113 protein-coding genes, 1 tRNA gene and 1 pseudogene (2 of these 115 cut by a window edge) are annotated in these 112419 nt (G+C 60.9%); 39 read left to right on the forward strand and 76 right to left on the reverse strand.

Going from position 1 to position 112419, the window contains the following annotated elements; all coding sequences use genetic code 11:
- The 7 genes in view from ACZ5WQ_RS07870 to ccmA are tightly spaced (at most 19 nt apart) and all read right to left on the reverse strand, a layout consistent with a single transcriptional unit that may run on beyond the window.
- On the reverse strand, window positions 1-279 hold the 5' portion of the coding sequence (locus ACZ5WQ_RS07870; protein ID WP_228246156.1) for a DsbE family thiol:disulfide interchange protein. 270 nt of this gene lie to the left of the window's left edge; only the first 279 of its 549 coding nucleotides appear in the window; the start codon lies at window positions 277-279; the stop codon falls past the left edge of the window.
- Window positions 279-2252, reverse strand: a complete 1974-nt coding sequence (locus tag ACZ5WQ_RS07875; protein WP_228246157.1) for a heme lyase CcmF/NrfE family subunit — start codon at window positions 2250-2252, stop codon at window positions 279-281. The genes ACZ5WQ_RS07870 and ACZ5WQ_RS07875 overlap by 1 nt, the downstream gene beginning before the upstream one ends.
- A gap of 9 nt (window positions 2253-2261) precedes the next feature.
- Complete coding sequence (gene ccmE, locus ACZ5WQ_RS07880) at window positions 2262-2720, reverse strand: cytochrome c maturation protein CcmE (protein ID WP_088273676.1); 459 nt, start codon at window positions 2718-2720, stop codon at window positions 2262-2264.
- Complete coding sequence (ccmD, locus tag ACZ5WQ_RS07885) at window positions 2720-2887, reverse strand: heme exporter protein CcmD (RefSeq protein ID WP_088273675.1); 168 nt, start codon at window positions 2885-2887, stop codon at window positions 2720-2722. The genes ccmE and ccmD overlap by 1 nt, the downstream gene beginning before the upstream one ends.
- Window positions 2884-3627 carry a heme ABC transporter permease gene (locus tag ACZ5WQ_RS07890; protein WP_088273674.1) on the reverse strand — a complete coding sequence of 248 codons (744 nt, stop codon included), beginning with the start codon at window positions 3625-3627 and terminating at the stop codon, window positions 2884-2886. Before ACZ5WQ_RS07890 ends, ccmD begins: the two co-directional genes overlap by 4 nt.
- Before the next feature lie 19 nt (window positions 3628-3646).
- The gene (gene ccmB, locus ACZ5WQ_RS07895) at window positions 3647-4321 is read right to left on the reverse strand and encodes a heme exporter protein CcmB (RefSeq protein WP_088273673.1); all 675 of its coding nucleotides are present in this window, start codon (window positions 4319-4321) and stop codon (window positions 3647-3649) included.
- Window positions 4321-4959, reverse strand: coding sequence for a cytochrome c biogenesis heme-transporting ATPase CcmA (gene ccmA / locus ACZ5WQ_RS07900; protein WP_228246159.1), 639 nt, complete (start codon window positions 4957-4959; stop codon window positions 4321-4323). The genes ccmB and ccmA overlap by 1 nt, the downstream gene beginning before the upstream one ends.
- Window positions 4960-5127: 168 nt before the next feature.
- Between ccmA and fliK the strand changes: the two genes are divergently transcribed.
- Complete coding sequence (gene fliK / locus ACZ5WQ_RS07905; RefSeq protein WP_464383530.1) at window positions 5128-6840, forward strand: flagellar hook-length control protein FliK; 1713 nt, start codon at window positions 5128-5130, stop codon at window positions 6838-6840.
- Complete coding sequence (locus tag ACZ5WQ_RS07910) at window positions 6840-7163, forward strand: EscU/YscU/HrcU family type III secretion system export apparatus switch protein (protein WP_464383531.1); 324 nt, start codon at window positions 6840-6842, stop codon at window positions 7161-7163. Before fliK ends, ACZ5WQ_RS07910 begins: the two co-directional genes overlap by 1 nt.
- A 13-nt stretch (window positions 7164-7176) precedes the next feature.
- Here the strand turns inward: ACZ5WQ_RS07910 and ACZ5WQ_RS07915 are convergent, their stop codons facing one another.
- The 14 genes from ACZ5WQ_RS07915 to flhA all read right to left on the reverse strand — a co-directional run bounded on the left by ACZ5WQ_RS07915 (window position 7177) and on the right by flhA (window position 21705).
- Complete coding sequence (locus tag ACZ5WQ_RS07915) at window positions 7177-7587, reverse strand: DUF2802 domain-containing protein (RefSeq protein ID WP_228246161.1); 411 nt, start codon at window positions 7585-7587, stop codon at window positions 7177-7179.
- 3 nt (window positions 7588-7590) lie between these two features.
- Window positions 7591-8070 carry a chemotaxis protein CheW gene (locus ACZ5WQ_RS07920; RefSeq protein ID WP_088273668.1) on the reverse strand — a complete coding sequence of 160 codons (480 nt, stop codon included), beginning with the start codon at window positions 8068-8070 and terminating at the stop codon, window positions 7591-7593.
- 70 nt (window positions 8071-8140) lie between these two features.
- Complete coding sequence (locus ACZ5WQ_RS07925) at window positions 8141-8905, reverse strand: CheW domain-containing protein (RefSeq protein WP_269687037.1); 765 nt, start codon at window positions 8903-8905, stop codon at window positions 8141-8143.
- 101 nt (window positions 8906-9006) lie between these two features.
- Window positions 9007-9801 (reverse strand): ParA family protein, encoded by a 795-nt coding sequence (locus ACZ5WQ_RS07930; RefSeq protein ID WP_088273667.1) that lies wholly within the window; start codon window positions 9799-9801, stop codon window positions 9007-9009.
- Window positions 9802-9888: 87 nt separating this feature from the next.
- Window positions 9889-10722 (reverse strand): flagellar motor protein MotD, encoded by an 834-nt coding sequence (gene motD / locus ACZ5WQ_RS07935; RefSeq protein WP_228246163.1) that lies wholly within the window; start codon window positions 10720-10722, stop codon window positions 9889-9891.
- 10 nt (window positions 10723-10732) lie between these two features.
- The gene (locus tag ACZ5WQ_RS07940) at window positions 10733-11473 is read right to left on the reverse strand and encodes a flagellar motor protein (RefSeq protein WP_088273665.1); all 741 of its coding nucleotides are present in this window, start codon (window positions 11471-11473) and stop codon (window positions 10733-10735) included.
- Entirely contained in the window at window positions 11473-12594 is a 1122-nt protein-coding gene (locus ACZ5WQ_RS07945) for a protein-glutamate methylesterase/protein-glutamine glutaminase (protein WP_088273664.1), read from the reverse strand. Before ACZ5WQ_RS07945 ends, ACZ5WQ_RS07940 begins: the two co-directional genes overlap by 1 nt.
- A 125-nt stretch (window positions 12595-12719) precedes the next feature.
- Entirely contained in the window at window positions 12720-14978 is a 2259-nt protein-coding gene (locus ACZ5WQ_RS07950) for a chemotaxis protein CheA (RefSeq protein ID WP_464383532.1), read from the reverse strand.
- Between the two features lie 155 nt (window positions 14979-15133).
- Window positions 15134-15928, reverse strand: coding sequence for a protein phosphatase CheZ (locus ACZ5WQ_RS07955; protein WP_464383533.1), 795 nt, complete (start codon window positions 15926-15928; stop codon window positions 15134-15136).
- Window positions 15929-15949: 21 nt separating this feature from the next.
- Entirely contained in the window at window positions 15950-16327 is a 378-nt protein-coding gene (locus tag ACZ5WQ_RS07960) for a chemotaxis response regulator CheY (RefSeq protein WP_172409633.1), read from the reverse strand.
- Between the two features lie 221 nt (window positions 16328-16548).
- A complete protein-coding gene (locus tag ACZ5WQ_RS07965; RefSeq protein WP_228246165.1) occupies window positions 16549-17286 on the reverse strand; it encodes an RNA polymerase sigma factor FliA in 738 nt (245 codons plus the stop codon).
- Complete coding sequence (fleN, locus tag ACZ5WQ_RS07970) at window positions 17283-18110, reverse strand: flagellar synthesis regulator FleN (RefSeq protein WP_088273659.1); 828 nt, start codon at window positions 18108-18110, stop codon at window positions 17283-17285. Before fleN ends, ACZ5WQ_RS07965 begins: the two co-directional genes overlap by 4 nt.
- A gap of 32 nt (window positions 18111-18142) precedes the next feature.
- Window positions 18143-19510 carry a flagellar biosynthesis protein FlhF gene (gene flhF, locus ACZ5WQ_RS07975; protein ID WP_285676313.1) on the reverse strand — a complete coding sequence of 456 codons (1368 nt, stop codon included), beginning with the start codon at window positions 19508-19510 and terminating at the stop codon, window positions 18143-18145.
- Between the two features lie 68 nt (window positions 19511-19578).
- Entirely contained in the window at window positions 19579-21705 is a 2127-nt protein-coding gene (flhA, locus tag ACZ5WQ_RS07980) for a flagellar biosynthesis protein FlhA (protein ID WP_464383534.1), read from the reverse strand.
- 290 nt (window positions 21706-21995) lie between these two features.
- On the opposite strand from flhA, the gene ACZ5WQ_RS07985 reads away from it, so the two are divergent.
- From ACZ5WQ_RS07985 to ACZ5WQ_RS08020, 8 genes are all read left to right on the forward strand, one after another.
- Entirely contained in the window at window positions 21996-23156 is a 1161-nt protein-coding gene (locus tag ACZ5WQ_RS07985) for a tetratricopeptide repeat protein (protein ID WP_269687034.1), read from the forward strand.
- A gap of 17 nt (window positions 23157-23173) precedes the next feature.
- Window positions 23174-25480: an EAL domain-containing protein gene (locus tag ACZ5WQ_RS07990; RefSeq protein ID WP_269687033.1), complete on the forward strand. Its 2307-nt coding sequence runs from the start codon at window positions 23174-23176 to the stop codon at window positions 25478-25480.
- Window positions 25481-25557: 77 nt separating this feature from the next.
- Window positions 25558-26556, forward strand: coding sequence for an LLM class flavin-dependent oxidoreductase (locus ACZ5WQ_RS07995; RefSeq protein ID WP_338212759.1), 999 nt, complete (start codon window positions 25558-25560; stop codon window positions 26554-26556).
- A gap of 43 nt (window positions 26557-26599) precedes the next feature.
- A tRNA-Gly gene (locus ACZ5WQ_RS08000) sits at window positions 26600-26673 on the forward strand.
- Between the two features lie 212 nt (window positions 26674-26885).
- Window positions 26886-27350 carry a bacterioferritin gene (gene bfr / locus ACZ5WQ_RS08005; RefSeq protein WP_088273649.1) on the forward strand — a complete coding sequence of 155 codons (465 nt, stop codon included), beginning with the start codon at window positions 26886-26888 and terminating at the stop codon, window positions 27348-27350.
- Between the two features lie 395 nt (window positions 27351-27745).
- Entirely contained in the window at window positions 27746-28528 is a 783-nt protein-coding gene (locus ACZ5WQ_RS08010; protein ID WP_464383535.1) for an FAD binding domain-containing protein, read from the forward strand.
- The gene (locus tag ACZ5WQ_RS08015; RefSeq protein WP_464383536.1) at window positions 28525-30783 is read left to right on the forward strand and encodes a xanthine dehydrogenase family protein molybdopterin-binding subunit; all 2259 of its coding nucleotides are present in this window, start codon (window positions 28525-28527) and stop codon (window positions 30781-30783) included. Before ACZ5WQ_RS08010 ends, ACZ5WQ_RS08015 begins: the two co-directional genes overlap by 4 nt.
- On the forward strand, window positions 30780-31247 hold the full coding sequence (locus tag ACZ5WQ_RS08020; RefSeq protein ID WP_464383537.1) for a (2Fe-2S)-binding protein: 468 nt from the start codon (window positions 30780-30782) through the stop codon (window positions 31245-31247). Before ACZ5WQ_RS08015 ends, ACZ5WQ_RS08020 begins: the two co-directional genes overlap by 4 nt.
- On the opposite strand, the gene ACZ5WQ_RS08025 is transcribed toward ACZ5WQ_RS08020, so the two are convergent.
- The 6 genes from ACZ5WQ_RS08025 to moaC form a co-directional block, all read right to left on the reverse strand.
- Entirely contained in the window at window positions 31244-33115 is a 1872-nt protein-coding gene (locus ACZ5WQ_RS08025) for a methyl-accepting chemotaxis protein (protein WP_464383538.1), read from the reverse strand. The genes ACZ5WQ_RS08020 and ACZ5WQ_RS08025 overlap by 4 nt on opposite strands.
- Window positions 33116-33347: 232 nt before the next feature.
- A complete protein-coding gene (gene hemN, locus ACZ5WQ_RS08030; protein ID WP_088273645.1) occupies window positions 33348-34730 on the reverse strand; it encodes an oxygen-independent coproporphyrinogen III oxidase in 1383 nt (460 codons plus the stop codon).
- 94 nt (window positions 34731-34824) lie between these two features.
- Window positions 34825-35820, reverse strand: coding sequence for a GTP 3',8-cyclase MoaA (moaA, locus tag ACZ5WQ_RS08035; protein WP_464383539.1), 996 nt, complete (start codon window positions 35818-35820; stop codon window positions 34825-34827).
- 12 nt (window positions 35821-35832) lie between these two features.
- Window positions 35833-36288, reverse strand: a complete 456-nt coding sequence (gene moaE / locus ACZ5WQ_RS08040) for a molybdopterin synthase catalytic subunit MoaE (RefSeq protein ID WP_228247307.1) — start codon at window positions 36286-36288, stop codon at window positions 35833-35835.
- A gap of 1 nt (window position 36289) precedes the next feature.
- Complete coding sequence (locus tag ACZ5WQ_RS08045; RefSeq protein WP_228247306.1) at window positions 36290-36538, reverse strand: MoaD/ThiS family protein; 249 nt, start codon at window positions 36536-36538, stop codon at window positions 36290-36292.
- The gene (moaC, locus tag ACZ5WQ_RS08050) at window positions 36535-37014 is read right to left on the reverse strand and encodes a cyclic pyranopterin monophosphate synthase MoaC (protein ID WP_088273642.1); all 480 of its coding nucleotides are present in this window, start codon (window positions 37012-37014) and stop codon (window positions 36535-36537) included. Before moaC ends, ACZ5WQ_RS08045 begins: the two co-directional genes overlap by 4 nt.
- A 272-nt stretch (window positions 37015-37286) precedes the next feature.
- Here moaC and ahpC point away from each other — a divergent pair, with 272 nt between their 5' ends.
- Both ahpC and ahpF read left to right on the forward strand, forming a co-directional pair.
- Window positions 37287-37850, forward strand: a complete 564-nt coding sequence (gene ahpC / locus ACZ5WQ_RS08055; RefSeq protein ID WP_228247305.1) for an alkyl hydroperoxide reductase subunit C — start codon at window positions 37287-37289, stop codon at window positions 37848-37850.
- A 102-nt stretch (window positions 37851-37952) separates the two neighbouring features.
- Window positions 37953-39536: an alkyl hydroperoxide reductase subunit F gene (ahpF, locus tag ACZ5WQ_RS08060; RefSeq protein WP_285676327.1), complete on the forward strand. Its 1584-nt coding sequence runs from the start codon at window positions 37953-37955 to the stop codon at window positions 39534-39536.
- Window positions 39537-39593: 57 nt separating this feature from the next.
- On the opposite strand, the pseudogene ACZ5WQ_RS08065 reads toward ahpF, so the two are convergent.
- The 4 genes and pseudogenes from ACZ5WQ_RS08065 to purU form a co-directional block, all read right to left on the reverse strand.
- Window positions 39594-40841, reverse strand: a pseudogene (locus ACZ5WQ_RS08065) (HD-GYP domain-containing protein).
- A gap of 148 nt (window positions 40842-40989) precedes the next feature.
- Window positions 40990-41148, reverse strand: a complete 159-nt coding sequence (locus ACZ5WQ_RS08070) for a hypothetical protein (RefSeq protein ID WP_464383540.1) — start codon at window positions 41146-41148, stop codon at window positions 40990-40992.
- Window positions 41145-41558: a CBS domain-containing protein gene (locus ACZ5WQ_RS08075; RefSeq protein ID WP_088273638.1), complete on the reverse strand. Its 414-nt coding sequence runs from the start codon at window positions 41556-41558 to the stop codon at window positions 41145-41147. The genes ACZ5WQ_RS08070 and ACZ5WQ_RS08075 overlap by 4 nt, the downstream gene beginning before the upstream one ends.
- 106 nt (window positions 41559-41664) lie before the next feature.
- Complete coding sequence (gene purU, locus ACZ5WQ_RS08080; RefSeq protein WP_088273637.1) at window positions 41665-42516, reverse strand: formyltetrahydrofolate deformylase; 852 nt, start codon at window positions 42514-42516, stop codon at window positions 41665-41667.
- A 335-nt stretch (window positions 42517-42851) separates the two neighbouring features.
- Between purU and mvaT the strand changes: the two genes are divergently transcribed.
- Window positions 42852-43226 carry a histone-like nucleoid-structuring protein MvaT gene (gene mvaT, locus ACZ5WQ_RS08085; RefSeq protein ID WP_088273636.1) on the forward strand — a complete coding sequence of 125 codons (375 nt, stop codon included), beginning with the start codon at window positions 42852-42854 and terminating at the stop codon, window positions 43224-43226.
- 54 nt (window positions 43227-43280) lie between these two features.
- Here the strand turns inward: mvaT and sbcB are convergent, their stop codons facing one another.
- From sbcB to ACZ5WQ_RS08105, 4 genes are all read right to left on the reverse strand, one after another.
- Complete coding sequence (gene sbcB, locus ACZ5WQ_RS08090; RefSeq protein ID WP_338212763.1) at window positions 43281-44717, reverse strand: exodeoxyribonuclease I; 1437 nt, start codon at window positions 44715-44717, stop codon at window positions 43281-43283.
- Between the two features lie 48 nt (window positions 44718-44765).
- On the reverse strand, window positions 44766-45161 hold the full coding sequence (locus ACZ5WQ_RS08095) for a PilZ domain-containing protein (RefSeq protein ID WP_338212764.1): 396 nt from the start codon (window positions 45159-45161) through the stop codon (window positions 44766-44768).
- A gap of 1 nt (window position 45162) precedes the next feature.
- Entirely contained in the window at window positions 45163-45600 is a 438-nt protein-coding gene (locus ACZ5WQ_RS08100; protein WP_464383541.1) for a DUF4124 domain-containing protein, read from the reverse strand.
- A 79-nt stretch (window positions 45601-45679) separates the two neighbouring features.
- Complete coding sequence (locus tag ACZ5WQ_RS08105; RefSeq protein ID WP_464383542.1) at window positions 45680-46051, reverse strand: tetratricopeptide repeat protein; 372 nt, start codon at window positions 46049-46051, stop codon at window positions 45680-45682.
- 144 nt (window positions 46052-46195) lie between these two features.
- Here ACZ5WQ_RS08105 and ACZ5WQ_RS08110 point away from each other — a divergent pair, with 144 nt between their 5' ends.
- Complete coding sequence (locus tag ACZ5WQ_RS08110) at window positions 46196-47128, forward strand: universal stress protein (protein WP_228247299.1); 933 nt, start codon at window positions 46196-46198, stop codon at window positions 47126-47128.
- 21 nt (window positions 47129-47149) lie between these two features.
- Here ACZ5WQ_RS08110 and ACZ5WQ_RS08115 read toward each other — a convergent pair whose 3' ends face one another.
- The 3 genes from ACZ5WQ_RS08115 to edd are packed head-to-tail and all read right to left on the reverse strand — an operon-like array spanning window position 47150 to window position 50335.
- Window positions 47150-47800, reverse strand: a complete 651-nt coding sequence (locus ACZ5WQ_RS08115) for a bifunctional 4-hydroxy-2-oxoglutarate aldolase/2-dehydro-3-deoxy-phosphogluconate aldolase (protein WP_464383543.1) — start codon at window positions 47798-47800, stop codon at window positions 47150-47152.
- Window positions 47784-48521 carry a 6-phosphogluconolactonase gene (gene pgl / locus ACZ5WQ_RS08120; protein ID WP_338212767.1) on the reverse strand — a complete coding sequence of 246 codons (738 nt, stop codon included), beginning with the start codon at window positions 48519-48521 and terminating at the stop codon, window positions 47784-47786. The genes ACZ5WQ_RS08115 and pgl overlap by 17 nt, the downstream gene beginning before the upstream one ends.
- The gene (gene edd, locus ACZ5WQ_RS08125) at window positions 48521-50335 is read right to left on the reverse strand and encodes a phosphogluconate dehydratase (protein WP_464383544.1); all 1815 of its coding nucleotides are present in this window, start codon (window positions 50333-50335) and stop codon (window positions 48521-48523) included. The genes pgl and edd overlap by 1 nt, the downstream gene beginning before the upstream one ends.
- 98 nt (window positions 50336-50433) lie before the next feature.
- On the opposite strand from edd, the gene pyk reads away from it, so the two are divergent.
- Window positions 50434-51885, forward strand: coding sequence for a pyruvate kinase (pyk, locus tag ACZ5WQ_RS08130; RefSeq protein ID WP_269687019.1), 1452 nt, complete (start codon window positions 50434-50436; stop codon window positions 51883-51885).
- A 438-nt stretch (window positions 51886-52323) separates the two neighbouring features.
- On the opposite strand, the gene ACZ5WQ_RS08135 is transcribed toward pyk, so the two are convergent.
- The gene (locus ACZ5WQ_RS08135) at window positions 52324-53847 is read right to left on the reverse strand and encodes a fumarate hydratase (protein WP_338212769.1); all 1524 of its coding nucleotides are present in this window, start codon (window positions 53845-53847) and stop codon (window positions 52324-52326) included.
- Between the two features lie 277 nt (window positions 53848-54124).
- Between ACZ5WQ_RS08135 and ACZ5WQ_RS08140 the strand changes: the two genes are divergently transcribed.
- From ACZ5WQ_RS08140 to ACZ5WQ_RS08150, 3 genes are all read left to right on the forward strand, one after another.
- On the forward strand, window positions 54125-55282 hold the full coding sequence (locus ACZ5WQ_RS08140) for a GGDEF domain-containing protein (RefSeq protein WP_338212770.1): 1158 nt from the start codon (window positions 54125-54127) through the stop codon (window positions 55280-55282).
- Entirely contained in the window at window positions 55275-56210 is a 936-nt protein-coding gene (locus tag ACZ5WQ_RS08145) for a 2Fe-2S iron-sulfur cluster-binding protein (RefSeq protein ID WP_464383545.1), read from the forward strand. The genes ACZ5WQ_RS08140 and ACZ5WQ_RS08145 overlap by 8 nt, the downstream gene beginning before the upstream one ends.
- Before the next feature lie 118 nt (window positions 56211-56328).
- Window positions 56329-57093, forward strand: coding sequence for an enoyl-CoA hydratase (locus tag ACZ5WQ_RS08150; protein WP_088273623.1), 765 nt, complete (start codon window positions 56329-56331; stop codon window positions 57091-57093).
- A 47-nt stretch (window positions 57094-57140) separates the two neighbouring features.
- Here the strand turns inward: ACZ5WQ_RS08150 and ACZ5WQ_RS08155 are convergent, their stop codons facing one another.
- Window positions 57141-58301 carry a phospholipase D-like domain-containing protein gene (locus ACZ5WQ_RS08155; protein ID WP_464383546.1) on the reverse strand — a complete coding sequence of 387 codons (1161 nt, stop codon included), beginning with the start codon at window positions 58299-58301 and terminating at the stop codon, window positions 57141-57143.
- A 13-nt stretch (window positions 58302-58314) separates the two neighbouring features.
- A complete protein-coding gene (locus tag ACZ5WQ_RS08160; protein ID WP_088273621.1) occupies window positions 58315-59100 on the reverse strand; it encodes an oxygen-binding di-iron domain-containing protein in 786 nt (261 codons plus the stop codon).
- A 187-nt stretch (window positions 59101-59287) separates the two neighbouring features.
- Between ACZ5WQ_RS08160 and ACZ5WQ_RS08165 the strand changes: the two genes are divergently transcribed.
- Together ACZ5WQ_RS08165 and ACZ5WQ_RS08170 are read left to right on the forward strand one after the other, a co-directional pair.
- On the forward strand, window positions 59288-60040 hold the full coding sequence (locus tag ACZ5WQ_RS08165; RefSeq protein ID WP_269687014.1) for a GNAT family N-acetyltransferase: 753 nt from the start codon (window positions 59288-59290) through the stop codon (window positions 60038-60040).
- Between the two features lie 2 nt (window positions 60041-60042).
- Complete coding sequence (locus ACZ5WQ_RS08170; RefSeq protein ID WP_338212773.1) at window positions 60043-60849, forward strand: lysophospholipid acyltransferase family protein; 807 nt, start codon at window positions 60043-60045, stop codon at window positions 60847-60849.
- Here ACZ5WQ_RS08170 and ACZ5WQ_RS08175 read toward each other — a convergent pair.
- Window positions 60783-61418 carry an acyl carrier protein phosphodiesterase gene (locus ACZ5WQ_RS08175; protein ID WP_338212774.1) on the reverse strand — a complete coding sequence of 212 codons (636 nt, stop codon included), beginning with the start codon at window positions 61416-61418 and terminating at the stop codon, window positions 60783-60785. The genes ACZ5WQ_RS08170 and ACZ5WQ_RS08175 overlap by 67 nt on opposite strands.
- Window positions 61418-62302, reverse strand: a complete 885-nt coding sequence (locus ACZ5WQ_RS08180; RefSeq protein WP_464383547.1) for a hypothetical protein — start codon at window positions 62300-62302, stop codon at window positions 61418-61420. Before ACZ5WQ_RS08180 ends, ACZ5WQ_RS08175 begins: the two co-directional genes overlap by 1 nt.
- A 248-nt stretch (window positions 62303-62550) precedes the next feature.
- Here ACZ5WQ_RS08180 and ACZ5WQ_RS08185 point away from each other — a divergent pair, with 248 nt between their 5' ends.
- Window positions 62551-62913 (forward strand): hypothetical protein, encoded by a 363-nt coding sequence (locus tag ACZ5WQ_RS08185; RefSeq protein ID WP_233048238.1) that lies wholly within the window; start codon window positions 62551-62553, stop codon window positions 62911-62913.
- Between the two features lie 77 nt (window positions 62914-62990).
- Complete coding sequence (locus ACZ5WQ_RS08190) at window positions 62991-64043, forward strand: saccharopine dehydrogenase family protein (RefSeq protein WP_464383548.1); 1053 nt, start codon at window positions 62991-62993, stop codon at window positions 64041-64043.
- A gap of 5 nt (window positions 64044-64048) precedes the next feature.
- Here ACZ5WQ_RS08190 and ACZ5WQ_RS08195 read toward each other — a convergent pair whose 3' ends face one another.
- The gene (locus ACZ5WQ_RS08195; RefSeq protein ID WP_233048240.1) at window positions 64049-64948 is read right to left on the reverse strand and encodes a LysR family transcriptional regulator ArgP; all 900 of its coding nucleotides are present in this window, start codon (window positions 64946-64948) and stop codon (window positions 64049-64051) included.
- A 101-nt stretch (window positions 64949-65049) separates the two neighbouring features.
- On the opposite strand from ACZ5WQ_RS08195, the gene ACZ5WQ_RS08200 reads away from it, so the two are divergent.
- The 3 genes from ACZ5WQ_RS08200 (at window position 65050) to ACZ5WQ_RS08210 (ending at window position 68750) form a co-directional block, all read left to right on the forward strand.
- Window positions 65050-65670, forward strand: a complete 621-nt coding sequence (locus ACZ5WQ_RS08200; protein ID WP_464383636.1) for a LysE/ArgO family amino acid transporter — start codon at window positions 65050-65052, stop codon at window positions 65668-65670.
- Window positions 65671-65883: 213 nt separating this feature from the next.
- Window positions 65884-66465 (forward strand): superoxide dismutase [Fe], encoded by a 582-nt coding sequence (gene sodB, locus ACZ5WQ_RS08205; protein WP_088273613.1) that lies wholly within the window; start codon window positions 65884-65886, stop codon window positions 66463-66465.
- A 218-nt stretch (window positions 66466-66683) separates the two neighbouring features.
- Complete coding sequence (locus ACZ5WQ_RS08210) at window positions 66684-68750, forward strand: putative bifunctional diguanylate cyclase/phosphodiesterase (RefSeq protein WP_228247673.1); 2067 nt, start codon at window positions 66684-66686, stop codon at window positions 68748-68750.
- Window positions 68751-68773: 23 nt separating this feature from the next.
- On the opposite strand, the gene ACZ5WQ_RS08215 is transcribed toward ACZ5WQ_RS08210, so the two are convergent.
- The 11 genes from ACZ5WQ_RS08215 to ACZ5WQ_RS08265 all read right to left on the reverse strand — a co-directional run bounded on the left by ACZ5WQ_RS08215 (window position 68774) and on the right by ACZ5WQ_RS08265 (window position 78675).
- Window positions 68774-69691, reverse strand: coding sequence for an E3 ubiquitin ligase family protein (locus ACZ5WQ_RS08215; protein ID WP_233048241.1), 918 nt, complete (start codon window positions 69689-69691; stop codon window positions 68774-68776).
- On the reverse strand, window positions 69688-70260 hold the full coding sequence (locus tag ACZ5WQ_RS08220) for a LemA family protein (protein ID WP_228247675.1): 573 nt from the start codon (window positions 70258-70260) through the stop codon (window positions 69688-69690). Before ACZ5WQ_RS08220 ends, ACZ5WQ_RS08215 begins: the two co-directional genes overlap by 4 nt.
- A 190-nt stretch (window positions 70261-70450) precedes the next feature.
- A complete protein-coding gene (gene rpoS, locus ACZ5WQ_RS08225; RefSeq protein ID WP_235005721.1) occupies window positions 70451-71380 on the reverse strand; it encodes an RNA polymerase sigma factor RpoS in 930 nt (309 codons plus the stop codon).
- 241 nt (window positions 71381-71621) lie between these two features.
- Window positions 71622-72512 carry a peptidoglycan DD-metalloendopeptidase family protein gene (locus ACZ5WQ_RS08230; protein WP_464383637.1) on the reverse strand — a complete coding sequence of 297 codons (891 nt, stop codon included), beginning with the start codon at window positions 72510-72512 and terminating at the stop codon, window positions 71622-71624.
- Window positions 72513-72565: 53 nt separating this feature from the next.
- Entirely contained in the window at window positions 72566-73489 is a 924-nt protein-coding gene (locus tag ACZ5WQ_RS08235; protein ID WP_464383549.1) for a polyprenyl-phosphate transporter, read from the reverse strand.
- A gap of 22 nt (window positions 73490-73511) precedes the next feature.
- Complete coding sequence (locus ACZ5WQ_RS08240) at window positions 73512-74183, reverse strand: protein-L-isoaspartate(D-aspartate) O-methyltransferase (RefSeq protein ID WP_228247678.1); 672 nt, start codon at window positions 74181-74183, stop codon at window positions 73512-73514.
- A gap of 2 nt (window positions 74184-74185) precedes the next feature.
- Window positions 74186-74935, reverse strand: coding sequence for a 5'/3'-nucleotidase SurE (gene surE / locus ACZ5WQ_RS08245; RefSeq protein WP_228247679.1), 750 nt, complete (start codon window positions 74933-74935; stop codon window positions 74186-74188).
- A complete protein-coding gene (gene truD, locus ACZ5WQ_RS08250) occupies window positions 74935-75990 on the reverse strand; it encodes a tRNA pseudouridine(13) synthase TruD (protein ID WP_464383550.1) in 1056 nt (351 codons plus the stop codon). Before truD ends, surE begins: the two co-directional genes overlap by 1 nt.
- Window positions 75983-76459: a 2-C-methyl-D-erythritol 2,4-cyclodiphosphate synthase gene (gene ispF / locus ACZ5WQ_RS08255; RefSeq protein WP_464383551.1), complete on the reverse strand. Its 477-nt coding sequence runs from the start codon at window positions 76457-76459 to the stop codon at window positions 75983-75985. Before ispF ends, truD begins: the two co-directional genes overlap by 8 nt.
- 74 nt (window positions 76460-76533) lie before the next feature.
- Window positions 76534-77382 carry an S-formylglutathione hydrolase gene (gene fghA, locus ACZ5WQ_RS08260; RefSeq protein WP_464383552.1) on the reverse strand — a complete coding sequence of 283 codons (849 nt, stop codon included), beginning with the start codon at window positions 77380-77382 and terminating at the stop codon, window positions 76534-76536.
- A gap of 180 nt (window positions 77383-77562) precedes the next feature.
- Complete coding sequence (locus tag ACZ5WQ_RS08265) at window positions 77563-78675, reverse strand: S-(hydroxymethyl)glutathione dehydrogenase/class III alcohol dehydrogenase (protein WP_269687004.1); 1113 nt, start codon at window positions 78673-78675, stop codon at window positions 77563-77565.
- Window positions 78676-78783: 108 nt separating this feature from the next.
- Between ACZ5WQ_RS08265 and ACZ5WQ_RS08270 the strand changes: the two genes are divergently transcribed.
- Both ACZ5WQ_RS08270 and ACZ5WQ_RS08275 read left to right on the forward strand, forming a co-directional pair.
- Window positions 78784-79683, forward strand: a complete 900-nt coding sequence (locus ACZ5WQ_RS08270; RefSeq protein WP_228247753.1) for a LysR substrate-binding domain-containing protein — start codon at window positions 78784-78786, stop codon at window positions 79681-79683.
- Between the two features lie 82 nt (window positions 79684-79765).
- Window positions 79766-80239: a hypothetical protein gene (locus tag ACZ5WQ_RS08275; protein ID WP_228247754.1), complete on the forward strand. Its 474-nt coding sequence runs from the start codon at window positions 79766-79768 to the stop codon at window positions 80237-80239.
- Between the two features lie 24 nt (window positions 80240-80263).
- Here ACZ5WQ_RS08275 and ACZ5WQ_RS08280 read toward each other — a convergent pair whose 3' ends face one another.
- The 3 genes from ACZ5WQ_RS08280 to ACZ5WQ_RS08290 form a co-directional block, all read right to left on the reverse strand.
- Entirely contained in the window at window positions 80264-80644 is a 381-nt protein-coding gene (locus tag ACZ5WQ_RS08280) for a rhodanese-like domain-containing protein (protein WP_088273595.1), read from the reverse strand.
- A 199-nt stretch (window positions 80645-80843) separates the two neighbouring features.
- Window positions 80844-81593, reverse strand: coding sequence for a lysophospholipid acyltransferase family protein (locus ACZ5WQ_RS08285; protein ID WP_269687002.1), 750 nt, complete (start codon window positions 81591-81593; stop codon window positions 80844-80846).
- A gap of 89 nt (window positions 81594-81682) precedes the next feature.
- On the reverse strand, window positions 81683-84562 hold the full coding sequence (locus ACZ5WQ_RS08290; RefSeq protein ID WP_464383553.1) for an HD domain-containing phosphohydrolase: 2880 nt from the start codon (window positions 84560-84562) through the stop codon (window positions 81683-81685).
- 227 nt (window positions 84563-84789) lie between these two features.
- Between ACZ5WQ_RS08290 and ACZ5WQ_RS08295 the strand changes: the two genes are divergently transcribed.
- From ACZ5WQ_RS08295 to ACZ5WQ_RS08305, 3 genes are read left to right on the forward strand one after another with little or no spacing between them, the layout of a single operon-like run.
- Complete coding sequence (locus tag ACZ5WQ_RS08295) at window positions 84790-85758, forward strand: alpha/beta fold hydrolase (protein WP_464383554.1); 969 nt, start codon at window positions 84790-84792, stop codon at window positions 85756-85758.
- A 14-nt stretch (window positions 85759-85772) separates the two neighbouring features.
- On the forward strand, window positions 85773-86453 hold the full coding sequence (locus tag ACZ5WQ_RS08300; protein WP_464383555.1) for an SDR family NAD(P)-dependent oxidoreductase: 681 nt from the start codon (window positions 85773-85775) through the stop codon (window positions 86451-86453).
- Between the two features lie 11 nt (window positions 86454-86464).
- The gene (locus tag ACZ5WQ_RS08305) at window positions 86465-87181 is read left to right on the forward strand and encodes a hypothetical protein (RefSeq protein WP_464383556.1); all 717 of its coding nucleotides are present in this window, start codon (window positions 86465-86467) and stop codon (window positions 87179-87181) included.
- Between the two features lie 4 nt (window positions 87182-87185).
- On the opposite strand, the gene speA is transcribed toward ACZ5WQ_RS08305, so the two are convergent.
- A complete protein-coding gene (gene speA, locus ACZ5WQ_RS08310; RefSeq protein ID WP_464383557.1) occupies window positions 87186-89105 on the reverse strand; it encodes an arginine decarboxylase in 1920 nt (639 codons plus the stop codon).
- Window positions 89106-89341: 236 nt separating this feature from the next.
- Here speA and ACZ5WQ_RS08315 point away from each other — a divergent pair, with 236 nt between their 5' ends.
- The 6 genes from ACZ5WQ_RS08315 to ACZ5WQ_RS08340 all read left to right on the forward strand — a co-directional run bounded on the left by ACZ5WQ_RS08315 (window position 89342) and on the right by ACZ5WQ_RS08340 (window position 96123).
- Window positions 89342-90112, forward strand: a complete 771-nt coding sequence (locus tag ACZ5WQ_RS08315; RefSeq protein WP_464383558.1) for an SDR family oxidoreductase — start codon at window positions 89342-89344, stop codon at window positions 90110-90112.
- A 299-nt stretch (window positions 90113-90411) separates the two neighbouring features.
- Entirely contained in the window at window positions 90412-90933 is a 522-nt protein-coding gene (gene ectA, locus ACZ5WQ_RS08320) for a diaminobutyrate acetyltransferase (protein WP_228247235.1), read from the forward strand.
- Between the two features lie 14 nt (window positions 90934-90947).
- Complete coding sequence (ectB, locus tag ACZ5WQ_RS08325; RefSeq protein ID WP_464383559.1) at window positions 90948-92234, forward strand: diaminobutyrate--2-oxoglutarate transaminase; 1287 nt, start codon at window positions 90948-90950, stop codon at window positions 92232-92234.
- A gap of 13 nt (window positions 92235-92247) precedes the next feature.
- The gene (locus ACZ5WQ_RS08330; RefSeq protein ID WP_464383560.1) at window positions 92248-92637 is read left to right on the forward strand and encodes an ectoine synthase; all 390 of its coding nucleotides are present in this window, start codon (window positions 92248-92250) and stop codon (window positions 92635-92637) included.
- A gap of 314 nt (window positions 92638-92951) precedes the next feature.
- Window positions 92952-94382 (forward strand): aspartate kinase, encoded by a 1431-nt coding sequence (locus ACZ5WQ_RS08335; RefSeq protein WP_464383561.1) that lies wholly within the window; start codon window positions 92952-92954, stop codon window positions 94380-94382.
- 160 nt (window positions 94383-94542) lie between these two features.
- Window positions 94543-96123 carry a cation:proton antiporter domain-containing protein gene (locus ACZ5WQ_RS08340; protein WP_464383562.1) on the forward strand — a complete coding sequence of 527 codons (1581 nt, stop codon included), beginning with the start codon at window positions 94543-94545 and terminating at the stop codon, window positions 96121-96123.
- Window positions 96124-96130: 7 nt separating this feature from the next.
- Here ACZ5WQ_RS08340 and ACZ5WQ_RS08345 read toward each other — a convergent pair whose 3' ends face one another.
- A complete protein-coding gene (locus tag ACZ5WQ_RS08345) occupies window positions 96131-97006 on the reverse strand; it encodes an alpha/beta fold hydrolase (RefSeq protein WP_228247232.1) in 876 nt (291 codons plus the stop codon).
- A gap of 111 nt (window positions 97007-97117) precedes the next feature.
- Here ACZ5WQ_RS08345 and ACZ5WQ_RS08350 point away from each other — a divergent pair, with 111 nt between their 5' ends.
- Window positions 97118-97897 (forward strand): alpha/beta fold hydrolase, encoded by a 780-nt coding sequence (locus ACZ5WQ_RS08350; RefSeq protein ID WP_464383563.1) that lies wholly within the window; start codon window positions 97118-97120, stop codon window positions 97895-97897.
- A 3-nt stretch (window positions 97898-97900) separates the two neighbouring features.
- On the opposite strand, the gene ACZ5WQ_RS08355 is transcribed toward ACZ5WQ_RS08350, so the two are convergent.
- Window positions 97901-98617, reverse strand: a complete 717-nt coding sequence (locus ACZ5WQ_RS08355; RefSeq protein ID WP_269686991.1) for an SIMPL domain-containing protein — start codon at window positions 98615-98617, stop codon at window positions 97901-97903.
- A 150-nt stretch (window positions 98618-98767) separates the two neighbouring features.
- Here ACZ5WQ_RS08355 and pomA point away from each other — a divergent pair, with 150 nt between their 5' ends.
- The gene (gene pomA, locus ACZ5WQ_RS08360; RefSeq protein ID WP_088273579.1) at window positions 98768-99541 is read left to right on the forward strand and encodes a flagellar motor protein PomA; all 774 of its coding nucleotides are present in this window, start codon (window positions 98768-98770) and stop codon (window positions 99539-99541) included.
- On the forward strand, window positions 99541-100455 hold the full coding sequence (locus ACZ5WQ_RS08365) for a flagellar motor protein MotB (RefSeq protein ID WP_464383564.1): 915 nt from the start codon (window positions 99541-99543) through the stop codon (window positions 100453-100455). Before pomA ends, ACZ5WQ_RS08365 begins: the two co-directional genes overlap by 1 nt.
- Window positions 100456-100468: 13 nt before the next feature.
- Here ACZ5WQ_RS08365 and flhB read toward each other — a convergent pair whose 3' ends face one another.
- From flhB to fliH, 15 genes are all read right to left on the reverse strand, one after another.
- On the reverse strand, window positions 100469-101599 hold the full coding sequence (gene flhB / locus ACZ5WQ_RS08370) for a flagellar biosynthesis protein FlhB (protein ID WP_269686990.1): 1131 nt from the start codon (window positions 101597-101599) through the stop codon (window positions 100469-100471).
- Window positions 101599-102375: a flagellar biosynthetic protein FliR gene (gene fliR, locus ACZ5WQ_RS08375; protein WP_269686989.1), complete on the reverse strand. Its 777-nt coding sequence runs from the start codon at window positions 102373-102375 to the stop codon at window positions 101599-101601. The genes flhB and fliR overlap by 1 nt, the downstream gene beginning before the upstream one ends.
- Window positions 102375-102644, reverse strand: coding sequence for a flagellar biosynthesis protein FliQ (fliQ, locus tag ACZ5WQ_RS08380; protein ID WP_088273575.1), 270 nt, complete (start codon window positions 102642-102644; stop codon window positions 102375-102377). Before fliQ ends, fliR begins: the two co-directional genes overlap by 1 nt.
- An 11-nt stretch (window positions 102645-102655) precedes the next feature.
- Window positions 102656-103405: a flagellar type III secretion system pore protein FliP gene (fliP, locus tag ACZ5WQ_RS08385; protein ID WP_172409631.1), complete on the reverse strand. Its 750-nt coding sequence runs from the start codon at window positions 103403-103405 to the stop codon at window positions 102656-102658.
- Window positions 103405-103845: a flagellar biosynthetic protein FliO gene (gene fliO / locus ACZ5WQ_RS08390; RefSeq protein WP_228247227.1), complete on the reverse strand. Its 441-nt coding sequence runs from the start codon at window positions 103843-103845 to the stop codon at window positions 103405-103407. The genes fliP and fliO overlap by 1 nt, the downstream gene beginning before the upstream one ends.
- Window positions 103845-104318 carry a flagellar motor switch protein FliN gene (fliN, locus tag ACZ5WQ_RS08395; protein ID WP_269686987.1) on the reverse strand — a complete coding sequence of 158 codons (474 nt, stop codon included), beginning with the start codon at window positions 104316-104318 and terminating at the stop codon, window positions 103845-103847. Before fliN ends, fliO begins: the two co-directional genes overlap by 1 nt.
- Window positions 104319-104352: 34 nt before the next feature.
- Window positions 104353-105324: a flagellar motor switch protein FliM gene (fliM, locus tag ACZ5WQ_RS08400; protein WP_088273571.1), complete on the reverse strand. Its 972-nt coding sequence runs from the start codon at window positions 105322-105324 to the stop codon at window positions 104353-104355.
- Between the two features lie 9 nt (window positions 105325-105333).
- Complete coding sequence (locus ACZ5WQ_RS08405) at window positions 105334-105840, reverse strand: flagellar basal body-associated FliL family protein (protein WP_233048254.1); 507 nt, start codon at window positions 105838-105840, stop codon at window positions 105334-105336.
- A gap of 234 nt (window positions 105841-106074) precedes the next feature.
- Window positions 106075-107481, reverse strand: a complete 1407-nt coding sequence (locus tag ACZ5WQ_RS08410; protein ID WP_285676362.1) for a flagellar hook-length control protein FliK — start codon at window positions 107479-107481, stop codon at window positions 106075-106077.
- Between the two features lie 90 nt (window positions 107482-107571).
- Complete coding sequence (locus ACZ5WQ_RS08415; RefSeq protein ID WP_228247224.1) at window positions 107572-107907, reverse strand: Hpt domain-containing protein; 336 nt, start codon at window positions 107905-107907, stop codon at window positions 107572-107574.
- Between the two features lie 38 nt (window positions 107908-107945).
- Window positions 107946-109679 (reverse strand): SpoIIE family protein phosphatase, encoded by a 1734-nt coding sequence (locus tag ACZ5WQ_RS08420; RefSeq protein ID WP_464383565.1) that lies wholly within the window; start codon window positions 109677-109679, stop codon window positions 107946-107948.
- A 2-nt stretch (window positions 109680-109681) separates the two neighbouring features.
- Window positions 109682-109987 (reverse strand): STAS domain-containing protein, encoded by a 306-nt coding sequence (locus ACZ5WQ_RS08425; RefSeq protein ID WP_088273568.1) that lies wholly within the window; start codon window positions 109985-109987, stop codon window positions 109682-109684.
- Between the two features lie 73 nt (window positions 109988-110060).
- Window positions 110061-110516, reverse strand: a complete 456-nt coding sequence (gene fliJ / locus ACZ5WQ_RS08430) for a flagellar export protein FliJ (protein WP_088273567.1) — start codon at window positions 110514-110516, stop codon at window positions 110061-110063.
- Window positions 110509-111861, reverse strand: coding sequence for a flagellar protein export ATPase FliI (fliI, locus tag ACZ5WQ_RS08435; protein ID WP_228247222.1), 1353 nt, complete (start codon window positions 111859-111861; stop codon window positions 110509-110511). The genes fliJ and fliI overlap by 8 nt, the downstream gene beginning before the upstream one ends.
- On the reverse strand, window positions 111858-112419 hold the 3' portion of the coding sequence (gene fliH, locus ACZ5WQ_RS08440) for a flagellar assembly protein FliH (RefSeq protein ID WP_233048259.1). The gene runs 230 nt beyond the window's last position; the window shows 562 of its 792 coding nt (coding positions 231-792); its start codon lies beyond the right edge, outside the window; it ends in the stop codon at window positions 111858-111860. The genes fliI and fliH overlap by 4 nt, the downstream gene beginning before the upstream one ends.

The raw sequence follows: 112419 nt of genomic DNA on the forward strand, positions 1-112419 counted from the left end.
GGCAGCGAGACGGTTCAGCACCGGATGCTCGACGCGGCAGGCAACACACCAGGTCGCCCAGATATTGACCAGCGCCGGGCCCTTGAGATCAGCCTGGGTAATGCGCGGCTCGCCGTCGATCACCGATGGCAGATCAAACGTCGGGAACGGCTTGTTCAACAGCGGTGACGGCAGCTCCAGCTCGGTCACGCCTTCTTCCTTGGTCATCAGGCTCTGCAGGAAGAAGCCGGCCAGCACCAGAAACAGCAGCAGCGGCACAATCAGCAATAGACGACGCATCAGGCAGGCTCCCCGGCAACGCGACTGGCCGGCTGGTCGGCGCGCTGGCGCGCCTTGAGACGGTAGCGCTTGTCACTGGCAGCCAGAAGGCCACCAGCCATCATCATCAGGCCGCCCAGCCAGATCCAGCGCACAAAGGGCTTGATATGAACCCGCATCGCCCAGGCATCACCCTCAAGCGGCTCGCCCATGGCAACGAACAGGTCGCGGGTAAAACCGGCGTCAATGCCCGCCTCGGTCATTACCTGATTCTTCACCCGGTACAGGCGCTTCTCCGGGTGCAGCGTGGTCAGCAGGCGGTCGCCGGAATAGACACTGACTGTGCCCTGATCTGACACCCAGTTCGGGCCCTCACGGTGGCGCACGCCATCAAATACGAAGGTGTAGCCGCCCAGATCCAGAGCGTCACCCGGCGCCATGCGCAGGTCGCGCTGATTGTCGAACAGACTGGCACCGACCACGCCAACGGCACAGACCGCGATACCCACATGCGCCAGGGTCATGCCCCAGTAGCTGCGCGGCAACGCACGAACACCGGCGACCAGCCCCTTGTTGCGACTCTTGTGCAGGATGTCCCGCACACTGGCGCCACACACCCAGAAGACCAGCAGCAGCAGACTGCCGACCGCCAACTGGTGGGCACCGATCCACAGGGCGATAGCGACTGCAGCCACGGCGGCCAGCACCAGCACCCACTTGAGCTGGCCAACCAGCCAGTCCATCGGGGTCTGCTTCCAGCGGCTGAGGATGCCGACACCGAGGGCAGCCATCAGAATCGCCATCAACGGCAGGAACATGCCGTTGAAGTACGGCGGGCCAACCGACACCAGGGTGTCGAACGCCGACATGATCAGCGGGTACAGGGTGCCGAGCAGGACCATCAGCGCCGATACCACCAGCACCACGTTGTTGACCAGCAGCAGCGCTTCACGCGAGTTCCAGGCAAAGCCGATCTGGCTCTTCACTACCGGCGCACGCAGGGCATACAGCAGCAGCGAACCACCAACCACGACCAGCAGGAAGCCCAGCACGAACACGCCGCGCTCCGGATCGGTTGCAAACGCATGCACCGAGGTCAGCACGCCGGAGCGTACCAGGAAGGTACCCAGCAGACTCAGCGAGAAGGCCGCGATGGCGAGCAGCACGGTCCAGCTCTTGAACACGCCGCGCTTTTCGGTCACCGCCAGCGAGTGGATCAGTGCAGTACCCACCAGCCAGGGCATGAATGACGCGTTTTCTACCGGGTCCCAGAACCACCACCCCCCCCAGCCGAGCTCGTAATAGGCCCACCAGGAGCCAAGCACGATACCGATGGTCAGAAATGCCCAGGCGACGATGGTCCAGGGCCGCGACCAGCGGGCCCAGGCGGCGTCAAGACGACCGCCCAGCAGCGCCGCGATAGCAAAGGCAAAGGCCACCGAGAAGCCGACATAACCCATATAGAGCATCGGCGGGTGGACGATCAGGCCGAAGTCCTGCAGCAGCGGGTTGAGGTCGTTGCCGTCGACCGGATGGAACGGCAGCTGACGATCAAACGGGTTGGATGTGATCAGCATAAAGCACAGGAAGCCGACGCTGATCATGCCCATCACTGCCAACACACGGGCCAGCATCTCCTCCGGCAGATCGCGCGAGAAGATCGCCACGGCAAAGGTCCATCCCGCCAGAATCAGCGCCCACAGCAGCAGAGAACCCTCGTGCCCCCCCCAAACCGCACTGACCTTGTAATACCAGGGCAGTGCCGAGTTGGAGTTGAGCGCAACATAGGTCACGCTGAAGTCGTCAACCACAAAGGCGTGGACCAGACAGCCAAAGGCAAAGGCCACGAACAGGCACTGCGCCGCGGCCGCCGGTTGACCGAGCCCCATGGCCATGCCGTCACCGCGCCAGGCACCATACAGCGGCACTGTTGCCTGCAGAACCGACAGGCACAGCGCTATGATCAGGGCGATCTGCCCAAGTTCAGGAATCATGCTGCCCCCTTATTCCGCTTGCGGCTGCTGGGCAGCCTTGTTGGCCATGGCGTCATTCATCGCCTTGGCCACTTCGGGCGGCATGTACTCTTCATCGTGCTTGGCCAGCACCTCGTCTGCCTCCAGCACGCCATCGGCATTGATGCGACCCAGCGCGACGATGCCCTGCCCTTCACGGAACAGATCCGGCAGGATGCCACTGTAGGCAATGGTCACAGCCTTGGCGCCGTCGGATACATCAAAGCGGACATCGAGGGAGTCGGTCGAGCGCTCGACGCTGCCCTCGACCACCATGCCACCAGCACGAATGCGCGCACCCTGGGGTGCCTCGCCGTCGGCAATCTGGGTCGGGGTGTAGAACAGGTTGATGTTTTCGCGCAGGGCAGTCAGGGCCAGCGCCACGGCGGACCCTACTCCCAGCAGAACCAGCAAAATCAGAATCAGGCGTTTCTTGCGTGCGGGATGCATCAGGATTCCTCTCGCCGACGACGGCGTGCTTCGGCCTGCACCAGCCGACGACGTCCGATCATCGGGGTGAGGAACAACAGGATCAGAACTGCAGCCGTAATTCCGTAGGCAGTCCAGACGTAGGGGCCATGTCCACCCATGGCAAAGTAGGTCGCCAGGTCGCTCATGAATTGTTCTCCAGCGCATCACGTACCCAACGGGTCTTGTGCTCGCGCTTCAGGATTTCCAGCCGCATGCGCATGAACAGATTCAGCGTAAACAGCCCGTAGAACGCCAGTACCATAACCAGCAGCGGCAGCCACATTTCCGGCGGCATGGCCGGCTTCTCGGTAATAGTGAAGGTGGCAGGCTGGTGCAGGGTGTTCCACCAGTCGACCGAGTACTTGATGATCGGGATATTGATCACGCCGACAATCGCCATCACCGACGTCGCCTTGGCTGCGGTATCACGATTGCTGATCGCCATGCGCAGGGCAATGATGCCAAAGTACAGAAACAGCAGGATCAGCATCGACGTCAGTCGCGCATCCCACTCCCAGTAGGTGCCCCAGGTCGGCTTGCCCCAGATCGAACCGGTGATCAGCGCAACAAAGGTCATCCAGGCCCCGATCGGCGCCGCACACTGCAGCGCGACATCCGCCAGTTTCATGCGCCAGACCAGGCCAACGACGCCAGCTACCGCCAGCATCATGTAGCAGGATTGGGCAAGAATCGCCGCCGGCACATGGATGTAGATGATGCGGAAACTGTTGCCCTGCTGGTAATCCTGCGGGGCAAACACCAAACCCCAGACGCTGCCGACAACCAGTGCCAGCAGACTGAAGGCAGCGATCCAGGGCATCAGTTTGCCGCTGATCTCATAGAACCATTTGGGCGAGCCCAGTTTGTGGAAAAACGTCCAGCTCATTCGCCGTTCAACTCCGCAATTATTCGCTAACCCCGATTCGCAGGCCCGCTGCGATTGCCAGCGGAGCCAGACTCAATGCCAGCACTGCCAGGCAGCCCAGCCACAGCAGGTAACCCTGCACCGGCAAACCCTGCAATGCCGCATCCATGGCACCGGTGCCGAGAATCAGCACCGGGATATACAGAGGCAGTATCAGCAATGCCAGCAGCATGCTGCCGCCGCCCTTCAACCCTACCGTCAGCGCCGCACCGATGGCTCCCAGCAGGCTCAGTACGGCCGTACCGAGCAGCAGCGTGGCACAGAGTACCGGGATCACCGACCAGGGCAAAGCCAGCATCATGCCCAGCACCGGCGTCAACAGCACCAGCATGACACCACACATCAGCCAGTGGTGCAGCACCTTGACCAGCACCAGCAGTGTCAGGGGATGGGGAGACAATACCCATTGCTCCAGCGAGCCGTCCTCAAAGTCACTGCGAAACAGCCCATCCAGCGACAACAGGGTTGCCAGCAATGCCGCAACCCAGATCACACCCGACGCCATGCGCTGCAGCAGCGCCGGCTCGGGGCCGACCGCCAGCGGAAACAGAGTAATGACCATGGCAAAGAACACCAGCGGATTGAGCACCTCGCCGGGGCGCCGCCAGGTCAGTTGCCATTCTCGGCGCAGCAGTTGCCAGAGCACGCTACCCATCAGCAAACCCGCCCCAGATCCAGCCGCCGAACCTCATTCAGGTGGTCCAGACTGTGGTGGGTTGTCAGCACCGCGATGCCGCCGTCGCGAGCAAACGCCAGAATCTGCTGTTCCAACACCTGCACTGCCGCCCGATCCAGCGCGGTAAAGGGCTCGTCCAGCACCCAGATCGGCTTGGCGGTCTGCAACCGCAATCGTGCCAGCGCCACACGACGCTGCTGGCCGGCTGACATCTGCCGACAGGGCACATCTTCATAGCCGCGCAGGCCAACCGCAGCCAGAGCATCCCAGATCGCCTCACGGTCGACGGGCTGGTCGAGCGCGCAAAGCCAGGACAGATTCTCTTCTGCGCTCAGGGTCGCTTTTACCGCCGTGGCGTGACCAAGAAACAGCAAGTGGCGGCGCCAGAACTCGCGCCCGCTGCCACCCAGGATAGATCGGCCACCGTAATGAATATCACCGGCCGAGGCAGGCATCAGGCCAGCCAGAATACGCAGCAGACTTGTCTTGCCTGCACCATTGGGGCCGGCGACCTGCAATACGTCGCCTGCCTGAAGACAGCAGTCCAGCCGGGCAAAGAGCTCCCGCTCATCCCGCTCACAAGCCAGGTCGATGATGTCGATCTGCTCAGCTGCCACCGCTGCTCCGAACGCTACCCGAGTGGTAGCGGCTAATTAATGATCCCGCCCCGTCTGCCGCTATACTCTGTAGCCAGCAAGACCTGCGGGAGCGCCTGTTTTCCAGCGGCGCCATTATACATGCCCCCCTTTTGCGGGGGACCTCGATTTACGTCAACATGTGACAGCATGAGCCCCGACTTTCGCCTGCCACCGACCAGCAACACCCCGCCAACCGGCAGCACCAGTGCTGCGCCGGCGCGTTCTGCCGACGCCATAATGGTGGCGCTGCAGCTATTGCGTCCAATTGACGCACTGCAGGTTTTGGGCAGCGATCAGGCTGACGCAGATGTCGTGCAGAGCAGCGCCAAACCGAATGCAAGCGGCCAGTTCGATCTGCTGCTGAAGATCGTCAAGCAGGACGTGAGCGGCACCACCACCCTGCCTGCCAGCAGCAACCAGCCGCTTGCGACCGGAACCCGCATGGTGGTCCAGGCGGTGACCCAAACCCAGCTGATGGCAGTCGTACAGCAGGTCAGCGCACAAAATGCCCAGCTGCTGACCCGCCTTGATCCGGCGCAGTTTCCCGCCGGCTCCCCGGTCCAGGCGCGGGTGATCAGCCAGCAAACGATTCCAGCCACCACCAGCCAGGCTGCGCGCTACGAACTGGTGGCCCAACTGGTCCAGCAGAGCGCCCAACAGACACTGCTGAGCATTAACAGCACGCGCCCGGTAGAGCCCGGCACCCTGCTCAACGCAACCGTTGGCAGCCAGGGCGAATTGCGCGTGCTCAGCAGCAGCGAGCAGGTCCGCCAGGCCGATCTGCTGCAAGGCTTGCGCGCCGCCTTCCAGCAGCAGGCTTCATCAGAACTCCTGCTGACGCGACTGGCCTCGCTGGCGGCATCGCCAGGCGACTTGCCGGCCGTGCCGGCACTGCAACTGGCTGTCGCCAACGTACTGAAGCAGATTGTCGATGCGCCGCAACTGATGACTGCGACCGGCGTGGCCAATGCGGTGGCCCAGAGCGGCAATTTTCTGGAAGCCAACCTGGCACGTCTTGCCGATATCATGGGCCGACAACAGGCTGGCGAACTCAACCCGGACGGCAAGGCTCCGGTTACGTCGCCCGGTGACGGTGCCAAGCCGGCCCTGCCCGCTCTCGACAAGCTGCTGCCGCTGCTGGCCAGCCTGAGCGCACCACGCGCAACAGAGCCGCTGGCCGGTGCAGACTTCAAGGGTGCGCTGGTCAGCCTGCTGGTTACCCTGCAGCAACAGCTACCGGGCTCGGCCCTGACGCCACAGCAGACGCCGACCGGACCATGGCAACAGGCAATGCAGCTGGCGCAGCAAGGCGTAATCGTCAAGCCTGGCCTCTTCCCCCTGCCCGCCCGTGCCCTGCAGGCACTGGGCGAAACCAACGATCTGGGCAGCCTGCTGCGCCTTACCGCAGCACTGTTATCGCGTATTCAACACCATCAACTGCAGAGCATGGGCCAAACCCAAACCTTCTCGGACGGCAGCAGCCAGACAACCTGGCAGCTTGAAATCCCGCTGCGCGACGGCCAGCAGTTCAACCATGTTCAGGTCCGTATCCAGCGCGACGCACCGGCGCCAACACCACGTCAGCCGGAACCGGTGCCGATATGGGAAGTCAGGCTGGCCTTCAATCTGGATCACCTGGGCAACATGCAGGCAATTGCCCGTCTGCGAAATGACAAGGTCAGCAGCGAGCTGTGGGCAGAGCGGCAGGAAACACTGAGCCTGATCAACAGTGAAATCGGCGCCCTGCGCGACCGGCTGCTGGCCAAGGGGCTGGATGTCGGCGAGCTGAGCTGCCACCGGGGTACACCACCGCCACCACGCCAGCCGGTCCAGCAAGGCTGGATCGACGAGGTAACCTGATGAGCACATCCCGAGAAGCGATTGCGCTGGTCTATGACGACGGAGAACAGGCACCGACCATTACCGCCAAGGGCGAAGGGGATCTGGCACAACAGATCATCGACCTGGCGATGCAGTACGAAGTACCGATCTACGAGAACGCCGAACTGGCAAGAATGCTGGCACGCATGGAGCTGGGCGATCAGATACCCGAAGCCCTGTACCGGACGATCGCCGAAATCATTGCCTTTGCCTGGTACATAAAGGGGAAGCGGCCGGCGGGATTCGACCCGGATGCCGGAAAGGAAAAACCACTGCAGCTGGAACGCAAGGAACAGCAGTAGTCTGGCGTCCAGGTCAGCCCTGGCGGGAGGCGTGCAGTTTGACGAACAGTTCGGCCTCGGCCTTGGACAGACCGCAGGATTGGGTCAGATCTTCAATACTGGCGCCCATGCCAACCAGCCTGGCGGCCTGGTTATAGGGCATCGCCTGGGGGTCCTGCTGCTCAAGCTTGAGCTGCTTGTCTTCGAGTCGCTTGACCTGCTGGCGCAGTGCAGTCAGCTCTTCCCCCATGCGTATACTGCCCTGCTGGAAGGTGGCAAGATCCCGTGCCAGCTGGTCCATCCGCGCCTGCAATCGAACGTCCAGTTGCTGCTGCAGAGTCGGCAGGCGACGCACCTGGACGAACAGGGCAATGAGGCCGACCAGCGCGGCCAGCAACAGGCCGACCACACCGCCCACCACCAGCAGCAGCCAGGGCTCATTCATCTGTCAGAATCCCGACAATTCTGCCCACTCGTCCTCGGTCATCATCTTCTCGAGATCGACCAGAATCAGCAGCTCGTTGTTCTTGTTGCAGACGCCCTGAATAAACTTGGCCGACTCATCCGTACCCACATTCGGCGCCGTCTCGATCTCGGACTGACGCAGGTACACCACCTCGGCCACGCTGTCGACCAGGATGCCGACAACCTGCTTGTCTGCCTCGATGATCACGATGCGAGTGTTATCGGTGATGGGAGCCGGGCTCAGGCCAAAGCGCTGACGGGTATCAATAACCGTCACCACATTGCCACGCAGGTTGATGATCCCCAGCACATAGGAGGGCGCACCCGGCACAGGGGCGATCTCGGTGTGTCGCAGTACTTCCTGCACCTGCATAACATTGATGCCGTAGGTCTCGTTGTCGAGCCGGAAGGTCACCCATTGCAGGATCGGATCTTCAGCACCTTGTCCCGAATTATTCTTCATTGTCTTGCTTCCCGATCATCATTTAAGTCCAGGGCTCGAGCGCGTCACTCGGCAACGCCACCCTACCCGCTCATCCTAATGCTGGCGCCGCGGCATTACCAGCCGCAGCAGAGCCTGCGTTACCCACTATCAGCTCGGCCAGCGCAGACACATCCAGCAGCGCACACATGTGATCAATCACGGTACCCGCAAGCCAGGGTCGCTTGCCCTGCTGTGAGCGCCATTTGATCTGTTCCGGCGCGAGCCGAATCGACTGCTGTACGCCGTGCACGGCCATACCCCAGTCGTAACCTTCAACCGAGATCACAAAGGACAGGCTGTCCTTGAGCTCCGGCGTGTAGCGCTCGGGCATGACCCAGCGCGCCGTGTCCAGCACCTTGATATTGCCGGCCTGGGTGGCGAGGATACCGAGAAACCAGTCCGGCTGACCGAACAGCGGGGTAATTTCATCTTCCAGCGGGTAAATGGTACCCAGCAGCACCAGTGGCACCGCCAGTTTGAGCCCGCCAACATCAAACAGCAGCGCCTCGAAAGGCTGTTCCCGCCACTGCGGCGCTGACCTGGCCGGCGGTACAGGTTCGGCGGCGATCGGATCGGGCTCTTCGCGCGCCGCCACCACCGGCGGCGCAGGCCTGGCCACAGGCCGATCAGGCTCCGATTTTTCCAGCACTCGCAGCGGCGTCGGCTCGGCAACCTCAGGCTGCGGAGCCGGCGCAAGACTTTCCTGTTCGGCACGGGCCAGCTCATCAGCCGCATCCTGCAGCAGGGCATCCAGATAATGCTGAATGGTCTGCTCGGGCACGAACTCCTGAACCGGCAACAAGGGTTTACTCATAACAACCAGATCGTCTCGCATTGCCGTCACCCCATAGGTAACGGCCTGTATTGGTTATCGGCGCGCCAAGGCAAAGCATTAGCGAACCCGGCAGCCCGTTCTCACGCCACCTGCTCACGGCGATTGAGCGACTGGGCCAGCAAAAACCGCAGCAACGCCCGGTAAGCCAGCACCCCACGGGCATTCTGATCAAGCTGCGATGGCACCACGCCCGCAAGGCTGGCGTCGCGCAGTTTCGTATCAATCGGAATGTACGCCTGCCACAGATGCTCCGCGTAGTCGCGACGCAGCAGCCGCAAGGTATTGAGTGACGCCTGGGTACGGCGGTCAAACAGCGTGGGCACGATGGTGTAGGGCAACGCCTGCTTGCGCGAGCGGTTGACCATGTTGAGGGTATGCACCATCCGTTCAAGCCCCTTGAGTGCCAGGAACTCGGTCTGTACCGGAATAATCAGTTGTTCGCACGCCGCCAGTGCATTGATCATCGACACGCCGAGGAGTGGCGGACTGTCGATAATGACGAACTGGTAGTCGTTCCACAGTTGCGCCAGCGCTCGCGAGATCACCAGACCATACCCGCCCTGCGCGGCCGACTGACGCTCCAGGGTCGCCAGCGAGGTGCTTGAGGGCAACAGACCGATATTCGGATGCGAGGTCTCTTTAAGCAATGCCGCCGCAAGCCCCTCGGGCACCTGCCCGTTGTGCTGAAACAGATTGAAAACGCTGCTGGTCAGCTGGTCGGGATCCTGGCCGAAATAACTGGTCATCGAGCCGTGCGGGTCGAGATCCACGACCAATACCTTCTGGCCCTGATCTGCAAGCAGGCCCGCCAGCGCGACGGCTGTCGTGGTCTTGCCCACCCCGCCCTTCTGGTTGGCTACAGCCCAGACTCTCATACCCTGCCTCCGAGGATGCCGGAACCACTGCGCATCCCGCAAAAATAATGAAACGCCAACATTCTGACAGCCCGCCGTCTGTTTTACCTATTGCAGAGCGTCCGATGCAGGAGCCGTGCCAGAAGGCAACGGCGTGCGCGCTTCACGCATCACATCAATACGCTCGTCAGGTTCAGCGATTTGCTCGTGCCGAGTGTCAAGATAACGAGATACCAGCAGCACCACCCGACGATTGGCCCTGCGGCCAGCCGCCGTCGTGTTATCGGCAACAGGCCTGAATTCACCATAGCCTACCGCAGCCAGCCGGTCAGGGTTGACTCCGCCATTGCTGAGCATGCGCACCACACTGGCCGCCCGCGCGGCAGAAAGCTCCCAGTTGGTCGGATAGCGACCAGAGCGAATCGGAATGTTGTCGGTAAAGCCTTCCACATGCACCGGATTGTCATAGGGTTTGAGAATGGCCGCGATCCGGTCAATCAGATCAAAGGCGGCATCCAGCGGGAGCGCATCGCCGCTGGGAAACAGCAACCCCGAACTCAGCTCGATCTCGACCCACATCTCGTTGCCACGGACCTCCAGCTCACCGGACTGGATGAGATCCCCGAAGGCCGCTTCCATCGCTGCGGTGATATCCTGCAAGGCGTCACTGGTGCCGTCAGGACTGCCAGCACCGATAGCGTCATTGTTCTCGCGGGTAATACCGCGCGGCAGTTCCGAGCCGATCTGAATCGGGTCAACCGAGCGCTGCGGCTGGTTGAAGGCACCGACCAGCGTATCGGATAACACCTTGTACTTGCCCTCGTTGACCGAGGAGATGGAGTACATGACAACGAAAAAGGCGAACAGAAGCGTGATGAAGTCCGCGTAGGACACCAGCCAGCGCTCGTGATTCTCATGCTCTTCCGGTCTGGATCGGCGCATCGTTCAACCTCTAATCCAGAAAGCCCTCAAGCTTCATTTCGATCGACCGCGGATTCTCGCCCTCGGCGATCGACATCAGGCCTTCGAGCAGCATTTCGCGGTATTTGGACTGCTGCAGAACCACCGCCTTGAGCTTCGCAGCAGCCGGCAGCATGAACAGGTTGGCGAGCGCCACGCCGTAGATGGTGGCAACAAAGGCAACCGCAATGCCGGCACCCAACCGCGACGGATCAGCGAGATTGCCCATCACATGAATAAGCCCCATCACCGCCCCGATAATACCAATGGTCGGCGCATAGCCGCCCATGCATTCGTACACCTTGGCCGCCATCAGATCGCCGTGTTCCTTGTTGACCAGATCGACTTCCATGATGCTGCGCAGCGCTTCGGGCTCGCTGCCGTCAACCAGCAGCTGCAAGCCCTTGCGGGCAAAGTTGTCAGGCTCCAGCTCGGCCATGCTTTCCAGCCCGAGCAGCCCTTCCTTGCGCGCGATGGTGCTCCAGTTGATAACCTGGCTGATACCCTCACGCATGCGGTTGGCCGGCGGGAAGATGATCCAGGGCAGAATCGCCAGCGCCCGCTTGAACACGGTAAGCGGCGTTTGGATAAATGCAGCACCCAGGGTGCCACCAATGACGATCAGGCCTGCCGGACCGTTGAGCAGCGCGGTAGCGTGACCACCTTCGAGGTAGTTACCACCGATGATAGCGACAAACGCCAGAATGACGCCGATGACGCTAAGGATATCCATCAGCTGAGCTCAGCCAGGTAACGACCGATTTCATCCAGGTTATAGATGCCATCAGCCAGATTAGCCTTGGCAACAGCCATCGGCATACCGTAGATCACGCAGCTGGCTTCGTCCTGGGCCCAGACCGAACTGCCGGCCTGCTTGAGCATGCGTGCGCCCTCACGACCATCAGCCCCCATACCGGTAAGAACCACCGCCAGCACCTTATCCTGGAAAGCCTTGGCGGCCGAACCAAAGGTCACATCCACACACGGTTTGTAGTTCAATCTCTCATCACCGGGCAGAATGCGCACAACGCCACGCGAATCCACCATCATCTGCTTACCCCCCGGTGCCAGCAGCGCCCGGCCGGGACGCAGCACGTCGCCGTCCTCAGCCTCCTTGACGGAAATCCGGCACAGCTTGTCCAGCCGCTCGGCGAACGCCTTGGTGAAGGCAGCCGGCATATGCTGGACCAGCAGCAACGGAGCAGGAAAATTCGCCGGCAGTTGGGTCAGTACTTTCTGCAGCGCCACCGGCCCCCCGGTCGAGGTACCAATGGCCACCAGCTTGTAGCTCCGCTTGCGCGGGGCCGGACTGTTTTTCACCGGTGCCGACGGTGCGGGTGCAGCGGTCGGGCGCGCAGGGGCACTGCTCGACAAGCCCGAAGCCGGGCGCGAGGCCAGCCCGGGTGCGGGGGCAGCAGCGGGCGACGGGGTGGAGTGCAGACCGAGCGAGCGACGGTTGGTTCGGGCCAGGGCGGTAACCCTCTCGCACAGCATCTGACGCACCTTGTCAGGGTTGCGCGAAATGTCCTCGAAGTTTTTCGGCAGATAATCGGCCGCACCGGCGTCAAGCGCATCCAGGCTGACGCGGGCACCCTCGTAGGTAAGCGAGGAGAACATGATCACCGGCGTCGGACAGCGCTGCATGATCTGCCGGACGGCTTCAATGCCGTCCATGACCGGCATCTCGTAGTCCATGGTGATCACATCCGGGTGCAGCGCCAATGTCTGCTCGATGGCCTCACGACCATTGTTGGCAGTACCGACTACCTGGATTTGCGGATCGCCGGCCAGAATCTCCGTCACCCTGCGGCGAAAGAAACCCGAATCGTCGACCACCAGAACCTTAACCGCCATACCCTCTCCTGACCTGCGTCCTGCACATGAACTGATTCATAACTGTTTTGGCGGGCTTGCAGCTTCCCGCAGACAACACTTGCTTAAGCCTTTGAGGGACGCGCGGCGCGCCCCGCAGCAGGCTATCACATGCGTCGCGCATAACGCTTGAGCAGGCTCGGAATATCCAGAATCAGGGCAATACGACCGTCGCCAGTAATGGTTGCCCCAGCCATTCCGGCGGTACCTTGCAGCATACGCCCGAGCGGCTTGATGACCACCTCTTCCTGACCAACCAGTTGATCGACCACAAAGCCGACACGCTGGGTACCCACCGACACGATCACCACACTGGCCGCCGAATGATCGCTGGTATCTTCCACTCCCGGCATCAGCCAGTGCTTGAGATAGAACAGCGGCAAGGCTTTCTCGCGCACGATGATCACCTCCTGACCGTCCACCACGTTGGTGCGGGACAGGTCGAGGCTGTAGATCTCGTTGACGCTGACCAGCGGCAGCGCGAACGCCTGGTCGGCCAGCATGACCATCAGGGTCGGCATGATGGCCAGGGTCAGAGGTACCTTGATTGCGATCCGCGAGCCCTGCCCCTTGGTCGACTCGATGCTGATCGTGCCGTTGAGCTGGGAGATCTTGGTCTTGACCACGTCCATGCCGACACCACGGCCGGATACGTCGGAGATTTCCGTTTTGGTCGAGAAGCCCGGCGCGAGGATCAGATTGAAGCATTCGGAGTCGCTGAGACGGTCCGCTGCGTCCTTGTCCATCATGCCTTTCTCGACCGCCTTGGCCCGCAGGATTTCAGGGTCCATGCCACGACCATCGTCGACGATGGTCAGCAGAATATGATCACCTTCCTGCTGCGCAGCCAGCACCACCTTGCCCGTCCGCGGCTTGCCTGCGGCTTCGCGCTCGTCCGGCAATTCGATACCGTGGTCTACCGAGTTGCGCACCAGGTGCACCAGCGGATCGGCCAGCGCCTCAACCAGGTTCTTGTCCAGATCGGTCTCTTCACCAATCAGCTCAAGATTGATTTCCTTCTTGAGGTTGCGCGCCAAATCGCGAACAACCCGGGGGAACCGGCCGAAGACCTTCTTGATCGGCTGCATGCGCGTTTTCATGACCGACATCTGCAGGTCGGCCGTGACCACATCCAGGTTGCCAACGGCCTTGCCCAGCTCTTCATCACCGCTGGCCAGACCCAGACGCACCAGGCGGTTACGCACCAGCACCAGCTCACCGACCATGTTCATGATTTCATCCAGCCGGGCGGTATCGACGCGCACTGTGGTGTCAGCCGCTGGCGCCTCGGCGGGCGCAGCCGACTTGGCCGGTGCGGGTGCGGGTGCTGCGGCCTTGGCCGCCGGCTTCGCTGCAGCCTTGGGCGCAGCGGGCGTTACCGGCTTGCTGGCAGCAGGTTGTGCAGCGGGCTTGGCAGCCTCGGACTGGTCGGCCTTGGCGTCAGCAATACCGGGGGCAGCACCCTTGCCGTGGAGCTGATCAAGCAGCGCTTCGAATTCGTCGTCAGTGATATGGTCATCGGAACTGTCGGCAGCCGACGTCTCCGGTGCAGCAGCAGGTGCTTCCTTGACACCCGGCGCAGCACCCTTGCCGTGCAACTGGTCAAGCAGCGCCTCAAATTCATCGTCGGTAATGTCGTCACCGTCAGACGCCGGCTTGGACGATTCAGCGGCTGCCGGCTTGCCTGTCGCAGCTGCCGGCGCCTTGCCCGGGCCATGCAGTTCATCCAGCAGGGCCTCAAATTCATCATCGGAGATCTCATCGGCGCCAGCGGTGGACGCTGTCTGGGCAGCAGCAACAGAGGCTGCGGCAGCCGCACTGCCATCACCATGCAGGGCGTCAAGCAACTGCTCGAATTCATCGTCGGTGATGTCACCCTCGGCAGCGGCAGGTGCCGCAGCGTCAGCCGGACCAGCCTCGGGCTCCGGCTCAGGCGCTTCTGCAGCAGGCGGCTCGCTTGTTGCCTCATCCGCCGATGCGGGCTGAGCCAGGGCGGCCAACGCATCCAGCAGAGCAGGCGCAGCAGGAGTCGGCTCCTCGCTCTCTCGCACCTGGGCAAACATGCCATTGACCGTGTCCAGAGCCTGAAGAACGACGTCCATCAACTCGGGCGTGACGGTACGTTCGCCCTTGCGCAGAATATCGAATACGTTCTCGGCGATATGGCAGCAGGCAACAAGGGCATCCAGCTGGAGAAAGCCGGCCCCGCCCTTTACGGTGTGAAAGCCGCGGAAGATAGCGTTAAGCAGATCCATGTCGTCGGGCCGGTTTTCCAGCTCGACCAACTGTTCGGACAACTGCTCGAGAATCTCGCCGGCCTCGACCAGAAAGTCCTGGAGAATCTCTTCATCCGCATCGAAACTCATGCACCCACTCCCCTCGGGCGTGTTATCGGAAGGCCACGCAATGCCGCCTTGAATTTCCATCTCGGCGCTGCGCAGTCACTCAACGTTGCTGCCAGGCAGCGACCTTGAGCAGTCAGACCGGCCGCGCGCTCAGCGTGCGGCAGTTACAGCTGACATCAGAATCCCAGGCTGGAAAGGAGGTCATCAACCTCATCCTGACCGGAAACAACGTCTTCCCTTTTATCGGCATGAATTTGCGGACCTTCACCCCTGGAGGAGGATTTTTTTCCGTCCCCGGGAGATTCACCATGATTGATGCCGGTAATGCGGTCGACCTGTCCCGCCATTCGGACCAGGTTGACCAGGCTCTCTTCGACATCATGCACAAGCGTAGTCACACGCTTGATCACCTGGCCGGTCAGATCCTGATAGTCCTGAGCCAGCAGAATATCGTTCAGATTGGTGGACAGATCCTTGCTGGTCGATTCGGTCTGCTCAAGGAACTCGCCTACCCGGCGGTAGAGGTCGCGAAACTCGTCCGCCGCCATCTCCCGGCGCTGCAGCCGCTGCCAGTCTGCCTTGAGGGCGTTCGCCTGCTGCCCCAGATCAGCGACCTTGGGGACGCTGGCCTCGACCAGATCCATGGTCCGGTTGGCCGCCTTGTCGGTCAGCTGAACCACATAGTCCAGCCGGTCAGAGGCATCGGATATCTTGGAAGTATCGTTGTCACCACCCAGCGCGTGGGTCGTGTCGATCTGAAAATTGACGATGGCATTGTGCAACGCGCGGGTGAGCTGCCCCACTTCGTGATAAAGACCACGGTCGCGTGCCTGATTGATGGCATGAATGACCAGCAACGCTTCACCGAAGTTGCCGCTCTCAAGGTGACCAACCAGCTGGTGCGCATTGTCCTTCAGCGAATGCTCGAATTCCTGAGCGGTCGCCTGGCCGGGATCCTTACTCAAAGCCATAACCTGTACCCCGGTTGATTATTATTTAGCCTGAACTCGCTCAAAGATTTTTTCGATCTTTTCTTTCAAGGCCTGAGCCGTAAACGGCTTGACCACATAGCCATTGACGCCCGCCTGCGCGGCTTCAATGATCTGATCTCGCTTGGCCTCGGCCGTTACCATCAGCACCGGCAGGTGCTTGAGCCGCTCGTCGGCCCGCACAGCGCGTAACAGGTCAATGCCGCTCATGCCGGGCATGTTCCAGTCAGTCACCAGAAAATCGAAACTGCCGCTCTGCAGCATCGGCAACGCGGTGTTGCCGTCATCGGCTTCGGCTGTGTTGGTAAACCCAAGGTCGCGCAACAGGTTCTTGATGATGCGCCTCATCGTCGAAAAATCATCAACGATGAGAATTTTCATATTCTTGTCCAAGTCGACCTCCGTACAAACCAGGGAATGTGCAGGCCTGCACCCCAAAAACCCATCGCAAATAACCAATCAAGCCATAAAAGAAGCTCTGATCAATCAGCTGGAAGCCAGCAGGCTGATCGGATGCACCCTCGAAAACGCCACCTGGACGTCCGGCCCGAAGCCACTACCTGTCGAGCAATCCGAGCATTGTCCGGATGTTGACGACAAAATCAATCATTTCGCCAGCTCATCAGCTTCGAGCGCAACCTAGCAGCACATTGACTGTGCAACTGACTGACCCTGGATTCACTGACACCCAGCACGGCGCCGATCTCCTTGAGGTTAAGCTCCTCATCATAATAAAGCGACAGCAGCAGTCGCTCGCGCTCGGGCAACGTGTCGATTGCCTCGATCAAAGCCGCTCTGAAACGCTCATCCTGCAGCCCGGACGCCGGTTCCTCGCCGCCCTGCACATCTGCCGGCGCACCCGACTCAAGCAGATCATCAAAGCTGAACAACTTGCTGCCGGCGGTATCACTGAGAATCGTATAGTACTCTTCCAGGCTCATCTCCAGCTCGGCGGCAACTTCGTGATCCTTGGCGTCACGCCCGAGCCGCGCCTCGACCGCGCGCATCGCATCACTGACCATCCGCGTATTGCGGTGTACCGAGCGTGGCGCCCAGTCGCCCTTGCGCACCTCGTCCAGCATCGCACCGCGAATGCGGATGCCGGCATAGGTTTCGAAACTGGCGCCCTTGCCGAAGTCGAATTTGCGGGAGGCTTCCAGCAGCCCGATCATACCGGCTTGCATTAGATCCTCCACCTGCACACTGGACGGCAGCCGCCCCAGCAGGTGGTAGGCAATTCGCTTTACCAGCGGCGCATACTGCTCGACGAGTCGATCCTGCTCACCGCGAGAACTCTGTGCTCGTGTATACATGCTCAATCCGCCAGCCTGTGCTGTCATAGGCCAGACCCTGTCGGTTGCACCAGACGTTCGACGAAGAACTCCAGGTGTCCTCGCGGGTTGGCCGGCAGCGGCCAGGCATCAACTTTTTGTGCAATGGCGCGAATTGCCAGCGAGGCCTTGCTGCGCGGAAAGGCTTCAAACACCGCGCGCTGCTTTTGCACTGACTTGCGCACCGCCTCATCAAACGGAACGGCTCCGACATACTGAAGTGCAACGTCAAGAAATCGATCCGTCACCTTGGCGAGCTTAGCAAACACCATGCGGCCCTCCTGCGGCGTGCCGACCATATTCGCCAGCACGCGGAATCGGGTCATCCCGTAATCACGGTTGAGCAGCTTGATCAGGGCGTAGGCATCGGTAATCGACGTTGGCTCGTCACATACCACGACGAGCACCTCCTGCGCCGCCCGCACAAAGCTGACTACCGAATCACCAATGCCGGCCGCCGTATCGACGATCAGCACGTCGATATTGTCACCGATCTCGCTGAACGCCTGAATCAGGCCGGCATGCTGCTGATGGTTGAGGCTCACCATGTTGGCGGCACCCGAGGCGGCCGGCACAATACGAACACCGCCGGGGCCGGTGACCAGAACGTCGCGCAGATCGCACTTGCCCTCCAGCACGTCGGCCAGCGTTGCCTTTGGCTTGAGCCCCAGCAGCACGTCAACGTTGGCGAGACCAAGGTCAGCGTCGAGCAGCACAACGCGCCGTCCCATCTCCGCCAGAGCAAGGCTGAGATTCACCGACACGTTGGTCTTGCCGATGCCACCCTTGCCCCCGGTGACCGCGATTACCTGAACCGGATGTTTGCTGCCCATCTGCGCTGATTACCTTAATCCTGTGAAATTGCTTAACTGGCCCGCTGGCTGTTCATCATACCGGCAAATACGTCGGCCATGGTCTGATCTGCCGGCGCATCATTACCTGCCATACTAACTGCACGACTCACCAGCTGATGCCCGACGGCGCGGCTGATATCGTCGGGAATGCGCTGGCCATCTGCCAGATAGGCTACCGGCAAACCCTGCTCCATCGCCAGCCCCAGCGATTCACCGAGCGTTGCGGCCTCGTCCACTTTCGTCAGAATGCAGCCCGACAGACCGCACGCCTTGTAAGTATGGTAGGCCGCTTTCATCACCCGGTGCTGGCTGGTCGCCGGCAGCACCAGCAGATTGCGTACCCGACGCCCCTGACTGGCCAGGGTGTCGAGCTGGCCGCGCAGGTAGGGATCGTTGGCCTGCAGGCCGGCAGTATCAATCAGAACCAGGCGCTTGCCGGCGAAATCGGCCAGCACGTCATTGAGATCCTGCTGCTCGTCCACCACCTTGACCGGCACATTGAGAATACGGCCCAGGGTGCGCAACTGTTCGTGTGCGCCGATACGATAGGTGTCCATGGTGACCAGAGCAACGTGCTGACTGCCGTGCTTGAGCACGTAACGCGCAGCGAGCTTGCCCAGCGTAGTCGTTTTGCCGGCACCGGTGGGGCCGACCAGCGCGATCACGCCACCGGCATCGAGCGGCTCTTCGCGCAGCACCGGCACACGATGCGCCAGATAGGCCAGCAGCATGCGCCAGGCCTGACGCGGATCACTCACGTCAGAAACCTGACGCAGCAGATCCTGACTGACCTCGGCCGGCAAGCCCATCTGGGTCAGACGGCGCCAGAGACCGGCCTGTTTCGGCTTGTGCTGATTGAGCTGCCCCCAGGCCAGCCCCCCCAGCTGAGACTCCAGCATTTCCCGCAGCCCGGCCAGTTCGGCGCGCATGGCGCTGAGGCTGGCATCTTCAACGGCCGCTGCCGCCGGCGAGCGCTCCGCAGCAGGCCGGCTGGCTGCAGCCGGCGCCGCCGGCTCAACCGGCTCCTGAATCAGCCGATCCAGCAGATCACGGGCCTCCACAGAACCCTGGCGAGCCGCGTGGCGCATGCTGTCACCAAACAGCTGACGATTGACCAGCGGCTGATCGTGGGAGGCCATCTCGCCCACCTCCAGCTCGGCGCGCGCGGCAACGATGCGCTCCTGGGTCTTTTTCAATTCAGCATCCAGACCCGGTGTCGGTGCCGTCAGACGGGGCGCCTCGTAGTCCAGCGCAGCGGTCAGCTCAACGCCACCGGCCACCCGGCGATTGGCGATGATCGACGCATCAGCGCCCAGCTCATCGCGAACCAGCTTCATCGCCTGGCGCATGTCTGCGGCAAAGAAACGTTTGACTTTCATGGCTGACCTCGTCGCTTTTCTGGCACCGCCCGCTGGCGGTTGCTGTCATTCATTCAGAGTGCTGCAGTTCAGTTCTGGCCAACCGTCGCAATGATGGTGACCTGCTTGCTGTCCGGAATTTCCTGGTAGGACAGTACATGGGCGCCCGGGGCTGCGTAGCGTACAAACTTGGCCATCATCATTCGAATCGGCCCCGCCACCAGCAGTACTGCCGGCTTGCCCTGCACTTCCTGCCGTTGTACGGCATCAGACAGTGAGCGCTGCAACTTCTCGGCCATGCCAGGCTCCAGCAACATACCGTCGTCGGCGCCCTGACCGGCCTTCTGCATACTCTGTAGCAACATCTGTTCCAACCTTGGCTCCAGCGTGATCACAGGCAGCTGAGAGTCAAGCCCCACAATGCTTTGCACGATTGAGCGTGACAACGCGACACGCACAGCGCCGATCAGCGCGCCGGTATCTTGACTCTTGTTCGCGTTGTTGGCGATGGCCTCGGCGATGGTCCGGATGTCACGAACCGGCACCTGTTCCTGCAGCAGGCCCTGCAGCACCTTGAGCAGGTTGGACAGGGAGATCAGCCCCGGCACCAGCTCCTCGGCCAGCTTCGGCGACGCCTTGGCCAGCACCTGCATGAGCTGCTGCACTTCCTCATGACCAATCAGCTCGTGGGCGTGCTTGTAGAGAATCTGGTTGATATGGGTGGCAACCACGGTGCTGGCGTCAACCACGGTATAGCCGAGTGACTGCGCCTGATCCTTCTGGTTAGGCTCAATCCAGACTGCGTCCAGACCAAACGCCGGATCCTTGCCGGGCACACCCTTGATCTCGCCAAAAACCTGACCCGGGTTGATCGCCAGCTCACGGTCGGGGTAGATCTCGGCCTCGGCCACACCCACGCCCATCAGCGTCAGGCGGTAGGCATTGGGCGCCAGATCAAGGTTGTCGCGGATATGGACCGAAGGCATCAGAAAGCCCAGATCCTGCGAAAGTTTCTTGCGAACGCCCTTGATCCGCGCCAGCAGCTGCCCACCCTGATTGCGATCAACCAGCGGGATGAGTCGATACCCGACTTCAAGCCCGACCATGTCAACCGGGGTCACATCATCCCAGCCAAGCTCGCGGGCCTCCGGCGCCTGAACGGCCGGCAACTGGGCCTGCTGACGCTCTTCCTGCACCTTTTCTTCCTCCTTGGCCTGCTGACGCTTGGCGATGAGGTAGGCACCCGCCGCCGCAATCGCACCGAGACTGAGGAAAGAGAAGTGCGGCATGCCAGGGATAAGCCCCATGACGATCAGAATCGCCGCAGCCACCGCCAGCGCCTTGGGTGAGGCAAACATTTGACGCTGAACCTGCGCCCCCATGTCTTCCGAGGAGGAAACCCGGGTCACCATGATCGCCGCGGCAGTCGAAAGCAGCAGCGACGGGATCTGGGCAACCAGGCCATCACCGATGGTCAGCAGCACATAGATGCGACCGGCCTCGGCAAACGGCAGCCCGTGCTGCGCCATGCCGATAGCCAGACCACCAATCACGTTGATGAACAGAATCAGCAGGCCGGCGACGGCGTCACCGCGCACGAATTTGCTGGCACCGTCCATGGAACCGTAGAACTCGGCCTCCTGGGCCACTTCCTGACGACGCGCCTTGGCCTGATCCTGATCGATCAGACCGGAGTTGAGATCGGCATCGATTGCCATCTGCTTGCCCGGCATGGCATCCAGGGTAAAGCGCGCACTCACCTCGGAAATTCGGCCTGCGCCCTTGGTGACAACCACGAAGTTGATGATCATCAGGATCGCGAACACCACCAGACCAACGACGTAGTTACCGCCAATCACCACCTCACCGAAGGCCTGGATTACCTTACCGGCCGCATCCCCACCCTCGTGGCCATACAGCAGCACTACGCGGGTCGAGGCCACGTTGAGCGCCAGACGCAATAAGGTCGAGACCAGCAAGATGGTCGGGAAAACGGCAAAATCCAGCGGTCGCAGCGCGTAGGCGCACACCAGCAATACGACCAGCGACAACGCAATATTGAAGGTAAACAGTACGTCGAGCAGAAATGGCGGGATCGGCAGCATCATCATGCCGAGCATCACCAGCAGCAGAATCGGGATACCCAGACTGCCGTGGCGCAAGCCGGCCAGATTGGTCCGCATATTTCCCATCAGTTGCGCGCGATCGACAGCCATTGGCGAAAAAGTCCCCAGATCAAATATTTGACGCAGATTGCGTTGTACCCGGGACTACGCAAGAAGCGTTCCACTTTAGGAACCCGCAGGCCCGGTACAGGTCTACCAATGGCTGTTCGCCTGCACTCGAGTTCTGCTTCGTCCCGGCAAACCTTCTGATAAACTGCCTGACGCTGTAACGGCAAAGGATGGCCAGATGACTGACCCGGCAGATTCGTGAGCACCGAACGCTGCCATCCACTGCCACTACAGCCCGATACTCGCCGGCTGGTCGCAACCCGAGAGGTATCATGCGCGCGCCTATCGCTCTGCTACTTGGACTGAGCATCGCCCTCAGCGGATGCCAAACCCTGTCTGAACCCGACAGCCTGCTGAGCCGTTCCGGTGAAATAATCAGAACCCAGAGCCAACGCCTGGCCGACCTGGCCTCGAGACTGACCAGCGACCCGGCTGCCCGGCAGCGCCATGCCGACGTCGAAGCGCTGTTCGCGCAACCGTACATCGATCCCCTCACCCGCTACCTGAACGCCCACGCCGACGATCCGGTCTACTCAGACTACATTCCACTGGTCGAAGAAGAACGAGACAGCCGCTGCGAGGCCATCGGCCAACGCTACGCCGCCGAGCAACCGACCCGCGACAACTTGCGGAGACTGCGTGCCGGCTATCAGTTTTCCTGCCCAAACCAGGTGGGCGCGTTTGCAGCCCGGGTACCGCAGCCCGCAAGTACACCGTCCAGAAGCAGCCCAACCACGGACCAGCAGGAAACCTGCTACCTGCTGTTTGCCATCCGCAACTACAGCCAGGCTGGCAATGCCTGCCGCGCTGCAGCCGAAGCAGGCGATGCCAAGGCCCAGCATCACCTGGCAAGCATTGCCGACAGCACCGGGCAAGGCGACACGGCACTGCGCTGGGCCCGCGACTCTGCCGAACAGGGCAATACTGCGGGCCAGCTGCTGCTGGCTGATCTACTGCAGCGACAAAACAGCAGCGAAGCCGACAGGGACGCCTTCAGTTGGTTGAAAAAGGCAGCCGACAGCGGCCAGCCCGAAGCCCGCTATCAGCTGGCCCTGGCGTATCTGAACGGAACCGGAACCGCCGTCAGCCCGAACAAGGCCGAGGAGCAACTGCGTCGGGCCGCCCTGGCTGAGCACATACCTTCAATACTTCAGCTGGCTCGCAACCACCCAGACACCGCGTCTGCCCGCCGCTGGCTAACCGAGGCTGCAGAGCTTGGGTCAGCCGAAGCGCAATACCGTCTGGGGCTTGATTACATGCAGGGTAATGGCGGCCCGCAAGATCTGGAGCAGGCATACTTCTGGCTAAGTCTGGCGCTGGTGAACGGAGAGTCCCGCGGCCGACGCTACGTCGAACAGCTGTCTGGCCAACTCAGCAATGACCAGCTGACCAGTGCGCGCAGCGCCCTGCAACAGCGTATCAACAGCCGCTAAGGTTGAGGGTGACAGGGATGCTGCCAGTCAAACGCGCAATCATGGTTCTGCTCAGCCTGCTGGTAGGGCTGTTCCTGCTCGGCAGCTGGTTGATCGCCAGCCTGAATCTGGAGTTCGCCGAGAATGCGATGGGTACGTTGCGCGAACGCCAGATTACCGACACCTTTTATGCCAACCTTGATCGCATCAATGCCCATCACCGACTGATGGAGCAGAGCACCCGCGGGCTGGCCCGAGCCGGCGGACTGCTGCTGCGCAACCCTGCCGATCCGGCGACGCAGGCAGATACCCTTCGCAACGCCCTGCAGGACTTTCCCGACAGCTACGGCAGCAGCCTTTGGTACAGCGAGCCCGGACGCCCGGCCCACTATGCCTACCGCCAGGGACAGGGCATACAGGTCGAGCCGGTCAGTGCCGACGAACAGCAGCGTCTCACCACCTGGTTTCAGCGTCTGCGCGGGCTGCAGCCACCTATCGAGCCAGCACAGCAATGGACCGCGGCGTATTACAAAAGCAGCATCAACGCGGTGGTGATCAGCCATGCCACACTGATACGTGATGCGCAGGGACGCCCTCTTGGTCTGGCCATGACCGACTGGCTGGCCGATGACATCATCAGCACTGTCAGCCGGGTCGAAGTGACGCCCGGCACCTTTGCCTTTTTGCTGGACCACGACAACCGCAACCTTTCCAGCCTGTCTGACGCCGCCGACGTCGATCGCGCCCAGCGGATGATCAACAGCGTGACTGCGCTGCAGCTTCATCAGCGACTGCAGGACCAGCCGCTTCCGATTATCAGTTCAAGACAACTGGCATCGCCGATGCAGCAACTCAGGCATCAGGTAGACGAGCAGGACTACAGCCTGTTTTACTCGCCAACCCGTGCCGGCATGATCTTCGGCATCGGTGTTCCGCAAGCCGAGATCGATGCGGTACTGACGCCGATGCGTGACAGCAGTACCCGCATTCAGCTGCTGGCGGGCACGGTCATGCTGATCATTTCCGCGCTGATTCTGTATCTGGTGGCCGGCACCCTGCGCCAGCTGCGCAACCTGTACACCGATCCCCTTACCCATCTGCCCAACCGCGAACGGCTGCTGGCTGATCTCAGGAAAACCCACACCGCGAGCCTGCTGCTGCTCAATCTGGATGCCTTCAAGGAAATCAACGATTTCTACGGCCACCAGTGCGGCGATCACGTTATCGCAACGCTGGCCCAGGCGCTGCAGCAGCACCTGAACGAACGCGCGGACTGGCGCGGAAGCCGGCTGTACCGGATGCCGGCCGACGAGCTGGCCATCTGGCTACCAGGCCATCACAGCCAGGAACAGCTAACCCCTGCCCTGACGCGGCTGCTCGGCTTCATCAGCAATCTGGAGATTCGCTGGCAAGAGCAGGATATCCCGCTCCACGCCAGTATTGGCGTGGCGTGCTGCAACCAGCGCGAAGCGCAGGACCTGAGCGGCGAGCAGTTGCTGCCGGCAGCAAACATCGCACTCGAGCTGGCCCGCGCCGGCAACGAGAGCTTCGTGTTTTACGACGCCAGCCGGGGCGTGCGCGAAGGATACGAACAGAACCTGATTGGCGCCAACCGGCTGCGTGCAGCGCTGGAGGAGCAGCGCATCGTCGCCTTCTTCCAGCCGATCATGGACGTCACCAGCCAGCGTATTGAAAAGTACGAATGCCTGGTGCGAATGATCGACGAGCAGGGGGAACCGGTCAGCCCGATCCATTTTCTTGAGCTGGCGAAGAAAGTGCGCCTGTATCGCGCGATTACCCGCTGCATGATCGACAGCGCAATCGCCCGTTTCGCTGATCAGCGCCACAGTTTCTCGATCAACCTCTCCTGCGAAGACCTGCTTGATCCGGAGCTGGCCGACTACATCATCTCGACGGTAGAAAGCCACGCTATCGGACAGCGCGTCATCTTTGAAATCCTCGAATCGGAAGGTATCGAAAACTACGCCGCCGTACGTCAGTTCATCGACCGCGCCAAGGCTCTGGGCTGCCTCATTGCCATTGATGACTTCGGCACCGGCTATTCAAACTTCGAACACCTGCTCAGACTCAACGTCGACCTGATCAAGATCGACGGCAGCCTGATCCGCCAGCTCGACGAGAACCCCACCGCACTGACCCTGTGCCGCGGCATCGTCCAGTTCGCACAGGAGCTCGGCCTGCAGACCGTTGCCGAGTTTGTTCACAGCCCAGCCGTCCTCAAACAGGTCAGGGCACTGGGTATCGACTTCGCCCAGGGCGCTGCGATCGGCATGCCATCGGCCAGCCTGATCACGGAAATAGACCTCCATCAACCTGCTGGATGAATGGTCCTCAGGGTTGCAAGGGCCATCGCAGGCGCCGAGGATATTCAACCTAGCCACTAGCAATCACGGAACACCCCATGAGCCAGGCTGCGATTCGCTTGTCCGTCCTTGACCTATGCTCGATCAGCGAAGGCGCCACAGCTGCCGATGCCCTGCACAACGCCCAGGCCATGGCAAGGCACTGCGAGACGCTCGGCTACCACCGCTACTGGGTGGCGGAACACCACAACATGCTCGGTATTGCCAGTGCCGCCACCTCTGTCGTCATGGGCTATCTGGCCGGCAGCACCCAGCGCATTCGCATCGGCTCCGGCGGCATCATGCTGCCCAACCATGCGCCGCTGCAGATCGCCGAGCAGTTCGGCACGCTGGAATCGCTCTACCCCGGCCGCATCGATCTTGGCCTTGGTCGCGCCCCGGGCACCGACCCGGCCACCGCGAACGCCCTGCGCCGCGGACGCACCGACGGCGAAGACTTTCCGCAAATGCTCGAAGAGTTGCGCCGTCTGTTTGCACCGCTTGAGCCCGGGCAGCGCCTGCGTGCCGTGCCGGGCAACGGCTTGAACATTCCGATCTGGCTGCTCGGCTCCAGCACCTTCAGCGCCCAGCTGGCCGGCCGCCTCGGCCTGCCCTTTGCCTTTGCCGGACAGTTCTCTCCGGATTACCTGTTCAGCGCCCTGCGGCTGTACCGCGAAAGCTTCCGCCCGAGCGATGAATACAGCGAGCCCTACGCCATGCTCGGCATCAACGCCTATGTCGCGGACGACCGCGAGCAGGCCCATTACCTGGCCAGTTCCCATCAGCAGGCGTTTCTCAACCTGATCCGCGGTACACCGGGACAGCTGCCACCGCCGACCCGGGATATGGAATCACTCTGGCAACCGCATGAACGCCATCAGGTGATGTCGACGCTCGCTGGCAGTCTCATTGGCGACCTGCAGAGCGTGACCGGCCAGCTGTCCGATTTGCTGGAGCGAACAGGCGCCAATGAACTGATCGTGAACAGCCCGATTTTTGACCAGAATGCACGAAAGCACAGCTACCAACTGCTGATGCAGGCCAGCCAGCAACTCTGAGCCCCTTCCCTGATGCAGGCGACTCTGGTAAAAAGACGCCTGCGCGGGTGTAGTTCAATGGTAGAACGGCAGCTTCCCAAGCTGCATACGAGGGTTCGATTCCCTTCACCCGCTCCAATTTCGCTCCCTTCTGCTTTACTTTCCATTGTCACAAGCCGGTCAGGCGAGAAAAGTTCGCGTACGCAAATGCCTCTGCTTATGCTTTTCTCTACGACCAACATACCAATAACCCCTTGTAATGATTGGTTTTTTCTGCACAAACGGATGACAAGAGCGGTCCGCTTGGGCACAATGTCCAGTCAAACGTTAATGTCAGTGGAGTACCCGCCATGAAAGGCCATCCGGACGTCGTCAGCTGTCTTATCGATCTGTTGCGAGGTGAGCTTGGCGCACGGGATCAGTATTTCCTGCATTCGCGACTGTACGAAGACATGGGCTATGCCAAGCTGTACGAGCGCATCAACCATGAGATGGAAGAAGAAACCCAGCACGCCGACGCTATCCTCAAGCGCCTGCTGTTTCTTGAAGGCAAGCCGGACATGCGGCCCTCGCCCATCACCCCCGGCAGCACCGTGCAGGAAATGCTCGAGTCAGACCTGAAGCTGGAATATGAGGTACGCGAGAACCTGGCTAACGCCATTGCCCTGTGCGAGCGTGTCGGCGACTACCAGACGCGGGAAATACTTGAAGTCCAGTTGGCAGATACCGAAGAGGATCACGCCTACTGGCTGGAGCAGCAACTGCGCCTGATCAAGATGGTTGGTGAACAGAACTACCTGCAATCGCAAATGTAATCTGACGCCGCGCCACAGCCCTGCCAGTTGACGCTGGCAGGCGTCATGCGGCCATTCGCCCCCTAGCACCGCACTGCATCTGCCTCCCCGGCGGTGCCTTTCATTTCCAGACCACAAGGTCAGCATTTTCGGAATTCGAACTAATATTCGTTAGTGCACCAGCCTAGTGAAGCCGAATACCCCCTCTGCACCGGCATCGTCCAGTGCGGACCACGGATCAGAAGCCTCTCTTTCAACCCAAGCCTCAAAACTGACCGTTCAGACAGGAATTTGCAGCAACAGCCAGCCGATGCAGCCGGCATGGCACCTTTTCTGCATTGCCAGCAGCTCCAGTCAATTGGAGTACTCTAGTGACCTCAGGTACCTGCCCAGATCGTCGTCAGACACGGATACTGATGCCCGCCAGCGCCAAAGAAGCCTGTGCACTCGCCAGATACCACAGCGCGCCCTATATGGCCGGAGCCAGCGCGCTGCAACTCGGCTGGAACAAAACCGGCAGGTGGCCAGAGCATGTGGTCAGCCTGAATGCGATAAACACACTGCACGGCTGCCATCGGGCCGCAGACCATTGGTCCCTTGGTGCCTTGAGCCGGCTATCGGAGCTGACGCGCAATCCGGATCTGTGTGCAGAGCTGCCCGTGTTTGAAACGGCGCTGCTCGGGGTTGGCGCACCCGGCATTCGGCATATCGCCACCCTCGCGGGCAATATCGGCTTTGCCGGCGACCTGCTGCCTACCCTGCTGGTACTCGACGCCCGACTTGACTGGCTGGACGACAACGGCGCGGATCAACAAACACTGCTGGCCGATTGGCTGACGGCCCCACCAGCGCATGCCCTGATAACCCGGGTTCGCCTGCCACTGCCGCAACCGCAGCAACATCTGCGCATGGAAAAGCTGGCCAGCCGCAGCGCATTCAACCCGCCACTGCTGAATATCGCCAGCAGCTGGCAATGGCAGCCACAACCGGATCTGCGCTTGGCTGCCGGCGGCGCAAGCTTGCGACCCCGTCGTCTGCGAGCCTGCGAACAGGCCCTTGCGGCAACCGCCGACCAGCCGCTGACGACCCGCACGCTGCTGCCCCTGCTGGCCGCAGACCTTCCCGAATTGGCCGAGCAACCGCTTTTGCAGATAGCGGCCAATCTTGTCCAGGCACAATGGCACGGGAGCCACGCATGAACACAACCGCATTCACGCCACGCCCTCTTACCGCCGACACCTTCGCCGAGCGCTGGCAGCCGCGCCCTGACGCCACCCAGAAGGTGCGTGGCGAACTGCGCTACCCCACCGACGAACTTGACTGGCCTGGCCTGCTGCATGGCCGCATTCTGCGCAGCGCTTTGCCACACGCCCGTCTGCTTGGCATCGACGTCGAGCGCGCGCGAACGCTGCCCGGCGTACACGCGGTGGTGACCGCAGCCGATATTCCCGGCACCAATAACTACGGCATCGTATTTCGCGATCAGCCGGTATTCTGCACGGATCACGTGCGCTTCCTCGGCGATGCGCTGGCGGCGGTCGCGGCGGATACGCCCGAGATCGCTGCACACGCGCTCAGCCTCATCGAGGTGCGCTACGCCGAGCTACCGGTGGTCAATGACCCGAGCGCGGCACTGGCCGATGGCGCGCCGGCGCTGCACCCCAATGGCAATCTGCTGGACAGCTCCCTGATCGAACACGGTGACGTCGAGGCAGCCTTCGCCGCCTGTGCATTCGTGGTGGAAGGTCACTACCGCACCCCGCGGCAGATGCATGTCTTCATGGAGACCGAGGGTGGCGTGGTGGTGCCCGATGAGATCGGTGGGCTGACCTTCCGGGTGGGCTGCCAAAGCGCCCACCGAGACCGCGTACAACTGGCCAGCATTCTCGGCCTGCCGCCGGATAAGGTACGCGTAATCGGCCTGGCGACCGGTGGCGGTTTCGGCGGCAAGGACGAGCTGACCATGCAGCCGGCCGCCGGACTGCTCGCACTGCGCACCGGACGCCCGATACGCATTCACTTCGATCGCCGCGAATCGACCATCGCCGGCATCAAGCGCCATCCGGTTGAACTCGTTGCCCGCACCGGCTGTGACGCGCAGGGTCGCATCCTCGCCCACCAGCTGCACGCGGTACTCGACACCGGTGCCTATGCCACCCTGGGTCCTGCGGTCCTCACCAACCTGACCGATCACGCCGCGGCGCCGCTGTACCGTATCCCCAATATCCGCGTGAGCGGTCAACTGGTGCATACCAACAATGGTGTTGCCGGCGCCTTCCGCGGCTTCGGCGGCAACCAGGCGACCTTTGCGGTAGAAAGCCAGCTGGACAGGCTGGCCCACGCCGCCGGTTTACACCCGGCCGAACTGCGCCGGCGCAACCTGCGTACACCGCAGGACCCCTGCGTCGAGGGCCAGACCCAGCAGCAGCCCTGCGATCCCCGACTGCTGCTAGATGCGGCGCTGCAATCCCCCCTGTGGGCCAGCGCCAGCAGTACCGACGACAGCCGCTGGGTGACCGGCGTCGGCATGGCGATGGGTGCACAGGGCAATGGCCTGGGTAACGGGTTACCCGACGCCGGCGGCGCGCGCCTGACCCTGACTGACGATGGCCGCATCGAACTGGCATTCGGCTTCATCGAGTACGGTCAGGGCGTAATTGCAGCAATCCGGAATCTGGCCTGCGACTACCTGCACTGCGCACCGGAGGATCTGGATATCCGTCTGGGCGACTCCAGCGGACCCGACTCCGGCCCGACCAGCGCCTCACGCAGCAGCATCATCGCGGTGGAGGCCCTGCGCCGCCTGCAGCCGCAATGGCGCGCATTGCTGACCAGTCTGGCGCCACTGGCAACACCGGGGCTGCAACCCGGCCCCGGCGGACTGCGGGATCAGTCAGGTGAGCTCGTCATCAGCTACCCGCAACTGGCTGGCGCAGGCACGCCTGTCACGTTGAATGTACATTTCGACTTTCCGACCGGCCCGGACGCGACCCCGCGCGGACGCTATCTGCAACTGCTCATCGCCACCGTTGCGCACGTGGCTGTCGACCGGCTGACGGGGCGGATTCGTGTCGAGCGCCTGCACCATATCACCGCCGGCGGCAGGGTTATCCACCCGCCCAGCTACCGCGGCCAGATCGAAGGGGCCGCCATCATGGGCATGGGCATGACGCTGCTTGAGGACGTGCCCATGCAGGACGGTCAGTACCTGCTGGACAACCTCGACGCCTATCTCATCCCGACACTGGCCGACGCTCCCGAGCAACAGGTCGACGTCATAGAAGGCATTCTCGGCGGAGAAAGCTACCCGGTACGCGGTATCGGCGAACTGGGCATCGAGGCGATAAGCCCGGCCATCACCGCCGCCATCGAGAACGCCATCGGCGTACGCCCGGAGCGCCTGCCGGTAGAACCAACCACACTGCTTGCAGCCATGCAGGAGCTACATCCGTGAACGACGTCTTCTTTACCCTGCACTTCACCGTCAATGGCCAGGAGCAGACGCTCGAAGTACCGGCCGCCCGTCGCCTGCTCGACATACTGCGCCTGGATCTGGGGCTGATCGGACCGAAGGAAGGTTGCAGCATAGGTCGCTGCGGTGCCTGCAGCGTCGTGGTTGATGGAGACTCCGTACCCGCCTGCCTGCTGCTTGCCTGTCAGGTGCAGGGGCGCACGGTAGAGACCATTGAAGGGCTGCGCGAGGACCCGCTGTGCGAGCACATCAGCGCCGCACTGGTCAATGCCGGCGCGCTGCAGTGCGGTTACTGCACCCCCGGCATTGTCAGCAGCTTGACCGCCGCTCTTCGCCACAACCCCGCTGCGGATGTCGCTGAGCTCGAACAGGCCCTGCACGGCAATCTCTGCCGCTGCACCGGTTACAACGGGCTGCGGCAGGCGATTGCCGAGCTGGCAACCTAGATACGGAAACTGCCCACCAATTGCCTCAACCGGGTGACCTGATCCTCGAGTGAGGCACAGGCACGCAGGGTCGCCTGCAGGTTATCAACTCCCTCCTGGTTGAGGGTGTTGATCTCGGTGATGTCGACGTTGAGACTTTCAATTACCGAGGTCTGTTCCTCTGTTGCGGCAGCAACCGACTGGTTCATGTTGTCGATATCGCCAATACCGTGGGTGATCTCGCTGAGCCGGGTGCCGGCTTGCCCCGCTACCTCGACGCTGTGCTGACTGTACTGCTGACTGTCGGTCATGATGCTGACCGCTGCACTGGCGTCGGTGCGCAGATTCTCGATCATGTCGTGAATTTCCTGGGCAGAGCTTTGGGTGCGGTGTGCGAGGTTGCGCACCTCATCGGCAACCACCGCAAACCCGCGCCCTGCCTCACCGGCACGGGCCGCCTCGATGGCCGCGTTCAGCGCCAGCAGGTTGGTCTGCTCGGAGATACTTTGAATCACCTCCAGAATGCGACCTATGTCCTCGGTCTTGTGGCTGAGTGACTGAATCGTTCTGCTCGATTCACTGATCTTGGCCGACAGTTCCTGCATTGCAGCAATCGACTGGCTGACTACTGCCGATCCCTGCTCCGCTCCCTGGCGCGCCTGACTGGCCTGCGCGGATGCATCCGCCGCATTGCGGGCTATTTCCTGCGCCGCCGCACCCAGCTCATTGATAGCCGCCGCCACGCTGTTGGTCCGGCTGGACTGCTCGTCAGAGCTGGCCATGTTGGCATTGGAGGCATCAACCACCTGCCGCGCAACGTCGTGCAGCGTACTGCTGGTACTGGCCACCTGGCTGATTGACTCGTGGATACGCTGCACGAATTGGTTAAAGGCGTTGGCCAACCGACCAAACTCGTCCTGGCTGGTGACAGGCAGGCGACGGGTCAGATCACCCTCGCCCTCGGCGATATTCTCCAGAGCCGCTCCCAGCGATACCAGCGGACGCAGGAGGTAGCGCATCAGTACGCCAAGCAGCAGCACAATAATCACCACCGATACGATAACCGCAAGCAGCGCTGAATAGCGAAACTGGGCAAGGCTGGCGAAAGCCTTGTCACGGTCAATCGACAGGCCGACGTACCAGTCGGCACCGGGTAATCCGGCGACCGGCAAAAACGTCAGTAAGCGCGGCTGACCATCCAGCTCGGCTTCACTGAGGCTGCGCTCGATGCGCGGTGTGTTCCGCGGGTAGATCTCGCTCAGGGTCTTCATCTGCAGGTCGGCATTGGGATGCACCAGAATGGTTCCATCACTGCTGACCATGAACGCATACCCCATGCCATTGAAATCCAGGGCGTTAATAATCCGGGAAATGGTCTGAAGGTTAAGGTCGCCGCCAACCACGCCCGCCCCTGCCGGTGTGGCAATAGTCATGATCAGTGCGCCGGTTGCGGCGTCGACGTAAGGGCTGGTCAGGATGGTCCTGCCGGCCTCACGCGCGCCCTTGAACCAGGGCCGCGAGCGCGGGTCGTAGTCCGCCGGCATTTCGGAATCAGGCCGCATGGTAAAGGCGCCATCGGCGGCACCGAGGTAGCTGAAATCGAAGGTTTCAGCCAGCGTGCGCTGCTCGAGCAACGGCACCAGCCGGTCCGGACTCTCGCTCTGGATATTCTGTGCCAGATTCTCCAGCAACAAAATACGACCGGACAACCAGTTGCTGATATTGTCCGCCGTCAGCGTCCCGGCGTCGGTCAGATACGTCTGCAGATTGGTCTGCAGAGTCTTGCGTTGCAGGTAATCGTTATAGACAGAGAAGGCCGAAAAGGCCGCAATCACGACCAGGGACGCGGCCAGCAGGATCTTCTGATTGAAGCTGAGTCTGGTAGGCATCGGTTTTGCCTCGAAAAGGGGGTCTGAAACTGTATGTCGTCCCGCCAGACGGAAACTTGATTTCCGGCGATACAGACCGTCTTTTCAAGGTTAGATGACGAAATGCCATTTTGCTGCAAGCAGACTGCCATCTCATCGCCGATACACGCCAGCCAGAGCGCCTCGACAGCACAGCCGGTGACGCTGTCGAAAACGCTCGCCCTGCTGACGTCGCAGGGCGCCGTGTATTGAGCTAGATAATGCGCGAGAAGCGCTGTTGGCTGGTGTCACTCTGATAGGCGTCGAACAGCATGCAAATCGAGCGCACCAGCAGCCGGCCGGCGGCCATAACCCGAATCCCGCCGGGTGTGAGGATGATCAGCCCATCACGGGCCATCTGCTCAAGCATCGGCAGGCAGGAGGCAAAGTACTCGGGAAAGTCGATCCCGAAGCGCGCCTCAATATCGCTGAACTGCAGCTGGAAATGGCAGATCAGCTGGCTGATAACCGCCCGCCGAATGATGTCGTCGGAATGGCAGACGAGACCACGCTGGGTCGCCAGCTCATCCGCCTGCAAACGCTCCTGATAGACCTTGAGGTCGCTGCTGTTCTGACAGTACAAATCACCGACCTGACTGATTGAGGAGACGCCCAGACCAATCAGATCGCAATGCCCGTGCGTGGTGTAACCCTGAAAGTTGCGCTGCAGCTCGCCGTTCTCCTGGGCGATGCTGAGGCTGTCGTCCGGCAGGGCAAAGTGATCCATACCAATGTAGCGATACCCCGCTGCCAGCAGCTGACGCACGCTGTTCTCGAACATTTCCAACTTTTGCGCGGGGCTAGGCAGATCGGCACTGTTGATCCGGCGCTGGGGCATGAAGCGTTCCGGCAGATGCGCGTAGTTGAACACCGACAGCCGGTCAGGCTTGAGTGCGATGATCGCCTCAACGGTGCGGGCGAAGCTCTCCGGCGTCTGCTTGGGCAAACCGTAGATGAGGTCGATGTTGATCGAGCGATAGGCAAGCGTGCGCGCGGCGTCCATCACGGCCTGGGTCTGCTCCAGCGTCTGCAGACGGTTGACCGCACGCTGCACTTCCGGGTCCAGATCCTGGACGCCAAAACTCACACGATTGAAGCCCAGCTCGCGCAGCAGCCCCATGGTCGCCCAGTCGGCCTCACGGGGGTCGATCTCGATACTGTAGTCACCGATATCGTCGTCACGCAGGCTGAACCGACTGCGCAACCCGGCCATCAACTCGCGCAGTTCCTGATGGCTGAGAAAGGTGGGCGTCCCACCGCCAAAATGCAGCTGCTCAACGACCTGATCCGGGCCCAGATGAGCGCTGATCAGCTCCATCTCGCGCTGCAGGCTGGCGAGATACTCGCGCGACCGGCTGCGGTCTTTGGTAATCACCTTGTTGCAGGCGCAGTAGTAGCAGATGTTGGCGCAAAACGGCACATGTACGTAAAGCGAAAGTTGCCGACCGGCCTCACGGGAGGCGTCGATGGCGTGCAGAAAGTCTGCCGGTTTGACACCGTCGTGAAACTGCACGGCGGTGGGATAGGAGGTATAACGCGGACCGGCATGGTCGTAGCGTCGAATCAGATCGGCATCCCAACGAATAGTGGGCAGCATGGGGAAACTCCGGCTTTGCTCTGGCATGGAACAAAGCCTACGCCGGCCAGGCAAACCAGGTTTTGACCAGCGTCAATAGACCCGTGGCCGCATCCTAGCCGCCGGTCGCGTTCATGAAACGCAACACCTGAACCTCACCACCCACGCTAAATTCATGCCGCGCCGGCTTGTGTTGCAGGGCGCGTTCCAGAGCCTCGCTGACCGGCTCGTCATGCTCCGGATGACGCCTGACCAGGGCGCGCATATCCAGCGAATTCTCGTGTCCAAGACAAAGCAGCAGGCGCCCTTCGGTGGTCAGACGTACCCGATTACAGGTGTCACAAAAATTGTGCGAATGCGGTGAAATGAATCCGATGAGACTGTCCGGGTAGCCATCGACTCGCAGGTAGCGCGCCGGGCCGCCGGAGTTTTCAGCACTGTCGATCAAGCGGTAGCGTTCCGCCAGCAGGCTGCGCACTTCGTCGCTTGAGCAGTAGGCTTCGCCCCGCTCACGCCCGACCTCACCGAGCGGCATCTCTTCAATAAAGGTGATGTCCAAACCCCGCTCCAGCGCGTAGGCCGCCAGCGCCTGCACCTCATCGTGGTTGCGGCCCTTGAGCACCACCGTGTTGAGCTTGACCCGCTCAAAACCGGCGTCACGCGCAGCCTCGATACCATCGAGCACCTGCTGCAGGTCACCCGTGCGGGTAATACTCCTGAAGCGTTCGTGATTGAGGCTGTCGAGGCTGATATTCAGCCGCTTAACGCCGGCCTCGGCCAGCGGCCGGGCCAGCCTGGTCAACTGCGAGCCATTGGTGGTCATCACCAGTTCGCGCAGCCCCGGCAGGGCACTGATGCGGGCACAAAGGTCAACCACGCCACGCCTCACCAGCGGCTCGCCTCCGGTCAGCCGGATCTTGCGAACGCCCCGGGCGACAAACAACCGCGCCAAACGCTCAATCTCCTCAAGACTGAGAATCTGCTGGCGGGGAAGAAAGGTCATATCTTCGGCCATACAGTAAACACAGCGGAAATCGCAGCGATCTGTCACCGAAATACGGAGATATTCTATCTTTCTCCCCAGACCGTCCTGCAATATCGACTGTGTCATGCAAGGCTCCGACTAATCTGTTTTCCAGCGCGAAAGCGCAACTTCGTCGCTATCGCGTGCATCAACCCAGCGCTCGCCATCCGGCGTTGCTTCGCGCTTCCAGAACGGCGCGCGGGTCTTGAGGTAATCCATGATAAAGGCGTTAGCCTCAAAGGCTGCCTGGCGGTGGGCGCTGGCAACACCAACAAACACAATCGGCTCACCTGGTTCAAGCTGGCCAACGCGGTGCAACACCTGCACGTCCAGCAGCGGCCAGCGGGTCTGCGCCTGCTCGACGATACCGGTCAGCGCCTTTTCCGTCATGCCCGGATAGTGCTCAAGCCACATGCCGGACACCGGATCACCCTCGTTATAGTCGCGCACATAACCCACAAAGCCGACCACGGCGCCCACGCCCAGATGGTCCGCATGCAGACGATTGAGCCGTTCGCCCGGATCAAAGTGGGCCTGCTGCACCTCGATCAACACATCAACCACCCGTCACTGGCGGAAAGAAGGCAATCTCATCACCGTCAGCCAGTGGCTCGTCAAGGGTGCACAACTCCTGGTTACGCGCACACATCAGGCGGGGTTCGGCAAGTACCTGCCATGCCTCACCACGGGCCAGCAGGAGCTGCCGAAGGTCTTCAAGGGTGCCCAGCTCCGGGGTCCACATCAGTTGCTCCCCGCTGCTGCCGAGCACATCCCGGTAACGGGCAAAAAACTGCAGCTCTATCACGCGCTACCCGCCTCCGCCTGAAACTCACCGCTCTTTCCACCGCTCTTGCTCAGCAGCCGGGTGCTCTCGATCACCATACCCTTGTCGACTGCCTTGCACATGTCGTACAGGGTCAGTGCAGCGACACTGACCGCTGTCAGCGCCTCCATTTCGACACCAGTCTGACCGGCCAGCTTGCAGCGCGCCTGAATGCGCACCGCGTCAGGCGCTTCGATGCCGAGTTCTACCTTGACGCTGGTAAGCATCAGTGGATGGCACAGGGGGATGAGGTCGGACGTACGCTTGGCCGCCTGAATGCCGGCGATGCGGGCAACGGCCATGACGTCACCTTTAGGGTGACCACCACTCTGAATCAATTCCAGCGTCTGCGGGCGCATGCGTACCAGCGACTCGGCGACCGCCTCGCGATGGGTAACGGCCTTGTCGGTGACATCGACCATGCTGGCGCGGCCTTGTGCGTCCAGGTGAGTAAGCATAAAGTAGGTCCGGTTGCGTATTCGCTGGCTACTTTACTGCAATCCTCTGCCGCTGACAGCCCGAAGAACCAACTGCACCTGCAACGGTCACACATCCCGACGCACAATTCAGGCCGTGAACGCTGATCGCTTGAAATTGTTCATAGCGCACCTATATAGCGAAAAGCTATTCACGGTTTAGTTGAAATTTATTTTAAGTATTTAACACAGGCGCATACCATAGCTCCTGTCTTCTCAACCATCGACGAAAACGACTCAAGAAGGAGTTCTACATGTCTGTTATCAACACCGAAATCAAACCGTTCAAAGCCTCTGCATTCAAGAATGGCGAGTTCTTCGATCTGACTGAAGCCGACGTCAAAGGCAAGTGGGCCGTCTTCTTCTTCTACCCGGCTGACTTCACCTTCGTTTGCCCGACCGAGCTGGGCGACGTTGCTGATCACTATGCCGAGCTGCAGAAAATGGGCGTTGAAGTGTACGCGGTTTCCACCGACACCCACTTTACCCACAAGGCATGGCACGACAGCTCCGAAACCATCGGCAAGATCCAGTACGCCATGATCGGCGACCCGACCATGCAGATCAGCCGCAACTTCGAAATCCTGCGTGAAGATCAGGGCCTGGCCAACCGCGGCACCTTCATCATCGACCCGCAGGGTATCATTCAGGCTGTTGAAATCACTGCCGAAGGCATTGGCCGCAACGCCGAAGACATGGTTCGCAAGATCAAAGCTGCCCAGTACGTTGCAGCTCACCCGGGCGAAGTTTGCCCGGCCAAGTGGAAAGAAGGCGAAGCCACTCTGGCTCCCTCTCTCGACCTGGTAGGCAAGATCTAAGATCGGCCTGATGACCCGGCCCGCTGCGCAGCCACAGGCTCGCAGTCGGCGGGCCGGGTTTTTTATGCCCGAAATTTGACCCCATTTTCAAAGGACACGCATATGTTGGACGCCAACCTGAAGAAACAACTGGACACGTACCTGCAGCACATCGTTAACCCGATCGAAATCAGCGTGTCCGTAGATGAAAGCCCCAAGGGCAAAGAATTACATGAACTCGCGGTCGAAATCGCGGAGATGTCCGGTAAGATCGGCCTGGTCTCGGCTGATGACAAGCGTACCCCGAGCATGGCGGTAGGCGCCGCCGGTGAAACACCGCGCATCCGCTTCGCCGGCATCCCGATGGGCCACGAGTTCACCTCACTGGTGCTGGCACTGCTGCAGTCCGGCGGTCACCCATCCAAGGCCGACCCTGCCCTGCTGGAGCAGATCCGCAACCTGGACGGCGAGTTTCACTTCGAGACCTACATCTCGCTGTCCTGCCAGAACTGCCCGGACGTGGTCCAGGCGCTGAACCTGATGGCCGTGCTGAACCCCAACATCACCCACGTGATGATTGATGGCGCCCTGTTCCAGGACGAAGTCGAGCAGCGCCAGATCATGGCCGTACCGTCGGTTTACCTGAACGGCGAACCCTTTGGTCAGGGCCGTATGACACTGGCAGAGATCGTCAACAAGATCGACACCGGTGCGGCCAAGCGCAAGGCTGCCGAGCTGAACGAGAAAGCGCCGTACGATGTACTGATCGTCGGTGGCGGCCCGGCTGGTGCCTCAGCTGCCATTTACGCGGCCCGCAAAGGCATTCGTACCGGTATCGTTGCCGAGCGCTTCGGAGGCCAGGTGATGGACACCGTCGGCATCGAAAACTTTATCTCCGTGCCCTACACCGAAGGCCCCAAGCTGGTTGCCAGCCTGGAGCAGCACGTCAAGGAGTACGAGGTGGATGTCATCACCGAGCAGAAAGCTGCCAGCCTGGAAACCGGTGACTACGTAGAGATCGGCCTGGAAAGCGGAGCCACCCTGCGCAGCCGCACGGTCATCCTTGCTACCGGCGCGCGCTGGAGGGAGATGAACGTACCGGGCGAGCAGGAATACCGCGGCAAGGGCGTGGCGTACTGCCCGCACTGCGACGGTCCGCTGTTCAAGGGCAAGCGCGTTGCCGTCATCGGCGGCGGTAACTCGGGGATCGAAGCAGCGATTGACCTGGCCGGCATCGTGGAGCACGTAACTGTGCTGGAGTTCGCCGACACCCTGCGCGCCGATGAAGTATTGCAGCGCAAGGCGCGTTCCATGCCCAATATCGAGATCATCAAGAACGCCCAGACCACCGAAGTGCGTGGCGATGGCAGCAAGGTTGTCGGTCTGACCTACAAGGATCGCACCACGGACGAGCTCAAGCAGGTCGACGTTGCCGGTATCTTCGTCCAGATCGGTCTGGTACCGAACACCGAATGGCTCAAGGGCGGCGATCTGAACCTGACCCGCTTCGGCGAGATCGAGATCGACAGCCGCGGCTCGACCAACCTGGAAGGCGTATTTGCTGCCGGCGACGTCACAACCGTGCCGTTCAAGCAGATCATCATTGCCATGGGTGCCGGATCCACCGCGGCCCTGGCAGCCTTCGACCACCTGATCCGCACCCCGGATCCGGCGGCTGCCAAGAAGGAAGAAGCTGAACTGGCCTGATGTCTGAGCCGCACAAAAAACCGCCCCTATGGGCGGTTTTTTGTGCGCGCAATTCGCTCAGTCGGGCAGCCACAAGCGGTCCAGGTGCTTGAACGGCCAGTCTTCCGGGCTCTCTCGGCCGATGATTCGATCCGTTTCATGGGCGTCGGACAGATCAATCAGGGTAACCGGTAATCCCTGCTTCAAACGCACCGAATAGAATACGCTGACCTTGGGCGTGAGCAGGGAACTGGTACCCTGCTCTACAACCACTCCCAGACGCTCGGACTCAAGCCGCACAAGGGAGCCGACCGGATAAATACCCAACATACGAACAAACAGCTTGAACAGCACCGGGTCAAAATGGCCTTTCCAACTGGCCATCCGGCTCAAGGACTCGGCCGGATCCCAGCCCGCCTTGTAGGGGCGGTTTGAGGTAATCGCGTCATAGACATCGCAGATCGCACCCATGCGCGCCAACAGGGAAATATCTTCCCCAGCCAGCCGCTCGGGATAGCCGGTACCATCCACTTTCTCATGGTGATGCAGGCATACATCCAGCACCGCATCCGGTACCCCGTCCCAGTCGAGCAGCAATTTGTGCCCTTCGGCCGGGTGAGAACGCATGATGGCAAATTCCTCATCGGTCAATTTGCCCGGTTTGTTCAACACCGCTTCAGGCATGACGGCCTTGCCCATGTCATGCAGCAAGCCCGCCATACCCGCTTCCATCACCTGGTCTTCCGGCATTTTCAACAACCGAGCCATACCCACCATCAGAGCAGCTACGGCAACGGAGTGCAGATAGGTGTACTCATCCTTGGACTTGATTCGGGCAACGCTGATCAAGGCATGTGGGTTTCGGCTGAGCGACAGACTCATCTAGCTGACCAGATCGTGCAACCCGTCAGTCGTGATGGCGTTGCCCAGACGTACGTCCTTGAACAGGTCCTGGATTGCCTGTTTACCGTTGCGAAATATCTGCTGGGCACGCCGCACTTCATCGGCCATCGGGGTCCTGGCTACCCTGTCGCTCGGCGCTGAACCTGACGCACTTGCAGCCTCAACCTCGGCCACAGCGATCTCCACTTCGGAGGGAGCATCGGCAGACGTCGGAATATCAGGCGATGAAGCCACTTCGACATCCAGACCTCTGCTGACGTCGATAATCACTTCAGTAATCGAGCTTTGCAAAATAGTGTTGAGCGTGCGTACATCCTCAATCAGAAGCTTCTTGCTCCAAAACGGATGCTGCAGCCAGGAACCGCAGAACTTGTCGACATACATGCCAACACGCAGGGATTGGGTAGGAATCTTTTTCAGCATCGACAACTGTAGTCTCCGGGCGTCAGGACTCTCGCGCTCCCTGCTGAACAAACACGAAAGTCGGGAGCTGAACCAGAACTCCACGACCAGCGCCAGCATTATGCCAGTTGCACCTATACGCGGCAAAACAAACACGGGTTGACGGCAGTCAGGCCTCCAGCTCGCAGGCAGCGCCAAAATCCGTTCCCATGTTCTCGTTCAGCCGATCGGGGTCGAAGCGGGTCAGGCAGCCCTCGCCCAGCGTTGGCGGCAGCACTGCCGAACCCGCCTCCAGGGGATCGACCCCCTCATCGTCATCCTCAATCACTTTGGCGCACCATGCTGGTTATAGGTCTGCATTGCCCTGAGAATATCGCGCCGGCTAATCTGACCAACCAGTTGCCCCTCATCGACAACCGGCAAACGTCTGCGTCGCTGGGAAATAAAGTGCTCAGCTGCCTTTACGATATCCGCATCGGCATCAATGGTCTCGACAACTGTGGTCATCACAGAGGCAACCGACCCTCCAGCCTCCTCAAAATAGCTGCCGGCCAGAATGCCTTTGAGGCAATCCCCTTCCGACAGCAACCCGATCAGATAGCCATTCTCATCCAGCACCGGCGCCCCGGAAATACGATGCATCAACAACTTGTCGATCGCACGAAACAAGTCCATGTCTGGCGTGAAGGTAACCAGATCCGTGGTCATATAATCGCGCACTTTTACGGATTTCAGCATACAGCCTCCTGCTCGGGTTTCTCCTTTACCAGCTTAGCAGGCCACAGAACAATGCATACAGTGATGCCAATCAAAGGTTGTGGCCCCAATACGCGTCGGGAGAGGACTAGCTGAATACAACCGTCTTGTTGTCATGCACCAGCACTCGGTCCTCGAGGTGATAGCGCAGCCCCCGCGACAGCACCATTTTCTCGACGTCCTTGCCCAGGCGAACCATATCTTCGGCGTTATTTCGGTGAGTGATGCGAACCACGTCCTGCTCAATAATCGGGCCAGCATCCAGCTCTTCGGTCACGTAATGGCAAGTCGCTCCGATCAACTTGACCCCGCGCTGGGCGGCCTGATGATATGGACGAGCGCCAACGAACGACGGCAGAAAACTGTGATGAATATTGATGATCTTGTGCGCGTAACGCTCGCACAATTGCGGCGGCAAAATCTGCATGTAACGCGCCAGCACAATACATTCGGCCTGCTGCTCTTCTACCAGACGAGTAACTTCGGCAAAAGCCGGCTCCTTGTCTTTAGGGTCGACCGGCACATGGTGGAATGGAATACCATGCCACTCAACCATACTGCGCAAGTCATCGTGATTGGAAATCACGCTGGTAATATCACAATCCAGCTCGCCACTGTGCCAGCGGTGCAACAAGTCGGCCAGACAATGGGACTCGCGACTTGCCATCAAAACCACTTTCTTGCGCACTGCAGAATCACTGACCCGCCAGTCCATCTGAAACTCTTCACCGATGGGTGCAAAGGCAGTGCGTAGACCTTCAAGATCAAACGGCAGGGAATCAGCACGAATTTCATGGCGCATGAAGAACCAGCCAGAAAGATTATCGGAGTGGTGATTCGCCTCGGTAATCCAGCCGTTATAGGTCGCCAGAACATTACTGACCTTGGCAACAATCCCGACACGATCGGGGCACGCGATTACCAGCCTGAAAGTACGCATTTTCTCTCCTGTGTATTAGCCAACCGCCCGCAACGGCAACACGCCAGCGATGAAGACCGGGCCGCGGCATTTTACCCGCTGCGCAGAGCGCATGCAGCCACAAACAGATGAAGAGTGCGAAGGATTATGTCCTTAAGGCGTCACTCATCATTCGATCTGCCGACAAACCTCCGCCGGCATCGATTCCGGGACCGACTGAGGAGCCTTGTTTATAGCTAACTCACAACTATGTGATTAATTCATTAGTTGGCCCGGATAACTTGTTGTAGGTTTTTTGTCATTAACCTATTATTCAAACATCCTGATTACATCAACTCCCTGCAAGGACACTATCCATGTCAATGCTGCAAGAATACCGTCATATTGAAGAACAGATTCGCGAACTCAAAGAACGCCTCAATTCACTGTCCAACGACGACAAGCTGAAAAAGGAAATCGAGTTCGAGGAAAAACTGCGGAGCCTGATGGGCCAGTACAACAAATCGCTGAAAGACATCACTGCCATCCTCGACCCGGACAACAAGCTGGGTGCAGCAAAAGGCAAGGCAGCTAGCACTGGCGGCAAGCGCACCCGCAAGGTCAAGCAATACAAAAATCCGCATACCGGTGAAGTAATTGAAACCAAAGGTGGCAACCACAAGACCCTGAAGGCCTGGAAAGAACAATACGGCGGCGACACCGTCGAGTCCTGGGTAACTATCCTGGGCTAAGTTGCTCCCGCGTAAAAAAACCGATGCTCGCATCGGTTTTTTTAAGCCTGGTAATTACATATCAAGCTGCACAGCCAAGCGGGCCCCGTAGTCGCGCCAGCTCAACAACAGTTGCTGCTGTTCCACAGAGAGCCCCGGCAGCAAGCTGTCGATACCGGTGAGAAACTCGCCCAACGATAGAACCCTCGCCTGCTCGCCACTAAGCCGCGCTCGGCAATACGCGAACCAGTGCTGTTGTTCGGATGCGGACAGGCTGTGGGGAAAATTACGCGCCCGATAGCGGAACAGCATATCGACCAGCCGCTGATCGCGCAGCGGCCAGCGCATGCTGCCGAGCACTGAACCATCGGCTTCACGAATTGCCGGGAGCAGACGGCGGTCAGCGTCAGACAGAAAACCATCGTACAACTGAACCTCGGCTTCCTGCTCTGCATCGTCCTGCCTGCCCTGCTCGGCATAAATCTCGGCGAGTACCGCCTGCCCTGTGTCGCGCCAGTCCGCCAACTGTTGCGCACGCGCCAGCAGCATCGGCATATCCAGCTGAAGCCGCTCGATATCCGCTGGCTGCAGCACCTTGGTGTCGGCCAGCACCGGACACTTGTTCAAATGGACCAGCTTGAGACCTGGCCGTGCCTGGCCCTCGACCAGATCCTCGGACCGGGTATACAGGCTTTGACGCACCTGCTCCGGCGACTGATCCATCAACACCGCCGGATCAACTGCCAGGTCGTAGACAATCACTGCATTGCGATTGACCGGATGCCATCCCAATGGCAGGACCAGCGCAAGCCCCTGCCGTTCGCGCCCGAACCGGCCGGACACGTGCACCAGCGGACGTACCCGCTGCAAGTCGATAAACTCCGCTGCGCGCCGCTTGTCACGCAAGCCAAGCAAATAGTCGTAGAGCTTTGGCTGCGCCTGCCTGAACAGACGGGCCATGGCGATGGTTGCCCGCACATCCGCCAGCGCATCGTGCGCCTGTCCATGATCGATGCCATTGGCAGCGGTCAGCAATTCAAGTCGCAGACTGGTAAATCCGTCAACCTGCGGCCACTCAATCCCCTGCGGCCGCAACGCATGCGCAGCGCGAAGGCCATCCAGCAGGTCCCAGCGACTGTTGCCACCCTGCCATTCGCGCGCATAGGGATCGAAGAAGTTGCGATACAACGAAAACCGGGTCATCTCGTCGTCGAATCGCAGGCTGTTGTACCCTACCGAGCAGGTCCCTGGCTGGATCATCTGCTCGTGCAGCTGACGCATGAACTCGGCTTCGTTCAGGCCATGCTCCAGCCGTTGCGGAGAGATACCCGTCACCAGGCATGCCTGCGGGTGCGGCAGAACATCAGGCGTCAGGCGGGCGTCAATACACAGCGGCTCGCCGATTTCCTCCAGTGCTTCATTGGTACGCACACCGGCAACCTGAACCGGCCGATCGTATCGGGGATCGATCCCGGTCGATTCAAAGTCGTACCAGAAAAAGCTCTTGCTCATGCGCCCCTCTTCACGGTCAAAGGGGGCAGATTACCGTAACGACGGGTATCAGGCATCCGCCAATTGATCAAAGCGGAAATAGCGCTGCAGAGCCAGCGCCAAACCGGCGAAGGCCTCTTGATGGGTAACCACACTGAAACCGCAGTCGAAATATCCCGGAGTTACATCGGCACGACACCAGTGACTGCGTGCATGGAATACCAGACGCTGAGCACCCAGCGGATCATCCAGATCAGGGAGTTTCAGCTCCAGCTCATATTGCTGATCGAGCATCACCGGCAACGCGCAGATCAGCATGATCCCGTCACGCGAGATATTGCCAATATAGCCGATGGGTCGCCCGGTTCGGCTGTTGTAGACACACAGATAAGCGCTCAACTGATGCCGCGGGATGCGGCGCTGCTCGATGGAGGGGTCCTGGCTGGAATCCGGAATGACATGCATGTCAGCATTGCTCCGCAATCTGTTGCCGCAGCGATGCTTTAGCCTCGGCAACGCGGGCATTGGACACTTCAACACGCTTGCCGTCTGCGTTCTCTTCGTACCAGTAGACTCGCTGCTCGAATCTGGCCAGCCGATCGCGCATGTCTGCACAACGCGCCCGACGCTGACGTTGTTGCTGCGCCAGCAGGTTGCGCTGCTGTTGCCGCTCCTCAGCCCTGATATCCGTAAGCCGCTCCATTGCGGCCTCACTGTCGCGCACATGCCTTTCGCGCTCGACCACCTGCGGACGTATCTCTACCACCTCGGCACCAGCCCTGGGCTGCTGATCAAAATGCACCTGCCCGTCAGCGTCCACCCAGCGGTAGATCTGTGCCTGAGTATGGAAGCTGCACAGCATAAGCGCAGCCAGCAGTGGTGGTGGTAGTTTGCGGTGACTCATCGCGATTCCCTGCGCGGTCCGATCAAGGCAGGATAGCGGACCGCCGGCACCGCGCCAAGCGAATCGGGGGCCGGCCTGCTCAATCGGCTACCGGAGGCACAGGACGCGCCGGGTCGTAATGCCCCAGCTGACGCAGCGTCTCCAGACGCGCAGCGGCACGATAGCTGTATTCGCTGGCAGGATAGGTGTCGAGCATAAACCGGTATATCTGAATGGCATCCAGGTAAAAACCCTGACGCTCCAGACACTGCCCACGCAGAAGCGAAACCTCCGGCTGCAGGTGCGGACGCGAACGAATCAGACGCTCGGTCCTGGACAACTCGGCAACCACCCGATCGCAGTTGCCGGCCGCATAGGCGCCGTAGGCCCGGTCCAGATGTTTCTTGTAGCCGCTCATGCCACAGCCGGCAAGCAGCACGATAACAGCGGAAAGCCACCAGCACTTGTTCATATCAACCTCCGGACAATGGCTCTGTATCGGCACGTCACGCCGATTCTTCAGTCCATGAGGGTTTGATGCATATCAGTGTAAAACCACACGATTTGCATTAGGCTGGTTCAATACCGTGTCACACCGACAACAGGAGTCAGCCGCATGGATATCAAACACCTTCTGGTAGTGATCGACCCTACCCGCGAACAGCAACAACCTGCGCTGGATCGCGCGGCTTCGCTGCTTGAACGCTTTCCCGCTGCCCGTCTGACGCTGATGCTCTGCGACTACATCCCGGCCCTGGATGGAGGGATGCTGTTTGATACCGCGGGGCTGGAAAAGGCCCGAGCGTCACTGCTCCAGCACCACCATGAATATCTCGAAAAACTGGCGGCGCCGCTGCGTGCCAAAGGCACCGAGGTGGCAGTGACTGCCGTTTGGGGCAAGCGTTCGGATCGCCATATCCTGCGCGAAGTAAGCACGTGCAAACCCGATCTCGTGCTCAAGGCGACCCGCCATCACAACGTGCTCAAGCGCCTGCTGCTGACCACGGCCGACTGGCAACTGATCCGCCACTGCGAGGTCCCGCTTTGGCTGGTCAAGCACGGCGACAAGCCGATCAACCGCCTGTGCGCCAGCGTTGATCCGCTGCACAGCGCCGACAAGCCGGCGGCGCTGGACCACAAGCTCATCGCCATTGCGACCAGTCTCGGCAAGACCATGGACGCGACGCTGGATCTGGTGCACTGCTATACACCTCTGCCGCGGACCATGGTGTTCGACGCCAGCGTCATTGCCGATTATGAAGGCTACGCGCGGGACGTGAAGCAGCACCACGCTACGGCGTTCAGCCAGCTGCTTGCCCGTTCGGCCTCCGAGAGCGCGCAATCCCACCTGCTTGAAGGCGACCCGGAAGAAGCCCTGCCCGACTTTCTGGAGAAGGAAAAGGTCGATCTGCTGATCATGGGTGCGGTGTCGCGCTCACGACTGGACAGCGCCCTCATCGGTCACACCGCAGAACGCTTGCTGGACTCGGTGTCGTGCGACGTACTGGTAATCAAGCCGGACGGCTTCGTCGATCCAAGCAAGCCCTGAAACCGAGCCTCGGCAGCCGCCTCAGGCGCTGCCGACCTGCCCCGCAGCGCGGGCGAGAGCGGTAATCTCGCCCCAGCGCTGCTGCGCGACCAGCTCGGCCGGCGCAACCCAGCTGCCACCGACCGCCATCACATTTGGCAGTGCCAGATACTCGGCCAGATCGGCCTGCGAGACGCCCCCCGTCGGACAGAAGCGAACATCCCTGAACGGCCCGGCAAATGCCCTGAGCAAGCCAAGCCCGCCGAGAATCTGGGCAGGAAAAAGCTTGAAGCGGCGATAGCCGAGCCGATAGCCACTCATCAATTCGGAGGCGGTGGCAATGCCCGGCAACAGCGGGACTGCTGCTTCCAGCCCGCATTGCAGCAGCTCGTCAGTACAGCCGGGCGTCACCACGAACTGCGCGCCGGCCGCCAGCACTGCCTCAAACTGCTCCGCGGCCAGCACCGTCCCCGCGCCGACCGTCAAGGCAGGACGCTGCGAACGCAGCAGCGCAATGGCGTCAATACCCAAGGCGGTACGCAGGGTAATTTCCAGCGTAGTGATCCCCCCTTCCGCCAGGGCGTCGGCCAGCGGCAGCACATCCTCCAGCCGCTCGATATTCAGCAGCGGCAGCAGCGGTGAGCGACTGAACAAGGAGTCCAGCATTTGCGTTTTTTCAGACAGGTGCGTCATCGGGCTGACCATCTTCCGGGCAGTAGTAAATATCCATGGGTGCCTGCACAAAGGCACTGATTGGCCAGCGCGCTGGCTGATCGGCTTCAACAGCCGTGCACAGCGTCCGCAACTTGGCATCGCCACTGATCGCCAGCAATCGAAATCGCGCGGAGTGTAACGCACGCCCGGTGAGGGTCAACCTCGGCGTACCATCGGCAGCCCGGCTTGCCACGCAACCAGCGTCGCAGTTGCCGTTCAACCACTCAGCCAACCCCTCGGCATGCGGGAACAGCGAGGCCGTATGGCCGTCAACGCCCATTCCCAGAACCACCAGGTCCAGTGGCAACCAGTCAGCGAGCTGCCTGGCTACCTGAGCCGCATCCGCGGCCGGTGTCACGCCCCGATACAGCGGCAGCCACTGCAGCCGGGGGAAGATGGCAGCCAACCTTGAGCGCAGCAGCGCTGCATTACTTTGTGCATCGCTCTCGGGCACCCAGCGTTCATCAACCAGCGTCAGCCGAACACGCGACCAGTCAATCGCCTGACGCGCCAGCGCGTCGAGAAAGCGCACCGGACTGCGCCCGCCGGACAACGCCAGCGAGGCCTGACCGCGCTCGGCCATGGCCGTGCTCAAGCGATCGGCAACGGCCACCGCAAGGTGTTCAGCCGCTTGCAAGGGCGAATCGAAGCGTTTCAGCCTCACGCCGCGCTGCTTGAGCCGGCTCTCGATGACGTCCATTACCCATCCGTCTCCCGCAGACTGGCGGTAAACACGCTGGCACCCTGATCCGCCGGGCTGGCTTCGGCCCGCATAAAGGCAAACAGCTCACGGCCCCAGCCACCACGGACACCATCCGGCGCAGTTGCGGCAGGACGAGCCTGCCAATCGGCAGCAGGCTCAATCAGCTCCAGCGTACCGGCATCGGCATCCAGGCACAGCACGTCGCCCTCGCGCAGGCGCGCGATCGGCCCACCATGCAACGCTTCGGGGCACAGGTGAATTGCCGCCGGCACCTTGCCGGAGGCACCGGACAGTCGCCCGTCGGTTACCAGCGCGACCCGCTGCCCGCGATCCTGCAAGACGCCCAGATACGGCATAAGACGGTGCAGCTCCGGCATGCCGTTGGCGGCCGGGCCCTGAAAGCGCACAACAACAACCACATCGCCGACCAGCTCACCGGCCTCGAAGGCACGAACAAACTCCGTCTGACTGTCGAACACCCTGCACGCGGCCGTGACCCGACGGTGTTCGGCTGCCACCGCCGACACCTTGACCACGCCACGGCCAAGCCCGCCAGCGATCACCCTCAGGCCGCCATCAGGCGCAAAGGGCTGCTCCGTACCGCGCAGTACCTGATCATCAAGACTTGCGCCGATGCCATCGCGCCAGCTCAGCTCGCCGTCATCGAGCACCGGCTCAAGGGCATAACGCTCAAGGCCCGGACCCGCGACCGTCTGCACATCCGCATGCAGCAGGCCGGCGTCCAGCAGCTGGCGAAACACAAAGGCGGTACCGCCGGCAGCCTGAAACTGGTTGATATCGGCCTTGCCACTCGGATAGATATGCGCCAGCGTCGGCACTGCCCGGGACAGCTCGGCCATGTCATCCCAGTCAAGCTGCAGCCCTGCTGCCTGACCGATGGCAACCAGATGCAGCGTCAGGTTGGTCGAGCCCCCCGTTGCCAGCAACATCACCACGGCATTGATCAAGGCCCGCTCATCAAGCACATCGGCCAGCCGTACCCGACCATCCCGCGCCAGCCGCACCGCGACAGCGGCCGCTTCACGGGTCAGCGCGTCACGCAGCGCACTGTCCGGCGCGACGAAGGAAGCCCCCGGCAACTGCAGCCCCATCGACTCCAGCAGCATTTGATTGGTATTTGCAGTGCCGTAGAAGGTGCAGGTGCCCGGGCTGTGGTAGGAAGCGCTCTCGGCCGCAAGCAAGGCCTGCCTGTCAACCTTGCCCTCGGCATAGAGTTGGCGCACCCGGGCCTTCTCGCTGTTCGGCAGGCCGCTGGGCATGGGACCGGAGGGAACGAACACCGTCGGCAAGTGACCAAACCGCAGTGCGCCCATCAACAGGCCGGGCACGATCTTGTCGCAAATACCGAGGCACAGTGTGGCATTGAACATGTTGTGGGACAGGGCTATGGCGGTCGACATGGCAATCACATCACGACTGGCCAATGACAGCTCCATGCCCGGCTCGCCTTGGGTCACCCCGTCACACATTGCCGGCACACCGCCGGCGACCTGCCCGGTGGCGCCCAGACGGCGCAGATACTGGCGCAGCAACGCGGGATAACGCTCGTATGGCTGGTGCGCCGAGAGCATGTCGTTATAGGCCGTGACGATACCGACATTGACCTCGTCCGGCAGCGCCAGCCGCTGCTTGTCCTGAGCGCTGCAGGCAGCCATGCCATGCGCCAGATTGCCACAGGAAAGGCCCTGCCGCGGAGCTGGCGCAGCGTTTATCAACGACAGATAAGCCGCTCTGGAACGGGCACTGCGTTCGCGCAATCGTTCGGTTACCTTGCCCAGCACTGGGTGCATTCCACCTCTCCCGACTCGATGGTCACAAACCTACCCGCCAGCCGACATTATGGTCTATTGTAGGGCCTCGCCCAACCCTCCCGTACAAGGACCCCTGCATGACGCTGCGTCGCACCAAAATCGTCGCCACGCTCGGACCGGCAAGCAACAGCCCGGAAAAGATTGCCGAGCTGATCAAGGCCGGAATGAACGTCGCCCGCCTGAACTTCTCCCATGGCAGTGCTGATGAACACCGAGAGCGTGCAAGACTGGTGCGCGAAATCGCCGAACAGCAAGGCAAGCACGTCGCCCTGCTGGGTGACCTGCAGGGTCCGAAGATCCGCATCGGGCGATTCGCCGACGGCCCGATCAAACTGGAGGTGGGCGATCATTTTCGGCTGTCGACCAACCACCCTCTCGACGGTGGAACTCAGGATATCGTGGGCCTGGATTACCCGGATCTGGTCAAGGATTGCCGCGCTGGCGACGAGTTGCTGCTGGACGATGGTCGCGTAGTACTGCTGGTCGAAAGCGTCGGTCGCGACGAGGTACGCTGCAAGGTAACCACCGGCGGTCCGCTGTCGAACAACAAGGGCATCAACCGCCGTGGTGGCGGCCTGTCTGCCCCGGCCCTGACCGACAAGGACCGCACCGACATCAACCTCGCCGCCGAGCTGCAGATGGAATATGTAGCCGTCTCCTTTCCGCGCGACGCCGCCGACATGGATCTGGCCCGCAAACTGCTGCGCGACGCCGAATCGGACGCCTGGCTGGTGGCCAAGATCGAGCGCGCCGAAGCGGTTGCCGACGATGTTGCGCTCGACGGGCTGATCCAGGCCAGCGACGCCGTCATGGTAGCCCGGGGCGATCTGGGCGTAGAGATTGGCGATGCCGAGCTGGTCGGCATCCAGAAGCACATCATCAGCCGTGCCCGCAAACAGAACAAAACGGTGATCACCGCGACCCAGATGATGGAGTCGATGATTTCCAGCCCGCTGCCGACCCGTGCCGAGGTGTCGGATGTTGCCAACGCCGCGCTGGATTACACCGACGCAGTGATGCTGTCAGCCGAAACCGCCGCCGGCAGCTACCCCGTTGAAGCCGTTGAAGCCATGGATCGCGTATGCCGCGGTGCAGAGAAACAGCCGGTCAGCAAGCGCTCCGGCCATCGTCTGTACCAGGAGTTCGAGCGCTGCGATGAAACCATCGCACTGGCCGCCATGTACGCGGGTAACCACTTCCCCGGCGTCACGGCGATCATCACCCTGACCGAAAGCGGCTACACCCCGCTGATCATGTCGCGTATCCGCTCTCACCTGCCGATCTTCGCGCTGTCGCCGAACAGCCAGACACTGGGCCGGGTATCCCTGATGCGCGGGGTGCAGGCGATCCGCTTCAACCCGGCTGAAATGGCGCCTAGCGATATCAATCAGACCGCGGTGACCCGGCTGCTGGAGGCCGGCCACGTAAAACCGGGCGACTGGGTGATCCTGACCAAGGGCGATGTCTACAACTCCCGCGGCGGTACCAACTCGATGAAGCTGCTGCATGTCGGCGAGCGGCTGGTCTGACAACCGGAGCGTAGCCCCAAAGAGGGCTGCCTGAACTGACGGGACGAGCGGAGCTTTCCCTCGCGACTCATCGCTGCATACTGCGCTGTCGTTGTGCCAGTCTTTCGCCTTTACGGCGAGCCAAAGGGGGCCGCTTGCCCGGCCCCCCTTGGCGATCCCCCCGGGCACCCGGCTACGCGGCCCTTCGGGTTCGCTGCGTTGCTCGGCTTGGCAGGGGCCGGCAGAACTCGGCTCTTCGAGCCTCAAACAGGCTGCCGTCCTTTTTCCTGCCAATCCTGTGCTACTCGCCCGCGTAAACGGGACGAACCCCGGTGCACACTCGATCATTGGAGCATTAGGTAACTGCGTTGCCAAAGCCCTTGTCGCGGAGCGTAAAACTGCCGCCAAGACCCACAAAAAAGGCCTCGCAAGCGAGGCCTTTTCGACTACCACCGGATCTTACTTGATCTCGACCGCCAGACTTTCGGCAATTTTCTTCTGCCAGATCTGCGGGCCGGTGATGTGCGCGGATTCGCCGGTGCTGTCGACCGCAACGGTAACCGGCATATCCTGCACCTCGAACTCGTAGATCGCTTCCATACCCAGTTCGGGGAAGGCGATCACATCGGCTTTCTTGATCGCCTGAGCGACCAGATACGCCGCGCCGCCGACCGCCATCAGGTAGACCGCCTTGTGATCCTTGATCGCTTCAATGGCAATCGGGCCGCGTTCGGACTTGCCGATCATGCCCAGCAGGCCGGTCGCCTCGAGGATCTGACGGGTGAACTTGTCCATGCGCGTGGCGGTGGTCGGGCCAGCCGGTCCAACCACCTCGTCACGCACCGGATCAACCGGGCCAACGTAGTAGATAAAGCGGCCTTTCAGATCAACCGGCAGCTCTTCGCCCTTGTTCAGCATGTCGACCATGCGCTTGTGCGCAGCGTCGCGGCCGGTCAGCATCTTGCCGGACAGCAGCACGGTTTCACCGCTCTTCCAGCTCAGCACGTCTTCCGGGGTCACGGTGTCGAGGTTGACGCGGCGCACGCCGTCGCCCACTTCCCAGGTGATTTCCGGGTAGGCATCCATCGGCGGCGCTTTCAGCTCGGCCGGGCCACTGCCGTCGAGCACGAAGTGCGCGTGACGGGTTGCGGCGCAGTTGGGGATCATGCAGACCGGCAAGCTGGCCGCATGGGTCGGATAATCCTTGATCTTGATGTCCAGCACGGTGGTCAGACCGCCCAGACCCTGCGCACCGATACCCAGCGCATTGACCTTGTCCATGATTTCCAGACGCAGCTCTTCGGCGCGATTCTGCGGGCCACGGGCACGCAGCTCATGGATGTCGATCGGGTCCATCAGGGCTTCCTTGGCCATCACGGCAGCCTTCTCGGCGGTACCGCCGATACCAATACCGAGCATGCCCGGCGGGCACCAGCCAGCGCCCATGGTCGGGACAGTCTTGATCACCCAGTCAACGATCGAGTCGGACGGGTTGAGCATGACCATCTTGGACTTGTTCTCGGAGCCGCCGCCCTTGGCCGCGACATCCACTTCAACCTTGTCGCCGGGGACGATCTGGTAGTGGATGACCGCCGGGGTGTTGTCCTTGGTGTTGGTGCGCTTACCGGCCGGATCGGCCAGGATGGAGGCACGCAGGACGTTGTCCGGGTTGTTGTAGGCGCGGCGCACGCCCTCGTTGATCATGTCGTCCAGGCTCATGGTAGCGCCGTCCCAGCTGACGTTCATGCCAACCTTGACGAACACGGTAACGATACCGGTGTCCTGACAGATCGGGCGATGGCCGGTGGCACACATGCGCGAGTTGATCAGAATCTGGGCCATGGCGTCCTTGGCCGCCTTGGACTCTTCACGCTCGTAGGCTTCGTGTACCGCCTGAATGAAGTCGACGGGATGATAATAGGAAATATACTGCAGAGCGTCGGCTACGCTCTGGATCAGATCGTCTTGCTTGATAACGGCCATGCTCGGACAGGCTCCTCTGTTTGACCGCCGGACCTCGGACGGCGCCGGGTCGGGCTCACGGAATCAGGCAGGCACCGACAGGGAGGCCGGCAGGCCTGAAAAAATGCGCTGGCAAGTATACCTGAGCTTGGGAAGCGCGGAACAACCTCTTGCGCCACCCCTGACAACCGGGGCGACAGGATCAGCGAGCCCAGCGAGTGGAAAGCCGTCACAGTTAAGGCAGGAAATAGCGAAAAGAACTTGCAAAACAGCCGTCAATCGATAAATTGACGTCATAATGCCATCATACAAAAACGAGGCACCGGACGTGGTCGATCTGCAGGATGCACAGAACGCCAAGTTCCAGACGCTGAGACTGCAGCGCTTTTACCTGGCTCAACTCAATTACCTGATTACCTACGTGGTGATCTGCGTGGCCTGGGTATCCGGACAATATGATGGGTCCGGCTGGCTGGTGCTCAGCCACATCGGCCTCGGCGTTGCCACCCAACTGGTGTTCCTCGCCCTGTTTCGCAGTAACTGGAATCTGCGCCTCAAGGACCCGAGCATGACCAATGCGCAGATAACCGTGGCGATCCTGCTGATCACCTATCTGCTTGCCTTTGCCGGGCCACTGCGCGGCAGCCTGATCATGATTTACGCCAACATCATGGTATTTGGCATATTCCAGCTATCGCGCCGGGACTTCCTGATCCACTCGGGGCTGGCGCTGGTCTGCTTCGGCGCGCTGATCACCATCGAACACTACTATCAGACCGATACCCGGCAGTTCACCCTCAATCTGGTGGAGTGGTTCATCCTCGCCTGCTTTCTGGTCGGCCTGAGCATGACAGCCAGCTACATTCGCGAGCTGCGCGAGCGCCTGCAGCAACGCCACAACACCCTGCAGGCCCACCAGGAAACCCTGCGCGGCATGATGGGTCAACTGCAGAATCTGGCCACAACAGACCCGCTTACCGGGCTGGCCAACCGCCGGCACTTCATCCAGGAAGCACGGCGGCGTATGACGCTGATGCGTCCGACCCAGCAGATGGGCATTGCGCTGATCGACCTGGATCACTTCAAGCGCATCAACGACCTGTACGGACACGCGGCGGGTGATCAGGTGCTGCAGGGCTTTGCCGAACTGGCCCGGACCACCCTGCGAGACGACGACCTGATTGCCCGCTTTGGCGGCGAGGAATTTGTTTTGCTGCTCGGCAACACCAGCATTGAAACACTGCACCAGTGCGTGGAGCGCCTGCGTCAGCGCTTTGCCGAAAAGACGTTTGATGTCCTGCCAGAGGGCGTGCACTGCACCTTCTCCGCCGGTCTCAGCCTGCTGCAACCCGAGGACGATCTGGAAGTCTGCCTGAACGACGCCGATCAGGCGCTGTATCTGGCGAAAAATAGCGGACGTAACCGCAGCGAATGGCACGACCCCAGTTATGCCTGAGATCCGAATCAGAGGCCGCTGTCTGAATGCTGCTGCGGGCAGCAATCTGCTCGATGTTTTGCGCCAGGCCGATCTGCCGGTCAACTGGTCATGTCGGGCCGGTCAATGCCACAGTTGCCTGATACAGAATCTCAACCGGGCTGACGTCAGCCCGGCCCAGCAGGGCCTCTCACCAGAGCAGCAGGCCAACGGCTGGCTGCTGGCCTGCCAGTGCCGGGTTGAGCAGGACCTTGATCTGCACCTGCATGACCCTGCCAGTGATAGTCTGCCGGCGACCATTGAGCGCCTTGAAACGCTACCGGGCCAGGTCATCCGGTTGCAATTGAAGCCGGCCCGGGCCATACGCTATCAGGCTGGCCAGCACCTGGTGATCTGGCTGAGTGCGGATCTGGCGCGAACCTTTTCACTTGCCAGCCTGCCCGGCGAGCCGCTGCTGGAGTTTCATCTGCAGGAGCGCGAGGGCAGCGCTTTCTGCCAAGCCCTGCGAACACTGCCGACAGGCGCCACCTGCTATCTCGGCGCTCCGAGCGGGCATCTCGGCTACGACCCGGAATGGCATAACCAGCCGCTGCTCCTGCTGGCATCCGGCACCGGTCTGGCTCCGCTGCAGGCGATTGCGCGCAACGCGCTTGCCGCTGGCCACAATGCACCGATACAGCTGAGGCACTGGCAACGCGCCGGAGCGCCCTGCTATCTGCAGGCCGAGCTTGAACACCTGGCCGCTCAGCACCCTCACTTGCACCTGCAACTGCGCTCACACAGCGAGCTGGAGGCGGATCTGCGCCAACTGAAGCCACCAGGACGCGGCACCCGGGCGCTGATCTGCGGGTCTCCCGCATTTGTCGAGCGGCTGCGCAAGCCGCTGTTCATGGCCGGGCTGTCAGGCCGCCAGGTTCTCGATGAGGCGTTTCTCAGCCGCAGCCGCTAAACAAAACCGTCGGCGTTTATAAGCCTGCATTCGTCAGACGCAGGGTTGTGGGTTGCCCGGGCAAAGCATGCGAACATGCCAGCCACCCCAAATACCCGAACGACATGTGGAGTAGACCGTGAGCGAACACCTGCTGATCGACCGCAGCGAGGGCGTATTAACCCTGACGCTGAACCGCGCCGACAAAAAAAATGCCCTGACCCGTGACATGTATGGCGTCATGGGCGAGGCCATCAACGCCGCGCAGGACGATGCCAGCATCCGCGCCGTCGTCATCCAGGGCAGTACCGAGTGTTTCACCAGCGGTAACGACGTTGCCGATTTCATCAAGAACGAACGCAGCGGCACCGACAGCCCGGTGTACGTCTTCCTCAAGGCCATCTGCCACGCCAGCAAGCCGTTGATTGCTGCGGTCAATGGCCCGGCGGTCGGCATCGGCACCACCATGCTGCTCCACTGCGACCTGATTTACGCCGCCGAGAACGCGCGCCTGAAAATGCCATTCGTCAATCTCGGCCTGTGCCCGGAAGCTGGATCGAGCTTCCTGCTGCCGCGCCTGCTGGGTCACCCGCGTGCCGCCGAGTTGCTACTGCTCGGTGAAGAAATCAGCGGCAGCCGCGCCGCCGAGATCGGACTGGTCAATCAGGCATTACCGGCCGGTGAAGCGGTTCTGCAGGCCGCCCGCAAGGCTGCACTGCGCATCGCCGAGCAACCGCCGGGATCGGTTCGCCTGACCAAACAACTGATCCGTGCCGGCATCAGCCGCACCGCCGATGAGGTCATGGAAACCGAGGGCCAGCACTTCGCCCAGTTGCTCGGTGGCGCCGAAGCGCGCGAAGCACTGACTGCCTTCATGGAGAAGCGCAAGCCGGTCTTCGCCTGACCCGCCCCGCTGCCGGCCCCGCCGCGGGGCCGGTGCAGGCGGTTCAGCTAACGCGGGATGCCGAACAGCCACATCACCGATCGATTGATTTGCCCCCAGAAGCGAATCTTGAATCGGTGCCACAACGTCAACCGGCGCCAGCCTGCCAATGTCCAGAGATCGCTCTCGGCAAAATCCTGCTCGAAACTCTCGGCAACCGCTTGTGCCAGATCAGGATCAACCGCCTGCTGATTGGCCTCGAGATTCCAGTGCAACGTCCAGTGATCGAAGTTGCATGAGCCGAGTGACACCCAGTCGTCCACCAGCGCTGTCTTCAGATGGGTAAAGCGCGGCTGGTATTCGTAGATACGCACACCGGCCTTGAGCAACCTCGTGTAGAAACGCTGACCGGCGTAGCGCACGGGCGGATGGTCAATGGTCATACCGCACAGCAGCAAACGCACATCAACGCCGCGTTTGGCCGCCCGTGCCAGCGCTCTGCGAATCCGCCAGGAGGGCAGGAAATACGGTGTAGCCAGCCAAACCCGCTGCTCGGCTCGGCGCAGCGCCGCCAACAGTGATACGACCACTTCCTTCTGCTCGCGCGCACCGATATAGGAGACACGGCCATGCCCGGTCCCGCCAGCGGGCACCGGCGGAATATGTACCCGACGCACGGCAGACAGCCCGCGCTTTTCACGTCGACCGCCCTGCTCCCAGATACGCTCGAACAGGTCGACCCAGTCCTCGACTACCGGCCCCTGCACTTCCAGCATTTGCTCGTGCCAGGGTGTTCTGCCTGTTTCCGGGTCAAGCTGACAAAAGGTATCGGTGATACCGGTGCCGCCGACAAAGGCCATGCGCCGGTCAATAATGAAGAGTTTTCGATGGTCACGATGGAACAGCCGATGGCCACTGAACAGACTGGGAGGATTATAAAACTGCAGGTCCACTCCCATCTGCTCCAGCTCAAGCCGCTCACGGCGGCTCAAACCGTCGGTGCCGATGGCATCAAGCAGGCAACGAACCTGCACGCCGCGTCGACGCGCATGCTGCAGCGCCTCCAGCCATTGCCGGGTGCTGCGGCCAGAGTCCACCAGATACAGCTCAATGTCGATACGCTCGACCGCCTGATCGAGCGCAGCAAGGATGCGCGGGAAGAAGTTGTCACCATCGATCAGCAATTCGAACCGATTGCCGGTTCGCCACTGGTACACCCGCGCAGTCATGTCACTCCCTGTCTTATGAGGGAATGCGGTAGTCCTCCTGCGTCAACAGATCGAGGCCGCATTCCAGGTTACTGATCCAGTCGAGGAACGCCGAAATGGTATCCGGGTCGGCAAACGGACGTCCATGCTGCGGCACGATCATCTTCGGCTTCAGTTGCCTGACCATGTTGGCCCACAGACGGCAGGCCTTGTTGCCCGCCATGTAACGCCGATGAAACCCCTCCATCGTGCTCTTGTGAGTCGCAAAGTCGGTCACAGGTTCCGCATCATCGACCATCGATGCCCCCATATCACCGGAAAACAGAATGCCGCTGATCGGGTCATAAAAGTGCAAATTGCCGACCGAGTGCAGAAAATGCGCCGGCAATACCTTGAGCACCGTTTGTCCCAGCGGCACATCCATCCCGCGATCGGGCACAGCGATCATGCGTTCGGTGGTGGTCATGCCCGTGTGCTTGGTCAAAAAACCCGCACTCAGGTGCGGCAGAAAACGCGCCCACAGTTTCGAGCAGACCACCCGGCAGTTGGTATGCAGGAACCACTTGTCCAGCGATGCAATGATGTCCGGGTCCTGGTGCGAGGCAAACACATAGGTCAGCTCGCGCAACGGGATATAGCGGCTGACCGCCATCGACAACGGTGTGTAGGTGAGGTCACCGCCCGGATCGAGCAGTGCATGCTGATCATGATCAATGATCAGAAACTGGTTCGACTGCACGCCATCACCCGTCACCAGTTGATCGAAGCAGAGCACCTGGTGCGAACCATTGTCGAACAATACTCGGGGCGGACTCGCCATAGACAATCACCTTAACCTGCAGTGGAAAGAGAGTCTCAGGAGTGTATACGCCCAGAACCTGAGCGCCAGTGACCTGCATCAAGGGATAAAGACGTCACAGTAACGTCATCGCACCGTCACCAGCCTGACACTGCCACGCCATAGCCTCAGCCTGAACATCACTGAAGATGCCCGGACGGAGGTGTCCATGACAGATGCAGCCCTTGCCTTTGAAGAATCAGCCAACCGCTGTCTGACGGTCGAACTGGCCGCCACCCCGGACAGTCTGCGCGCCGCCCAAGCCCTGCGCTACCGCGTCTTCGGCGAAGAATGCGGAGCCCGTCTGCACGGCGCCGAGCAGGGACTCGATCAGGATCGCTACGATCTGCACTGCGAACACCTGATCGTCCGCGACCAGCGCAGCGGAGAAGTGGTAGCGACCACCCGTATCCTCGACAGCGAGCGCGCCCGCAGTGCCGGCGGTTTCTACAGCGAAAGCGAGTTTCAGCTGGTTGGCCTGGGCGATTTGCGCGGCGACGTCATGGAAATCGGTCGTACGTGCGTGCACGCCGACTACCGCAACGGTGCAACCATTTCGGTTCTCTGGTCTGGCCTTGCCCAACTGATGAATGAGCGACGCTACAGCTACCTGATGGGGTGCGCCAGCATCGAAATGCATGACGGCGGCGTGCAGGCTCACGCGATCATGCAACGCCTGCGCAACCGCTACCTGTGCCGCGAGCATCTGAACGCGATTCCGCGCTTGCCGCTACCGGAGCGCAGCCTGCCCGATAACGTCACCGCCCAGCTGCCGCCGCTGCTGAAGGCCTACATGCGTCTGGGTGCCAAAATCTGCGGTGAACCCTGCTGGGATCCGGAGTTCAACTGCGCCGACGTCTTTATTCTGCTGCGCCGCGAACAGCTCTGCCCACGCTACGCGCGCCACTTCAAGGCGAGCTGAGCATGCCTGGCCGCTCGGTAAGCACGCCCCGCCGGGTCATCCGCCTGATGGCAGTGATTGGCTGGATTGCCTGTGGGCTGCTGCTGGTCTGCTGGGTTCAGCTCATGCAACAGCTGCAACCCGCCAGGGTGGACCGTCAGCGCCAGAAGCTCACCCGCTGGTGGATGCGCAACCTGATCCGCATTCTGCCGTTGCAGATTCGCGTTACCGGCGCACCGGCTTCAGGCACTACCCTGTGGGTCAGCAATCATGTGTCATGGCTGGATATCGTGGTGCTCGGCGCACAGGCGCCGGTGCACTTTCTGTCCAAGGCGGAAGTACGCGACTGGCCGGTGATAGGCTGGCTGGCGGGCGCCGCCGGCACCTGTTTTATCCAGCGTGGTCAGGGTACGTCCAGCACCGTTCAGGAACAGTTGACCAGTGTGTTGGTAGCTCAGCGCAGCCTGGTGATTTTTGCAGAAGGCACCACTACCGCTGGCGACAGGGTGCGCACCTTCCATGGCCGCCTGCTGTCAGCCGCCATCGAGGCACAGGTGCCGACCCAGCCGGTGGCTCTTGCCTACCGCTACGCGAGTGAACGCGACTCAATTGCTCCGTTCATCAACGACGATGAATTCTCGCAGCACCTGTGGCGCCTGCTTGGGTCGAAGGATATAGAGGTCGACGTTCGGTTCTTGCCGATACTCGACAGCAGCCGACTGAACCGTAACCAGCTGGCGCGCAGTGCACACGCCTCGGTCTGTCAGGCGTTGGGGCTGGAGGACGGCAGGGTCGAGGACGAAACAGCCGAGGTCAAGGCGGCAGCCTGACCCTCGGCGTAGCGCTGCAGCTCGGGCATGAATGCGAGAAAGTCGGCCTCAAAGGCCTCATAGGCCGTTTCCAGCTCAGCCACCCCGCCCGGCAACGGGTTCTCGCGCCGTAGCCGCCGCGCCATGTTGTCTACCGCCCGGTGCAGGTGGGTCAGCTCGGCATAGCTGCTCAACCAGTCCTGCTCGCTCATGTAGTGCACCACCGTCCAGGCCCGCTCAGGCATCCATTCGCGCTGCGCCAGAAGCTGCCGATAGACATCCCGGGTGAAGTCTTCGAGCGGCCGGTCCGCAAAGCGCGACCAGTGCCGCGCCAGCAAATGATCGTAGAACATGTCAACCAGAATCCCGGCGAAACGTCGACGCCGGCTGCTTACTCTGGCCTTGCTTTGCAGCACCAGCGGATGGGCGTCGGTAAAGCTGTCGATCCGCCGGTGCAGAACAATACCCTCGCGCACCGGTTCCGGCAGTTCGAGCCGGTGGACCGGTCCTTTTACAAAGTCGCCCAGCATGCTGCCCAGCGCCTGTTCCGGCGACTGCGAGCCCAGCAGCAAGTGCGCGAGGAAATTCATCAGTTGCCTTCCACCTGCGCGTGCAGTGCGGCGACCTGCGTCTGCAACGTCGTCAGACTGCGATTGGTCTGCAGCCTGAAACTGTCGATTGCCTGCAGCGCCTGATCATTGGCGGCCAGGCGTCGATCCAGCTCCGCTCGCATCGCCAGCACCGCCTGTTCCACCGCCTCGTCGTTGCCCTTGTTCTGCAGTGCGATCAACCCTTGCTTGAGTTCATCCAGCTGCTCGGCCTGCTGACCCAGTTGCAGTTGAACCACCGATAAGGTCCCGAGCTGGGTTTGCATCTGTTCCAGCGCCTGGTTAGCCTCGGCAAAGCGCTGTTGCAGTAGTGCCAGACTGTCGGACCGCTCCTTGCCCTGCTCCTGCAACGCCGCGGAGCTGGCCTGCAGCGCCGTAATCGCCGCCTGCTGGGTCGTGGCCCGCTCTGAGCTGCGCTGGTCGGCCTGCTGCAGTGATGCCAGTTGCTGCCTGTGCTCACCCTGCTCCTTGCGTACCGCCTGCAGCATGTCCTCAATACGAACCAGCTGCGCCTTGCGATCCTGCTCGGCAGCACCGAGGGAGTCCTCGGTCGCCGACACCTTGCCGGTGATGTCCTGAATGCGCCCTGAGGCTTCTTCACTGATGCGGGCAAAACTGTTCTGGGTTGCAACCAGTTGCTGACTCAGCTGGCTTTGCTGCTGATGGGTCCAGTAGCCCAAGCCCAGCAATGCCAGAAAGAGCGCGCCACACAATGCCCAGAGCGGCCCGCTGCCAGCCGCCGCGACCGGTGCCGACGGCTCTGCTCGCAACCCGTCCACATGCGGCGGCAGTCCTCCCCGGCCATCCGACCGACTGTCACGAGTAGCACTGATGCTCGGCAGTTCACCCAACTCCGGTTCCTTCATCTCAACCTCTCAGCAATCAAACTCTCGGCAATCAAACCCTGAAACCCCTGCGCCAGAGCAGTGCAAGGATGCACCAGCAGGCCGCACCACAGACCGCAAAACAGAGCCGATCGCTGCCGTGGCGATGCTTTGACCTGCGTCAAACGGCTGCTATCCGCGACCCAACGCATATTGGTACGTATTCTGCTTGCGGAAATTCGACTTGGCTATAACACCTTTTATCGCCAATCACCTAAGGGGGTATGAGCATGATTGCCGAAGCACAGTTCAACCGCGCCACCCTGGATTGCATGACAGCACTGCGCCGACAGCTCAAACGCACTCTGGGCGTAACCATCCGCCTGGGCGATCCGGACGCCGTCGAGAGCATGATCGGATTAAGCCGGGACAGCAGCTCGGCCGAGATTCGCGAACTCGGCACCCGCCTGGCGGACATGATCAGGCCGGGCCAGGATGATCAGGCGCAATCGCCACTGGCACAGGGCGCAATTGCGTCCCGTCAATTCCAGCATCGACAGGAAAACAGAGCCCGCCTGGAGGCCGAGTCGGAGCACGCTGAGGCGCCGAGCGGCAGCGTTCGTATTTATCGCGGGCAGGTCATTCGCAGCTGACGCCAACCGGGCCCGCGCTGGCGCGCGCCGACTCAAGTCATTACTCTGAGAGCTCCTTTTCAGACAGGAGCACGCGCATGCAGCAATGGATGATCTACGGCGCCAACGGCTACACCGGCCAACTACTGGCCAGAGCCGCTGCGCAACGTGGCCTGCGCCCCATACTGGCCGGACGCAATCGCCAGACCATCAGTGCGTTGGCAAATGAACTGAATCTGCCCTTCCGCTGCTTCGATCTCAATCGTCCGCAGCAGATCTGTGAAGGCCTGCAGGACATTCAGGTCGTACTGCATTGTGCCGGCCCGTTTTCCGCTACCAGTGGCCCGATGGTCGACGCTTGTCTGGCGGCTGGCTGTCATTACCTCGACATTACCGGCGAAATCGATGTGTTCGTCGCCGCCCAGCAGCGCCAGGCCGACGCAGAGCAGGCGGGCATTGTCCTCTGCCCCGGCGTCGGGTTCGATGTCATCCCGACCGACTGCATCGCCGCCAGGCTGAAACTCGCACTGCATGATGCAGACCGCCTGGCTCTGGGTTTTGACACCCACAGCTCGCTGTCGCCCGGCACTGCCAGAACCTCGGTGGAAGGGCTGAAATACGGCGGCCGGGTCCGCAAGGATGATCGCATTCAAACCGTTCCGTTGGCGTATCAAAGCCGTGAAATCGATTTTGGCAACGGGACAAAACATGCGGTCACCATTCCCTGGGGTGATATTGCCACCGCCTGGTTCACCACCGGCATAGACGATATCGAAGTGTTTATCCCGATGGCGCCGAGCGCCGCCGCCCGTCTGCGCCGCCTCGACCGGTTCCGTGCGCTGCTTGGCCTGGCACCGGTGCAGGCACTGCTGAAATATCTGGTTGGCCGTCGCATCCAGGGGCCCGATCATCAGCAGCGCGAAGCCGCTCGCTGTTATGTCTGGGGCGAAGCGCAAAACCGCGCCGGTAAAAAGGTAGTTGCCCGCATCGAAACGGCCAACGCCTATGATGTGACAGTCGAGGGAGCCCTTTACGCAGTTGGTTTTCTGCTGGAAAACCAGCCAGCTCCGGGCTACTACACACCGTCCCGGCTGCTGGGTCCGGAGTGTATCGAGAACCTGCCTGGTTCCGGCCCAATGCACATCGAGTAGCCCGGCTAGGGTGATACGCCGGGCGCCAGCAAGGCCGGCGCCCGGCGGGCCAACTCTGCGGTCAGCCCTTCAAGCAGCTGCCCGCCGCTTCGCCAGTAATGCCAGTAGAGCGGCACAGGCTGCGACCAGCCCGGCGATAGCTCCTGCAACCGCCCCGCACGCAGCGCATCGCCAATCTGCAGTGCAGGCACCATACCCCAACCAATACCCGCCTCAAGCATACGGACAAAGCCCTCGGACGAAGGACACAGGTGATACTCAAACTCACCATCAACACCCAACTGCCTGACAAACCGATGTTGCAACTGATCATCCGGGCCGAACACTACAGCGGGAACACTGCGCACGTCGGTCTGTGAGAGCCCATCGGGGAAGTGGCGCCGAATAAAACCTGGGCTCGCTACCGCCAGATAATGCATCTCGCCCAACAGCAAGCTGCGGGCACCGGCAACCGGCTGCTCAACCGCGCACAGACAGGCAGCCACCTCGCCACTGCGCATTCGTCTTAGCCCTACGTCCTGATCCTCCAGCTGCTGGTCCAGCAGCACCCTCTCACGCTCGCACCAGGGTGCAACCGCGCCAGCCCACCAGGTCGCGAGGCTGTCCGCATTCAGGGCCACTCTCAGCCGGGTGCGGCCGGCGTCGCTGGAGATCTGCGGCAGGTCATGGCGCAGATCGCGCTCCAGCAGCCTGACCTGCTGGACATGGTTAAGCAACCGCTGACCCGCTGCGGTTGCCTGGGGCGGATTTGCACGGACCAGCACCGGAGCGCCCAAGCGTGCCTCCAGCAGCTTGATGCGCTGCGAGATCGCCGATTGGGATAGCCCCAACACACCGGCTGCCCGTTCGAAGCCGCCCTGCTCTACCACCGCGGCCAATGCGGCCAGAAGCTTGTAATCCAGCATGATTATCTTTCCTAATGTGACATCAGCATTATTGTTTTTTCTAATAACGCAATCTACTGCACACTGGCGCCGTTATCAGCCGGAGCCCCAAAATGCCCACCCTGTTCTACAGTTACTTCAGCGGAATGATCGCTGCCGCCGGCCTGATCATGGCCATCGGCGCACAGAATGCCTTTGTCCTTGCCCAGGGCCTGCGCCGGGAACATCACGTCAGCGTCGCGCTGATCTGCATGACCTGCGATGCCATCCTGATTCTCGCCGGCACCTTCGGCCTTGCCGCGCTGCTGCAGGCCCATCCGCTGGCAATGGAGATCACTCGCTGGGGCGGCGTGGCCTTCCTGACCGTCTACGCCCTGCAAGCGTTGTTGCGCGCACTGACCCCACGGGGTCTGAAAGCGATGGGCGCACCCTCGCGATCACGTCGTGCCGTGCTGCTCTCAACCCTGGCGGTCACTCTGCTCAATCCCCATGTCTATCTTGACACCATGGTGCTGATTGGCAGCCTGGCGGCACAGCACAGCCTCCCCCTGGTTTTCGCCCTCGGCGCGGCCAGCGCATCCATCTTGTGGTTCACCCTGCTGGCACTGGGCTCGGCCCGCCTGGCTCCGGTACTTCACCGACCGATTACCTGGCGCTGCATCGACCTCGCAGTTGCTGCAATGATGCTGGCTATCGCCTGGTCACTGGCAAAACCCGCGCTGCAGACCCTCTGGGAGGGCTAAACCCACATGGAAGGTGCGTGGATAGCGGCACATTCAGGTGCTATGATCGGGGCTTCCCGATCGCAAGACGGGCAGCGCCCGGCGGAGCAAGCAGCAGCTACCGGCAAGAAGGCGCAGACAACTCGCCACAGGCTGCCAGCCAGCCCTGGCCGAATGTCGAGACGGACGACGTGATCGTTCCCGGAACGTGATACCTGACGATGGAGATAAACCATGGCTTTTGAATTACCCGCACTCCCTTACGAAAAGAATGCACTGGAACCGCACATCTCTGCCGAGACTCTGGACTACCACCATGGCAAGCATCACAACACCTACGTTGTGAACCTGAACAACATGGTTCCGGGCACCGAGTACGAAGGCAAGAGCCTGGAAGAGATCATCAAGACTTCCAGCGGCGGCGTCTTCAACAACGCAGCGCAGATTTGGAACCACACCTTCTACTGGAACTGCCTGAGCCCGAACGGCGGCGGTGAGCCGACAGGCGAACTGGCCGAAGCCATCAACAAGGCGTTCGGCTCTTTCGCAGCATTCAAGGAAGAGTTCAGCAAGGTATCTATCGGCACCTTCGGTTCCGGCTGGGGCTGGCTGGTCAAGAAGGCTGACGGCTCCCTGGCACTGGCCAGCACCATCGGCGCGGGCTGCCCGCTGACCAGCGGCGACACCCCGCTGCTGACCTGCGACGTCTGGGAACACGCTTACTACATCGATTACCGCAATGCACGTCCGAAGTACGTCGAAGCGTTCTGGAACCTGGTCAACTGGGACTTCGTAGCGAAAAACTACGCTGCCTGATCCTGACTGATTCTGCGTCCCCACAACACCCTGCTCCGGCAGGGTGTTGTGCTTTCAGGCATCGGGAACATGATCGCACTTTGACCTCACCCAAAGGATTGTCGATACTCAGGCGTAGGTTCACTTAACAATGTACCTATGGGAGTCTTGCGCTGCTGCGGGCAATGCCTGCATGATGACTTAACCGCGCAATTCATCAGGAAAGGAATAACAATACCTTGAAGCTCGAGCGCCGGCACAGTCTCTCTATAAAGCTGCTTCGCCTTGTATTGCTCTGGGCGTTGCTGGTCGGCTTGATTTTGAGCCTGGGGCAGATTGCGTTTGACCTTCGCAAGGAACGTCAGCAGATCGATCAGACTGCCGAGCAGATCCTCGCCATGTCCCAGGACCCTGCAACCCAGGCGGTCTACAGCCTGGACCGGGAAATGGCACTGCAGGTCATAGGTGGACTGTTCGAACACCCCGCCGTACGCTTTGCCTCCATTGGCCATCCGGACGAAACCCAGCTGGCCAGCCGCGAGCGTCCACTGATTGAAAGTCCACTACGCAGCGTTACAGACTGGCTATTCGGCGTCGAGCAGCATTACAGCGTTGCTCTATTTGGCCGAGAGCCCTACAACGAGTATTACGGCGATCTGAGAATCGTCCTGGACACCGCGCCCTACGGCGAAGATTTCCTGCAAAGCTCCCTCGTCATCCTTGTATCCGGCATATTGCGAGCGGTGGCGATGGCGCTGGCGCTCTACCTGCTTTATCACTTTCTGCTGACCAAACCACTGGCGGGCATCATTGATCGGATCAGTGACATTAACCCCGACCATCCGGGCAAGATGCATATTCCGATGCTGCCAGGCCAGGAAAGGAACGAACTCGGCCTGTGGATCAACAAGGCCAACGAACTGCTGGAATCCATCGAACGCAACAGCAATCGCCGACGCGAAGCCGAAGCGAACCTGCTGCACATGGCCCAGCATGACCACCTGACCGGCCTGCCCAATCGCAGCATGCTGCAGGAGCAGCTCAGCCGTATCCTCGGCGACGCCGGCAGGCGCCAACGGGGGGTTGCCGTACTGTGCTGCGGGCTGGACGACTTCAAGGAAATCAACGAGCAGTTCAGCTACCAGTCTGGCGATAGCCTGCTGGTCACCGTTGCCGACCGCCTGCGCGCCAACAGCGGACGGCTCGGCAGCCTGGCACGACTGGGAGGCGACCAGTTCGCCCTGGTTCAAACCGGTGTCAGTGAGCCATACGAGGCAGCCGAGCTGGCGCAAACCATCCTCGACGACCTTGGTCGACCGTTCGAGATTGGTGACCACACCGTCAGCCTGCGAGCGACAATCGGCATCACCCTGTTCCCGGACGACGGCGATAATGCAGAGAAGCTGCTGCAGAAGGCCGAACAGACAATGATGCTGGCCAAGGCGCGCTCACGGAATCGCTACCAGTTCTACATCGCCAGCCTCGACAGCGAAATGCGCGTACGCCGGGAACTCGACAAGGAGTTGCGCGGAGCGCTGGAGCGCAACGAATTCCACCTCGTCTACCAGCCACAAATCGCCTATGACGATCACCGCGTAGTTGGTGTGGAAGCCCTGCTGCGCTGGCACCATCCAGAACGCGGGCTGGTACCACCGGATCTGTTCATACCGCTGGCTGAGCAGAACGGCAGCATCATTGAAATCGGTGAATGGGTTCTGGACCAGTCCTGTCGCCAGCTGCGTATCTGGCACGACAGCGGCATGACCGAACTGCGCATGGCGGTCAACCTGTCTACCGTGCAACTGCACCACAGCGAACTCTCCCGCGTAGTGACCAACCTGATCCAGCGCTACAAGCTGCCACCCCGCTGCCTTGAGATGGAAGTCACCGAAACCGGCCTGATGGAAGATATTTCAGCCGCCGCGGGTCATCTCAACAGCCTGAAAAAGGCCGGCGTGCAGATTGCAATCGACGATTTTGGTACCGGCTACTCCTCGCTCAGTTACCTGCGCGGGCTGCCGCTGGACAAGATCAAGATCGACCGCAGCTTCGTTCAGGATGTCCTGATTGACGAAGACGACGCAACCATCGTTCGCGCCATCATCCAGCTGGGTCGCAGCCTTAATATGCAGGTCATTGCCGAAGGCGTCGAGTCGGCAGAGCAGGAGGCCTACATCATCGCTCAGGGATGCAATGAGGGTCAGGGCTATTACTACAGCCGCCCACTGTCCGCCACCGCCTTTACCGATTGGCTGCACGCTTACGAGGGCGCCAGCAACAAGGCGCGTCGATCCGAACTGAGCTGAGCTGAGCTGAGCTGAGCTGATCGTCAGGCGATCCAGAACCAGCACGCCAGTGGTGCAGTGATAACCAACCCGATCAGACTCCAGAGTGAGCGGCGACGCAGGCGACGACTCAGGTCCTGCTCATGGTGATCCGAGAGAATAAACGGCAGCCCGCGCCGCTTCGGCTTGCCCAGCGCGTGTACCAGCGGACGCTGCCCTTCCACTCGGGCGAGCCGCTCTGATTCAACATCAGCCGCCTGCCTGACCCGATCCCACTCCGTCATGTCCAGCTGGCCGTCAGCGTCACGGTCAAAGCGGGCCAGCAGATCGTCATAGTCCGCCTTCCAGCGACTGATTACCTGGCGCGCCGCCGCCTGGCGATCGAATTCGTCGCGCCCACCTCCACGACTCTCGAACCAGCCGAGTGCGTAAAGCACCTCACCTTCCGCGAACCACTCTTCGGTATAGCGGTAGCGTTTACCGATCAGGCTGGCCAGCAGGCCGGTCTTGACCGATTGGCCAGCAGGCCAACGCTGAGAGCCCTCCCAGCGCCGCCGGTGACGCGGATGAACTTCCGCGCCCTTGGGCATGACCCAGCAGCTCCCGGTATCGTCGCAAAGCAGGAAGGGCCGTTCGGAGCAGCCCTGCTCGACCGTCTGCCAATTGTCATTCTTACCACTGCGGCGGTACTCCTCGACACGAAAGCGGTACCAGAGACAATCAACACCCCCGAGCGGTGAAACCAGCAGTGAGTGACCTCCCGCATCGAGCCGCCCCTGAAGCTCAACCAGCCCCTGGGCGGCCGAGCGCACCTTCGACGTCGGGGTGTCTTCGAGCCAGCGAGCACGACGCAGACGACTGAGCATGACATACAGACAGACAAGCGCCGCCGCCGTGATAAGCGAACCGAAAAGATAATAATTGACCGGCGACAGCAGCAGTACGCCGTGCACATCAATCATGAAAACAGGGTCCGGATATCCACGTCGGCCTTCTCTTCATCACTGAACTGCAGCAATGTGGCCGGTTTGAACGCGAACAGCCGCGCCAGCAGCACCTCGGGAAACTGCTCGATGCGCACGTTGTTGATATTTACCGCCGCGTTGTACAGTTCGCGGCGATCGGCAATCCCGTTCTCCAGCCCGGTAATACGCTCCTGCAGATGCTGGAACGACTCGCTGGCCTTCAGATCGGGATAATTCTCGGCCAGCGCGAACAGCTGCCCCAGTCCCGCCCGCAGCGCCGTTTCTGCCCGTCCGACGCCCTTCACATCCGACTCTGCGCGCGCAGAGGCAACCGCACCCCGCGCAGCGATGACCCGCTCAAGCGTTTGCGCCTCATGCTGCATGTAGCGCCGGCAGGCTTCAACCAGCTTGGGCAGCTCATCATGCCGCTGACGCAGCAGAACATCGATATTGGACCACGCTTGGCTGACCGCATGCTTTACGCTCACCAACTGGTTGTAGAGCATGATCGCGTAGAGCAGCACAACGCCCAGCACTACCAACACAATGACCGTTGTCAGTTCCATTCCCTGCTCTCCTGTTCCACTTATCTGATTTGACGGTCGAGCGCCCCACCCGGCCGAATACTGGCGTTACGGCCACGCGCTCGTGCAGACCCCCGACGGATCCGAATAACTCACTATAAAGAGATTGAAAAAAAGCCGCCATGCGCGAACGCAGGCGGCTTTCAGAACAACGATTGGCAGGCCGCACCCTCTACTGAAACAGCGACTCGCCGGTCAGCCCGTGCTGTTCGAGAATGTCGCGCAGGCGTTTGAGCGCTTCGACCTGAATCTGTCTTACCCGCTCGCGGGTAAGGCCGATTTCGCGGCCGACCTCTTCCAGAGTACTGCTTTCGTGGCCACGCAGACCGAAGCGCCGCGTAACCACTTCGCACTGCTTTTCCGTCAACTCTCCCAGCCACTGGTCAATACTGGCGTTCAGGTCATCATCCTGCAGCAAGTCGCACGGATCGGAGCCCTGTTCATCGGTCAGGGTGTCGAGCAGTGTCTTGTCCGAATCGGGGCCCAGTGACATGTCGACCGAGGCAACCCGCTCGTTGAGTCCAAGCATGCGCTTGACGTCTTCGACCGGCTTGTCCAGCAACTGGGCTATTTCTTCCGGAGAGGGCTCGTGATCGAGCTTCTGGGTCAGCTCGCGGGCCGCGCGCAGATAGATATTCAGTTCCTTGACGACATGAATCGGCAGACGAATGGTACGTGTCTGATTCATGATCGCCCGCTCAATGGTCTGACGAATCCACCAGGTCGCGTAGGTTGAAAAGCGGAAGCCGCGCTCCGGGTCGAACTTTTCCACCGCCCGGATCAGGCCCAGATTGCCCTCTTCGATCAGATCCAGCAGGGTCAGCCCACGGTTGACGTAGCGCCGGGCAATCTTCACAACCAACCGCAGGTTGCTTTCGATCATGCGCTTTCGTCCGGCAGGGTCGCCCTTTTGCGCCAGGCGCGCAAAATGTACTTCCTCTTCGGGCGTCAGCAGGGGGGAAAAACCGATCTCGTTGAGATACAACTGGGTCGCATCCAGTTGCTTGGTGAAGTCAAACGCGTTTTCGCGGCGATGATTGCGCGGCGTAACCCGCTTGCTGTCTACGGACACAGGCATTTCGTTCCCCTCCCCATCATCCATGATGACGCTGTCTGGCGACGCGTTGTCCAACGATCTGACCTGCTCTGGCTGTTTCTTATTTTTTACTGCCATATGCGTGCCCCACTTCCGGTAAAACGCGGAAAAGACACAACCCACCGAATCACACCCCAAGATGGGCAGTGCTTCCTTCTGACTGTCGCAATGCAACAGGGCTCTCACCTCAAGGCAGACTGACTGTCAAAAGTGACAACCCTGTGTCAGCACCACCGACACAGTACCATCAAGATCTCGGTAAATACGCCAACGGGTCTACAGGTTGACCCTTGCGCCGGATCTCGAAATGCAGCTTGACCCGGTCAGTACCACTACTGCCCATTTCGGCAATAACCTGACCAACCTTGACCTGATCGCCTTCCTTGACCAGCAGACGGCTATTGTGCGCATAGGCGCTCAGATAGGTTTCGTCGTGCTTGATGATGATCATGTCGCCATATCCAATCAGGCCACGGCCAGCATAAACCACGGCCCCGTCGGATGCTGCTCTCACAGGCTCACCCAATTGCCCGGCAATATCAATCCCTTTATTCAATCTGCCGTTTGACTGAAACCGCGCCAAAAGCTGGCCCCGCGCCGGCCAGCTCCAGCCAGCGGCGCTGACCGCAGCGGAGGCAGCCTCTGCGGGGCGCGCTGCAGAGGCCGGCGATCGATTGGCAACAGAAGTATTACGAGAATTTTCAGCGGCGGAAGTGCTAGTCACCGACGGTGCACTTGGGACCGCAGCAGAGGCTGAGCGTGCTGGCCCAGGGGCGGCCGTGGGCCGGGGGGTGACCGGTGCAGCGGCAACGGTAGCGCCCGCCGAGCGCGAAGCTCGGCCGAGGCTGATGCGCTGACCGGGGTAAATGGTATAAGGCGCGCGCAAGTTGTTGACGCTGGCCAGCTCTTTCCAGTCCCAGCCATAGCGAAAGGCAATCTGGTAGAGCGTCTCGCCGCGCTGTACGGTGTGATGTCCGGTGGTTATTGTCTGCGCACGGGTGCCACCGCGACCGCGGTCGTCAATAGGGACGGTGCCGGAAGGCCCGGCGCATGCGGCCAGTATTGCCGCCAAAAACACGATGCCGACACCTTGTGCCGACCCAACGGCCCCATGCCGGTAACGCACACACAGCCCCATTCCTGGTTGGCTCCCGTTCAGTCTCACCCGCAATGCACACGTGCCACCTGCTCTCAGGTTGCAGCGCGCCGTCCCCACCATTCCAATAACAACACTAATACCACGCCGAGCACCATCAATGCCATTCCGGCCTGCCAGAGAGAGGGCTCTCCGGTCAGCTCGGCATAGCGCTGTGGCAAGAGATTCAGCTCCTGCAGCGGCACCCGTTCACCATGACTGTCAACCCGCCAGGTCAGGGTCTGTTTCCAGGGCCACACCTTGTTAAGCGAGCCGATCAACAGGCCCGTAAGGAAGGCCAGAGTTACACTGCGCAGGTGATTCAGCAGCCAGGATAGCAACCGCGAAAAGCACAGCAGCCCGGTTATGCAGCCCAGTGCAAACAGCCCAAGCAGGGCAAAGTCGGCACTTTTTACCGCCTGAAGAATACCGGTATATAACCCCAGTAGCAGCAAGATAAAGCTCCCGGAGATGCCAGGTAAAATCATCGCGCAGATCGCGATGCATCCGCCCAAAAACACGTTCAACGGTGTCAGGCTCAAGGCCAGCGGCGACGCCACGGTAATCAGATAGGCAAACAGGGCACCCAACACGGCAGCCATCACGGCAGCCAGATTCCAGCGCGGGATCTCGCGCCCTACCAGATAGACCGAGACCAGAATCAGACCGAAGAAAAACGACCAGACCAGCAAACCGTGATGCGTCAGCAGGTAGGTTATCAGCCGGGCAAGGGTAGCAATGCTGCAGACAATACCGGCCAGCAGCGTGAGTAGAAAGGCACCGTCGATGGCCCTCCAGGTATCGACAAAGCGGCCACGCAACAGCCACACCAGCTTGTTTGGCGTGCAGGCGGCAATCGCGGCCAGCAGGCGATCATAAATACCGGAGATGAAGGCAATTGTGCCGCCCGAGACGCCCGGAACAACATCGGCCGCCCCCATGGCGACGCCACGGAGAAAGATCAACAGAAATGCCTTCACACAGACGTCCTTAAAGACAGAATCAGGAATGGATAGCGCCGGCCAGCAGCGGCACGAAGCGCACAGGTTCGACCTGCTGATAGGTGAATTCGTCGCCGTGACGAACAACCAGCATCAAATGCTGCTCGTGCTCGCCAACCGGAATGACCAGACGACCACCGTCGGCCAGCTGACCGAGCAGCTCACGCGGTATCTCGGCCGGCGCCGCGGTGACCAGGATGGCGTCGTAGGGGCCATATTGCGGCCAACCCCAGTTACCATCCGCATGACGAAACACCACATTACGTACGTCGATGTCTCGGAGCACGCGCTTGGCACGTTCCTGCAGCGGCAGAATACGTTCAACGCTGAAGACCCGCTCAACCACCTTGGCCAGAATGGCAGTCTGGTAACCGGAGCCGGTGCCGACCTCCATCACCTTGTCCAGCGGCCCGCCACCGAGCAGCAGCTCGGTCATGCGGGCGACGATATACGGCTGGGACAGGGTCTGGTTGTGGCCGATCGGCAGCGCTGTGTCTTCGTAGGCCCGGTGCGACAGTGCTTCATCGACGAAAAGGTGGCGAGGCGTGCGGCGAATGGCTTCGAGCACGTGCAAATTACGAATACCTTCTTCAAATAACCGCTCAAGCAGGCGCTCACGTGTGCGCTGCGAGGTCATGCCGATGCCGGCACGGTAAAGGTCGTCGTGTCCCATGCTCAGCCCAATCCGTCCAGCCAGCTCTCAAGGTGGTCGAACACCTCGTACAGGGTCTTGTCGACACGCAGAGGCGTAACCGACACATAGCCCTGCATGACGGCATGGAAGTCCGTCCCTTCACCACCGTCCTCGGCGTCGCCGGCCACTGAAATCCAGTATCCCTCCTTGCCACGCGGGTCAACCCACTTGACCGGCTTGGCGGCACGCGCGCGGTGGCCCAACCGGGTCAGGCGAATGCCCTTGATCTGCTCAAGCGGCAGATTGGGAATATTGACGTTAAGCACCGTACGCGGCGGCAGATCAAGCTGATCATGAGCCTCGACCATCTGCCGGGCGAAGTAGGCTGCCGCCGGCAGGTTATCGGTTTGTCGGCCGGTCAGAGAGAATGCCATGGCAGGACGAGACAGAAATCGCCCTTCCAGCGCTGCCGCAACCGTGCCGGAATACAACACATCGTCGCCAAGGTTGGCGCCGAGGTTGATTCCTGCCACCACCATGTCAATGCTGTCTTCATACAGCGCATTGAGGCCCAGATGCACGCAGTCGGTCGGGGTTCCGTTGATACCGATAAAGCCGTTTTCCAGGGTGAACGGCCTTAGCGGCCGGTCCAGACTGAGCGCGCTGCTCGCGCCGCTACGGTCCTCCGCTGGAGCAACCACCACACAGTCGGCATAATCGGCCAGCGCGCCGTGCAGGGCTTTGATACCCGGCGCCAGCACACCATCATCATTGGCAATCAGAATACGCATCAGTTTTCCGTTTCCAGCCCGCCACCGGGAACACTGGAGAGTTCCAGCAGCTCGTGCAGCAACGCCGTGGCGAAGCAGCCGGTAGGCAAGGTAAATTCCAGTTCGAGACAATCGGTGGACGGATAATGCCACGTAAGCCCCTGAATGGGGAGGCGTAAAATCCGTCTCGCCTGCTCCAGACCAGCCCCTTCGAGCCAGGCGGCCAGTTCCGGTTCTGCCGCCGCAACCTGCTGCTCAAGCTGCGCCGTGGCGCCACTGCTGGCCAGCTCACCAGCCCCCCAAAGCGCTGCGGTAGGATGCAGGTCCAGCGCCGCCGGGCGCGGGTCGTCAGCGACCAGCTCCCTGGCCGGAAACTGGCTCCGGCTGTTGGTAAAGGCCAGGCAATCGCCGTCCAGAATGCGGTTCCAGCTGCCACCGGCAACGCGCCTGGCGAGCATCCGGTTGAACAGCAGACTGCGCGCCGTCGACAGCAACCGCGACCGCGTGCCGCGTGCCGGCGGATAGCCGCCCTGCCCGGCCCAACGGCGAGCGTCGTGCAGGTTGCTGCCGTCGCGGCCGAAGCGCTGCGGGCCGAAATAATTGGGCACGCCCTGAGCGGCAATGATCTTCAGCCGTGTATCCAGCTCGGCGCGATCGGCTTGCAGGTCGGTCAGCCGAACAAAGAAACCGTTGGCGCTGTGCGCACCACGCTGCAGCTTACGCTGGTGACGGGTCTGCTCGAGGCAACGCAGCTGCTCACTCCACAGCGCACTGAAATCCGGATCGGCGCGGCCCGGCAGCTGCAGACTGAACCACTGGCGGGTGACTGCCTGACGATCCTTCAACCCGGCGTAGCTGACGTTACGCAGCGAAATACCGGCCGCGCGGGCCAGCTGCCTGGCGACTTCTTCGGTATTCAGGCCGCGCTTCTCCAGCAGCAACCAGAGGTGCTCTCCTGACCCACTGAGTGCGATGTCCAGCACTTCGGTCACGCGAAAGTCGTCTGGCGTTGCCTTAAGTGTTGCCCTGCCGCAGCTTTCACCCCAGGCCCGGGGGCCCAGCAGTTGCTCAGTCATCGGCAAGCAACAGGGCGACCGCGTGTACGGCAATCCCTTCCTCACGACCGGTGAAACCGAGCTTTTCAGTGGTGGTTGCCTTGACGTTGACCTGATCCAGCGCGACGCCCAGATCCGCTGCGATCTGCTCGCGCATCAGCGGAATATGCGGCGCCATCTTCGGCCGTTGGGCGACGATGGTGGCATCCACATTGCCCACCTTCCAGCCGCGCTCGCGGAGCAGGCTCATGACGTGACGCAGCAGCACGCGGCTGTCAGCGCCCTTGAATTCGGGGTCGGTATCGGGGAAGTGTTGGCCGATGTCACCCAGCGCGGCAGCGCCAAGCAATGCGTCAGCCAATGCGTGCAGCAGCACGTCACCATCGGAATGAGCCACCAGCCCCCGGTTATGCGCGATTTGCACGCCACCGAGGGTGATGAAATCGCCATCGCCAAAGCGATGAACGTCGTAGCCGTGGCCAATACGCATGTGAAGTCTCCCGTCAGTCGATGGCGGCGATTCTACCGCCTCGACATGACAGGGAACAGGCCACGGTCGCCGCTCTACAGCCCCAGCGCCGCAGCATGATGATGCAGGTGGTCATCAATAAAGCTGGCGATGAAGTAGTAGCTGTGGTCGTAGCCGGGCTGGCGACGCAGGGTCAACGGGTACCCTGCAGCTGCCGCGGCCGCTTCCAGTGCTTCAGGCTTGAGCTGTTCAGCCAGGAAGTTATCGGACTCGCCCTGATCGACCAGCAGCGGCAGACGCTCAGTCGCGCCTGCCAGCAGTTCACAGGTATCCCACGCCTTCCAGGCCGCACGGTCATTGCCCAGATACTGCCCCAGCGCCTTGTGGCCCCAAGGACAATCACTCGGATTGGTGATCGGCGCAAATGCCGACACCGAGCGATAGCGGCCAGGATTTTTCAGCGCACAGATCAGCGCCCCGTGGCCGCCCATCGAGTGGCCGCTGATTGAGCGCTGATCCGACACCGGGAAGTGCTCTTCGATCAGAGCCGGCAACTCCTGTACCACGTAGTCATACATGCGGTAGTGCTGCGCCCAGGGCTGCTCGGTGGCATTGACGTAAAAACCGGCACCCAGACCGAAGTCATAGGCGCCCTCGGCGTCATCCGGCACGCCTTCGCCCCGCGGGCTGGTGTCCGGGGCAACGATGACCATGCCCAGCTCGGCCGCCAAGCGCTGCGCACCAGCCTTCTGCATGAAATTTTCATCGGTACAGGTCAGCCCCGACAGCCAGTACAGCACCGGCAGCGGCTTGCCCTGATCCGCCTGCGGCGGCAGGTAAATACCGAACACCATATCGCAGTGCAGCACCTGGGAGCGGTGACGATAACGCTTCATCCAGCCGCCAAAGCTCTTGTTGGCGGAGACCAGTTCAATGTCGTTCATAAGAAACCTCCGGTTTCAGCGGCAAGCGACAAGCGACAAGCGACAAGCGAAGTGTGCATCACTGCAGGACCCGCAAATACATTCCGAGTCCGGGTTACCAAATCAAGCTTCGAAAAACCCACCCGATTCATTACCGGGCAGGTTTTTCTTGAAGCTTGAGGCTTGAAGCTTGCGGCTGATTTAGAAATGAATGACTGTCCGAATGCTCTTGCCTTCGTGCATCAGTTCAAACGCCTCGTTGATCTGCTCCAGGCCCATAGTGTGGGTGATGAAGCTGTCCAGCGGGATTTCGCCTTTCTGGGATTTCTCGACGTAACTCGGCAGTTCGGTACGGCCCTTGACGCCACCAAAGGCGCTGCCGCGCCAGACGCGACCGGTGACCAGCTGGAACGGGCGGGTGCTGATCTCGGCACCGGCCGGTGCGACGCCGATGATGGTGGATTCGCCCCAGCCCTTGTGACAGCACTCCAGCGCCGCGCGCATCAGTTGAACGTTGCCGATGCACTCGAAGCTGTAATCCACGCCGCCGTCGGTCATGTCGACGATCACTTCCTGAATCGGTTTGTCGTGATCCTTCGGATTGACAAACTCATGCATGCCCAGCTCACGGGCAATACCTTCCTTTGCCGGGTTGATATCGATACCTATGATGCGGCTGGCACCGGCCATCTTGGCGCCGATGATAGCGGCCAGACCGATACCGCCCAGACCGAAAATGGCAACCGTTGAACCGGCCTCCACCTTGGCAGTGTTCAGTACTGCGCCGATACCGGTGGTGACGCCACAGCCCAGCAGGCAGACCTTTTCCAGCGGTGCTTCCTTGGGAATCACGGCAACCGAGACCTCCGGCAGTACGGTGTACTCGGAGAACGTGGAGCAGCCCATGTAGTGGTAGACCGGCTTGCCGTTGTAGCTGAAGCGGCTGGTGCCGTCGGGCATCAGGCCCTTGCCCTGGGTGGTGCGCACCGAGCTGCACAGGTTGGTCTTGCCGGACTTGCAGAATTTGCACTCGCGGCATTCGGCGGTATACAGCGGAATCACGTGATCGCCGACCTTCACCGAAGTGACGCCCTCGCCGACCGCTTCGACCACACCGCCGCCCTCGTGACCGAGAATGCAGGGAAATACGCCTTCGCTGTCCTGACCGGACAAGGTGTAGGCATCGGTATGGCAAACACCGGAGGCAACAATGCGAATCAGCACCTCGCCAGCCTGCGGCGGCGCAACGTCCACTTCAACAATCTGCAGGGGTTCATTCGGCGCAAAGGCTACGGCGGCCCGGGACTTGATCATGGGATTCTCCATTGGATGACGGAAGTACAGGCTGGCAAGTGTAGTAGAGAGCTGTTTCGTGGATAATCACCCACCAGAAAAAACATTATTGCCCCACAGGGATAATCCATGAGCAACTGGGAAGGTATCGACGAATTTGTCGCCGTAGCCGAGACTGGACACTTCACTGGCGCTGCCGCTCGCCTGGGTGTTTCCTCATCCCATGTCAGCCGCCAGATTGCCAGACTGGAAGACCGCCTGCAGAGCCGCCTGTTCTATCGCAGCACCCGCCGCGTCAGTCTGACCGAAGCCGGCCAGACCTTTCTGCAACACTGCCAGCGGCTGATCGACGCCCGAGACGAAGCCCTGCAGGCCATCACCGACCTGGGCAGCGAGCCCAAAGGGTTGCTGCGCATGACCTGCGCGGTGGCCTATGGGGAGAGTTTCATCATGCCGCTGGTCAATGACTTCATGCAGCAGCACCCGCAGCTGCGGGTCGAGATGACGCTGACCAACCAGACCCTGGATCTGCTGCACGGCAGCTACGACCTGGCCATTCGTTTGGGCCGGCTGCAGGACTCAAGCCTGATCGCCACACGTATTGCGCCGCGGCATATGTACCTGTGCGCCGCACCGTCCTATCTGGAACGTTTTGGCGCACCGCACAGCCTGTCGGAACTGCCGCGCCACAACTGCCTGATCGGCAGCAGCGACGTCTGGTCGTTTCAACAGCGCGGTCGCGAACTGCCTGTACGCGTGCAGGGCAACTGGCGCTGCAACAGTGGTCAGGCGGTGCTGGATGCAGCCCTGCGCGGTTTTGGTCTGTGTCAGCTGCCCGACTATTACGTGCAGGAGCACCTGCGCAGCGGCTCCCTGCGAGCCCTGCTGCCTCAGCACCAACCGCCACACACTGCAGTCTGGGCACTGTATCCGCAGCAAAGGCATCTTTCCCCCAAGGTACGGCAACTGGTCGATTACCTGAAGCAGGGGCTGGCCCAGCGCAGCGAATATCGCACAACGCAGCCGTAAGCCTGCGCAGTATCCGTGCGGTCCGGTAGCGGTCTGCGGTACAGTAGGCTCCAGCAATACACCAGTACATCAGGAGCAGCATGTGGCAAGCGCCCTGCGGTTAAATACCCTGCTGGGCCGCCAATTCCAGTCTGGCGACCGGCTACTCGAACATTTGCGCAACGAACTGAAACTGCTCGACGGCCTGTGCCGTACCCTGGGCGTCACCGAACTGAGCCAGTTTGTCGACACAACAGCCCTGGAACTGCAGACCGCTGTTGCCATGCTGAAGGAAGAAGGCAGCAGTGACGCCCTGCCCGAGATAGAGCCGGAGACCGGTCATATCTGGGGCATTGAAGACGTCAGCTGGCAGCCGATAGCCACTGGTATGAGCACGCTTGAGGCGCTGGAGCAACACCTGCGCAGAACCCCTCACAGCGGCTTGAACAGCGCGAAAGTACGCGATCTGCTGGACGAGCTGAGCTACTGCACCACTCTGCTGGCACCGCTGGAGATTGAGGGCGGACAGTTCCACCTGGCCCTGGACGATCTGAGTCCGGGCACCGTGCCGGCGTAACACGGCGCCGGCACGGCCCATACCCTACTCGAACGGGGGCAATGCCGCACCGGCCACCGGCTTGTTTGCCGCGGCCCAGGCATCAAAGCCGCCCAGAATCGACAGGACTTCCAGGTAGCCCATCTCCTGCAAGGCGCTGGCGGCAAGCGCCGAGCGGCCGCTGTTCTTGCAGTAGAGCACCAGCTTCTGATCGCGGGACGACAGCACAGGATCATTACTGAGCCGAAATTCCAGCAACCCACGGGGAATATTGATTGCGCCTGGAATATGGCCAGCCTGAAACTCGTCCGCCTCGCGCACGTCGATCAGCACATCAGCAGCCTGAATGGCGGCATCCGCTTCCGTCAGGTCAACCTCTTTGATATGCGCCTTGGCGGCGGCTACCAGGTCATGGGCTGTTTTCATAGGTCACTCCAATAGGTTGAACATGGCAGACTCAAGCCCGCAGAGACCGCACCGGCAACAGCGGGTAGCTGCATGCCAGGCCCCCCGCGGCAAACAATTAAGAAAAATATAAACTTTATTTTCATTCTATGCATAGCACAAAAAAAAATAAGAAGTTCACCGCCACAGACCGGCCTGAGAAACTGTCTGAAAACCCGCGCTATCCCTGACCAAGCAACCCGGCGATGCGCTTCCGTGTCTCCGCCATCAGCTCAGGTAACTGCTCGCGATCATAGCTGCCCGCGTCCAGTGGTTCACCGATGTGTACAGACACCTGCTGCCCGAGATTGAAACGCCAGCTGCGCGCGGGCAGCACGTTGTGAATGCCACGGATGGCGACCGGGACGATGATAGCGTCGGTATCCAGTGCGAGATGAAAGCAGCCTTTCTTGAAGGGCAGCAACTCGGCAGTCCGAGAGCGGGTGCCCTCAGGCGCGGCCCACAGCACAATGCCCGACTCCATCATCTGCCGCGCGCGTGACAGATCGGCGAGCGCCCGCTCCCGATTGTGGCGATTGATCGACGGAAACTCCGCCAGCCGCATGGTCACCCCGAGAACTGGAATACGGTATAGCTCTGCCTTGGCCAGCATGCGAATGGAGCCAGGCAGGGCAACAAAGCTGACCGGAATATCGTAGTGGCTGGCGTGGGTACAGAGCACCATATAACGGCGGCCATCGGAGAAGTCCGGCGCCTTGCCAAACACGCTCACCTGCAATCGAACCAGACGCAGCAGCTTGCTGGCCCAGCCCCGCGTATACCGATCAACGCGGGCGCGATCCAGACGACGAAAGGCCGCTCGCCACAGCACATCCAGACAATATCCCAGGGTAACCAGCACGGAGCCGACCACCACACCAACGCGGCGCAGCAGAGTGGCAGATTCAGCAACGGGCGACAGACTCAGCATGACAACTCTCTAGTTATGACGCCGCGAGCGGCGGACGCGATCAGGTCGCACAGAGTGCCACAACTGCATTATCGGTGGTCAAGCATCGGCTAACAGTCCCGCTCATCAATTAACCCCCAGTCACGCAACTGGGCGAGACAACCCGCCACGTCGACCTGATCACGCTGCGCATCGTGCAGAAACAGCTGCGCGTACTGTTCGTGCACACCGGTGCGCAAAAACAATGCCAGCAGGACCGCATCAATATGCCGGTCCTTCGCCATGAACAGCATGATTCTGACGGCTTCAGACAGGGTCTTGGCCGGCTTGTAGGGACGATCGCCCGCTGTAAGCGCCTCAAAAATATCGGCAATGGCCAGCACCCGATCCTGCACTGACAGCTGATCTTCGCCGAGCCGACGTGGATAGCCAGTGCCATCCAGCTTTTCATGGTGCGTCGCAGCCAACTCCGGCACGCTTCTCAGATGCCTTGGGAACGGTAAGGTACTGAGCATCATCAGCGTCTGCACAACATGGTCATTGATCTTGAAGCGCTCCTCAGCGGTCAGGGTGCCGCGCTGGATCGACAAGTTGTAGAGTTCTCCGAGGTCGAAGCTGTACTCGGGCGGGTCCATATCAAACCCCCATCTGTTACGCGGATCATCCTTGGCCACCGGCGGTTTCCGGTCACCCCAAGGCACCTTGTGCTCGGGCTTGTCGCTGATCAGGTGCTCCACTACCGGCAGTGCTGGCGCAGGCACGCCCTCGAGTCGCTTCAACTCCTCATGGGACAGACCCAACCGGTCATCGAAGTGCCTGGTCCAGGTCTGCTCGGCAATCCTGCCCAGCCGTTCTATGTCCTCCTCTTGCATGAACTCGCCACCAACATTGGCCCTGGCGACCTCGGCAAACTCTGCCTGCAGCCGTTCATGGGTTTGCGCCAGCTCGATCGCCAGTTCGTGCTCATCACGGCCGTCGACACGCCCTTGCCAGTAGCGAATTTCGGCGTCACGCCATAGCACCTCGAAGCGGGTTCGAAGTTCATGAATTCGGTTGTAGAGCGTCTCCAGCTTGGTTGCCTTGTCGACAACATATTCCGGACTGGTGATCTTGCCGCAGTCATGCAGCCAGGCGGCGATACGAAACGCATAGAACTCCTCTGCGTCCATCGAGAAGCCCGCAAGCGATCCGTTATCGGCCCCAAGCGCGCGATTGATCAGCATTTCCGCCAGTTGCGGAACCCGGTCACAGTGCCCGCCGGTATAGGGAGACTTGGCGTCAATCGCCGTAGCCAGCAGGCGGATGATCGATTCCAGAAGGTGCTGCTGGCCCTCAAACAACTGGCGCGTTTCAATCGCTACGGCCAGCGTCCCGGACAAGCTGTCCAGAAACTGCCGAAGGCTCTTCACGGCCGCCGCCGGCAAAGCGGGAGACACCTCCAGTGCCAGCACCCCCAGCAGCGCCTCCTGGCGATCACGCAGCGCCAGGGTCAGATAGCGATGCTCACGATCAAGGCGGGTCGACAGCACGCGGGCGGGGTCGGACCGCAGCGCCTCATCCAGTTTCAGCGACTGCGGGTAATACTCACTGTTGATGCCGGTGGCCAGTGTCAGCTCGCCGCTGCCCTCCTGATACAGAAACACGGCACCACCGCGCCCCTTGGCCATCTCGATAAGATTCTCCAGTACCACATCCAGCATGCGCTCCAGTCGTGTTTCACGACTCAGGGCCAGCGATATCTGCTGAAAGTGGTGAATCGCACCAGCCATGCGGCCCAGCACCCCGCCGAGATCACTCACTTCGCGGATACGCGAGCGCACTCTGATGCTCTGACTGAAGTCCATGTCCGCCAGTTTGCCAACCTGGTCAGCCAGCGCCTTTAGCGGCCCGCCCAGGCGCTGCCCCAGCGCCCAGCCGATCATGACCAGAAGCGACATCATCAGCAGTGCCAGCATCGCCTGCTGCTTCAGGATAGAAATGACACCGGACAGCAACTCGCTGGCGGGAATGGCGATCAGCACCCGCCCCAGGTCTTCGGCGAGACGGGTCAGCGGCAAGCTGATCACGTACCAGTCACCGTCGTCACGCGACAGCAGCTTGACCTGCGAAAAGCTCGTTCGCATGGCTGCCAGCTCACTGAGCACAGGCACCTGCAGCTCGTCGAGCGTCGCCAGCCGGGGCGCATCCGCACCCTCAAGCACAATCAGCCGCTCGAGATCCGGGTAGGCAACGACACGGTCGTCGCGCACAATCGCCATCTGTGTGCCGGGCGTCAGATACATATCCCTGACTTCTCCGGCGAGATCATCCACCGCCGCATCCAGCCCGATGACCGCAGCTGTAAGCATGCTGCGCTGCGCCATCGTCAGCCCAACCTGATGGGTGGTAAAGAACAGGTAAGGTTCTGTCAGGACGACGTCGTCAGACTGTTGCGCCATCTGATACCAGGGTCGGGTCCGAGGGTCAAAGCGGTATTCGGGTACCGGCCTACTGCCAATCTGATGCAGCGACTGATCGAAAAACAGCCACCTGCCGCGCATTGCGTCACCGTCACGCTCGATAGATTGCACCAGAAAATACGTACCTGCGGGCAACTGGTATCCGTCTATCCCACCCTCCGGTACCCGGCGAGCCAGAAAGAACTCCCCATCGGGATAGCCAGCATAGACCGCACTGACGGGGCTCCCATCACGCACAAGTTGAACCAGCGCCGGCAACCTGTCGACCCGATCAGAAAGGTTGCCAGCGCTCACCAACGGATCGTGCACCAGCATTCGCAGGGCGTTTTCGCCGGGCGACAGCAACCTCTCGGCGCGCTCGTCCAGCAGCGAGCCAACCTGGTTAGCCGAATCGGTCGCCGCCGCCACCAGCACGGCTCTCGCCCCCCGGTACCCCTGAAACGCCGTGACCACCAACATCGCCAGCAGGCAGACAACAATGGAGACTGCAATAAGTCCCTGAAGCGTTATCCATGGACGTGTCTTCTTCATCTGCCGCCCTTGCTCCCTGAATGGACTGCATGCTGTTGCAATAATAGGCTGAGCATAGCTCAGCGAAACCAAACCGCTGCGACTATCCAGGCCTCTCGGCAACAGACATTGTCAATCATGCATCGTACGGATATTCGTCACTTCGGCTGGTGAATACGCATGCGACAATCGCGCCATCACGGCATCGATTTGCCATAGTGTCGGCTTATGATTCTTTGGAGAGCAGTATGCAGCAGACACATCAACAGCTGATCAAGGTCAACGGCATAAGGCTTAGCGTGCATATCGCCGGCCCAGAAAGCGGCAAGCCGGTCTGGCTGCTGCACGGTTTCCCTGAATGCTGGTACTCCTGGCGCCATCAAATCGCAGCACTCGCGGCGCAGGGCTACCGCGTCTTTGCTCCCGAGATGCGCGGTTATGGCGCAACCGAAGCTCCGGAAGCGGTCGAGGCCTACGATCTGATCACCCTGTGCGCCGATATCCAGGGCGCAATGAACCATTTTGGCCATCAGCAGGTGGCCATGATCGGGCATGACTGGGGCGCACCGGTCGCCTGGCACCTGGCGCTGCTGGAGCCAGCGCGTGTCAAGGCGGTCTGCGGCATGTCGGTCCCCTTCGGCGGGCGGCCCAGGCAGCCGGCCATCAACATGATGCGCGAGGCCTACAAGGACCGCTTCCATTACATTCTCTATTTCCAGAAGCCAGGTCTTGCCGAGGCCGAGCTGGCGTCTGACATTCCGCGCACCATGCGTCTGATGATGCACGGCCTGGACAGCCAGGAGGGTGGCGCCCTGGTGCAGGACAAGCCAGCCGACGCGGCCTGGCTGGACGATTACACCGATCCGGGCAAGCCCCCTGCGTGGTGCTCGGAAGAGGCCTTCGAGGTCTACGTCAAAACCTTTGAACGCAGCGGCTTCCGCGGCCCGGTCAACTGGTATCGCAACTTTGAGCGCAACTGGGAGCGCACCGAGCCGCTGGCAGGCCGTCAGATCGAACAACCGGCGCTATTCCTGATTGGTGACCGCGACCCGGTCGGCACCCTTGAAGCCTATACCATCAAGAAAATGCCGGGCGTGGTGCCGAAGGTTGAGCAACACGTCATTGCCGACTGCGGCCACTGGATTCAGGCCGAGAAGCCAGACGAGGTAAACAGCTTCCTGCTGCCCTTCCTGGAACGCCACTTCCCCGCAACCTGACAGGGAGACACACAATGAGCCTTTGCGACCTGAGCAATAAGCGCATCCTGCTGACCCAGGCCAGCGATTTCATGGGCCCGGCGCTGCAGCGTACGCTGGAGAACTGCGGTGCTGAGATTATCGCCGACACACGCGATTTTCTGGACCCGAAGGCGCCGCAGAAGCTGATTGCCGAAGCCGGCGAGTTCGACGTGCTGCTGCTCAACCTCGGCGTTCCTGCACCGAGCACACCGGCCGACCAGGTAGCAGACGAGGAATGGGGCCTGCTGTTTCGCCACATGGTCGATCCGCTGCCGCGATTCGCCCGTGCGGTTCTGCCTGCGATGATCGAGCGCGGCCACGGCAAGATTCTGCTGATGGGCAGCGCCTCGGCCCTGCGCGGCATGAAGCGCGCCTCCAGCTACAGCGCCGCCCGCGGCGCGCAACTGGCCTGGGTCCAGGCGGTGGGCGCCGAGGTCGCAGCCAAGGGCATTCAGGTCAATGCCATCGCGCAGAATTTCGTCGACAACCCGACCTATTTCCCCGCCGAGATCCAGGCCAACCCGGCCTTCCAGGCCCGACTGCAACGGGAAGTCCCGCTAGGCCGCCTGGTGTCGGCAGAAGAAGACACCCACTTTGCCGCCTACCTATGCTCCGACGCCGCCAACTGCTTTGTTGGCCAGGTGTTTCCGGTCTGCGGCGGCTGGAGCCATTAAGGAAAATGTTCATGCAAAGCACCATCCCGACCATCATTCGCAAGCGCTTCTGCGGACCGCCAAATAGTGGCAACGGCGGTTACGTCTGCGGCCTGCTGGCCAACGCCATGGCCGAACCCTGCCAGGTCACCCTGCACGCACCGCCGCCGCTGGATACCGAACTGCAGATTTTTCGCGACAGCGACGGTGCTCGCCTGCTGCAGGGCGACATCCTGCTCGGCAGCGCCAGACCCTACCAGCTTGAGCTGACGCCACCTGCTGCGATCAGCCTGGCCGACGCCGAAGCGGCGCGGCCACGGTTCAGCGGCTATGAGGAGCACGGGTTGCCCGGCTGCTTTGTTTGCGGCACCAACCGCTGCGAGCATGACGGACTGCTATTGCACACCGGTCCAGTGACCGGCCGCGACAGCACCGTGGCCTGCCCCTGGACACCCGACAGCACACTGGATGCGGGAGACGGTACCGTGGCGCCGGAGTTCATCTGGGCAGCACTGGACTGCCCTGGATACTTTGCGGTCAGAGAGCATGCAGGTACCGCCCTGCTTGGCCGCTTCGCGGCGCACATCGAGCGGCCAATCAGGGTGGGAGAACAACTGGTAGTGGCCGGCTGGGCCATTGCCCATGACGGGCGCAAGCACCAGGCCGGCACCGCCCTCTACGACGCCGCTGGCCAACCCGTAGGCTGGGCCGAAGCGACCTGGATCAGCTTGCAGAAACAGGTCGCCTGACGCCTTACTCAGCGCTCAGGTAGGACGAACGCGTCAGGCCGAGCCGCAGCGCATCCACAAAGCGCGTGCGCTCGGCCGGACTCAGGCGGGCACCGGAGACCTTGTCGCGATACAGCGTCACCAGTTCGTCCGGCGCAAAGTGCACATAGCGCAGCATGTCTTCGATGGTATCGTGGGTTTCGATACCACCGTGTACCACCTTGCCATCCGGGCGCAGGTAGACGTTGACCGAGTCGGTGTCGCCGAACAGGTTGTGCATGTCGCCGAGGATTTCCTGATAGGCACCAACCAGAAAAATGCCCAGCAGATAGTCCTCACCCTCGCGCAGATCGTGAACTGGCAGGCTGTTCTCGATGCTCTGTTCATCCACGTAATGGCGGATCTTGCCGTCGGAGTCACAGGTCAGATCCTGCAGCACTGCCCTGCGCAGCGGCTCCTCCTCCAGGCGATCCAGCGGCATGATCGGCAGTACCTGATCAATCGCCCAGGTATCGGGCAGGCTCTGGAATACCGAGAAGTTGCAGATGTACTTGTCGGCCATCTTGTCGTTCAGCTCGTCCAGCACCTGACGATGCGAGCGCTGGCGCGCCTTGAGCAGGGTATGCAGACGGTTGCACAACGCGTAGTAGCACTGCTCGGCCAGCGCTTTCTCCGACAGCGTCAGCTTGCCCTCGGCGTACTGCGCCGCTACATCCGCCATGTAGTGGGTGGCCCGCCAGTAGGTCTCGGTCACCATCTCGACATCGTGCTGGTCCTGCAGCCTGACCAGATTGCGTACCACCAGCGGCAACGCCTCCAGATCATCAATCTGCGGCATGACGTCGTTGTAACGCTCAACATCGGTTACCTGCACGATCAGCACCGCATGGTGCGCGGTCATCGCCCGGCCACTCTCGGAAAAGATGTGCGGATGCGGCAGACCCTGCTCATCGCAGAAATCGCGCAGCATGCCGACGACGGTCTGGGCATACTCGTTGACGTCGTAGTTGATCGAGCTGGCATTGCGCGAGTGGGTGCCGTCGTAGTCGACGCCCAGGCCGCCACCAACGTCGATGTGATCAACCGGCAGCCCCAACGCACGCAGCTCGCCGAAGTAGCGAATGGCCTCACGGAAGCCATGCTGGTAGTCGGCCAGATTGGCAATCTGTGACCCCATGTGAAAATGCAGCAGGCGCACCCCATCCTGCAAATTGGCCGCGCGGAACGCCTCTACCACCCGCAGCAGTTGCGCTGCCGACAGCCCAAACTTGGATTTTTCCCCACCGGTGTCGGCCCACTTGCTGGACGCCAGCGATGACAGGCGCACGCGCAACCCGATGTTCGGCGTCACCCCGAGCTTTTCGGCTTCCTCGATCACCAGACGGACCTCGGACTCCTTCTCGATAACGATGAACACCTTATGACCCAGCTTCTGGCCGATCAGCGCCAGATGGATGAACTCGCGATCCTTGTAGCCGTTGCAGACGATGGTGCCGCCCTTGGGTGCCAGCGCCAGCACCGCCATCAGCTCCGGCTTGGAACCGGCTTCCAGGCCGATCGACACGTTCTCGGTGGCGATGATGTTCTCGACCACGGCTTCCTGCTGGTTGACCTTGATCGGATACAGCGCGGTATAGCCGCTGCCGTAGCCCAGCGACTCGATATTGCGATCAAAGGCACCGGTCAACTGCCGTACCCGTGCCTGCAGAATGTCCGGGAAACGCACCAGCAGTGGCAGGTCCAGGCCGCTTTCGCGCAGCTGACCAACCAGCTCATGCAGGTCAATACCGGCGCCTTCCGGACCACGTGGCATGACCTCGACATGACCCTGTTCACTAACGTTGAAATACCCGGCACCCCAGTGCCGAATGCCGTAAACACTGCGGCTGTCGGCCACGGTCCAGGCAGATGCATCTTCTTTGCGCGAACGTCGAACAGGTCCCATCGCTTCCTCACTTTACTCAGTCACTGGCTCGCCATTGTGAACGCCGATAATGACGACAGTTCCGCAGGTCCATGCGCCACAGGATAAGCGAAAAGCGGATGACTCGCAGCGACAGTCATCCGCCAGCCATAACAGAGCATTTGCGCACTGGATAACCCTAGGGTGGCTGCTGAACGCTGGTTTACCGTAAGAATCGGCACAACAACCTCCGATTTACTTACCTGAAGGAGCACTCCATGCAGCACTATTTCAGTCTGGCCGGCCGCACTGCGCTGGTTACCGGCGGCAGCCGCGGCATTGGCCGCATGATCGCTCAGGGCTACCTCGAAGCAGGCGCCCGGGTCATCATCTGCTGCCGCAAGATTGCCGAGGGTCAGCAAACCGCCGAGCAACTGAGCCAATATGGCGAGTGCATCGCTCTGGCTGCAGACCTCTCCACCGAGCAGGGCGCCCGCCAGCTGGCCGAAGAGGTGCAGGCAATCACCGACCGGCTGGACATTCTGGTCAACAATGCCGGCACCAGTTGGGGTGCCCCGCTGGAGGAGTTCCCGGTATCAGGCTGGGAAAAGGTCATGCAACTGAACGTAATTTCGGTGTTCAGCTGTATCCAGCAACTGCTGCCGCTGCTGCGCAGCTCCGCCAGCGCCGAGAATCCGGCCCGCATCATCAACATCGGCTCGGTTGCCGGCATCAGCTCGTTCGGCGAACAGGCCTATTCCTACGGCCCGAGCAAGGCGGCAGTGCATCAACTGTCGCGCAACCTGGCCCGCGAACTGGTGAGCGAACATATCAACGTCAACGTCATTGCACCGGGCCGGTTCCCGAGCAAGATGACCAGCCACATTCACTCCGATCCCGACGCCATGGCCGAGGATTGCAAACACATCCCGATGAAGCGCTGGGGACGCGAAGAGGAGATGTCCGCCCTCGCGATCATGCTTGCCGGAACTGGTGGAGCCTATATGACCGGCAACATCATCCCCATCGATGGCGGCTTCACCCTGTAACGCCCTGACGTACTGCTTTTGTCACCCGCTCTGACGAGCGGGTGCGCTCCCTCCCGCAACGCCCTTCTCCTTCTTACCGATGCCCGATGCGCCAATCCGGGCGCAGGCCTTGCCGCAGCTGGCTTTCCGGCAAAATCTTTATACTAAAAAACACTTTCATTACAGATCTATTTAACAGCTATAAATATATGACATTCGAGCAAATCCCATAAAAATCAGCACTTACAGCCGGTTGAGATAATTTTTTGGATATGTTTATTATTAAAAAAGCATTTATGCATAAGCATTAGGAACCCGTTTTGGACCTTACACCCGTAACACTACGAAAGCCTGAAAGCACGGATGGCTATGCCCTTAACAGCCTGGTCGAGCGCTGCAAGCCGCTGGACACCAACTCGGTGTACTGCAACTTGCTCCAGTGTCACGACTTCGCCGACACCGCCATCGCAGCCGAAACGGCGGACGGCGATCTGGTCGGTTTCATTTCCGGCTACCGCCCGCCGGCACGCCAGGACACGCTGTTCGTTTGGCAGGTTGCGGTAGACAGCCGCATGCGCGGCCAAGGCCTGGCCCTGAAGATGCTGCTGGCGCTTGTCGAGCGCCTGCGCCCGACCGGCGTCAGCCGCCTGGAGACCACCATCTCTCCCGGCAACGCAGCATCCGAAGCCCTGTTCAAGAAGGCGTTTCGCCTGCTCGGCGCCGACTACAGCACCGAAGTGCTGTTCTCGCGCCAGACCCATTTCAACGGCGAGCACGATGATGAAATCATTTATCGCGCCGGCCCCTTTACCCAATCAGCACCCAACGACGCTCAGCACTGAGACCAGGAGAGTTCATGAATACCTTTGAACAGTTCGAGAAAAACGAATCGGATATTCGCAGCTACTGCCGCTCGTTCCCGGTGATTTTCAAGCAGGCCCGCGGCGCGGAGCTGATCACCCGTGAAGGCAAGCACTACATCGACTTCCTCGCCGGTGCTGGCACGCTGAACTACGGCCACAACAATCCGGTCCTGAAGAAGGCCCTGATCCAGTATCTGGAAGATGACGGTCTGACACACGGACTGGACATGTACTCCGAAGCCAAAGAGCGCTTCCTGGAAACCTTCAAGCGGGTAATTCTGCAGCCGCGCGGCCTGGACAAGTACAAGGTCCAGTTCAGCGGACCGACCGGCGCCAACGCCGTTGAAGCAGCCTTGAAATTGGCTCGCAAGGTAACCGGCCGCAGCAATATCATCAGCTTCACCAATGGCTTCCACGGTTGCACCATCGGTGCACTGGCTGCCACCGGTAACGGCCATCACCGCGGCGCTGCCGGCGTACCGCTGACTGACGTCAGCCGCATGCCCTACGCCAACTACTTCGGTGACAAGGTCAACACCATCTCCATGATGGACAAGATGCTCAGCGACCCGAGCAGCGGTATCGACAAGCCGGCTGCAGTAATTGTTGAGGTGGTTCAGGGCGAAGGCGGCCTGAATACCGCATCGGCCGACTGGATGCGCAAACTGGAAAAACTGTGCCGCAAGCACGACATGCTACTGATTGTTGATGACATTCAGGCTGGCTGCGGCCGAACCGGCACCTTCTTCAGCTTTGAAGACATGGGTATCAAACCGGACATCATCACCCTGTCCAAGTCACTCAGCGGTTTCGGCCTGCCATTTGCCGTTGTCGTCATGCGCAACGAGCTCGACCAGTGGAAGCCGGGTGAACACAACGGCACATTCCGCGGCAACAACCATGCGTTTGTGACTGCGGCGACCGCGATCGAGCATTTCTGGTCGGACGACAGCTTCGCCAAGAGCGTTCAGGCCAAGGGCCAGCGCATCCGCGAAGGCATGCAGAAAATTGTCCGCAAGCACGGCCCCGACTCTCTTTACGTCAAGGGTCGCGGCATGATGCTCGGCATCAATTGCCCGGACGGTGACGTTGCTGCCGCTATTTGCCAGGAAGCCTTCGCCAACGGTCTGGTGATTGAAACCAGCGGCAACCATAGCCAGGTCGTCAAGTGCCTGTGCCCGCTGACCATCAGCGAAGAGCAGATCGACAAGGCTCTGAACATTCTCGATGCCGCCTTTGCCAAAGTCATGGCAGAGCAGGTAGCCAATCAAGCTTCTTGAGGACCCCGAATCCATGATCGTACGTACACTGCAAGACTGTGAAAACTCCGAACGCCGCGTCGCCACCGAGACCTGGGAAAGCACCCGGATGCTGCTCAAGGACGACAACATGGGGTTCTCTTTTCACATCACTACCATCTACGCCAATAAAGAGACCCACATCCATTACAAGAATCACCTGGAGTCGGTCTACTGCATGAGCGGCAACGGCGAGATCGAGACCCTGTCCGACGGCAAGGTCTACCAGATCCGTCCCGGCACGCTCTACATTCTCGACAAGCATGACGAGCACATGCTGCGTGGTGGCACCGAGGACATGAAGATGGCGTGCGTGTTCAACCCGCCGCTCAGCGGCAAGGAAGTGCATGACAAGGACGGTGTCTACCCCGTCGACCTGGACTGAGTCGCATCCGCCCACGGGCATGACCCAAGCGCCCTGCCCAGATGGCAGAGCCGAATTGAAGGTCATGCCGGCCGGAGTCGCGCCGAGATGGATGGCGACTCCGGCTGCGGTACTCGGCAATAGTGACCGCGACCCACAGACCGCGCGTCTGATGCAACAAATAGATGCACTCAGACATCTATTCCGACGACAGCCTGATGTGGATAATCTGCCGGCCGCGCCCACGGGCAGCACCGGCCGGTACACGCGGCGGAGCATGAGGCTCCGACCTGCCGACGGCAGGACAGCATTCACCAACGACAGAAACCAGGACCATGCATACAGTAGAAAAGATCGGCGGCACTTCAATGAGCCGCTTCGAGGAAGTACTGCAAAACATTTTCATTGGCCAACGTCAGGGTGCTGAGCTGTACCAGCGCATTTTTGTGGTATCCGCGTACTCGGGCATGACCAACATGCTGCTCGAGCACAAGAAGACCGGCGAACCCGGTGTCTACGAGCGTTTCGCCGACGCCCACAACGAAGACGCCTGGCTGGAAGCACTGGACAACGTCCAGCAAGCCATGACCGCCAAGAACGCTGAACTGTTCAAGGGCGAGTATGAGCTGCAGGCCGCCAACCGCTTTATCGAAGGCCGTATCAGCGACGTTCGCGACTGCATGGTCAGCCTGCAGCAACTGTGCTCCTACGGCCACTTCCAGCTAACCGAACACCTGATGAAGGTGCGTGAAATGCTCGCCTCGCTGGGTGAAGCCCACAGCGCCTTCAACACGGTTCTGGCGCTGAAGAAACACGGCATCAATGCCCGCCTCGCCGACCTGACCGGGTGGAACCAGCGCGAACCCAAGGCCTTCCAGGACATGGTTCGCGACAGCTTCGCCGGCATCGACTTCAGCAGCGAACTGGTGGTTGCCACCGGCTACACCCATTGCAGCGAAGGCCTGATGAACACCTTCGACCGCGGCTACAGCGAAATCACCTTCGCTCAGATTGCTGCGGCTACCGGCGCCAGCGAGGCGATCATCCACAAGGAATACCACCTGTCCAGTGCCGATCCGGCGCTGGTAGGCGTGGACAAGGTCGTGACCATCGGCCGGACCAACTATGACGTGGCGGACCAGCTGTCCAACCTGGGCATGGAAGCGATCCACCCCAAGGCCGCGCGCACCTTGCGCCGTGCCGGGATTCACCTGCGCATCAAGAATGCCTTCGAGCCGGAACACCAGGGCACGCTGATCAGCCAGGACTACTGCAGCGAGAAACCCTGCGTTGAGATCATTGCCGGCCGCAAGGATGTCTTCGGTATTGAGGTGTTTGATCAGGAAATGCTCGGCGACGTCGAATACGACCTGGAAATCACGCGCCTGCTGAAACAGCTGAAACTGTATGTCGTCAACAAGGACTCCGACGCCAACAGCATCACCTACTACGTTTCGGCATCACGCAAGATGATCAACCGCGCCTCGCGCCTGATCGAGGAGCGCTATCCGATGGCCGAAGTCAACGTGCACAACATTGCCATCGTCTCGGCGATCGGCTCCGACCTCAAGGTCAAGGGCATTCTGGCCAAGACCGTTGCAGCCCTGGCCGAAGCCGGCATCAGCATCCAGGCGGTGCACCAGTCGATCCGCCAGGTGGAAATGCAGTGCGTCGTGCAGGAAGAGGACTACGACGCCGCCATCGCAGCCCTCCACCGGGCGCTGATCGAGCCGGAAAACCACGGCGATGTGATCGTCGCTGCCTGATTCAGAAACCGGCAAGGCATCCCACGAACCCGGCTCCGGCCGGGTTCGTGCGTTTTGGCCGCCGCACTCGGCAAAACCGCGCCAAGTTCGATATAGTCTGCGCAGACGAGGCTGCCGTGAGCGGCCATGATTGGCCCCCAATGAAAAATGGAACGCAGTTGTGATTGAAGCAGTCTGGATTGCCTTTGCCTTTGGCCTGGGCCTGCTGTTGAAGCAGGTCGGCCTCCCTCCCCTGATCGGTTACCTGGGTGCCGGTTTTGCGCTCTCGGCGCTGGGGGAACGTGTTGGCGTGGGCCCGGAAGACAGCTATGTGCTCAATCACATCGCCCACCTGGGGGTGTTGTTGCTGCTCTTCACCGTCGGCCTCAAACTCAAGGTAAAGAATCTGGTACGTCCGGAGGTGGTTGGCGGTAGCCTGCTGCATTTCGGCATGTCCAGCGCGCTGTTTTTGCCAGCCTTCATGTACGTCCTGGATATGCCGGCAGGCGAGGCCATCCTGCTGGCCATGGCGCTGTCGTTTTCCAGCACCGTACTCGCCGCCAAAGTACTGGAAAGCAAACGCGAGCTGCGTGCATTTCATGGCCGGGTCGCGATCGGCGTGCTGATCATGCAGGATCTCATCGCGCTGGTAGCCATCAGCGTGGCCAGCGGCAAGACTCCGTCAAGCTGGGCGCTGATGGTCCTGATCCTGCCGCTGTGCCGGCCACTGCTGTTTAAGCTGCTGGACCTGAGCGGCCGCGAGGAGCTGATGGTTCTGCTCGGCCTGCTGCTGGCCCTGGTAGTCGGCGGCGTCGGTTTTGAAGCGCTGGGGCTGAGCTCGGAACTGGGCGCATTGGCCTTTGGTGCGATGCTGGCCAATCACAAACGCGCCGGCGAGCTGTCGCAATCACTGTGGAGCCTCAAGGAAGTCTTTCTGGTCGGCTTCTTCCTGCAGATTGGTCTCGGCGGTCTGCCTGATCAGCACGCGGTCATCTTTGCACTGGTGATGGCATTGCTGCTGCCATTGAAAGCCGCGCTGTTCTTCCTGCTGTTTGTCGGCTTCAAACTGCGTGCGCGCAGCGCCTTCCTGAGCAGCCTGACGCTGACCAACTACAGCGAATTCGGTCTGATCATGGCCAGTCTGGTGCTACCCGCCTGGCTTGTGCCACTGGCGCTGACAGTGTCGTTTTCGTTCATCATATCGGCACCACTGAACCGCGTTGCACATTCCATATACGAGCGCATCGGCCCCCTGCTGCGGCGATTCGAGCGCGACATCCGCCACCCGGACGAGCAGCCAATCACTCTGGGGGACGCGCAGGTACTGGTCATGGGCCTGGGTCGCACCGGTCGAGCCGCCTACGACAACCTGGCCGAAAAAGGCTATCGCATCATTGGTCTGGATTCAGACCCGGTCGCCGTGGATACCAGCCTTCAGGCAGGGCGCAGCGCGCTGTTCGCAGACGCGGAGGACCCGGTGTTCTGGCAGAATCTGAACATGCCCAACATTCATTCGGTCATCCTCGCGATGAACGACGCCGAAGCCAAGACCATCGCAACCCAAAAACTGCGGGCACGGGGCTTCGACGGACTGATCGTGTCCCATGCCATGTACGAGGACATCGCCCGCCGGATTATTCAGGCTGGCGCGGACCATACCTACCTGACCATGAGTGAGGCCGGCACGGGCCTGGCAGAGCATGTTGCCCGCAGCATCCAGGAGCGCAGCGCGCTACTGGCCGAAAACGCCAGCAGCACCTGAACCGGAATCAGCCTTCCAGCAGGGATTTGCGCACGGCCGCTGCCGCCGCGGCCGGATGCTCAAGCATGAAACAGTGACCACCTGCCGTCTGGTGCGCGCGAACATGACGGTTACTGGCCGCCAAACGGCGGGCGGAACGAATCACAAACGGATAGGTTCGATCACCGTAGATAATCTCCGTTGGCGTCGTCAGCCGTCTTAATGACGACCACAGCGCCGATGGCATACTGCGAAAAACCTCTGCCTCTCTTTCCGGCTTGCAGCACAGCTCGACACCGCCAGTCTCCCGATCCCGCAGAGCGTGCGCGATGTGCGCCTCAAAAGCCGTTTCATCCCAGCCCTTGAACATGCCGCGATTGTGCAACCCCGCATGCGCGGCAGTACGATCTGGCCAATAGTCCCTGCGCGCTGCTGCCCGCTTGGCTACCGAGTGGTCATCCAGGCCAACGAGTGCCAGCCCACGGCGCAGGGCAATCAAGCCGGGCGGAAAGAACACCGGATCAAGCAGCACCGCACGCTCGAACAGGGTCGGCTGGCGGGCCATCATCAGCGCCGTCAACACTCCACCAAAGCTATGACCGCAGGCCATGCGCGGCACATCATCAAATAGAGCCCCCTGCATGCTGAAAGCCTCGGCAGCCAGCTCGGCGTTGCGATTCCAGCCAACAAAACGCCCGCCGTGATCGCTCTGACCGTGTCCCTGCAGGTCACACAGCCACAGATCGAACTGCTCGGCCAGCAATCCCAGCATCGGCTCATAGGTTCGGGTGCAAAAACCGTTGCCATGCAGAAAATGCAGCACGGGTTTGCCACTCGGCCGACTGTGCCAGCCTCGCAGGGTAAAACCGGCGCTACCTCGATGTGCCCAGGCCACCAAATCCATTAACACGCCCCCCCGGAAAAATAAGTCAGACAGTCTAATTCGGCAGTTTGCGGCTGTCAGTGGCATACCCGTCTGTTAATCTGGCAATTCGGCCTTGATGATGACACCTGCATGTTCAACACAACAGTATCCGGCTCGGGACCCGTTCTGGTCTGGGCACACGGCTTGATGCACTCCATGGACTTCGAAACCCGCACCGGCTGGTTTCACCCCACAGAAAACGACGGGGTGTGCCGGGTGCGCTACGATACGCGCGGGCACGGGCACTCACCGGGAGGCACAGACAGCGCAGCCTACCTGTGGAGTGCACAGGCTGACGACTTACTCGCCATTGCCAGCGCGCACACCGCGTTGCCGCGCGCACTGGGCGGCCACTCGATGGGCGCGGCCAGCGCACTGCTCGCAGCCTTGAAATCCCCCGAACTGACCTCCTGCCTCATTCTGGCAACCCCGCCAACCGCCTGGCAGACGAGGTCCAGGCAGGTACGCCGCTATCGACAGATGCAACGCATCATCGAGCAACGCGGCCTGGCCAGCCTGGTCAATCTGACAATGCAGAACCCCGCCCTGCCTGACTGGTTGCTGCAAGCCCATCCGCAGCACGCCACAGCGTCACAACAGGCGCTCAGTGCCATGCACCCGCCAACACTGAGCGCGATACTTGAGGCTGCCTGCGCCTGCGACCTGCCGGCCCGCAGCGCACTGCGTCAACTTGAGGTGCCGACACTGATTCTGGGATGGCGCGATGATCCGATTCATCCGACACAAAGCGCGGAGCTCCTGGCTGAGGCACTGCCAGTAGCGGAATTGCACATCATTGACAGCGCCAGCGACCTGCAGCGCTGGCCGCTGCAGATCAGCGAGTTTGTCCGCCGGCACACAGCAGGTTAGGCGCTACTCCAGGCTGTAATCGATGTTGGTCACCACCCGCACTCGCTTGATCTCCGGGGTAAACGGATCAACATCATCAATCGAGAAGTAACCTTGGGAGGCGCGCCGAATGGCGCCCACGGAGGTGCCGGAGTCGCGGGCAAACTGATCCGCAGCGGCGCGCGCGTCACGGGTGGCATCCGCGATCATGTCAGGCTTGATCGAGTCCAGCTGGGTGAACAGAAAGGTGGGCTGAAATTCATAACTCTGGGTAAGCGCGACCCCCGACTTGACCAGCTCCCCGACCGTTTGCATGCCTGCCTTGACGCCATTCACATCCGCCGTGCGAACCAGAACCGTCACCTCGGCCCGGTAGCGTTCGGGTGGCAGATTAGCCCCGTAACTGTTGGCGTGCTGATCGACTATCTTGGGCATCGACAACTGAATGTCCTGCTCTTCAAACCCTTTGAGCAGCAGGAAAGACCGTACCAGCCCCTGCTGATGTTCGACGTCTGCCTGAAGGCGATCAAGGCTGTCGCCCGCAACACTGAAATTGATCGGCCAGAGAGCCAGGTCAGCCGGTAATTCACGCTCCGCCAATCCCTTGACACTGACAATCCGGTCGGCCCCTCGAAACTCGAGCAACCCGGTTTTCAGACTAAATCCGATAAAGACCAGCGCTCCTGCCAGCAGCACCGCTGCCAACACCGAGCCTGAGGACACACGAGCAACTCCCGCCATGACAACGCTCCGAATACCGGTAAATTTGGCACAAAGCCGACTTCAATCGGCGTTTGCAATCTTGGCCATCCCCCTTAGAATAGCCGCTATGGCCCTAATGCGGGCGATCATTGCTGTGCATCCCGTCGCAACACACCCCAGGAGTCCCCGTTGGATCTCGCAACCCTGATTGGCCTGATCGGCGCACTCGGCATCATCGCCGCATCCATTCTGCTGGGCACCGGCGCTCAGGTGTTCTTCAACGTACCATCGATGCTTATCGTGTTTGGTGGCAGCCTGTTTGTGGTACTTGCAAAATTCAATGTTGGCCAATTTATTGGCGCCATAAAAGTTGCCGGCCGCGCCTTTCGATTCAAGCTGCCCGATACCGAGAGCAGCATCAACGAACTGGTTGAGCTCGCCACCATCGCCCGCAAGTCCGGCCTGCTGGCCCTCGAGGAAAAGGAAATCGCCTCCCCTTTCCTCGCCAGCGGCATCCAGCTGCTGATTGATGGTCATCCCCAGGAGACCGTGAAAGCCATTCTCGAGAAGGAACGGGTGCTGACCATGGAGCGCAACCGCTGGGGGGCCAAAATTTTCTCAGCCCTCGGCGATGTCGGCCCGGCCATGGGCATGATCGGCACGCTGATCGGTCTGGTGCAAATGCTGTCCAACATGGAAGACCCCAAATCCATTGGCCCGGCCATGGCGGTCGCACTGCTGACAACCCTGTACGGCGCGATGCTGGCCACCATGGTTTGTTTGCCCATTGCCGACAAGCTGGCGCTGCGCATGACCGAAGAGGCGCGCATGCAATCGCTCTGGATTGACGCCATCCTCGCCATTCAGGAAGGCACCAACCCTCGGGTTATCGAGCAACTGCTGAGCAGCTACCTGCCTGCCGAGAAGCGCGGCAAGACGGGCGAAGAGGCGAAGGAAGGCTGATGGAAGAGCAGGAAGACGACAGCCCGGGCATACCCGCCTGGGTCATGACCTTTGCCGACCTGATGTCGCTGCTGATGTGCTTTTTCGTGTTGCTGCTGTCGTTCTCCGAGATCGACGCGCAGAAGTTCAAGCAAATCGCCGGCGAGTTGTCTGCGGCCTTTGGCGTGCAACGCGAGGTACCGGCGCTGGAGATCCCCATGGGAACCAGCCCTATCTTTGACAAGTTCTCGCCAGGCAAGCCAGAGCCAACGCCGGTAGACAGCGTACGCCAGCAAACGACCGAACAGGATCCAAAGCTCGAAACACTGCGTGAGGAATTGGAAGCGGATGTCCAGAAGCAGGTTCAGGACACCACCAAAGAGCAGATCGACACCAGCATGGATGCCCTGCGCGACGTGCTCGAAAACGAACTGGCTCAAGGTCGTCTGCAGCTGGAAAATGACCGCAAGCGCATCATCATTCGGGTCGAGGAAAAGGATTCATTTCCCTCCGGCTCAGCAGAGATGACCCCAGAGTTCCAGGACATGCTCGATCGCATCGCCACGGTACTCGCAGAGCTGCCGGGTGAAATCACCATCGAAGGCCATACCGATAACATTCCCATCAACACCAGCCGCTTCCAGTCCAACTGGGATCTGTCGGCCGCCCGTGCATCCTCGGTAGCCAACGCGCTGCTGTACAACGAGACGATCAAACCCGAACGCATGCGCGTACAAGGCTATGCAGAAACGCGCCCGCGGGCCAGCAACGAGTGGCCAGAGACCCGCGCCCTGAATCGCCGGGTGGAAATTATTCTTGATCTGTCCGGTTCCATTGAAGAGTACGAAACCGAATTGCGCCGTCTGATGGAGGAGGATCTTGGCGATCTGATTCAGGATCTGGAACTGCATCAGGCGCCAGCCAGCCAGCCCTGAACTGGCTTAAGCCTCAACGCTTGAGATCATCCGGGATGGTCGGGTCCGGCATCGGCCCCGGCCGCTTACCCTGCCCCGCCCGATACTGGCGCAACTGGAATACGTATGCCAGCACCTGCGCCACAGCCAGATACAGCCCGGATGGAATCTCGTGGTCGATCTCGGTGCTGTAATAAACTGCTCGCGCCAGCGGCGGCGACTCGAGAATGATGATCTGGTTCTCGTTAGCTACCTCGCGAATACGCTGGGCGATAAAATCAGCCCCCTTGGCGAGTACCACAGGCGCACCAGAAGACAATGGATCATACTTCAAGGCAACCGCAAAATGGGTCGGGTTGGTAATGACGACGTCTGCCTGCGGCACCTTGCTCATCATCCGCCGTTCGGCCATTTCCCGCTGCAACTGACGGATCCGCGATTTCACCTCGGGCTTGCCTTCGGAATCCTTGTACTCATCCTTGATTTCCTGCTTGGTCATACGCAGTTTCTGCTTGTGATCCCACAGCTGGAAAGGCGCATCCACCGCTGCGATCAAAATCAGCGAACAGGACAGAATCAGCAGCGACCAGCCGAGCACCCAGGCGCTGTGAATGATGGCGGCCGGCAGCGGTTCCTTGGCCATGCTGAGCAAGTCCTCGGTGCGCACCTGCAGCACCACCAGCGCCACACCCAGTACCACCAGAAACTTCGCCAGCGCCTTGAGTAGCTCCACCAGCGCCTTGATCGAAAACATCCGTTTGAGACCCGCCAACGGGTCCATGCGCTCGAACTTCGGCGCCAGCGAGCTGATGCTGAACAGCCAGCCCCCGAGCATGATCGGGCCGACAATGGATGCAATCAGCAACAGGCCAAACAGCGGCCCGAGGATCTCCAGACCCTCGCGCAAGGAGGCAAACAGATGCAACCCCATGGCATCGGTACCATAGAGCGCTTCACGCTCCAGCGAGAAATTGAAGACCATAAGGTCCATCATCTTCTGCGCCATTGCCGGGCCCAGCATCAGCAAGCCAACCGCTGCGACCATCACGACGGCGAGCGTATTGAGCTCGCGCGAGCGCGCAACCTGCCCTTTGTCACGCGACTCCTTGAGTCGCTTGCTCGTGGGTTCCTCTGTGCGTTCCTGACCGCTGTCGGACTCTGCCATCAGCTCGCCCTCACCAAACCGCGAAGCCAGATCAGCGCATCCGACGCCAGCTCCTGATACTGCCCCAGTACGTTACCCATCATGACCCACATGATGAACAGGCCGAAAACCAGCGTCAGCGGAAAACCGATCGAGAAGATATTCAGCTGCGGTGCCGCGCGCATCATGACGCCAAATGAGATATTGACGATCAGCAGCGCGGTAATGGCCGGCATACCGATCAGAATGGCCGCGGCCATCACCCAGGAAAAGCGCAGCACCAGGGCCTGAAAGTCCATACGCCCGAGACTCTCTCCGATTGGCAGAGTAGTGAAACTCTCGGCCAGCACTTCCAGCACCACCAGATGGCCGTTCATCGCCAGAAACAGCAGCGTGACCAGCATGGTAAACACCTGCGCCACCACAGCAACGGAAATGCCGGTCGACGGATCATTCATGGAGGCGAAACCGAGGCCCATCTGCATTGCAATAATCTGCCCCGCCAACACGTGGACCTGAAACAGCAATTGCAACGAGAAGCCCATTGCCGCGCCGATCAGGATCTGTTCGCCAATCACTATCCAGGTACTCAGGGACAGCGCGTCCAGCAACGGCACCTCACCCACCTGCGGCGCAATCAGCAAGGTCAGAGCCAATGCGAAATACAGACGCACGCGCACAGGCAGCAGCTGGGTGCCAAGTACCGGCATGGTCATCAACAGGGAGGCTATGCGAAACAGCACCCACAGGTAGCTTGCCACCCAGCGACTGAGCTCGGCGCTGGACAACTCGATCATCAGCCGATCAATCCGGGAATCTGGCGATACAGCGTGTCGGTAAATTCGACCATCTGGGTAGCCAGCCAGGGGCCAAGCCAGATCAACGTAATAAAGGTGACCAGCAGACGCGGCAGAAAACTGAGCGTCTGCTCGTTGATCTGGGTCGCAGCCTGAAACATGGCGACGATCAAACCAATGACCAGACTGGGCAGAACCACAATGGCGACCACCACCGAGGTCAGCCACAACGCCTGACTGAACAGACCAACCGCCACTTCCGGACTCATCTGCAGGCCTCCTAGGGAACCGCGAAACTGGCGGCCAGGGTACCGATAATCAGCGCCCAGCCGTCAACCAGCACGAACAGCATGATCTTGAACGGCAACGATATGATCAATGGTGACAACATCATCATACCCATGGCCATCAGCACGCTGGCCACCACCAGGTCGATGACAAGAAAGGGGATGAAAATCATGAAGCCGATCTGAAAGGCGGTTTTCAACTCGGACGTCACGAACGCCGGCACCAGAATATGAAACGGCACCTCGTCCGGCCCGGTCAGATCGGTACGCTTGGCCAGACGTACAAACAGCTCCAGATCCGTCTCACGGGTCTGCGCCAGCATGAACTCACGCAGTGGAAGGCTGGCCGCTTCCAGCGCCTGCTGCGGCTGCATCTGCTCATTCAGATAGGGTTGAAGGGCCGATTCGTTAATCTTGCTGAACACCGGCGCCATGATAAACAGGGTCAGAAACAGCGCCAGACCGATCAATACCTGACTGGACGGCGTCTGCTGCAAGCCCAGCGCCTGACGCAAGATAGCGAACACGATGATGATCCGGGTGAAGCTGGTCATCATCATGACAAAGGCGGGAATAAAGGTCAGCGCCGACATCAGCAGCAGAATCTGCAGACTGACCGAATAGGTCTGCTGCCCCTCGCTGTCGGTACTCAAGGTGATCGCCGGCATGGTCAGCGGATCAGCTGCCGACTGGGCCAGAACCGACGGCGCAAGCAGGATCAGGAAAAGTCCCAGCCAGCGCATCACGATTGCCCCTCTCTTTTCAGCAGCGCCTGCAGCTTGCGAGCAAAATCGCCATTGGCTGCGACATCGGCCTGAAGATCCGCCACCGGATGGTCAAACACATGCAATGTATTGATACGACCTGGGGAAGCCCCGAGCAGCATCTGCGTCCCCCCCACATCAACCAGAAGCAAACGATCGCGAGGCCCGAGCGGCAGGCTGCTGACCAGACGGATATGCTGGCCACCCTGGGCTGCGAGCGGGCCGACTCGACGCAGCAGCCACCCCAGCAGCACAATCAGGCCAACCACAAACCCCAGCCCCAGGGCCAACTGGCCAAGCTGCAAGGCCAGTGATCCGCCGCCGACATTGCCCACTGCCGCGACGGCTGCAGGCTCAGTCCCTTGCGCCAGCACCTGCAACGGCGCAGACGCCAAAAGCGTCGCGATCAACGTGCGCATCAACGCAGCTTCTTGATGCGTTCGGAGGGGCTGATCACGTCGGTCAGACGGATGCCGAACTTTTCGTTCACCACCACCACCTCACCATGTGCAATCAGCGTACCGTTGACCTTGACGTCCAGCGGCTCCCCGGCCAGCCGATCCAGCTCCACCACCGAGCCCTGGTTCAGCTGCAACAGGTTGCGAATGGTGATCTCGGTATTGCCGACCTCCATCGAGATGGTGACCGGAATGTCAAGAATGACGTCCAGATTCGGGCTGTCGCCGGGGTCCATGTCCTCGGCGGAGCGGCTGGTGCGTGCCGGGGCATCGAACTCTTCCATCGGCATGCGTGGCTGCGAACCGGTCTGAGCCAGCATCGCATCAATGTCGTCCTGATTGGCGTTACCGGCCTCATCCAGCGCCGCCGCCCACTCATCCGCCAGAGCCTGCTCTTCCGGGCTGATTTCATCGGGTTTGTTGTCGTCAGCCATCTCGCTGTCCCCTGTTATTGATTGTGGTGGTCGGTCAGCGCGGTCGCGTGACCGGCCCAAGAATCTGCAGCGCCAGGTTGCCCTTGACCGACCCCAGCTTGCTCTTGAAGGTGGGCACGCCGTTGGCACAGAGCACCATATAGTCGGGCATCTCCACCGGAATCACATCACCTGCCTGCATGCTCAGCAGATCACGCAACTTGAGCTCGGTTTTGACCACGGTCGCGTTCAGCGGCACCTTCACACCGGTGATTTCTTCTCGCAGGGCACGCACCCAGCGCTCGTCATGCTCGTCCACATCAGACTGAACGCCCGAATCAAGGACCTCGCGCAGCGGCTCGATCATCGAATAGGGCATGGTGACATGCAGATCGCCACCGCCGCCATCGAGCTCGATATGGAAGGTTGAGACCACCACCACCTCGCTCGGACTGACAATGTTGGCCAGTGCCGGGTTTACCTCGGAGTTGACGTATTCAAAGGTGACATCGTGAACCGCCTGCCAGGCTTCCTTGAGATCCACAAACGCCTGGTCCAGCACCATGCGCACGACGCGCAGCTCAGTCGGCGTAAATTCACGCCCTTCGATCTTGGCGTGACGACCATCGCCACCAAAGAAATTGTCGACCAGCTTGAACACCAGCTTGGCGTCCAGGATGAACAGGGCCGTGCCGCGCAGCGGCTTCATCTTCACCAGATTGAGACTGGTCGGCACATACAGGGTGTGGACGTACTCGCCAAACTTCATCACCTGCACGCCGCCAACGGCCACGTCAGCGGAGCGACGCATCAGGTTGAACATGCTGATACGGGTGTAGCGGGCGAAACGCTCGTTGATCATTTCCAGCGTCGGCATACGCCCACGTACGATACGATCCTGGCTGGTCAGGTCATAACTCTTGATCGAACCGGGGTCACTGTCGAGATCGGTATCAATGGCGCCATCATCCACACCATGCAGAAGGGCGTCGATCTCATCCTGGGACAGCAGATCCTGTACGGCCATAGATGTGTCCTATTGAAGAACCATGTTGGTAAACAGCACCGATTCGATGACCGGGTTACCTACTTCCTTTTCAAGCAACGCCTTGACGGCCAGGGTCGCCTTGTCGCGCAGCGCCTGCTTGCCTTCAGGAGTCATCAGCGACTCGAAATCCTCACTGCCGAACAGCATTACCAGCTGATTGCGAATCAGCGGCAGGTGCTGGTTGAGCTTGGCCATGCCGGCGGCATCGCGACTCATCAGCACCACACTGACCTGCATGTAGCGCTGGCGACCGGACACTGCATAGTTGACGACAAAGGCTGGATCCAGCGGCTGATAAATGGCCTCCTGTTGTACCGGCTCTGCCGGCACCTCTTGCTCGGGGGCATCCTCGCCACCGAGCAGAAAGAAGGCAACGCCGCCCGCCGAGATCAGCAGAGCAAGCAGCCCGATACCGATCAGTATGAAGAGTTTCTTGCGGCTCTTTGCCGGCTTTTCCTGCACGTCGTCTTCGACAGATTCCGATTGCTTTGCCATGCCAATATTCCGTCAATTAGGCCTTTCAGCCACGGTTCATGTAGATGCATGCATCCAGCGTGCCAGTATCAGGCCAACTGTGCGCTCCAGCGCACTGCAGCAATACCGACGCGCCAGCAAAGGTCATAGGATACTGACTTGAAGGAAAAATGTCTTTGCTGCCCGGTGCGGGCCGGGCGACAGAACCGAGGCAGCCGAAGCTACCTCGATGTCAGATAACCCCGAGCGGGTGTATCAGGCGTAGTAGTCAACCAGCCGCGCGGCCGCCAGTCGGGTCTGCAGTGTGGCGACAGGATCATCGACTGGCATGTCTTCATTACCATGGGACGCAGCAGCGCCATGACTGCCGCGGCCACTGCTGCCACCCTGATCCGCCAGACCGGCGAAAGCGCTCTGGGACTGACGTCCATCCGCCGAGCCATCGGATACGTTGACGTCGACCAGCGATGCCCCCTGCTGGGTAAACATTTCCCGCAGTCGATGCATCTGCCCTTCCAGCGCATCGCGCACGCCTGCATGCTGACTGACAAACTGCACCTGGTGCTCCTGTCCACGGGTTTGAATCCGGATTTCCAGCGGCCCGAGCTCAGCCGGATCGAGCTGAATCTCAACCGACTTCACATTCTGGCTGGACATCCACATCACCTTGTTGACCACCGCCTCGCTCCAGCCGGCCTGCCCCATGGGTACACCCAGGGTCTGAGCCACGCCAGTGACCGGTCGAGCGGTCAGCGCAGACTGCCCATTGGCATGCAATTGCGCCGCCGCGGCGCTCTTGCCGGCATCAGCTGATTCAGCATCCAGGCCGCCAGCGCGCGCCGCGAGGCGTGACTCAAGCTGCTCGATAAGCTTGCCGACAGAGGCCGGCTGTTCACCGCCCACCCCCTGCAGCACACGCTGCTGCTGGGTGTCGGAGAGCACCTGACGACTACCGGCCTCAGCCTGAGCTGTGGTGCCCTCCGCCGCCCGGGTTGCCGCCTCGCGGGCAGACGCATCGGCGGACGCGCCGGCCTGAGCGTCACCCCGCAGCAGCGCGCGCAGCTGCGCAGCCAGATCGGCTCCGGACGGGCCGCGTCCTGCGCCCGCAAGCAGCGGGTCACCCGCCTCATCCTCAGCAGGAGCAGCCTGCGCCGCTGCCTCAACAGCGACAAGCGCAGCGGCAGCAGGATTGACGCTAGGCGTCAAAGCCCCGTCGCCAGCTTCAGTGTCAGCGGGAGCTTCCTGACTCGGCAGACGTGCGAGCCACTGCTGCCATTGTTCACTGATTCCCGCCAGGATGCTGTCGGAGTCATCCCCAGCCAGCCCATCGCCCGTAGCCACATCCTCTGCAGAGGCGGCGTCGGCGGCGCCGACCAGCTGCGCCAACTGCTGAAACCAGCTCTGCATGCTTTCCGGCAAATCCTTGCCGTCTGCGGCAACAAGGGCAGGCAGCGGCAGCGCCGCCTGGTCCGCGCCGGTCGCCTGAGCAAGCTGCTGCATCAGGGCATCCAGATCCTCTGGCGTCTGCTCGGCAAGAATCGCCGAAAACGCCGCCACTGCCCCGGAATCGCCTGCCTTGCTGCGACCGGAAGCAATACCGGAGACTGTGTCACGGGAAAAGTCGGCGCTGAAAAGCGCCATCAGATTCTGCCCGACCGGCATGATGTCATCTCCACCTGAAAAGGCTTGGCCAATATGTCAGGAGAGTATCTGCAAACTGCGGGCCAATATTGAAAACGTGGGAAGTAAAGACTACGCGAGCAACGGTTGCAGGCGGTCAAACGCCTGCTCAATCTCGATCAGCACGCTGGCTGCGACCTGCTGATCCCCCGCTACGCCAGCGGCTTCGGCGTCCAGACAGGCCTGTTCCAGCGCCAGGGCTCCCATGTTGCCGGCGCTGCCCTTGAAGCTGTGCGCTGCCTGACGGTAGGCATTCATGTCACCCTGAGCCAGGGCGTCGTGCAATTGACGCAAACGCTTGCCGGCATCGGCCAGAAACGTCTCCAGCAACAGCGGGTAGTCATCCTGCATCAACTCCCGCAGGCCCTGCTGCACAGTCACATCCATGTCCGGCTTGCGATCTGCCATCGCGCTGTATTCCTTTTCGATGGGGGTATGTTCAATTCTCAGTGCGGATCAGTATGCCCAAGCGACCAGTGGAAGACCACCCTGACCCGGCTGCACTGCGCGCTGAAGCTGACCTCATCGGCCAACGCGCTGATCAGCGCCAGCCCGCGCCCGGCATAGTCAGCCGAGGTATCAGGCGACGCGAAACCGGCGCCACTGTCTTCGCACTCGATGGTCAGACAACCACCCCCGGCAACAGGCTGGTGGTCCAGCCAGAAGCGAATCCAGCCATTGTCCAGCCTCTGCAGACGGGCACCGCGCTCCTGATAGTAGAACGCAAAGCCGTCGGAGTCCTGCTTCCAGGCTGACTCCAGTCGCAACAGGCCGTGTTCGAGAGCATTGCTGTAGAGCTCGCTGAGCACCGTGAACAGACTCCCGGCGCGGCTGCGCAGCCCCTGTACCGACATCAGCGTCTGCATCAGAAATGGTAACGGGTTCTGCTCGCGAATGGCTGCCGCGCGAAAGGTGTAGCTCAGCTGCCAGTCTTGCACTGTCTGGGCTGTCGCCCCAAAGGCCGCGGGCAATACCGCCTGCGCCAGCTCACGCTCTGGCATGACAACCTGTAACAGACTGATATCGTCCTCTGCACTGCCGTGGAAATGCGCCAGAGCGTCAAGCAACCCGTCAAACACCTCATCCGGCCGACCGGCATGCGCAGCGACCGCCTGCAGCACCCCATGCTCGCCAAACTGTTCGCCCGCAGCATTGCGGCATTCAATGATGCCATCGGTCCAGCACAGCAAACGCTCGCCCGGTTGCATTGCCATCACCATCGGCTCGGGATTGAAGCGCTCACGATTGGCCACCCCAAGCGGTAAATTGGAGGACGGCACCCGCTGCAGCAACGCGCCATCGCGGCCGAGAATCACCACCTCAGGCAGACCGCCGTTCCAGACTTCCACCAGCCCCTTGGCGGCGTTCAGCTCGATCAGTACTGCGCAGCAGAAGATCCCCACCGGCAGGATGCGGCCAAGCTTGCCATTAAGCTCAAGCAGAATATCCCTCAGCGCAAACCCCTTGGCGGTCATGGCATAAAACACTTCAGCCAGTGGCATCGCCCCGATCGCGGCAGAGAGCCCGTGGCCGGTAAAGTCGCCCAGCAGCAGGTGCAGCTCACCGGACGGTCGGTGCGCCGCCAGCAAAATATCGCCATTGAACATCGCGTAGGCCGATTGCAGGTAACGCAGGCAGCTGTCATTCAGTGCACCAGCGTGCGCCACCCGGTCAAACACGATTTTGGCAAGCTGCTGATCCCGCAGCAGCCCGGCATGCTGCCCGGCGATGACATCGCGCTGGCTTTGCAGGGTCTGATGCATTTCACGCATGCGTCGGAACGCGCGTATCTTGGCTTCCAGGATCACCGGGTTATAGGGCTTGGTCAAAAAGTCGTCACCGCCGGCTTCGAGACACTTCACCAGCGCACCCGTCTCCGTCAGGCTGGTGAGAAAAATGATCGGCACCAGATCCTCACCCGCATGAAGCTTGATCCTGCGGGCTGCTTCAAAGCCGTCCATGGTGGGCATCAGCGCATCAAGCAGCACAATATCGGGGGAATGCAAGGCGAACAGCTCGACGGCCTGTTGCCCATGCTCTGCCTCATGGACCTGGTGCCCAAGGCGTTCGACCAGGCGCCGCAGGATCATGCGGTCGGCAGGGTTGTCATCAGCCACCAGCACCATCAGCGGCCGGGCACCCTGATCCGGGTCTATGCCGTCAGCGCCGGTACTGGACATGATTATTCGATGCTGAACAGCTGTTCGAAGTTGGAGATACTCAGAACCTTGCGTACATCCGGGTTACAGTGAACGATACGCACATCGGCGCTGTCGCCACCAGCATGATCACGCAACAGCAGCAGCATGCCCAGCGCCGAGCTATCGATATAGTCGGTATCCTGCAGGTCAACGACATACTGCCTGGGTGTCAAGCCGCCACGTTCATAGGCGTTGCGAAAATCCTGATGGGCACTGAAGTCAAAACGCCCGTTTACGCTGATGGTCAAAACCTGGCTATCGGTGGACATTGACGCCTGAATCGACATGTTTTCTCCCTGTCAGGTCCTACGCTGGCAAACGCCAACTCAGAATTTGTTTTAGCACAGGGTCCGGCTACTGTCAGGAATTATTTGTGCGCTGCGAGTGGGCGCGCTGGGATAGCTCGTCGAGCAGCTTCTGCTCCTGCCTGTCTGCTCTGGCCTGCGCCTCTTGCCGATACTTTTCGATCAGCTTGCGCAACGCTTCGAGCCGCTGATAGCGCTGGCGCCAGTGCTCTCGCGCACGGTCGATACTCTCGCCATGCCAGCGTACGGTCTGCCGCTGCTGATCAATCGCCACCTCCATCTGCGCCATGAAGCGCTGGTAGTTCATCAACCAGTCGCGACCAACGCCCTGGGAGCCCCGCTGGCTCCAACCCTTGGCGTATTCCGAGCAGTAGTATTCCAGATCACGCAAACGAACCTCAGCCTCTTCGAACTGCTTCTGGCATTGTCCAAGCACCTTGGCTGCCTTGCGCTCCTCGTCCAGCGCCATATCCAGTACCGGCGCAAGCCGGCGAATACGCGCTTCACTCATTGCCCAGAATCTGTTCCAGGCCGGTCTGACTGTCGGTCAGCGACACGCTCTCGTGCAACCCCTGACGCAGAAAGCCCTGCATCGAAGGCATCTTTTCCATTGCCTTGTCCGTCAACGGGTCCGAGCCTGCGGCATAGGCACCCACACTGATCAGATCCCGACTTTGCTGATAACGGGCATAGAGCTGTTTGAACAGCTGCGCCTTCTGCAAATACGCCTGCGGGACAATCTGCGGCATGGCGCGACTGATCGAAGCTTCGATATCAATGGCCGGATAATGCCCCTCTTCGGCCAGGCGACGGGACAGCACCACGTGCCCATCGAGAATCGCCCGCGAGGCGTCGGCAATCGGATCCTGCTGGTCATCCCCCTCGGACAGCACCGTGTAGAACGCGGTAATTGACCCTCCGCCCTGCTCGGCATTGCCGGCGCGCTCAACCAGCTGTGGCAGCTTGGCAAACACCGAAGGCGGATAACCCTTGGTCGCCGGCGGCTCGCCAATGGCCAATGCAATCTCGCGCTGGGCCTGGGCAAAGCGGGTCAGGGAGTCCATCAGCAACAGCACGTTCTTGCCCTGATCACGAAAGTATTCAGCGATGCGGGTGCAATACATTGCAGCGCGCAACCGCATCAAGGGGGCGTCATCGGCAGGAGAGGCAACCACCACCGAGCGCGCCATGCCCTCCTCGCCGAGGATTTGTTCAATGAACTCCTTGACCTCCCGGCCCCGCTCGCCAACCAGCCCGACAATGGTGATATCGGCATCGGTGAAGCGCGTCATCATGCCCAGCAGCATACTCTTGCCGACACCGCTGCCGGCAAACAGGCCGAGACGCTGGCCACGGCCGACCGTCAGCAAGCTGTTAATGGAGCGAATGCCGACATCCAGCGTTTCTTCAATGGGGTGGCGCTTGAGCGGATTGATCGTCGGGCCGTTGATATCCACCCAGTCTTCGGCCTTGAAGTTACCCTTGCCGTCCAGCGGACGACCAATGCCATCCACTACCCGGCCCAGCATGGCAAACCCCATCGGCAGCTTGCCGCCACCGGCTGAAGGTACCACCCGAGCCCCTGGCTGCAGCCCCTCGAGACGATCAACCGGCATCAGATAAATTTTGCTGCCGGCAAAGCCCATGACCTCGGCTTCGATCTGACTCTCGCCCTGCAGCGTGTCGCTGATGACCAGACAGCGGCTGCCGACCGGCGCCTTGCAGCCCTCGGCTTCAAGGGTCAGACCCACCATACGGATCAGGCGGCCCTCGACCACCGGCTGCGCCGGCAAGTGCAGCGCCTGCTGATACCCCGACAGCCGTCGGGCGAAACTGATGCGCTGGGGCTTGCTCATTGCGGATCCGCACCACGCTCGGAAATCGGCAAATCGGCGGCGGGAGGATGCGCACGTTGCTCGCGGCGCTGCTCGTACAGCTGCGCGATCAATTGCTGCAGACGGGTTTCCAGCGTAGCGTCAACCTGGCTGTGCTCGGTTTCAATACGGCAGCCGCCGGGCATCAACTGATCGTCCTCAAGCAGACGCCAGCTCTCATCGTGACGCTCACGCAGGGCCTTGATGCTTTCGAAATCGAGGGGGTTGAGGTAAATCCGGATATTCTCGGCACCCACCGGCAGCGCCTTGAGCGCCGAACGCAGGACGTTGACCACCTGCGCCCGATCGACTTGCATTTCCCGCTGCAGCACGGCGCGCAGCATCTGCTCCAGCAGCATCAGCAGCATGTCTTCGATCTGCTCGTCCTGCTGCTTGAGCGGCGCCATCAACTGGGCCATCAGGGCGTCCAGCTCGGCAGTGCGCTTGGCCAGCACAGTCTTGGCTTCCTGCTGCGCCTTGAGCTGACCGGAATGAAAGCCGTCCTTTTCTCCGGTGGCAAAGCCTTCGTTGTAGGCTTCC

It is taken from the genome of Halopseudomonas sp. T1L2, assembly GCF_055397385.1.

Bases quoted from the DNA above. Each gene is read 5' to 3' on its own strand.
- mvaT (WP_088273636.1), top strand. From the start codon at position 42,852: ATGTCAATGCTGCAAGAATACCGTCATATTGAAGAACAGATTCGCGAA.
- ACZ5WQ_RS07920 (WP_088273668.1), bottom strand. From the start codon at position 8,070: ATGAAGAATAATTCGGGACAAGGTGCTGAAGATCCGATCCTGCAATGG.
- purU (WP_088273637.1), bottom strand. From the start codon at position 42,516: ATGCGTACTTTCAGGCTGGTAATCGCGTGCCCCGATCGTGTCGGGATT.
- ACZ5WQ_RS08280 (WP_088273595.1), bottom strand. From the start codon at position 80,644: ATGAAAACAGCCCATGACCTGGTAGCCGCCGCCAAGGCGCATATCAAA.
- fliO (WP_228247227.1), bottom strand. From the start codon at position 103,845: ATGCGCACGTTGATCGCGACGCTTTTGGCGTCTGCGCCGTTGCAGGTG.
- ACZ5WQ_RS08355 (WP_269686991.1), bottom strand. From the start codon at position 98,617: ATGGCGGGAGTTGCTCGTGTGTCCTCAGGCTCGGTGTTGGCAGCGGTG.
- ACZ5WQ_RS08335 (WP_464383561.1), top strand. From the start codon at position 92,952: ATGCATACAGTAGAAAAGATCGGCGGCACTTCAATGAGCCGCTTCGAG.
- ccmE (WP_088273676.1), bottom strand. From the start codon at position 2,720: ATGCATCCCGCACGCAAGAAACGCCTGATTCTGATTTTGCTGGTTCTG.
- hemN (WP_088273645.1), bottom strand. From the start codon at position 34,730: ATGCTGCCCACTATTCGTTGGGATGCCGATCTGATTCGACGCTACGAC.
- ACZ5WQ_RS08420 (WP_464383565.1), bottom strand. From the start codon at position 109,679: ATGTCCAGTACCGGCGCTGACGGCATAGACCCGGATCAGGGTGCCCGG.
- ACZ5WQ_RS08015 (WP_464383536.1), top strand. From the start codon at position 28,525: ATGAACACAACCGCATTCACGCCACGCCCTCTTACCGCCGACACCTTC.
- ACZ5WQ_RS08215 (WP_233048241.1), bottom strand. From the start codon at position 69,691: ATGATTGATGTGCACGGCGTACTGCTGCTGTCGCCGGTCAATTATTAT.
- flhB (WP_269686990.1), bottom strand. From the start codon at position 101,599: ATGGCAGAGTCCGACAGCGGTCAGGAACGCACAGAGGAACCCACGAGC.
- fliM (WP_088273571.1), bottom strand. From the start codon at position 105,324: ATGGCCGTACAGGATCTGCTGTCCCAGGATGAGATCGACGCCCTTCTG.
- sodB (WP_088273613.1), top strand. From the start codon at position 65,884: ATGGCTTTTGAATTACCCGCACTCCCTTACGAAAAGAATGCACTGGAA.
- ACZ5WQ_RS07910 (WP_464383531.1), top strand. From the start codon at position 6,840: ATGAGCACATCCCGAGAAGCGATTGCGCTGGTCTATGACGACGGAGAA.
- ACZ5WQ_RS08220 (WP_228247675.1), bottom strand. From the start codon at position 70,260: ATGGAACTGACAACGGTCATTGTGTTGGTAGTGCTGGGCGTTGTGCTG.
- ACZ5WQ_RS08365 (WP_464383564.1), top strand. From the start codon at position 99,541: ATGGAAGAGCAGGAAGACGACAGCCCGGGCATACCCGCCTGGGTCATG.
- flhF (WP_285676313.1), bottom strand. From the start codon at position 19,510: ATGAAAGTCAAACGTTTCTTTGCCGCAGACATGCGCCAGGCGATGAAG.
- ACZ5WQ_RS08145 (WP_464383545.1), top strand. From the start codon at position 55,275: ATGCCTGAGATCCGAATCAGAGGCCGCTGTCTGAATGCTGCTGCGGGC.
- ACZ5WQ_RS08165 (WP_269687014.1), top strand. From the start codon at position 59,288: ATGACAGATGCAGCCCTTGCCTTTGAAGAATCAGCCAACCGCTGTCTG.
- ACZ5WQ_RS07915 (WP_228246161.1), bottom strand. From the start codon at position 7,587: ATGAATGAGCCCTGGCTGCTGCTGGTGGTGGGCGGTGTGGTCGGCCTG.
- ACZ5WQ_RS07950 (WP_464383532.1), bottom strand. From the start codon at position 14,978: ATGAGTTTCGATGCGGATGAAGAGATTCTCCAGGACTTTCTGGTCGAG.
- ACZ5WQ_RS08230 (WP_464383637.1), bottom strand. From the start codon at position 72,512: ATGGGGCTGTGTGTGCGTTACCGGCATGGGGCCGTTGGGTCGGCACAA.
- ccmD (WP_088273675.1), bottom strand. From the start codon at position 2,887: ATGAGCGACCTGGCGACCTACTTTGCCATGGGTGGACATGGCCCCTAC.
- fliK (WP_464383530.1), top strand. From the start codon at position 5,128: ATGAGCCCCGACTTTCGCCTGCCACCGACCAGCAACACCCCGCCAACC.
- ispF (WP_464383551.1), bottom strand. From the start codon at position 76,459: ATGCGTATTGGCCACGGCTACGACGTTCATCGCTTTGGCGATGGCGAT.
- truD (WP_464383550.1), bottom strand. From the start codon at position 75,990: ATGACTGAGCAACTGCTGGGCCCCCGGGCCTGGGGTGAAAGCTGCGGC.
- motD (WP_228246163.1), bottom strand. From the start codon at position 10,722: ATGCGCCGATCCAGACCGGAAGAGCATGAGAATCACGAGCGCTGGCTG.
- moaC (WP_088273642.1), bottom strand. From the start codon at position 37,014: ATGCTTACTCACCTGGACGCACAAGGCCGCGCCAGCATGGTCGATGTC.
- ACZ5WQ_RS08095 (WP_338212764.1), bottom strand. From the start codon at position 45,161: ATGCATGTCATTCCGGATTCCAGCCAGGACCCCTCCATCGAGCAGCGC.
- edd (WP_464383544.1), bottom strand. From the start codon at position 50,335: ATGCACCCAGTGCTGGGCAAGGTAACCGAACGATTGCGCGAACGCAGT.
- ahpC (WP_228247305.1), top strand. From the start codon at position 37,287: ATGTCTGTTATCAACACCGAAATCAAACCGTTCAAAGCCTCTGCATTC.
- ACZ5WQ_RS07990 (WP_269687033.1), top strand. From the start codon at position 23,174: ATGCTGCCAGTCAAACGCGCAATCATGGTTCTGCTCAGCCTGCTGGTA.
- fliQ (WP_088273575.1), bottom strand. From the start codon at position 102,644: ATGAGTCCGGAAGTGGCGGTTGGTCTGTTCAGTCAGGCGTTGTGGCTG.
- ACZ5WQ_RS08170 (WP_338212773.1), top strand. From the start codon at position 60,043: ATGCCTGGCCGCTCGGTAAGCACGCCCCGCCGGGTCATCCGCCTGATG.
- ACZ5WQ_RS07995 (WP_338212759.1), top strand. From the start codon at position 25,558: ATGAGCCAGGCTGCGATTCGCTTGTCCGTCCTTGACCTATGCTCGATC.
- ahpF (WP_285676327.1), top strand. From the start codon at position 37,953: ATGTTGGACGCCAACCTGAAGAAACAACTGGACACGTACCTGCAGCAC.
- ACZ5WQ_RS08075 (WP_088273638.1), bottom strand. From the start codon at position 41,558: ATGCTGAAATCCGTAAAAGTGCGCGATTATATGACCACGGATCTGGTT.
- fliJ (WP_088273567.1), bottom strand. From the start codon at position 110,516: ATGAGTGAAGCGCGTATTCGCCGGCTTGCGCCGGTACTGGATATGGCG.
- ACZ5WQ_RS08155 (WP_464383546.1), bottom strand. From the start codon at position 58,301: ATGACTGCGCGGGTGTACCAGTGGCGAACCGGCAATCGGTTCGAATTG.
- ACZ5WQ_RS08270 (WP_228247753.1), top strand. From the start codon at position 78,784: ATGAGCAACTGGGAAGGTATCGACGAATTTGTCGCCGTAGCCGAGACT.
- ACZ5WQ_RS07955 (WP_464383533.1), bottom strand. From the start codon at position 15,928: ATGGCTTTGAGTAAGGATCCCGGCCAGGCGACCGCTCAGGAATTCGAG.
- ACZ5WQ_RS08135 (WP_338212769.1), bottom strand. From the start codon at position 53,847: ATGGCCGTTATCAAGCAAGACGATCTGATCCAGAGCGTAGCCGACGCT.
- ACZ5WQ_RS08305 (WP_464383556.1), top strand. From the start codon at position 86,465: ATGCAAAGCACCATCCCGACCATCATTCGCAAGCGCTTCTGCGGACCG.
- ACZ5WQ_RS08175 (WP_338212774.1), bottom strand. From the start codon at position 61,418: ATGAATTTCCTCGCGCACTTGCTGCTGGGCTCGCAGTCGCCGGAACAG.
- sbcB (WP_338212763.1), bottom strand. From the start codon at position 44,717: ATGAGCAAGAGCTTTTTCTGGTACGACTTTGAATCGACCGGGATCGAT.
- ACZ5WQ_RS08105 (WP_464383542.1), bottom strand. From the start codon at position 46,051: ATGAACAAGTGCTGGTGGCTTTCCGCTGTTATCGTGCTGCTTGCCGGC.
- ACZ5WQ_RS07875 (WP_228246157.1), bottom strand. From the start codon at position 2,252: ATGATTCCTGAACTTGGGCAGATCGCCCTGATCATAGCGCTGTGCCTG.
- speA (WP_464383557.1), bottom strand. From the start codon at position 89,105: ATGGGACCTGTTCGACGTTCGCGCAAAGAAGATGCATCTGCCTGGACC.
- ACZ5WQ_RS07940 (WP_088273665.1), bottom strand. From the start codon at position 11,473: ATGGATATCCTTAGCGTCATCGGCGTCATTCTGGCGTTTGTCGCTATC.
- ACZ5WQ_RS07965 (WP_228246165.1), bottom strand. From the start codon at position 17,286: ATGACAGCACAGGCTGGCGGATTGAGCATGTATACACGAGCACAGAGT.
- ACZ5WQ_RS08180 (WP_464383547.1), bottom strand. From the start codon at position 62,302: ATGAAGGAACCGGAGTTGGGTGAACTGCCGAGCATCAGTGCTACTCGT.
- ACZ5WQ_RS08140 (WP_338212770.1), top strand. From the start codon at position 54,125: ATGCCATCATACAAAAACGAGGCACCGGACGTGGTCGATCTGCAGGAT.
- bfr (WP_088273649.1), top strand. From the start codon at position 26,886: ATGAAAGGCCATCCGGACGTCGTCAGCTGTCTTATCGATCTGTTGCGA.
- ACZ5WQ_RS08025 (WP_464383538.1), bottom strand. From the start codon at position 33,115: ATGCCTACCAGACTCAGCTTCAATCAGAAGATCCTGCTGGCCGCGTCC.
- ACZ5WQ_RS08285 (WP_269687002.1), bottom strand. From the start codon at position 81,593: ATGCTGAGTCTGTCGCCCGTTGCTGAATCTGCCACTCTGCTGCGCCGC.
- ectB (WP_464383559.1), top strand. From the start codon at position 90,948: ATGAATACCTTTGAACAGTTCGAGAAAAACGAATCGGATATTCGCAGC.
- ACZ5WQ_RS08185 (WP_233048238.1), top strand. From the start codon at position 62,551: ATGATTGCCGAAGCACAGTTCAACCGCGCCACCCTGGATTGCATGACA.
- fliI (WP_228247222.1), bottom strand. From the start codon at position 111,861: ATGAGCAAGCCCCAGCGCATCAGTTTCGCCCGACGGCTGTCGGGGTAT.
- ACZ5WQ_RS08330 (WP_464383560.1), top strand. From the start codon at position 92,248: ATGATCGTACGTACACTGCAAGACTGTGAAAACTCCGAACGCCGCGTC.
- ACZ5WQ_RS08295 (WP_464383554.1), top strand. From the start codon at position 84,790: ATGCAGCAGACACATCAACAGCTGATCAAGGTCAACGGCATAAGGCTT.
- ACZ5WQ_RS08315 (WP_464383558.1), top strand. From the start codon at position 89,342: ATGCAGCACTATTTCAGTCTGGCCGGCCGCACTGCGCTGGTTACCGGC.
- ACZ5WQ_RS08160 (WP_088273621.1), bottom strand. From the start codon at position 59,100: ATGGCGAGTCCGCCCCGAGTATTGTTCGACAATGGTTCGCACCAGGTG.
- ACZ5WQ_RS08415 (WP_228247224.1), bottom strand. From the start codon at position 107,907: ATGGCAGATCGCAAGCCGGACATGGATGTGACTGTGCAGCAGGGCCTG.
- ACZ5WQ_RS08115 (WP_464383543.1), bottom strand. From the start codon at position 47,800: ATGACGCACCTGTCTGAAAAAACGCAAATGCTGGACTCCTTGTTCAGT.
- ccmB (WP_088273673.1), bottom strand. From the start codon at position 4,321: ATGGGTAGCGTGCTCTGGCAACTGCTGCGCCGAGAATGGCAACTGACC.
- ACZ5WQ_RS08110 (WP_228247299.1), top strand. From the start codon at position 46,196: ATGGATATCAAACACCTTCTGGTAGTGATCGACCCTACCCGCGAACAG.
- rpoS (WP_235005721.1), bottom strand. From the start codon at position 71,380: ATGGATGATGGGGAGGGGAACGAAATGCCTGTGTCCGTAGACAGCAAG.
- ACZ5WQ_RS07930 (WP_088273667.1), bottom strand. From the start codon at position 9,801: ATGAGAGTCTGGGCTGTAGCCAACCAGAAGGGCGGGGTGGGCAAGACC.
- ACZ5WQ_RS08195 (WP_233048240.1), bottom strand. From the start codon at position 64,948: ATGCTGGATTACAAGCTTCTGGCCGCATTGGCCGCGGTGGTAGAGCAG.
- ACZ5WQ_RS08350 (WP_464383563.1), top strand. From the start codon at position 97,118: ATGTTCAACACAACAGTATCCGGCTCGGGACCCGTTCTGGTCTGGGCA.
- fliP (WP_172409631.1), bottom strand. From the start codon at position 103,405: ATGCGCTGGCTGGGACTTTTCCTGATCCTGCTTGCGCCGTCGGTTCTG.
- fliR (WP_269686989.1), bottom strand. From the start codon at position 102,375: ATGATCGAGTTGTCCAGCGCCGAGCTCAGTCGCTGGGTGGCAAGCTAC.
- ACZ5WQ_RS08190 (WP_464383548.1), top strand. From the start codon at position 62,991: ATGCAGCAATGGATGATCTACGGCGCCAACGGCTACACCGGCCAACTA.
- ACZ5WQ_RS08405 (WP_233048254.1), bottom strand. From the start codon at position 105,840: ATGGCAAAGCAATCGGAATCTGTCGAAGACGACGTGCAGGAAAAGCCG.
- ACZ5WQ_RS08100 (WP_464383541.1), bottom strand. From the start codon at position 45,600: ATGAGTCACCGCAAACTACCACCACCACTGCTGGCTGCGCTTATGCTG.
- ACZ5WQ_RS08425 (WP_088273568.1), bottom strand. From the start codon at position 109,987: ATGTCGATTCAGGCGTCAATGTCCACCGATAGCCAGGTTTTGACCATC.
- fleN (WP_088273659.1), bottom strand. From the start codon at position 18,110: ATGGGCAGCAAACATCCGGTTCAGGTAATCGCGGTCACCGGGGGCAAG.
- ACZ5WQ_RS08300 (WP_464383555.1), top strand. From the start codon at position 85,773: ATGAGCCTTTGCGACCTGAGCAATAAGCGCATCCTGCTGACCCAGGCC.
- fliN (WP_269686987.1), bottom strand. From the start codon at position 104,318: ATGGCTGACGACAACAAACCCGATGAAATCAGCCCGGAAGAGCAGGCT.
- pyk (WP_269687019.1), top strand. From the start codon at position 50,434: ATGACGCTGCGTCGCACCAAAATCGTCGCCACGCTCGGACCGGCAAGC.
- ACZ5WQ_RS08345 (WP_228247232.1), bottom strand. From the start codon at position 97,006: ATGGATTTGGTGGCCTGGGCACATCGAGGTAGCGCCGGTTTTACCCTG.
- ACZ5WQ_RS08265 (WP_269687004.1), bottom strand. From the start codon at position 78,675: ATGATCAAGTCCCGGGCCGCCGTAGCCTTTGCGCCGAATGAACCCCTG.
- fghA (WP_464383552.1), bottom strand. From the start codon at position 77,382: ATGAACGACATTGAACTGGTCTCCGCCAACAAGAGCTTTGGCGGCTGG.
- ACZ5WQ_RS07890 (WP_088273674.1), bottom strand. From the start codon at position 3,627: ATGAGCTGGACGTTTTTCCACAAACTGGGCTCGCCCAAATGGTTCTAT.
- ACZ5WQ_RS08010 (WP_464383535.1), top strand. From the start codon at position 27,746: ATGCCCGCCAGCGCCAAAGAAGCCTGTGCACTCGCCAGATACCACAGC.
- flhA (WP_464383534.1), bottom strand. From the start codon at position 21,705: ATGGCTGTCGATCGCGCGCAACTGATGGGAAATATGCGGACCAATCTG.
- ACZ5WQ_RS07925 (WP_269687037.1), bottom strand. From the start codon at position 8,905: ATGAGTAAACCCTTGTTGCCGGTTCAGGAGTTCGTGCCCGAGCAGACC.
- ACZ5WQ_RS08290 (WP_464383553.1), bottom strand. From the start codon at position 84,562: ATGAAGAAGACACGTCCATGGATAACGCTTCAGGGACTTATTGCAGTC.
- pgl (WP_338212767.1), bottom strand. From the start codon at position 48,521: ATGGACGTCATCGAGAGCCGGCTCAAGCAGCGCGGCGTGAGGCTGAAA.
- surE (WP_228247679.1), bottom strand. From the start codon at position 74,935: ATGCGTATTCTGATTGCCAATGATGATGGTGTGCTGGCGCCGGGTATC.
- ACZ5WQ_RS08240 (WP_228247678.1), bottom strand. From the start codon at position 74,183: ATGGGACACGACGACCTTTACCGTGCCGGCATCGGCATGACCTCGCAG.
- moaA (WP_464383539.1), bottom strand. From the start codon at position 35,820: ATGACACAGTCGATATTGCAGGACGGTCTGGGGAGAAAGATAGAATAT.
- ACZ5WQ_RS07985 (WP_269687034.1), top strand. From the start codon at position 21,996: ATGCGCGCGCCTATCGCTCTGCTACTTGGACTGAGCATCGCCCTCAGC.
- ACZ5WQ_RS07945 (WP_088273664.1), bottom strand. From the start codon at position 12,594: ATGGCGGTTAAGGTTCTGGTGGTCGACGATTCGGGTTTCTTTCGCCGC.
- ACZ5WQ_RS08410 (WP_285676362.1), bottom strand. From the start codon at position 107,481: ATGCCGGTCGGGCAGAATCTGATGGCGCTTTTCAGCGCCGACTTTTCC.
- ACZ5WQ_RS07960 (WP_172409633.1), bottom strand. From the start codon at position 16,327: ATGAAAATTCTCATCGTTGATGATTTTTCGACGATGAGGCGCATCATC.